This is a genomic window from Flavilitoribacter nigricans DSM 23189 = NBRC 102662 (genome assembly GCF_002646595.1).
Classification (GTDB): Bacteria; Bacteroidota; Bacteroidia; order Chitinophagales; family Saprospiraceae; genus Flavilitoribacter; species Flavilitoribacter nigricans.
Map to the genome: position 1 here is coordinate 173,015 of NZ_PDUD01000023.1, position 115,343 is coordinate 288,357.

General features: G+C 47.8%; 97 protein-coding genes and 2 tRNA genes (2 of these 99 running past the window's edge). 34 read left to right on the forward strand and 65 right to left on the reverse strand.

Going from position 1 to position 115,343, the window contains the following annotated elements; translation table 11 throughout:
• From pnp to CRP01_RS18655, 13 genes are all read right to left on the reverse strand, one after another.
• Positions 1-178, reverse strand: partial view of a polyribonucleotide nucleotidyltransferase gene (gene pnp / locus CRP01_RS18600; protein WP_099151589.1) — the beginning only. 2,054 nt of this gene lie to the left of the window's left edge; 178 of the gene's 2,232 nt are visible here — the first part of the coding sequence; its start codon is at positions 176-178; its stop codon lies beyond the left edge, outside the window.
• Between the two features lie 393 nt (positions 179-571).
• Positions 572-847, reverse strand: coding sequence for a 30S ribosomal protein S15 (gene rpsO / locus CRP01_RS18605; RefSeq protein ID WP_099151590.1), 276 nt, complete (start codon positions 845-847; stop codon positions 572-574).
• 147 nt (positions 848-994) lie between these two features.
• On the reverse strand, positions 995-1,174 hold the full coding sequence (locus CRP01_RS41885) for a hypothetical protein (protein ID WP_143473436.1): 180 nt from the start codon (positions 1,172-1,174) through the stop codon (positions 995-997).
• A gap of 76 nt (positions 1,175-1,250) precedes the next feature.
• Positions 1,251-1,517 (reverse strand): hypothetical protein, encoded by a 267-nt coding sequence (locus CRP01_RS41890; protein ID WP_143473437.1) that lies wholly within the window; start codon positions 1,515-1,517, stop codon positions 1,251-1,253.
• Positions 1,518-1,815: 298 nt separating this feature from the next.
• Entirely contained in the window at positions 1,816-2,310 is a 495-nt protein-coding gene (locus CRP01_RS18615) for a hypothetical protein (RefSeq protein WP_099151592.1), read from the reverse strand.
• A gap of 136 nt (positions 2,311-2,446) precedes the next feature.
• Positions 2,447-2,800 (reverse strand): hypothetical protein, encoded by a 354-nt coding sequence (locus CRP01_RS18620; RefSeq protein ID WP_099151593.1) that lies wholly within the window; start codon positions 2,798-2,800, stop codon positions 2,447-2,449.
• A gap of 214 nt (positions 2,801-3,014) precedes the next feature.
• Positions 3,015-3,515: an FKBP-type peptidyl-prolyl cis-trans isomerase gene (locus tag CRP01_RS18625; RefSeq protein ID WP_099151594.1), complete on the reverse strand. Its 501-nt coding sequence runs from the start codon at positions 3,513-3,515 to the stop codon at positions 3,015-3,017.
• 163 nt (positions 3,516-3,678) lie between these two features.
• Complete coding sequence (locus CRP01_RS18630) at positions 3,679-4,638, reverse strand: electron transfer flavoprotein subunit alpha/FixB family protein (protein ID WP_099151595.1); 960 nt, start codon at positions 4,636-4,638, stop codon at positions 3,679-3,681.
• Positions 4,639-4,696: 58 nt separating this feature from the next.
• Complete coding sequence (locus CRP01_RS18635; RefSeq protein ID WP_099151596.1) at positions 4,697-5,437, reverse strand: electron transfer flavoprotein subunit beta/FixA family protein; 741 nt, start codon at positions 5,435-5,437, stop codon at positions 4,697-4,699.
• Between the two features lie 184 nt (positions 5,438-5,621).
• Entirely contained in the window at positions 5,622-6,059 is a 438-nt protein-coding gene (locus CRP01_RS18640; RefSeq protein WP_099151597.1) for a ferritin-like domain-containing protein, read from the reverse strand.
• A gap of 68 nt (positions 6,060-6,127) precedes the next feature.
• A complete protein-coding gene (locus CRP01_RS18645; protein ID WP_099151598.1) occupies positions 6,128-7,027 on the reverse strand; it encodes a mechanosensitive ion channel family protein in 900 nt (299 codons plus the stop codon).
• Between the two features lie 269 nt (positions 7,028-7,296).
• Positions 7,297-8,268: a YihY/virulence factor BrkB family protein gene (locus tag CRP01_RS18650; RefSeq protein WP_099151599.1), complete on the reverse strand. Its 972-nt coding sequence runs from the start codon at positions 8,266-8,268 to the stop codon at positions 7,297-7,299.
• A gap of 12 nt (positions 8,269-8,280) precedes the next feature.
• Positions 8,281-9,408, reverse strand: a complete 1,128-nt coding sequence (locus CRP01_RS18655) for an AI-2E family transporter (RefSeq protein WP_099151600.1) — start codon at positions 9,406-9,408, stop codon at positions 8,281-8,283.
• Between the two features lie 203 nt (positions 9,409-9,611).
• Here CRP01_RS18655 and CRP01_RS18660 point away from each other — a divergent pair, with 203 nt between their 5' ends.
• Positions 9,612-10,124, forward strand: coding sequence for a hypothetical protein (locus CRP01_RS18660; RefSeq protein ID WP_099151601.1), 513 nt, complete (start codon positions 9,612-9,614; stop codon positions 10,122-10,124).
• A gap of 597 nt (positions 10,125-10,721) precedes the next feature.
• A complete protein-coding gene (locus CRP01_RS18665; protein ID WP_099151602.1) occupies positions 10,722-11,240 on the forward strand; it encodes an RNA polymerase sigma factor in 519 nt (172 codons plus the stop codon).
• A gap of 781 nt (positions 11,241-12,021) precedes the next feature.
• Here the strand turns inward: CRP01_RS18665 and CRP01_RS18670 are convergent.
• Positions 12,022-12,486 (reverse strand): ferritin-like domain-containing protein, encoded by a 465-nt coding sequence (locus CRP01_RS18670; RefSeq protein ID WP_099151603.1) that lies wholly within the window; start codon positions 12,484-12,486, stop codon positions 12,022-12,024.
• A gap of 379 nt (positions 12,487-12,865) precedes the next feature.
• Here CRP01_RS18670 and CRP01_RS18680 point away from each other — a divergent pair, with 379 nt between their 5' ends.
• The 4 genes from CRP01_RS18680 to CRP01_RS18695 all read left to right on the forward strand — a co-directional run bounded on the left by CRP01_RS18680 (position 12,866) and on the right by CRP01_RS18695 (position 16,112).
• Entirely contained in the window at positions 12,866-13,888 is a 1,023-nt protein-coding gene (locus CRP01_RS18680; RefSeq protein WP_099151605.1) for a DNA topoisomerase IB, read from the forward strand.
• Between the two features lie 129 nt (positions 13,889-14,017).
• Positions 14,018-14,230 (forward strand): DUF3185 family protein, encoded by a 213-nt coding sequence (locus tag CRP01_RS18685; RefSeq protein WP_099151606.1) that lies wholly within the window; start codon positions 14,018-14,020, stop codon positions 14,228-14,230.
• Positions 14,231-14,288: 58 nt separating this feature from the next.
• The gene (locus tag CRP01_RS18690) at positions 14,289-14,702 is read left to right on the forward strand and encodes a sll1863 family stress response protein (protein WP_143473438.1); all 414 of its coding nucleotides are present in this window, start codon (positions 14,289-14,291) and stop codon (positions 14,700-14,702) included.
• 123 nt (positions 14,703-14,825) lie between these two features.
• On the forward strand, positions 14,826-16,112 hold the full coding sequence (locus tag CRP01_RS18695; protein WP_099151608.1) for a DUF2254 domain-containing protein: 1,287 nt from the start codon (positions 14,826-14,828) through the stop codon (positions 16,110-16,112).
• A 129-nt stretch (positions 16,113-16,241) separates the two neighbouring features.
• On the opposite strand, the gene CRP01_RS18700 is transcribed toward CRP01_RS18695, so the two are convergent.
• A complete protein-coding gene (locus tag CRP01_RS18700; RefSeq protein WP_099151609.1) occupies positions 16,242-16,610 on the reverse strand; it encodes a TraR/DksA family transcriptional regulator in 369 nt (122 codons plus the stop codon).
• Between the two features lie 140 nt (positions 16,611-16,750).
• Here CRP01_RS18700 and CRP01_RS18705 point away from each other — a divergent pair, with 140 nt between their 5' ends.
• The 4 genes from CRP01_RS18705 to CRP01_RS18725 all read left to right on the forward strand — a co-directional run bounded on the left by CRP01_RS18705 (position 16,751) and on the right by CRP01_RS18725 (position 22,155).
• Entirely contained in the window at positions 16,751-16,942 is a 192-nt protein-coding gene (locus CRP01_RS18705; RefSeq protein WP_099151610.1) for a CsbD family protein, read from the forward strand.
• 327 nt (positions 16,943-17,269) lie between these two features.
• Positions 17,270-19,837: a gliding motility-associated C-terminal domain-containing protein gene (locus tag CRP01_RS18715; protein WP_099151612.1), complete on the forward strand. Its 2,568-nt coding sequence runs from the start codon at positions 17,270-17,272 to the stop codon at positions 19,835-19,837.
• Positions 19,838-19,884: 47 nt separating this feature from the next.
• Positions 19,885-20,880: an aldo/keto reductase gene (locus CRP01_RS18720; RefSeq protein ID WP_099151613.1), complete on the forward strand. Its 996-nt coding sequence runs from the start codon at positions 19,885-19,887 to the stop codon at positions 20,878-20,880.
• A gap of 345 nt (positions 20,881-21,225) precedes the next feature.
• Positions 21,226-22,155 (forward strand): bestrophin family protein, encoded by a 930-nt coding sequence (locus CRP01_RS18725; RefSeq protein ID WP_099151614.1) that lies wholly within the window; start codon positions 21,226-21,228, stop codon positions 22,153-22,155.
• 309 nt (positions 22,156-22,464) lie between these two features.
• Here CRP01_RS18725 and CRP01_RS18730 read toward each other — a convergent pair whose 3' ends face one another.
• Entirely contained in the window at positions 22,465-23,217 is a 753-nt protein-coding gene (locus CRP01_RS18730; protein ID WP_099151615.1) for a GLPGLI family protein, read from the reverse strand.
• Between the two features lie 122 nt (positions 23,218-23,339).
• On the opposite strand from CRP01_RS18730, the gene CRP01_RS18735 reads away from it, so the two are divergent.
• The 3 genes from CRP01_RS18735 (at position 23,340) to CRP01_RS18745 (ending at position 25,932) form a co-directional block, all read left to right on the forward strand.
• The gene (locus CRP01_RS18735; RefSeq protein WP_170110443.1) at positions 23,340-24,860 is read left to right on the forward strand and encodes a sensor histidine kinase; all 1,521 of its coding nucleotides are present in this window, start codon (positions 23,340-23,342) and stop codon (positions 24,858-24,860) included.
• Positions 24,861-25,008: 148 nt separating this feature from the next.
• The gene (locus CRP01_RS18740) at positions 25,009-25,206 is read left to right on the forward strand and encodes a hypothetical protein (protein ID WP_099151617.1); all 198 of its coding nucleotides are present in this window, start codon (positions 25,009-25,011) and stop codon (positions 25,204-25,206) included.
• 33 nt (positions 25,207-25,239) lie between these two features.
• Positions 25,240-25,932, forward strand: coding sequence for a response regulator transcription factor (locus CRP01_RS18745; RefSeq protein WP_099151618.1), 693 nt, complete (start codon positions 25,240-25,242; stop codon positions 25,930-25,932).
• Positions 25,933-25,939: 7 nt separating this feature from the next.
• On the opposite strand, the gene CRP01_RS18750 is transcribed toward CRP01_RS18745, so the two are convergent.
• Together CRP01_RS18750 and CRP01_RS18755 are read right to left on the reverse strand one after the other, a co-directional pair.
• Positions 25,940-28,330, reverse strand: coding sequence for an ABC transporter permease (locus CRP01_RS18750; RefSeq protein ID WP_099151619.1), 2,391 nt, complete (start codon positions 28,328-28,330; stop codon positions 25,940-25,942).
• A gap of 46 nt (positions 28,331-28,376) precedes the next feature.
• A complete protein-coding gene (locus CRP01_RS18755) occupies positions 28,377-30,752 on the reverse strand; it encodes an ABC transporter permease (protein WP_099151620.1) in 2,376 nt (791 codons plus the stop codon).
• A 585-nt stretch (positions 30,753-31,337) separates the two neighbouring features.
• Between CRP01_RS18755 and lepA the strand changes: the two genes are divergently transcribed.
• Positions 31,338-33,128 (forward strand): translation elongation factor 4, encoded by a 1,791-nt coding sequence (gene lepA / locus CRP01_RS18760; RefSeq protein ID WP_099151621.1) that lies wholly within the window; start codon positions 31,338-31,340, stop codon positions 33,126-33,128.
• An 873-nt stretch (positions 33,129-34,001) separates the two neighbouring features.
• On the opposite strand, the gene CRP01_RS18765 is transcribed toward lepA, so the two are convergent.
• The 8 genes from CRP01_RS18765 to CRP01_RS18800 form a co-directional block, all read right to left on the reverse strand.
• Complete coding sequence (locus tag CRP01_RS18765; RefSeq protein ID WP_099151622.1) at positions 34,002-34,781, reverse strand: anti-sigma factor; 780 nt, start codon at positions 34,779-34,781, stop codon at positions 34,002-34,004.
• A gap of 218 nt (positions 34,782-34,999) precedes the next feature.
• Positions 35,000-36,823: an ABC transporter ATP-binding protein gene (locus tag CRP01_RS18770; RefSeq protein ID WP_099151623.1), complete on the reverse strand. Its 1,824-nt coding sequence runs from the start codon at positions 36,821-36,823 to the stop codon at positions 35,000-35,002.
• Positions 36,824-36,996: 173 nt separating this feature from the next.
• Positions 36,997-38,346 carry an acetyl-CoA carboxylase biotin carboxylase subunit gene (gene accC, locus CRP01_RS18775; RefSeq protein ID WP_099151624.1) on the reverse strand — a complete coding sequence of 450 codons (1,350 nt, stop codon included), beginning with the start codon at positions 38,344-38,346 and terminating at the stop codon, positions 36,997-36,999.
• A 24-nt stretch (positions 38,347-38,370) separates the two neighbouring features.
• Complete coding sequence (accB, locus tag CRP01_RS18780) at positions 38,371-38,901, reverse strand: acetyl-CoA carboxylase biotin carboxyl carrier protein (RefSeq protein WP_099151625.1); 531 nt, start codon at positions 38,899-38,901, stop codon at positions 38,371-38,373.
• Between the two features lie 3 nt (positions 38,902-38,904).
• Positions 38,905-39,483: an elongation factor P gene (efp, locus tag CRP01_RS18785; protein ID WP_099151626.1), complete on the reverse strand. Its 579-nt coding sequence runs from the start codon at positions 39,481-39,483 to the stop codon at positions 38,905-38,907.
• A gap of 93 nt (positions 39,484-39,576) precedes the next feature.
• On the reverse strand, positions 39,577-40,566 hold the full coding sequence (locus CRP01_RS18790; protein ID WP_099151627.1) for a beta-ketoacyl-ACP synthase III: 990 nt from the start codon (positions 40,564-40,566) through the stop codon (positions 39,577-39,579).
• 174 nt (positions 40,567-40,740) lie between these two features.
• Complete coding sequence (locus CRP01_RS18795) at positions 40,741-41,547, reverse strand: crotonase/enoyl-CoA hydratase family protein (protein ID WP_099151628.1); 807 nt, start codon at positions 41,545-41,547, stop codon at positions 40,741-40,743.
• A 295-nt stretch (positions 41,548-41,842) separates the two neighbouring features.
• Positions 41,843-43,336, reverse strand: a complete 1,494-nt coding sequence (locus CRP01_RS18800) for a sodium:solute symporter (protein WP_222845771.1) — start codon at positions 43,334-43,336, stop codon at positions 41,843-41,845.
• Positions 43,337-43,600: 264 nt separating this feature from the next.
• Here CRP01_RS18800 and CRP01_RS18805 point away from each other — a divergent pair, with 264 nt between their 5' ends.
• Positions 43,601-45,661, forward strand: coding sequence for a hypothetical protein (locus CRP01_RS18805; protein ID WP_099151629.1), 2,061 nt, complete (start codon positions 43,601-43,603; stop codon positions 45,659-45,661).
• A 39-nt stretch (positions 45,662-45,700) separates the two neighbouring features.
• Here the strand turns inward: CRP01_RS18805 and CRP01_RS18810 are convergent, their stop codons facing one another.
• Positions 45,701-46,057, reverse strand: coding sequence for a hypothetical protein (locus CRP01_RS18810; protein ID WP_099151630.1), 357 nt, complete (start codon positions 46,055-46,057; stop codon positions 45,701-45,703).
• A 300-nt stretch (positions 46,058-46,357) separates the two neighbouring features.
• Here CRP01_RS18810 and CRP01_RS18815 point away from each other — a divergent pair, with 300 nt between their 5' ends.
• From CRP01_RS18815 to CRP01_RS18835, 5 genes are all read left to right on the forward strand, one after another.
• Positions 46,358-47,137 carry a PhzF family phenazine biosynthesis protein gene (locus tag CRP01_RS18815; RefSeq protein WP_099151631.1) on the forward strand — a complete coding sequence of 260 codons (780 nt, stop codon included), beginning with the start codon at positions 46,358-46,360 and terminating at the stop codon, positions 47,135-47,137.
• A gap of 100 nt (positions 47,138-47,237) precedes the next feature.
• Positions 47,238-48,749 carry a hypothetical protein gene (locus CRP01_RS18820; RefSeq protein WP_099151632.1) on the forward strand — a complete coding sequence of 504 codons (1,512 nt, stop codon included), beginning with the start codon at positions 47,238-47,240 and terminating at the stop codon, positions 48,747-48,749.
• 46 nt (positions 48,750-48,795) lie between these two features.
• Positions 48,796-49,479 (forward strand): (d)CMP kinase, encoded by a 684-nt coding sequence (gene cmk / locus CRP01_RS18825; protein ID WP_099151633.1) that lies wholly within the window; start codon positions 48,796-48,798, stop codon positions 49,477-49,479.
• An 84-nt stretch (positions 49,480-49,563) separates the two neighbouring features.
• Positions 49,564-50,292: a hypothetical protein gene (locus CRP01_RS18830; RefSeq protein WP_099151634.1), complete on the forward strand. Its 729-nt coding sequence runs from the start codon at positions 49,564-49,566 to the stop codon at positions 50,290-50,292.
• 433 nt (positions 50,293-50,725) lie between these two features.
• Entirely contained in the window at positions 50,726-52,720 is a 1,995-nt protein-coding gene (locus tag CRP01_RS18835) for an OmpA family protein (RefSeq protein WP_099151635.1), read from the forward strand.
• Between the two features lie 85 nt (positions 52,721-52,805).
• Here the strand turns inward: CRP01_RS18835 and tesB are convergent, their stop codons facing one another.
• The 5 genes from tesB to CRP01_RS18855 all read right to left on the reverse strand — a co-directional run bounded on the left by tesB (position 52,806) and on the right by CRP01_RS18855 (position 56,402).
• Entirely contained in the window at positions 52,806-53,666 is an 861-nt protein-coding gene (gene tesB / locus CRP01_RS18840; RefSeq protein WP_099151636.1) for an acyl-CoA thioesterase II, read from the reverse strand.
• A gap of 292 nt (positions 53,667-53,958) precedes the next feature.
• Complete coding sequence (sufU, locus tag CRP01_RS18845) at positions 53,959-54,381, reverse strand: Fe-S cluster assembly sulfur transfer protein SufU (protein WP_099151637.1); 423 nt, start codon at positions 54,379-54,381, stop codon at positions 53,959-53,961.
• Positions 54,382-54,395: 14 nt separating this feature from the next.
• A complete protein-coding gene (locus CRP01_RS18850) occupies positions 54,396-55,637 on the reverse strand; it encodes a cysteine desulfurase (RefSeq protein WP_099151638.1) in 1,242 nt (413 codons plus the stop codon).
• 207 nt (positions 55,638-55,844) lie between these two features.
• Complete coding sequence (locus tag CRP01_RS41895; protein ID WP_143473439.1) at positions 55,845-56,207, reverse strand: hypothetical protein; 363 nt, start codon at positions 56,205-56,207, stop codon at positions 55,845-55,847.
• A 118-nt stretch (positions 56,208-56,325) separates the two neighbouring features.
• A tRNA-Ala gene (locus CRP01_RS18855) sits at positions 56,326-56,402 on the reverse strand.
• A 357-nt stretch (positions 56,403-56,759) separates the two neighbouring features.
• Here CRP01_RS18855 and CRP01_RS18865 point away from each other — a divergent pair.
• The 8 genes from CRP01_RS18865 to CRP01_RS18900 all read left to right on the forward strand — a co-directional run bounded on the left by CRP01_RS18865 (position 56,760) and on the right by CRP01_RS18900 (position 65,454).
• Entirely contained in the window at positions 56,760-58,208 is a 1,449-nt protein-coding gene (locus CRP01_RS18865; RefSeq protein ID WP_099151639.1) for an ArnT family glycosyltransferase, read from the forward strand.
• Between the two features lie 170 nt (positions 58,209-58,378).
• Positions 58,379-59,638: a hypothetical protein gene (locus tag CRP01_RS18870; protein ID WP_143473440.1), complete on the forward strand. Its 1,260-nt coding sequence runs from the start codon at positions 58,379-58,381 to the stop codon at positions 59,636-59,638.
• Positions 59,639-59,648: 10 nt separating this feature from the next.
• On the forward strand, positions 59,649-60,689 hold the full coding sequence (locus CRP01_RS18875) for a sensor histidine kinase (protein ID WP_099151641.1): 1,041 nt from the start codon (positions 59,649-59,651) through the stop codon (positions 60,687-60,689).
• 18 nt (positions 60,690-60,707) lie between these two features.
• Positions 60,708-61,469 (forward strand): LytR/AlgR family response regulator transcription factor, encoded by a 762-nt coding sequence (locus CRP01_RS18880; RefSeq protein ID WP_099151642.1) that lies wholly within the window; start codon positions 60,708-60,710, stop codon positions 61,467-61,469.
• A gap of 89 nt (positions 61,470-61,558) precedes the next feature.
• A tRNA-Gln gene (locus tag CRP01_RS18885) sits at positions 61,559-61,630 on the forward strand.
• A 277-nt stretch (positions 61,631-61,907) separates the two neighbouring features.
• Positions 61,908-62,189: a helix-turn-helix domain-containing protein gene (locus CRP01_RS18890; RefSeq protein ID WP_099151643.1), complete on the forward strand. Its 282-nt coding sequence runs from the start codon at positions 61,908-61,910 to the stop codon at positions 62,187-62,189.
• Positions 62,189-62,461: a hypothetical protein gene (locus CRP01_RS18895; protein WP_099151644.1), complete on the forward strand. Its 273-nt coding sequence runs from the start codon at positions 62,189-62,191 to the stop codon at positions 62,459-62,461. The genes CRP01_RS18890 and CRP01_RS18895 overlap by 1 nt, the downstream gene beginning before the upstream one ends.
• 347 nt (positions 62,462-62,808) lie before the next feature.
• On the forward strand, positions 62,809-65,454 hold the full coding sequence (locus CRP01_RS18900; RefSeq protein ID WP_099151645.1) for a COR domain-containing protein: 2,646 nt from the start codon (positions 62,809-62,811) through the stop codon (positions 65,452-65,454).
• Between the two features lie 18 nt (positions 65,455-65,472).
• On the opposite strand, the gene CRP01_RS18905 is transcribed toward CRP01_RS18900, so the two are convergent.
• From CRP01_RS18905 to CRP01_RS18975, 15 genes are all read right to left on the reverse strand, one after another.
• On the reverse strand, positions 65,473-67,545 hold the full coding sequence (locus tag CRP01_RS18905; protein ID WP_099151646.1) for a hypothetical protein: 2,073 nt from the start codon (positions 67,543-67,545) through the stop codon (positions 65,473-65,475).
• A gap of 36 nt (positions 67,546-67,581) precedes the next feature.
• A complete protein-coding gene (locus CRP01_RS18910) occupies positions 67,582-68,343 on the reverse strand; it encodes a hypothetical protein (protein WP_099151647.1) in 762 nt (253 codons plus the stop codon).
• A gap of 42 nt (positions 68,344-68,385) precedes the next feature.
• Entirely contained in the window at positions 68,386-68,931 is a 546-nt protein-coding gene (locus tag CRP01_RS18915) for a peptide chain release factor 1 (protein WP_143473441.1), read from the reverse strand.
• A gap of 44 nt (positions 68,932-68,975) precedes the next feature.
• Entirely contained in the window at positions 68,976-70,136 is a 1,161-nt protein-coding gene (locus tag CRP01_RS18920) for a hypothetical protein (protein WP_143473442.1), read from the reverse strand.
• Positions 70,137-70,183: 47 nt separating this feature from the next.
• Positions 70,184-71,092, reverse strand: coding sequence for a TssN family type VI secretion system protein (locus CRP01_RS18925; protein WP_099151650.1), 909 nt, complete (start codon positions 71,090-71,092; stop codon positions 70,184-70,186).
• A gap of 13 nt (positions 71,093-71,105) precedes the next feature.
• Positions 71,106-72,014 carry a type VI secretion system baseplate subunit TssG gene (locus CRP01_RS18930; RefSeq protein WP_099151651.1) on the reverse strand — a complete coding sequence of 303 codons (909 nt, stop codon included), beginning with the start codon at positions 72,012-72,014 and terminating at the stop codon, positions 71,106-71,108.
• A gap of 7 nt (positions 72,015-72,021) precedes the next feature.
• Positions 72,022-74,046: a hypothetical protein gene (locus CRP01_RS18935; protein WP_099151652.1), complete on the reverse strand. Its 2,025-nt coding sequence runs from the start codon at positions 74,044-74,046 to the stop codon at positions 72,022-72,024.
• Complete coding sequence (locus CRP01_RS18940) at positions 74,043-74,588, reverse strand: hypothetical protein (RefSeq protein ID WP_099151653.1); 546 nt, start codon at positions 74,586-74,588, stop codon at positions 74,043-74,045. Before CRP01_RS18940 ends, CRP01_RS18935 begins: the two co-directional genes overlap by 4 nt.
• 4 nt (positions 74,589-74,592) lie before the next feature.
• The gene (locus CRP01_RS18945) at positions 74,593-76,404 is read right to left on the reverse strand and encodes a type VI secretion system Vgr family protein (RefSeq protein ID WP_099151654.1); all 1,812 of its coding nucleotides are present in this window, start codon (positions 76,402-76,404) and stop codon (positions 74,593-74,595) included.
• Between the two features lie 348 nt (positions 76,405-76,752).
• Entirely contained in the window at positions 76,753-77,148 is a 396-nt protein-coding gene (tssD, locus tag CRP01_RS18950) for a type VI secretion system tube protein TssD (RefSeq protein WP_099151655.1), read from the reverse strand.
• A 201-nt stretch (positions 77,149-77,349) separates the two neighbouring features.
• Positions 77,350-78,645, reverse strand: a complete 1,296-nt coding sequence (locus CRP01_RS18955) for a hypothetical protein (protein ID WP_099151656.1) — start codon at positions 78,643-78,645, stop codon at positions 77,350-77,352.
• A gap of 39 nt (positions 78,646-78,684) precedes the next feature.
• The gene (locus CRP01_RS18960) at positions 78,685-79,155 is read right to left on the reverse strand and encodes a type VI secretion system contractile sheath small subunit (protein WP_099151657.1); all 471 of its coding nucleotides are present in this window, start codon (positions 79,153-79,155) and stop codon (positions 78,685-78,687) included.
• A gap of 71 nt (positions 79,156-79,226) precedes the next feature.
• Positions 79,227-81,710: an ATP-dependent Clp protease ATP-binding subunit gene (locus CRP01_RS18965; RefSeq protein WP_099151658.1), complete on the reverse strand. Its 2,484-nt coding sequence runs from the start codon at positions 81,708-81,710 to the stop codon at positions 79,227-79,229.
• A gap of 39 nt (positions 81,711-81,749) precedes the next feature.
• The gene (locus tag CRP01_RS18970) at positions 81,750-82,322 is read right to left on the reverse strand and encodes a hypothetical protein (RefSeq protein WP_143473443.1); all 573 of its coding nucleotides are present in this window, start codon (positions 82,320-82,322) and stop codon (positions 81,750-81,752) included.
• Between the two features lie 69 nt (positions 82,323-82,391).
• A complete protein-coding gene (locus CRP01_RS18975) occupies positions 82,392-83,156 on the reverse strand; it encodes a hypothetical protein (RefSeq protein ID WP_099151660.1) in 765 nt (254 codons plus the stop codon).
• Between the two features lie 295 nt (positions 83,157-83,451).
• Between CRP01_RS18975 and CRP01_RS43460 the strand changes: the two genes are divergently transcribed.
• On the forward strand, positions 83,452-83,652 hold the full coding sequence (locus CRP01_RS43460) for a transposase (protein WP_099151661.1): 201 nt from the start codon (positions 83,452-83,454) through the stop codon (positions 83,650-83,652).
• A 160-nt stretch (positions 83,653-83,812) separates the two neighbouring features.
• On the opposite strand, the gene CRP01_RS18985 is transcribed toward CRP01_RS43460, so the two are convergent.
• From CRP01_RS18985 to CRP01_RS19010, 6 genes are all read right to left on the reverse strand, one after another.
• Positions 83,813-84,313 carry a hypothetical protein gene (locus CRP01_RS18985; protein WP_099151662.1) on the reverse strand — a complete coding sequence of 167 codons (501 nt, stop codon included), beginning with the start codon at positions 84,311-84,313 and terminating at the stop codon, positions 83,813-83,815.
• Between the two features lie 12 nt (positions 84,314-84,325).
• Positions 84,326-88,537, reverse strand: a complete 4,212-nt coding sequence (locus CRP01_RS18990) for a DUF6531 domain-containing protein (RefSeq protein WP_099151663.1) — start codon at positions 88,535-88,537, stop codon at positions 84,326-84,328.
• Complete coding sequence (locus CRP01_RS18995) at positions 88,534-89,931, reverse strand: hypothetical protein (protein WP_099151664.1); 1,398 nt, start codon at positions 89,929-89,931, stop codon at positions 88,534-88,536. The genes CRP01_RS18990 and CRP01_RS18995 overlap by 4 nt, the downstream gene beginning before the upstream one ends.
• 666 nt (positions 89,932-90,597) lie before the next feature.
• On the reverse strand, positions 90,598-91,452 hold the full coding sequence (locus CRP01_RS19000; RefSeq protein WP_099151665.1) for a class I SAM-dependent methyltransferase: 855 nt from the start codon (positions 91,450-91,452) through the stop codon (positions 90,598-90,600).
• Positions 91,453-91,492: 40 nt separating this feature from the next.
• Complete coding sequence (locus tag CRP01_RS19005) at positions 91,493-92,047, reverse strand: OsmC family protein (RefSeq protein ID WP_099151666.1); 555 nt, start codon at positions 92,045-92,047, stop codon at positions 91,493-91,495.
• 135 nt (positions 92,048-92,182) lie between these two features.
• Positions 92,183-93,043, reverse strand: coding sequence for a helix-turn-helix domain-containing protein (locus CRP01_RS19010; protein ID WP_099151667.1), 861 nt, complete (start codon positions 93,041-93,043; stop codon positions 92,183-92,185).
• A gap of 274 nt (positions 93,044-93,317) precedes the next feature.
• Here CRP01_RS19010 and CRP01_RS19015 point away from each other — a divergent pair, with 274 nt between their 5' ends.
• From CRP01_RS19015 to CRP01_RS19030, 4 genes are all read left to right on the forward strand, one after another.
• Entirely contained in the window at positions 93,318-95,036 is a 1,719-nt protein-coding gene (locus tag CRP01_RS19015; RefSeq protein WP_099151668.1) for a GMC family oxidoreductase, read from the forward strand.
• Positions 95,037-95,143: 107 nt separating this feature from the next.
• A complete protein-coding gene (locus CRP01_RS19020; protein WP_099151669.1) occupies positions 95,144-95,866 on the forward strand; it encodes a gluconate 2-dehydrogenase subunit 3 family protein in 723 nt (240 codons plus the stop codon).
• Between the two features lie 441 nt (positions 95,867-96,307).
• Complete coding sequence (locus tag CRP01_RS19025; protein WP_099151708.1) at positions 96,308-97,291, forward strand: NAD-dependent epimerase/dehydratase family protein; 984 nt, start codon at positions 96,308-96,310, stop codon at positions 97,289-97,291.
• 171 nt (positions 97,292-97,462) lie between these two features.
• Positions 97,463-98,878: a Gfo/Idh/MocA family protein gene (locus CRP01_RS19030; protein WP_099151670.1), complete on the forward strand. Its 1,416-nt coding sequence runs from the start codon at positions 97,463-97,465 to the stop codon at positions 98,876-98,878.
• Positions 98,879-99,068: 190 nt separating this feature from the next.
• Here the strand turns inward: CRP01_RS19030 and CRP01_RS19035 are convergent, their stop codons facing one another.
• The 6 genes from CRP01_RS19035 to CRP01_RS19060 form a co-directional block, all read right to left on the reverse strand.
• Positions 99,069-100,586 (reverse strand): tail fiber domain-containing protein, encoded by a 1,518-nt coding sequence (locus tag CRP01_RS19035; protein WP_099151671.1) that lies wholly within the window; start codon positions 100,584-100,586, stop codon positions 99,069-99,071.
• Between the two features lie 618 nt (positions 100,587-101,204).
• A complete protein-coding gene (locus tag CRP01_RS19040) occupies positions 101,205-101,642 on the reverse strand; it encodes a hypothetical protein (RefSeq protein WP_099151672.1) in 438 nt (145 codons plus the stop codon).
• 205 nt (positions 101,643-101,847) lie between these two features.
• Positions 101,848-104,187, reverse strand: a complete 2,340-nt coding sequence (locus CRP01_RS19045) for a GAF domain-containing protein (protein WP_143473444.1) — start codon at positions 104,185-104,187, stop codon at positions 101,848-101,850.
• A 381-nt stretch (positions 104,188-104,568) separates the two neighbouring features.
• A complete protein-coding gene (locus CRP01_RS19050; RefSeq protein ID WP_099151674.1) occupies positions 104,569-105,117 on the reverse strand; it encodes a globin family protein in 549 nt (182 codons plus the stop codon).
• Between the two features lie 50 nt (positions 105,118-105,167).
• Entirely contained in the window at positions 105,168-105,593 is a 426-nt protein-coding gene (locus CRP01_RS19055) for a heavy-metal-associated domain-containing protein (protein WP_099151675.1), read from the reverse strand.
• 365 nt (positions 105,594-105,958) lie between these two features.
• The gene (locus CRP01_RS19060; RefSeq protein ID WP_099151676.1) at positions 105,959-106,807 is read right to left on the reverse strand and encodes a PIG-L deacetylase family protein; all 849 of its coding nucleotides are present in this window, start codon (positions 106,805-106,807) and stop codon (positions 105,959-105,961) included.
• Positions 106,808-107,063: 256 nt separating this feature from the next.
• Between CRP01_RS19060 and CRP01_RS19065 the strand changes: the two genes are divergently transcribed.
• Positions 107,064-109,442 carry an ABC transporter permease gene (locus CRP01_RS19065; RefSeq protein ID WP_099151677.1) on the forward strand — a complete coding sequence of 793 codons (2,379 nt, stop codon included), beginning with the start codon at positions 107,064-107,066 and terminating at the stop codon, positions 109,440-109,442.
• Between the two features lie 92 nt (positions 109,443-109,534).
• Here CRP01_RS19065 and CRP01_RS19070 read toward each other — a convergent pair whose 3' ends face one another.
• From CRP01_RS19070 to CRP01_RS19100, 6 genes are all read right to left on the reverse strand, one after another.
• Positions 109,535-109,966, reverse strand: coding sequence for a PepSY-like domain-containing protein (locus CRP01_RS19070; protein WP_099151678.1), 432 nt, complete (start codon positions 109,964-109,966; stop codon positions 109,535-109,537).
• A 794-nt stretch (positions 109,967-110,760) separates the two neighbouring features.
• The gene (locus CRP01_RS19080; protein ID WP_170110444.1) at positions 110,761-112,227 is read right to left on the reverse strand and encodes a T9SS type A sorting domain-containing protein; all 1,467 of its coding nucleotides are present in this window, start codon (positions 112,225-112,227) and stop codon (positions 110,761-110,763) included.
• A 552-nt stretch (positions 112,228-112,779) separates the two neighbouring features.
• Positions 112,780-113,499 (reverse strand): Lcl domain-containing protein, encoded by a 720-nt coding sequence (locus tag CRP01_RS19085; RefSeq protein ID WP_099151681.1) that lies wholly within the window; start codon positions 113,497-113,499, stop codon positions 112,780-112,782.
• Positions 113,500-113,648: 149 nt separating this feature from the next.
• The gene (locus CRP01_RS19090) at positions 113,649-114,050 is read right to left on the reverse strand and encodes a response regulator (RefSeq protein ID WP_099151682.1); all 402 of its coding nucleotides are present in this window, start codon (positions 114,048-114,050) and stop codon (positions 113,649-113,651) included.
• A 229-nt stretch (positions 114,051-114,279) separates the two neighbouring features.
• Positions 114,280-115,035 carry a LytR/AlgR family response regulator transcription factor gene (locus tag CRP01_RS19095; RefSeq protein WP_233752710.1) on the reverse strand — a complete coding sequence of 252 codons (756 nt, stop codon included), beginning with the start codon at positions 115,033-115,035 and terminating at the stop codon, positions 114,280-114,282.
• A gap of 12 nt (positions 115,036-115,047) precedes the next feature.
• Positions 115,048-115,343, reverse strand: partial view of a histidine kinase dimerization/phosphoacceptor domain -containing protein gene (locus CRP01_RS19100; RefSeq protein WP_099151683.1) — the 3' end only. It continues 1,600 nt past the right edge of the window; 296 of the gene's 1,896 nt are visible here — the last part of the coding sequence; the start codon falls outside the window, past its right edge — the gene reads right to left on this strand; the stop codon is at positions 115,048-115,050.

Here is a 115,343-nt window from a genome sequence, read left to right on the forward strand (position 1 = left end):
AGAAGGATTGTCCTTCTCTGGCTTCTCTGGCCGAAACGGCACTGGCGAATAACATCGTGTCACCAATGCGAACCACCACAGAACCGTCGGCCTGGGTGGCCAGTTTTCCGGTTTCGATAGTCACCGTTTGACCATCGGGTAATTCAAAGGACTGAGAAATTGGAATTTGTTTACCCATTTTTTAAATCTTGTTTTTTGCCCAATACGTATACCATAGGTGAGGGCAAGCCCGGATAAAAGCGGCTTGGCCCGTGTGGGCTTTTGCAAAATGCAGTTAAACAATGAGGCGAAAAGAAAAGTGTGGCTTTGGCCCCAAGAAAAGATTGATGAAACGCAATAGCTTTGATCAAGCCAGACTTTGAGGTAGTATATATTCAGTGAAGGAGTTACCAGGAAATACACAGGTCAAGGTTAAAATGACCGGATCTGGATAATTTTTTTTAAGCTAATGGATAAAACGACTAATCTATTCGGCCTTATGAATGCTCAAAATTACTATTTATAATCGACATAGCAAAAAAAAAGAAGTGGACCAAAATGACCCACTTCTTTTTTTATTTTTTTCAACTTTCTACCGGCGAATACCCAGTTTCTCAATGAGATCGCGGTACTTGTTGATGTCTTTCTTGGATAAGTAATTCAATAGTCTACGACGTTTACCTACCAGGGTCAACAGCGCCTTCCGGCTGGAGTGATCCTTTTTGTTGGTCTGCAAATGCTCGGACAATGATTTGATCCGGTAAGTGAACAGGGCGATCTGCCCTTCGGTGGAGCCGGTGTTCTTCTCGGAACCGCCGTGCTCTTTGAAGATCTCTTCGATCTTCTCGTTGGTTAAATAAGCTGCCATAAGTTTTTTTTACCATTAAAAATTACGGAAATCGTTTAATAGCGGCCGCAAAGGTAAGGCTTATTGGTGATATAAAAAAGCCCGGGCGGTAATTTATCGGAGGGATGCATATACGCGGTCGTAGTTGTTAGTGCCGAACACTGAAAATTAATAAAGCTTGTCTTCACCGCGAAGGCCGCGAAGCCGCAAAGTTTTACAATGACTTCTTTCGAGAAAATTTGCTGATGCAAATTTTTCGACATTAACGGTTAATAACGCAAAGGTTAATGGATTTGCCGTCGGCAAATTCACTAAAAAGCTTAGCGTCTCGCGGTGAAATTCAGTCATTTCTGGTTTTCGATTTTCAACTATTAATGTTCCTCACCATAAACTACGACCAGCGGATACCAATGGAGCGGTGGGATTACTTTTCATATGACCAATGCCGCTCATCCATTTTGTCAAATAATACAGCAATGAAAATAGCCTGGGCTATAAGAGCAATTAGAAAAAGAAAATAGAAGATCAGGCCTGAAGGTTTATTTTCGTATCCGTCTACGTAGAAAGTACCCTGTTTGCCGCGATCATAGGTCAGAGATACCTTATCGGTAGTTTGTATATGGACAAAGGGATCAAAATTACGTGATAATTTACGGCTAACCGTTTGTTGCCTGCCGGTCTCTTTCTCCACGTATCGGAATTGAATGAAGTCAAATTTGACGTGCTCTACGATCTCGGCCGGAACGGTAATAAAATCGGACGATCGGAGGACTCTATCTTTATGAACGGTAAATATGTACCACTGAAAACCCGCAATCAGTATCACCGAAAATGCCGATACCATTTTTATTTGGTTCGAGTTCCTGATTTTGTTCATTATCACTTCTTTGAGCTGCGGCACTTTTGGAAACTGAAATAGCCTATAGCGTAATTGTACCTGAACGCATAGCATAGCTTAATGGTTAGGGGGACAGTGGTTGCTTTGAATATTATTGGTAAAGTTTCATCGCATTATAGGCATCAATGAACGAGGGGTTGATCCTAAAGCGATTCCATTTAATGTAATCATCAACCTGCTCCTGTATCGAATCGGAATACAAAATTTCTGAAGAGATATCTAACGATATTCCATCATCTACATTTACATATTTCAAAGTGTCTTTTGCAAAGCCCACGGTATGATAGTAGCGATTCCTGGGAAGTGGATAAAGCGTATCCTGATCCTTAACCCATTGGAAAAAAAGCTCCAAATTATGGTCGGACGTATCTATGTAGCTCATGGTAAGATTACCACTCAGCAGAAAGGTCGTATCGTATAATTCACCATCACCATCGATCCTTGCTCCGTAATTATCATGGCCAAGAGCAGTAAGGATGAATAAAGCGGTTTTTGCTTCCTTTTCATAAGGATGTGTTTTTTGACCATTTTCACTCTTATTGCAGCCGAGATATAAGAAAACAAAACAATATATAAGATTCTTCATAGGATTAAATGTTCTTAATTATCCCTTATTACGTTTTGCTGCCAATCCTAATGCTCCGGCCAAAGCTGTGACCGTATAGTCATCAGGCCAATCTATATAGCCAGGTTCCGTACGGGCCGATAGGCTAAGATTAATACTATTTGGGAATAAGCCATTTGAAAAACAGATCATCCCACCGCTTTCCCGCCCAGGAGGGTAATTCCATTGGACAGGCTCCACCCAGTTGACGCATGGCGTAAACAAACGCAACCAGGAGATAGTATTTTTTCAAACGGAAACCGGTAACTTCCATACGGTCTTCATCAGCATGACGGATGAATTCAAGCGATGTGAATTTTTTCTTAGGGTCATGCTCCACAAACAGGATAAAGCCAAAAACGTCTTTCTTCAAACCAAGCGGTAATCCGCTGGTCTCGGCCACCGTTTTCAACACCAGGTCGTTATCCGGGATCTCGCCTGCAGGAAATTGTATGTTGGTTAATCTGCCCATTGATGGTGGTTTGCGAACCGCTGTTGGTGATATGGATGATTTTCTAAGTCCCAATCATCAGGGCTCGCCAGAAAAATACGGCAATCTACTTGATATCTTTGATTGTAAATCTTGACCGGAGGTAAAAGGGTGGGCCAGTTATAAGAGAGCCTGTAGCATAATGCATGTTTTACGGACAAATAACGGACAAATAGTGGAGAGCAGCAATAGGAGGCTAATTTCCCCGCACCCCATCTTCCTTGATATAACTCTTGCGGATGAGTTCATCCACCGTAGCGGAGCGTACATTCAGGATAACGCCCGAGAAATGCAGGGCCTTGCCGGCCATAGCGTGGTTGAAATCGACTTTCACGGCGGTATTGTTCCAGGATAGGATCATGCCGTTGTGTTGACCGCCCTGGTCATCCGTAACGGTAACGTATTTGCCTTCTGCGAGGGGCGTTTCCGGGCTTTGCTCAAAGAGGTCCATCGGCAGGTCGATAATTTCGGATTGGCGGACTTCCCCGTAGGCTTCCGCCGGAGAGAGGATGAACTTAAACGCCTCTCCTTCCTCCAGACCGTACAATTTTTCCTCAAATGCGGGCAACAACTTTCCACTGCCGTAGTAGAATTTGAACGGCCAGTTGGCGTCCATAATTTCCACAACGGGGCCTTCGGCGTTTGCTTCCCGCAATTCGTAAGCAATGGTAATGATGCGTTGTTCGTCAACGGTCATATTGGATTCTGAGCTTTGGTCTGCCTTTTAAACTGGTGGGAACGGAGATTGTTTAGTGGGGTAGGACGTTTGGATGATGAGGCGTTGGGATGCCGGGGTTTCGCAACGTACAGCTATGCTGCCCACGAAACCCACAACGTCCCAACATCCTAACGTTCTCTTATCAATTTTCCGCCTTAAATTTCTTCAGGGCTTCCGTCAGGCGCGGGACCACCTCAAACAGGTCACCGACCACACCGTAGTCCGCCGCTTTGAAGAAAGGCGCATCCGGATCTTTGTTGATCACGACGATGGTTTTGGAGTTGTTTACCCCGGCCAGGTGCTGGATGGCACCCGAGATCCCCGCCGCAATGTAGAGATTCGGACGAATGGCAATACCGGTCTGTCCTACGTGTTCGTGGTGAGGGCGCCAGCCGGTATCGGCTACCGGGCGGGAGCAGGCGGTGGTTGCGCCGAGTACTTCGGCCAGTTCTTCGATGATGCCCCAGTTTTCCGGGCCTTTCATACCCCGACCGGCGGATACAACCAGTTCGGCTTCCGGCAGCGGCACGGTACCTTCCACGCGCTCAACGTCCTTGACGGTGATACGTCCGGCTTCCACGGGCACACTGAGTGCTTCTACCCCTACATTGTCGCCAACCACTTCCGGCTGAATGGCATTACCCATCAGGGAGAGTACCTTCACATCGGTCTTGATCTCCATTTCGGCAATGGCTTTTCCGGAAAAGACCGGTTTGCGTACCTTGAAACCACCGTCGGTGGTGGGCACGGCGTTCACACCGGGTACGGAACCGGCGTCCAGACGCGCGGCCAGTCGACCCAGCAGGGATTTACCGGTGGTGGAATGACTCAGTACGAGCACCTTGGCGTCCAGTTCTTTGGCCGCTCCGGCGATGGCCCGGGTGTAGGTCTGGCTATCGAATTTTTCGAGGGCCGGATCTTCGACCTGATAGACCTTGGATGCTCCGTATTTACCCAGCTGGCCGGCATCCTCCGCAGCGCCGATTACCAGAGCCACACATTCGCTGCCCAGTGCCTGGGCGGTTCTATATCCGTAAGTAACTGCTTCGAAAGCAGCTTTTTTTAATTTTCCTTTTTGCGTTTCCGCAAATACGAGTACCATATTATATCGAGTTAGGATGGTTTTAAAATGAGATTTCGGACGTCATGGCGGTGGTCTCCTAGATCACCTTGGCCTCTTCGTGCAGCAGACGTACCAGTTCGTCCATGTTTTCCGGATCGATCAGTTTGACCTGGCCTTTTTCCGGCGGCAGTTCGTAGCTGACCGTCGCCACGGGATCGTCAAAAGTAGCGGCGGGCACCACTTTGAGCGGCTTGCGCTTGGCCATCATGATGCCGCGCATATTGGGAATCCGTTGCTCGGCCAGTCCCTTGGCGGCGCTGATCACGAAAGGCGTATCCACACTCAGGGTTTCCACACCACCCTCGATATCTCTTTTAATGGTGGCGTTATTGCCGTCCATCTCCATATGGCTGGCGTAGCTGATGAAGGGCATATCCAGCAATTCGGCTACCATGGCACTGACTTCCGAGCCGTTGTAGTCGATCGTCTCCTTACCGAAGAATACGATATCGAAACCTTCTCCTTTGGCGTATTCGGCGATCTGCTTGGCCACGTTCAGTGAGCTCTGGGGATCGGCGTTGATCCGGACAGCTTCGTCCGCACCGATGGCCAGGCCTTTGCGGATCACGGTATCGTTTTCGGCGGGGCCGACGTTCAGGATGGTTACGCTACCGCCCTGGGCTTCTTTCAGCTCCAGTGCGCGTACCAGGGCGTACCATTCGTCGTATGGGTTCATGATGTATTGTACACCGTTGGTATCCAATTCCGAATTATCGGAAGTGAATTTGATCTTGGTGGTAGTATCGGGCGTCTTGCTGACACAAACCAGTAACTTCATAGGTCTTGTTTTTATCGGGATTGCCGCTATCCAATTTAAATTGGGCAGTATCCAGCTGTGGGGGAATAATGCCGCGCGGATAGCAAATAATTCAATTAAAGTTGCGCAAATATACTATTTAAACCTGCCAGACGGAAATGAGTTTAGCGAATTTTCGCTAAATGCTGAATTTACGTAGATTTCGCTAGGTTTCCGGTAATAATTTTTCCAGTTTCTCCCGGGTCTCCCGGATGGATTTCATCTGATTGGCCAGGAGCAGACGGGTATCGTTAGAAAAGGTGGTTTTATTCAGCGTGCTTTCGTAGAATTCGATACACTCCTTCTCTCCGCGCAGGCATTCCCGGATGATCGCCGTGGCGTTCTCACCGGGCAGCATTCCGCGGATATTGATCCAGATGCGGTGGGCGCTGGCTATGATATTTGCTTCCTCTACCGGTTCACCTCCCTGGATGCGGATTTGTTGGTCCAGTTTGTAGGCAAATTCGTTGCGCTGTTTACTCAGAGCCGCCAGCGTATTTCGGGTTTGTGCGTCTTCCACCTGCTCGGCTGCGGTCTGGTAGCCCTTTTCGGCACTGCGGCAGAGTTGCAGGAGTTCGTTGAGCTGTTCTATTTCTTCTTGCATAAGCTTTTCATTTGGTTTAAAACGAGCGTGATCAGTTTTGGAGCCGCGGGCGATCAGATACCGGCTATTTAGGCGGCCGAATCCTGCTTGTCCAGCCGGTTGACCATCGGAATGGGCATATCGTTGTACGTTTTCAGTTCCATGATGTCGGACGGCATCTGGATGCCTCCCTTGGTCAGTGCCTGTACCGTTTCCCGGATCGCGTTGGTCTTGACGGCCAGACTCGAAACGGTCTTATCAAAAGTGTCGATCCAGAAGTACACCGTTATATTGATGGTACTGGAACCCAGGCTCGAAATGACTACATTCGGATCCTTGCCTTCGTCCCAGAGAATACCGTGGATATGCTCCAGCGTTTCGTAAATGATGCGGGTGGCCTTATCCAGGTCCGAACCGTAATCGAGGCCAATCGTGAAGTCCAGGCGCATGAAGCCGTCGATCGTGTAATTGAAGATCGGGTTTTTCATGATCTGACCGTTGGGTACGTAGACATCTTTTCCGTCGAAGGTCTTCATGTGCGTGTCTCGCAGGGAAAGCCCTTTGATCACGCCGGTGATACCGCCGGTCTCGACAATATCTCCAATACGGAACGGTCGTTTGAAAGCCATCAGTATTCCGGCCAGAAAATTCTCACCGATATCCTTAAAGGCGAAACCGATAATGAAGGCAGTGATCCCGGCACCAGCTAACAGACTGGCGGCCGCCGCGCCCAGGCCGACGATGCGGAGAATAACCAGAAAGCCAATGACGATAACGAGCCAGCGGATCACCCGCGCGAAGAACTGTGCGAGCAGTGGATCTTCCATTCTCAGGTTGAGCTGGGTCTTGCCGAACCGGCTGATCTTCCGGGCCAGGTAAAAAGTGAGCAGGAGCACCAGCACGGAAAAGATCATTTTGGGCAGCAGGCTGACAAGTTGATCGTAGTAACTGATAATCTGGGTTTTTACATCTGCGATTAGTTGTTCCATATTTTTTTTTGGTGTGGGTTGTTGTGGTTAGGGGTCAGGTTTTTAGGTGTCGGGTGTCAGGTGTCGGGGGTCAGATTTAAGGGGTCAGGGGGAGGGTGGTTCAGTGGTAAGGAATTGGCTTTTTATTTTTTTAATTTCAATTCCAAATCGTTCCTTCCTTGACCTCTTCGCCTGATCTTGGCTTATTGAATTTGTTATTGGCATTAAAATTGCCATTTTTCGAGGGTTATAATTTGAGTACTGAACGACCCCGCGGTATCAGGGCGATGCTATAGACTGGTACTGGTATCTTCCTCTACCGGTTTGTCTTCAGTATCATTGCCCTTTTCTACTTCTACTTCCTTATCCTCCACCTTCACGGCATAATCGGCCGGTTCGATGCCTCTGTACGAACTGCGCTCGACGTAAACGGCGGTAATCACCGCGCCGAATAAAAAGATCAGCGAGGCGTAAAAGACCCAGAGCATGATCACCAGTATAGATCCGGCCGCATCGTAGAGAGAAGCGGTCTGGCTCTGACCGATGTAAAAGCCGATGGCGTTTTTACCTAGAGCAAACAGAACGGCAGTTATAATAGCTCCCCGCCAGGTGAGTCGCCAGGGAATGGCGGCATCCGGAAGGTACTTAAAGAGCAGGGCAAAGAGGAGGGTAATGATGGCCAGGGGTACAATGATGGAAGCCAGGCCCACCAATAGCAGCGAAACATCGGGAAAACGCTGGGAGAGCAGATCGCCGAAGCCGCTGATGATCGCATCGATCACCAGAGAGACCAGCAGGATAAAAGCGATACCCAGCAGCACGGTGAAAGACAGGAGCCGATCCCGGATCATCTTAAACCAGCCCGCCTCGTTGGGTTGAGCCTTCACTTTAAAAATACTGTTGAGGGCATTCTGGAGCGTCATAAATACGGTAGTGGAGGTCAGCAACATACCTCCGATCCCGATCGCCGAAGCCCACCATTGTTCCTTAAAGACCCCGAGGGAGTCTACCGTCTGGGACAACTGATTGGCCCCCTTGTTGCCGATCAGCGAACCGATCTGCCCGAAGATCGCCTCCCGGATACTCTGCTCGTCGTAAAACATGGTCGTGATGTAGAGGATCACCAGCAGAATGGGGGGCAGGGAGAAAATGGTGTAATAGGAAATAGCTGCGGCCCAGGTAAAGGCGTTGTCGGCGGCAAACTTGGTCACCGTTTCCAGCAGGAATTTCCAGGTCCTTTTGACGGGTTTGGGAACGTTCATATTGTTTATTGTTTATCTGCGACCTTTTTGAAAAAAGGTGATCAGACGGTAACGGTCTTCGTCGTATTCATTTTCGAAAACCTCTTCTTTTTCAAAAATATCTACGCTCATAAGTTCGCTCACCGGCTTTAAAATATCGAAATGAGTAAATAAAGTGCGCATGGTAGCCACTACGGGCAGGGCCAGAATGAGTCCGGCGACCCCCCAGATGGCACCTCCCACCAGCAGGGCGACAATAGCGGCGAGCGGGTTGATCTTGACGCTGCCGCCGACTACCTTCGGCGTGATGAAGTTGCCTTCAATGGACTGGATCGTAAAGTACAGGATCAATACGGCCAGCGGTTGCCACCAGGTGTCCGTGGTAGCGAGGGAAAACAAAAACGGGAAAATGCCGCCCAGAGCGGTACCGATATAGGGGATGATCGCGAGAATAGCCCCGAGAAAACCCCAGAAGAAGGGGTATTTGATCCCGATCAGTAGCAGGCCCAGGCTATTGAGAATGCCCAGAATGATCATCACCAGCAATAATCCGTAGAAATACTGCTGACTGAGCTTCTGTACCTGATAGATCACCGTACGGGCTTCTTCCCGGTTCTCCTGATCGAACTGAGTCAGCATAAAGTTCTTGAAGGCCGAGCGGTACAGCAAAAAGAAAAAGGTATAGATGAAACAGATCAGAATACTGGCCATGACCGAAGTGGAGGAACTCAGGCTCGTGGTGATCAGGTTGAGCGGAGCGTCCAGTATGGTAGAAAAGTTTTCGGTCAAGGAAGTCTGGATCTCGCCCTGGCTCAGGCCGAAGGTTTCACCGAGCCAGATCACGGCCGTTTCGAAACCATCCAGGATCTGATCGACCAGTCCGTTGAGGTTGCCGATCACATTGGCGATCTGCAGAGAAAAGAAGGTAACCAGCGTAACGATCGGCAACAGCACCATCAGAAAAGCCATGAAGATGGCGAAGATGCGGTTCTTAAAAAGACTTTCCAGAAAAGCACTGACCGGCTGGAGCATGGCCGCAAATAACGCAGCAAAGGCCATCGGTGCCAGAATGCTCTGCCCCTCGATCAGGAGAATACCCAAAATGAAGATCGTGAGCAGAAAATAAGCAACCCGTTGAATACTCAGTGAAAAATGCTGCATGGATTACATGGTTTTAAGAGTTAACATATCGCTTGATCAGCAAGTTCGTTGGCGAAATATGCGGCCAAACACCCGGAAATAAAAATTGTTTTTAAAAGTAGTCGGCAGACCGTAGTTGCCATTTTGTAGCCCGCAGTCAACAGCCTTGGTTAAATCTGCCGACTGACAACAGGCAACTGGCAACTTCATTAAAACTTTGTTTTATGAAAAACTATCATTCATTTCTGGCAATCAGCGTAATGCTGATGATGGCCTGCGGGGTAAGAAGCCCGCTAACGAGTAATTCGGAGAATTACACGCATTGTGACGTTCGAAATAATTTCTGCGTCCAGTATCCGAAAGCGACTTTTCCTCCGCCCAGTGAAGGCCAGGATAAGGAAGACCTCATCCTCGGACTCTATTCCGAAGAATACGACATCCGACTCCTGGTATCCGCGGATAAAAATGCCGAAAGCCTGACATTCGAGCAATTGTACGAACAGCAACTAACGCTGTGGGAGGAAACCTACGATGATATCGATATCGACGCATCGAACATTACCGAAGGTGGATACGAAGTCAGTGCCTCCGGAGAGGATTATTCGCTGTACGCTAAAAGCTCCCGGTATGTGGCCAGCGGGGATGTGATCACCCTGCGCCTGGTAGCCGGCCCGGAAGTGAGCGCCAATTTTTTCACTGATCTCAAAAGTCAGATCCTGCTGTATCCCAACAAGTAGTCGCTACGGAGTAAGAAGAATTGTAGCGCGGACTTAGTTAGACAAAACTAGACATTAAAATTATGGATTTAGCCACAAATGGTTTGCCGGAGGAGATCAGATCTCCGGGCAAATGATTTGTGGCTAAAATATTTTAGCCCGGCAGCAAGCCTAAGCCACATCGTAAGGTAAATAGGCCAATCATTATGGCCGGAAAAGCGGAGGAGATAATAAGAGTGGAAAAAAAGGACGGCAACCCTTTCTGGGCTACCGTCTAAAGAGCCCCAATTATCCACTATTTCTAGTGAACGTTGCAATATTAACCGTTATCTCAGCCTGATGGAGGTACGAAAAAGAAGAAAAATGGGTCCATTTGGAAGAAAAAAGAAAAAGCCGGTCTAAATTTTTTCTGAAAAGTTTCTTGCGTCTTTCCAGAGCACAAAAAATGATTAAATAAGAGTAATATGATTTTATTTAATCAAAAAAATAATTAGTGATTTTTTAGTGTTTGCGTTTAAATAATTGATAATCAGCAGTTTAAAAAATTGGCACGCAATTTGAATTAGTAGAAAGCAATTGCATTTGTGAATTATTGTAAACACGCTAAACTGAAATATCATGACAACCCTCGAATTCAATCGCGAACTGACCAACGTAAAATCCACGCTTTTTTCTTTTGCTCTGAAACTAACCAAAGACTATCAAGACGCCCAGGACCTTTTCCAGGATGCTGCTACCCGTGGCTACCGCTACTGCAGTCGCTTTGAAATGGGTACCAACTTCCGCGCCTGGATGGCCACCATTATTCGCAACACCTTTATTAATAAATGCCGCGCTAATTCTAAAAGACGCACGGTAAGTGAGCCGATCGAAACCTTCACCTTTTCTATCGAAAGCCAAAACATCATCGCCAATAAAGGTGAGATGGATATGCGGATCCAGGAAATTTACGGTATGCTCGATCAACTGAGCGATATTTACCGCGTACCTTTCCTGATGCATTTCCAGGGTTATGAATACAAAGATATCGCCGAACACCTGAACCTGCCGATCGGTACCATCAAAAGCCGGCTCCACACTGCCCGTGCTACCCTGAAAAAAATGATCAGCAAGCAGGAAGCCCTGCCAACCGCCTAAGCAACTACCAAAAACCTATAATCCAATTGCAGTTTAAATAGCTGGCACCCTACTAACCACAAACCACCTAGCCGTACTAACCTAATTAACCTAGATCCTATTTTGCCAGCGTTATCCCCATTCAATTAGATGAACATCCCTGATATTAGTATCACCCAACAGGAAGGGAAAGGGTGATTACGAATCCCCAAGGTCGACTCGAAATACCATCGAGTCGGCCTTTCATTTTTTATATGGCCTCATTCATCTTATCTCGCCTTTAGCATGCTATGCTGCGTCCAGTAAATAGAATAGAAAAATGAATATTCCGGATTAATACCTGGCATGGGCTACGCCCTTCAATGTAGAACCCGTTACTGACCTACAAATATTTTCGCCGCTACGCCGCTAAGCTTGATAAGGTCATAGCCCCGAAATATTTGGTGTGCATGATTGAGATCAGATCGGGCAAGGGCATAGCTCTGGAGATAAAACGGGATTCCTCCAGCAAGTGAAACGGTTAATTTAAAGAGCGGTTTTAAGCCATCCAGGTTACGAGAGTACGTTTTAGAATTAGATCATGGCATTGCGAGGGCACGGAATCCTTTAATTGAAAATGCTAAAGAGCCGATTAGACTTGCCAGATTTCAAAAATCTGGTAAGTCTTCACTATCAAGAGTCCGCACTTCCAAACGCTGCCTACCCTCAAAAAAATGGATCATTCCAGAAGCCGGAATGATCCATGTGCATTGCAAATTATATTCGCGAAAAACTGCTAGTTAAATATCACGCAATCTGAATTTTAGTTACTGTATACCGGGGCCAGTTGTTCCAGGCGACCCAGTACGCTACGGATGTGGTTACGCTGGTTTACCAGGGTTTTATATGCTGAACTGGTAATCGGCATTTCTTCGAGGGCGTCCTCGTAATTGCTCAGTGCATTCTTCTCACCGCGGATTGCTTCTTTCAGAATGGCGGCATCGTCATTGCTGGAAAAAGCGGAGCGGATATCCATCCACGCACGGTGGACTTTAGAGGCGATGGTATCACCTTTTTCGATCTCTCCGCCCAAATTGCGGATCTCATCTTTGATCTGGTGACCGAAGTCATAGCGTTGTTGAGCGTATTCTAAAAAGAGGTTTTTCAGTTCACTGCTTTCTACCTCTTCTGCAGCTTCTTTATATCCTTTTTCGGCGTCGTATGACTTAGCAATAATATCATTCAGTTCTTCTATCTGTTCGTTGACAGCTTTCGTTTGGTTAGACATAATTATTTGGTTTTTAATAGTTTAATTATTTCGAATATTTTCACTTTTAAAACAGGAAAACCGCGGGTCGTGTTCGTCGACATCCGGGATGCGGGGGGGCAGGGAACGTTGATCCAGGGGTGTCGGAATCGGGCACGAAGCCAGTATTTACGGGAGTTTCAAAGGGGGGCAAAAAAAAATCAAAAAGATCATTTCCCGGAGGATAAGGGAGGCCGGAAATTCGGTAGTCCGGTTAAATTTTACCGACGACCGACCCTGTAGCGCGATAATGAGGTTAGACAAGAGGCAAACAGAACATACGGAAGAAAATCATCCGGATAAACCGGTCGTCCGAAAGTCTGCCGCCGGATCGTTTACCAATACCAAATGAAACACGACTATGGGCGCTAGCCGAAAACCACCCCTCAAATATATCAGTGACGAACAAGCTGGTTATACGCGCATCCCCTGGGGGAGAGGATTTACCTACCGGGATACCGAAGGAAAAAGGATCAGTGACAAAGCCAGTCTCCAGCGCTTTAAAGATCTGGTGATCCCTCCGGCCTGGAAGGAAGTCTGGATCTGCCCGGAAGAGAAAGGTTACCTGCAGGTGACCGGCCGGGATGAGAAAGATCGTAAGCAATATATATATCATCCCAAATGGGTGGAATACCGGCAGGCTCAGAAATTTGATCACATCGTAGAATTTGCGGATCACCTTCCGCTGATCCGCCAGACCGTTCGCAAGCACCTTAAAGATAAGACCTGGACTAAACGCAAGATGATGGCCCTCATTCTGGAGGTGCTGGATGAAACGGCCCTCCGGATCGGCAACCGTATATATAAGGAGCGGAATAATACCTTCGGCCTGACTACCCTCCGTCGCAAACACCTGACCGTTTCGGAAAAGAACCTCACCCTGTCGTTCAAAGGGAAAAGTAATCAATACCGGGAAGTAGCCATCGACAATAAGCGGCTGATCCGGCTGATCAAGGACTGTTCCGAACTGCCCGGCTATGAGATCTTTCGCTATCAGGACGCCGAGGGCAAGTACCAGCTGATCGACAGTCAGGATGTAAATGAATATCTCCAGGTGATAACCGGGAAGGAATTTTCGAGCAAGGATTTCCGCACCTGGTACGCTACCGCTTCCGCCGTGGACCTCTGGCCGAAGATCAACGAGGAACATCCGGATCTATCCATGGACAAAAGGTTAGCCAATCTGGTAAAAAGCGTTGCCCAGAAATTGGGGAATACCGTCTCGGTATGTCGGAAATACTATATCCATCCGAAAGTTTTGCGGCAATTCGAAAAACGCACCATAGATTACTTTAATGACCTGAAACTGACTCTGCCTGAGCCGTTTATGAAGGAGATGGATGAGGCGGAATGCCTGGCTTTTCAGCTGATAAAACAAAAATAATTGCCCGAAAAAATAAAAACTTACCGAACACCTCAACCCTTAAGCAGGTTTCAGAAATGAAGATAACAACAACAAAATGCTATTTGTTATCGTGGCCAAATAAAGCCATACTAAAACCAAACATTGACCATGAAAAACGCTATTGTAATCATCCTCCTGCTTGCCGGGATCTTTCTGGCCTATCAGGGGATACAAACCATCCAAAGCTCAACTGCGGATGTAGAAATTCTTGGCATTGATATTAATGCCAGTGACGAAGGTGGCCAGGCCGCAGGTATTATGTACCTCGTACTGGGAGTTGCCGCACTCATTGGCAGTTACTTTGCCTGGAAAAAAGCCTAGATCGTTGTAAAACGAACTAGCTTAACTTTGAATTATCTAACAAAAATGTTAACCGAAAATGAAAACACTCAGAATTTTATTTCTAGCCTTGGGCTTATTCGGAATGATTGGCTTCACTACTTCTTGCGACAACGACACCAAAGCTGAAGAACAAATGGAAGAAGCCGGTGACGAAATCTCAGATGCTTTCCGCACTGAAAGAGAAGAACTGCAAGCCGACCTTCGTGAAGCACGTCAGGATGTCGATGAAAAATTGGCTGAACTGCGCGCCGAGTTGAACGAAGCCGGAGAAGACACCAAAGAAGAAATCAACGAACAGATCTCTAAACTGGAGAAATGGGGTGATGAAATCGATCGCGACATGGAGCGTGTAGCTCAGAGTGCCGAGAACGGTTGGGAAAACCTCAAAGGTAACATCCGCGAATCCCTGGACGAAATGGAAGATGCCTGGGACGACGCTTTTGATTCCTAATCCGGTTTAGGAACCGAATCAAACACTAACGAACGATAAAATTGAGAGGCATAAAAGTAGCATTCTCAATCTCATCAACTATATTGCTGGATTCCTGTTAGGGATTCAGCAATTTTTTTTTGTATGCTTACCAAACTGAAGAATCAGCTTTTACAAAGCTACCACAACATACGCAATAGTATCGGTGCCTATCCGGCCCTGATCGCTTTGGTATTTTCCCTGGCCGCAGGAATTCTGCTTACCGTAGAAACGCCGGAACTGACCGAGGAGATCAAACAAAAGGCCGGGCTACTGATCATCGATAATGCCGATACGGCCCGCTCCCTGCTGAGTACGCTGATCGGCGGGGTTATTTCCCTGACCGTCTTCAGCTTCTCCATGGTGATGATCCTGCTCAACCAGGCTTCCAGCAATTATTCGCCGCGCCTCCTGCCGGGACTGATCTCCTACAAGCCACACCAGTTTGTACTCGGATTTTACATCGGCACCATCCTGTTCAATATCCTGTGTCTGATCAACATCCTGCCCGGAGAGAATCCCTATCAGATCCCCGGGTTTACCGTACTGATCGCCATTCTGTTGGGCCCGGTCTGTCTGGCGCTCTTCGTCTTCTTTATCCATTCGATCTCGCAGTCTATTCAGATCAATAACATTCTGCAGCGGCTCTACCGGGACACCCTGGGATCGCTGGAGCGACTGGAAAACAAGATGAAAGAAAACCATCCCTCGGAAGATCCCATGGGCGAAGACCGGCAGTGGTTTCCGCTCTACAGCCAACGCTACGGACACCTGATGAACATTTCCGAGTCGGATCTGGTGCATCTGGCCAAGACCCAGGAAATGGAATTTGCGCTCACCCACCCGCGCGGGATGGCGGTACTAAAAGGGGAAGTCGTGTTGTACAGTTCGAAAGAGCTGGACGAAACAACCCGGGAAACGGTTTTTCGCTTTTTGCATTTCGGCAATCAGGAGATCATCGAGGAGAATTTTTTGTTCGGGTTTAAGCAACTTACGGAGATCCTGCTGCGGGCGATGAGTCCCGGCATCAATGATCCGGGTACCGCCATGGACGCGCTGGATTACCTGACCGAACTCATCGGCAAACGCATGGATATGGGCAACTACCTGTCCGTCATGGACGACGATGAAAATCCGAGATTATATCTGAAGATCGTACCTTTTGAGGATCTGGTGTACTACTGTTTTTCGGCGATCCGGACCTACATTGCGCACGATCCGGTGCTGGTACAAAAGATGTTCAGTGCGCTGAGCCATTTGCAGCAAAAGGAAGGAGCGGGTTCCTGGTACACTACCGTGCTCCAACGGGAACGGGATGCCCTCTGGGATGATGCGCAAAAGAACATTGAGAATGCACACGATCTGGAACGGATCCGGACTTATCTGAAATAGGAGGAAAAAAGGTAGATCGGGGAGAAGGAGATCAGTTTCGGGAAGAAGGGCGTAGAGCGATGATACACTGATCTTCGGGCAACTTTGACCGAAGATCAGTGTCGCATGCTTTGGGATCGAAACGTGGGATCAATTGGCTGCTGCTTTCAGGCAGGTGGTTGCTTCCGGCATGGCTTCCAGTCTTTCCCGGCGAATGTATTCTCCGGTCTCGGTGCAGATGCCGTAGGTCTTGTTCTCAATCCGGAGCAGTGCCGCTTCCAGGGCCTGGATCTGATTCATGTCATTTTCGATCAGCCCGTTGAGTTTCAGGGTCTCCTGTTCCATCTGACTGTCTTCTTCGTAATCGTACTTTTCGAGGTTGGTACTTTCCAGAAAATTCGTCTTCCGGTCGTTCAGGTCTTTCAGTTGCTGACGCAGGGTGGCCAGTTTCTCTTTCACATTCTTTTCAAACCCTTGCAGGTCTTCATCACTATAAGGATAGTCTTTTCGATTATTCATATTGGTTCTTTTCTATTTAAACGGCTGAGCGATATGGGGTGTTCGCTGGGTTCTGGGTAAAGGGCCGAACATCAATACCCGAATTCTGGTTTTAGGTATGAGAACATTAGTAAATAACCATTAACCAAAAACCAAACATTATGAGTGCTACGACTGATCGTATCCGAGGAAACTGGAACCAAATTAAAGGTAAACTGAAAGAAGAGTACGGTGAACTGACCGACAATGACCTGATGTATCAGGAAGGTAAAGAAGACCAACTTCTCGGCCGGATCCAGGAAAGAACCGGTAAAAGCAAGCAAGAAATTAAAGACTTTATCGACCGTATCTAAGAGTCGAAAAAGGATTGATTATCTACGATCCGCTCAGAACCGGCGTCAACCCTTGCGGTTGCCGTCGGTTTTGCATTTATAGGCCCCACCCTTCGAGTCTCCCGTAATTTTTTCCTATTCTTGCCGACATTTCCTTCTGAAATAATATTTTTGCATCGCACCCGTTTCAAGAGTGTATCTTCAGATTGCAACTCCATTTACTGAATTTCCATCTTTGCTACCTTGCTGTTCTGGCGATGTGGTTAATCCCTGCTGCTTGAGAAAACGACACTAGTACTATCATAATACCGGTTCCGGAAGGGCGGTAATAAATCGAGTATTTTGAACATGAAGAGATTATTTACGCTATTTGCTTTGGTTGGTTTATGTTTTTCGGCCCAGGATCTCCAGGCCCAGTACGAGGGCAGCGGTCCGTTCTGTCATCAGGGCGGCGGTCTGTTTATCAATGAGATCTCCAACGGTCCGACCACCGGGCAGAATAACAAGGAATATATTGAAATGATCGTCACCCCGGATCCCTCCGCTCCTCTGGCGCCGGTCAACCTCGAAGGTTGGATACTCGACGATAACAATGTAGCGGCCTCCGGCGAGGGCAATGCGACCGGTCATTTTATCCTGGGAGATTGTTACCAGGCGGTTCCTCCGGGTTCCATACTCGTGATCTACAACCCGGAAGACCCGAATCCCGCATTACCCGCGGATGATCCCACCGATGCAAACCAGGACGGCGTCTACATCATACCGGCGAACGATGCCTGTGTGCGGGCCTGCAACAGCAATCCCGTGACCGACAATCCGAACTACTGCCCCTGTGCCGACCCGGAAACCTCCGTATCCGGCTGGCAGATCGGCCTCAGGAATCCCGGAGATGTTTTTCAGATAAGGGATGCCTGCGAAACGGTTGTCCACGCTATTTCCTGGGGAGGCCTCCAACTGGATCCCGATGTGCAGAACAGCCCGGCTTATTTTCGTCTGAACGGAGACAGCCAGTCGGGCCTGGTTATCCGGTTCACCAATTTTGTGAGCAATGACTGGAATGACGCAACCAATTACGATAACCCGCCGGTAGCGACCGGGGAAACTCCCGGTGCTCCCAACAATGCCGAAAACGCGGCTTTTATCGCCCTGTTGCAAACGGGTGCCTTCATGCAGTGCGGGGGCACCATTTACGATTGCCGGATCACCGACGCCGGAGACCTGCAGGCGCCCGACGGTATCACTGAAGCTCCGATCGTGCTGTGCGCCGGGGATGATCTCGGTGCCTTTACCGCCGTTTACGATCAGCCGGATGAGACCGAGCCCATGGCTCCCGGCTTCGATTTTGAATACGCCTTTCTCATTACCAGCGACCAAAGCCCGGAATACCCGATTATGGGCTACAGCTACGACGGTGATTTTGATTACTCCGGTCTGCCGGAAGGCAATTATCGCCTCTGGGGACTTTCCTATATTCAACCCAACGGCTCCTTGACGTTGGACATTTTACTGTCCAATATCGTGAGCTCCATTGCCGATATCCAGAATTATTCCGCCTGTGGCGATGATCTGAATCTGGATAGTCTCAATCAGATGGGCCAGGTGGTGGAGATCCAGGTGATAGCCGCTCCGGTAGCGGTTATGCCCGCCGATCCGCTGAGTACCTGCACGACCGATCCGAATGGTACGCTGGATCTGACCCTCTTTGATGCGGAGATCAGTGACGGCAGTCCATTGCCGGTGGTGTGGTACAGCGACGCCAACGCCACCCAGCCGATCGTTGATCCGGCTAATTTTCCGGCGGCCACCACTACGGTATTCGCCCGTCTGGAAAGTGCGAGTTGCAATTCCAACATCGTATCGGTAGATCTGGAAATAGGAGGTAGCCTCATGGTAGAAATTATGGTCGATGAGGAGCCGGATTGTGATAACCCGCTCGCCGCGATCAGCCTCAATGTACCCGATCCCAGCGGTTTGGTAATCGACTGGAACATCGATGCCTGGGACGGCCAGACCGCCCTGATGGACGTCGCTCCCGGCTCCTACTCCGTAACGGTTACGGACGTTGGTGGATGCCGGGACAGCAGTTCCATTCGCATCAACCCGGGCGGTACTTCCGTGGCGGAATACCTGACCACGAACCCCACCTGTCAGGCTCCGGCTTCGGGTGTTATCCGCCTGGAGGATATCGTGGGAAGCTCCGGCCCCTACGAGATCTCCTTTAACGGCAGCGCCTACGGGCCTTCCGACGGTTGGCAGATGAGCGGCCTGACGGCCGGCAGCTATCTGATCGTATTGCGCGATAATAGCGGCTGTGAAAGCGCCCAGTCCGTTACCCTCTCCCTGCCGGCAGGTCCTTCGCTCGAACTGGGGCCGGATGTGGAGATCAATGAAGGAGAAAGTACATTCATCAGGCCGGTCACCAGTGGTTCTCTGTCCAACCTGAGCTGGAGCCCACTCAACGGCGTGGTGGCCGAACGGGGCGGACTGACCCTGCGACCCACCGAAACGACCACTTACAGCTTTACCATTTCCGATGCCAACGGATGTACGACTACCGATCAACTGACTGTGACCGTGATTCCTTCGGATAACCCGCCGCCACCGCCCGTTCCCGAAGAGCAAACGAGTGTATTCATTCCGAATGCTTTTAGTCCGAATGAGGACGGTTTCAACGATAGCTTCACCATTTTTGGAGATGAGACCGTAGCCAACATCCGGATGATGCGGATCTTCGATCGCTGGGGCAGCCTGGTATTCGAAACCTCCGACATGGCTCCCAACGATCTGCAACAGGGATGGCGGGGACAGGTCAACGGCCGCCCGATGCCCGAAGGCGTCTACATCTATTTCCTGGAAGTTGAATTTACGGACGGGACCACCACCATCATGAAGGGTGAAGTGGTCATGATCAGATAAGGCCGGGTGTCTGGAGAATTGCAAATACGAATAAACCAGTTTAACAAATGGAGTATAAATTATTAGGCCGGACGGGGGTTAAAGTATCTTCCCTCTGCTTCGGTACCATGTCTTTTGGTGGAAACGCCGACGCTAAAACTTCGGCGGATATGTTTCACCGCTGCCGCGACGCCGGAGTGAATTTCTTTGACTGTGCCGATGTCTATGTACAGGGACGTTCGGAAGAGATACTGGGAAAGCTGATCGCGGATTGCCGGGATCAGGTAGTGATCACCAGTAAGGTCTATTTCAGCACGGGCAAAGGTGTGAACGACGGCGGTGCTTCCCGTTACCACATTGTGCGGGCGGTTGAAGCGAGCCTGCGTCGCCTGAATACCGATTATATCGATCTCTATTTCATCCATCACTTCGACGAGACCACTCCGCTGGAGGAAACCCTGAGTGCACTGAACGACCTGGTCCGGCAGGGCAAGATCCTCTACATCGGAGCCAGTAACTATGCGGCCTGGCAGGTTGCCAAAGCTCTGGGCATTTCCCGGCAGCACGCCTGGGCCCGCTTTGAGTGTATCCAGCCGATGTACAATCTGGTGAAACGGCAGGCGGAAGTAGAGATCCTGCCCATGGCCATTTCCGAGCAGGTGGGCGTGATCAGTTACAGTCCGCTGGGTGGTGGATTGCTCACCGGCAAATATGGTGCGGATAAGCGCCCGGAATCCGGTCGATTGATGGAAAATGAGATGTACCGGATCCGCTACGGCGATCAGGAAGTGTACCGTATTGCCGAAGATTTTACCGAACTGTCGGGGGAAGTGGGGATCCATCCGGTATCGCTGGCCATCGCCTGGGTGAATGCCCACGACGGCATCACCGCACCCATCATCGGCGCCCGTAATACCGACCAGCTGGAACCGGCGCTCGCCGCGGTGGAAGTAGATATGAGCCCGGAATTGTACAATCGCATCGCTGCCCTGTCTCCGGAACCGCCGCTGGCTACCGACCGGAATGAGGAGGCCACGGATTTTGAGGCGAATATTCGAAAATAAAGACCTGGGAAAGCAGGGCGTTGGGATTCCCGTTGGGGAGCCAACGTCCTGACTTCCGGATGTCCCGGCGCCCATCGGGCAGTTCGACCTTTTATCACCTATCTTTGTCGGGTATCAACCCGGGGTGGGCAAATGAACTTTCCGGTCTTAGATTAAGCTCTCCTTACCAGTATTGCTCCGGCTTAATGACTCCAAGCGCCTGTCCATTTCCTGATGGCCGGGGCGGAGCGAACCAGCAGTAGCCTTGATTTTGTGGGTTGACATTCAACTCTTTGCGGCCTTTCTCTGTTTGATCATTTTATTCCTGCCGAAAAGTTTTGCAATTTCACCTTCAAAATTACCTGCATGATCCTTTATAAGACTAATCAGAACTGGTTTTCCGATGTCAGCCATTTAGCGCGTTCCTGGACCATGGTGCGGATAATGCGCAGCGTATTTGCTATCGGGGTTTACGCGGCGGCCGTCAGTATCGTCGTGGAATATTTTGAACTGGCCGAGTATATCCGTCTCAATACCAGCGTATTTTCCCTGCTGGGGGTTATCCTGAGTATTTTTCTGGTATTCCGGACCAACTCGGCTTACGACCGCTGGTGGGAAGCCCGCAAGCAGTGGGGCGCCCTGGTTAACAATACCCGGAACCTGGCTATCTACGTACGGACGATGTTCCCGAAGGAAGATCCGGAAACCCGTCATTTTTTTGCCAAGCACATCTCCAATTTCTGTCTGGCTCTGGTGGAGCACCTGCGGGAAGGTACCAAGCTGGATAAACTGGTTTTTCTCCACGACGAAGACCGTACCTACTACGAGAACAAAGGTCACATCCCGAATCACATTGCCCTGCAGATCTTCGAGCGCATCGCCGAGGCCCATCGCAAGGGCGAGATCAATGAAGGAGATTACATCAATATCAAGGCCCAGCACCAGTCTTTGCTGGATATTCTCGGAGCCTGCGAAAGGATCAAAAAAACACCCATTCCGTTTTCCTACGCGGTCTATCTGAAGATCTTTATCACCGCCTACGGCCTGATGCTGCCCTTTGCGCTGGTCAATACCTTCCACATGATGACGGTGCCGCTGGTGATGTTCATGTTTTTTGCCCTGTTGGGAGTGGAACTGCTCGGGGAAGAGATCGAAGACCCGTTTGGCCTGGATTGTAATGACCTGCCCACCGGGGATATTGCCCATACCATCAAGACGAATGTTTTTGAATTGCTGGAAGTGCGTTCCGGAAAAGGGAAAGATGTCGAGCGGGAACTGTACGAAAAGGTCTTTTAGTGGTAGTGCAATAAAGACAGGCGGTAGTGGAGGTTCTATTTTTTTTAAAAAAGCCTGTAAAAATGGCAATTTCAATGGCAATCGCAACTTCAATGCCTAAGATCAGGCGGTAAGGTCAAACTGGATCCGTCAGCTGTCGTTTCCTTGCTATTGTGATTGCAATTGTCATTGCTATTATAAAAGTCCCTTTCGGACACTAAAAAGCTAACTGAAAAAACAGGCGGTGGAATATCCACCGCCCGTCTCCTTTCGTCGGGTGATTATTCTTTAAAACGGGTATCGATTTTCTCAAGATCGATCAAAACATTCCTAGAACCGGATCCGCATACCGCGGCCTCCGCCGTGATTCATCTCCTGCATGATCTTTTCCTGTTCCTGGCGGAATTCCTCGCGGGTCATTTCTTTTCCCTTGCTGGGAGCCTCAATATCCTTATCACTCACTTTGGCCGTGAGGTCCACGCTTTTGGCTTCAATGGTTGAGGTACCGCTGTCGATATCGATTACCAGGATTAGTCCCGGCAGCTGGCCGTAAGCACCGGGACCGGCAGCGAGCGGGATCTCCGGAGTGAACCAGGCTACCACTTCCCGGGTTTCTTCGCCTTCGGCCGTCTCTTCCTGCAGAACGGCCTGTTGGCAGTTATAGCCCAGGATCTCTCTCTGCTCACCCGTGATCTTCCAGGATGATTTGGGGATCTCCTCCGTGATCAGGTAGCGTTTTTGCATGAACTCCTCCTGCTGGATCCGCTTTTTACCCTGCAGATCATGGTAGGTGATGCTTTCCGGACGTTGGAGCTGGATCCGCATGCCACCACTGGAAGCGTTGATACTGCCGTCCGTTTCTTCATCCTCGTAATTCTGGTAGAGGCTCGCCTGGTCTTTGAACACCAGTTGGGTTTTCCATTCCTGCCATTCCGGGAGCATGGCTTTCATCTGAGCATTTTCCTCACCCAGTCTTTTGTGCAGATTGATCCGCTGTTCGTAAATGATCTTACCGGCATTTTGCGCCGGCAACCAGAACGAGACGAGGATTAGGAGCGGTAGGAGTAGGATCGATTTTTTCATATCTCTTTTTTTCGACAAACCTAAAGCCCTTTGCTCCGGGAATCGGTTAAGCAAACTGAATTTAAGGTTAATTAAGGTTAATGCAGTCGGTACGGCATCTGGTATTGGCTTATTTTTGTAGTATGTACAAAAGAAAAAAAGACTGGTTGCCGGTAGGGCTGATGCTGTTCGGTCTGGTACTGCTGCTGGCTTTTCAGGCGGTGTGGCTCGAACGGACCTACCGGACGGAGAAGTCGCAGTTTACCCGACGGGCGGGCGAACTCCTGGAGATCGCTGTGCGCGAACTGTACGATGCCCAGACCATCGACCGCCTGCGCGACGAGGTGGGGTTAGCTGATAGCTGTGAGTTGCGGGTCAACCTTGACCACGCACCTCTCAACCCCACGATTAATTTTTCCACCCGGATCCTGAAAAAGCGGGTGCTCGGGGCAGATCACTTTATGCATGTGGAAACCGACAGCCTGCCGGGATTGCCGGGACTTGGTTTTGATACCGGCCGAATGATCGTGATCAGTCAGGTCGATGAGGTCATCTCGGAAGGCCCTTCTTCATCCATGCTTACGATGAGTGATTCGAGCGCCAGTGGTATCCGGAATTTGTTCGCCCGGGCCGACCGCGCACCCATGGGCATGCAGATCCTGTTCGGCCTGGCGAATGATTCCCTGTCCGTGGATACGGTGCAGACGCTGTATACCGCCAAACTGAAGCAGGAGGATATGCTGCTGCCTTTTGCATTGCATTCGGAAGAAATGGTGCCGGCATCCGGACTGGCAACCCGGGCGGTGAGCGCCAATATGTTCGGCAGTCAGGAATTTATGGCAGTATTTCCCAACTACCGCGCATTCGTACTGGGACAGATGTGGGAAGAAGCCCTGTTCTCGCTGCTGCTGTTCGGGGTGATCGCCCTGGCATTCGCTCTAATCTACCGGAGTTTGCGCAAGCAACACCGGCTTTCATTACTTAAAAACGAATTGCTCAGCAATATTACCCACGAATTGAAGACTCCGATCAGTTCCGTTAGTGTGGCCATCGAGGCGCTGCGGGATTTTGGGGCGCTGCAGGACCCCGCTCTTACCCGGGAATACCTGGATATTTCCCGGGATGAACTCAAGCGATTGTCTTTACTGGTTGATCGGGTACTGCGACTCACTACCTTCGAACAGAAAGAACCGGACCTGCAGCTGGAAACGCTGGATATGTCCGAAGTAACCCGGACCATTCTGCGGACCATGCAGGTGCAATTCGATCAGTACGATGCTCGGCACGAACTGAAGGTGAGCGGTCGCGATTTTTCCATTCAGGGAGACCGGACGCACCTCAGTTCCGTCCTGTTCAATTTACTGGATAATGCCCTCAAATACCGGAACGGACAGCAACCGGAAGTGAAATTGCACCTGGAAGCGGAACCAGACTGGCTGCGCATCAGTGTGCAGGATAATGGCATGGGTATCCCCGCTGCCTACCAGGAACGGATCTTCGAGAAGTTCTTCCGGGTACCGCAGGGTAATGTGCACAATGCCAAAGGTTACGGCCTCGGCCTGAGCTACGTGGCGGCAGTGGTGGCCAAACACGGCGGGCGGGTGGAAGTACACAGCAAACCGGGCAACGGCAGCCGTTTTACCCTGACCTTTCCAAAAAACTAAAATTCCGATTGCTAAGCCCTTTAGGGATTGGTAAGCGGAATTTTATGGGATTTGTAATCCCCGGCGAGCCTACTAAGGCGGCATTAAAATCTCTGCGTTTACAGGCTTAACCATCTCTATCGAGCTTATTAAAACAATCTTTGGTAGTATGGGCTTAGCAATCTCTATCGAGCTTATTAAAACAATCTTTGGTGGTATGGGCTTAGCAATCTCTATCGAGCTTATTAAAACAATCTTTGGTGGTATGGGCTTAGCAATCTCTATCGAGCTTATTAAAACAATCTTTGGTAATATGGGCTTAGCAATCTCTATCGAGCTTACTAATCCTTCCGGTTCGGGCCAATAAGGTTCTAAAGCGAGACGCGCAAAAAAAAAGCATATGAAATTAACCAAGATCTTATACGTAGAGGACGAACCCTTTCTGGGGCGGATCGTGAAGGAAAGTCTCGAAAGCCGGGCCTTTCAGGTGCGGATGATCCGCGACGGCGCTCAGGCCCTGCAGGCGTATCGGGATTTTCAGCCGCACGTTTGCGTCCTGGATGTCATGCTGCCTAACCGCGACGGTTTCGCTATCGGACAGGACATTCGCGAGGAAAATCCGCAGGTGCCCATCATGTACCTGACGGCAAAAAATCAGACCGAAGATGTACTCCAGGGATTCAAATCGGGTGGCAATGATTATTTGCGCAAGCCCTTTAGTATGGAGGAACTGATCGTGCGGGTCCAGAATCTGCTCCACCTGAGCAGTCAGCAGACCGCCCCGCCCGCTCCGGGGGATACCATTACGCTCGGCCACTACAATTTTCTACCCAATAAATACGAGCTGCATTTCGAGGGAGAGAGCCGTACGCTTTCCCACCGGGAGACCGAATTGCTGCGCATTCTCTGCGAATACCAGAATCGCATCGTGCAACGCAAGCACATCCTGCAGGAGATCTGGGGTGATGATTCGTTTTTCAACTCGCGGAACCTCGATGTTTACATCACCAAAATGCGGGATTATTTGAAAGGGGATCCCCGCCTGCGGATCGTGACCATCAAGGGGGTCGGTTACCACTTCGTAGTCGAGTAAGCGTGGGCTAATCTTCCTGCTGTAAGGCCTCCACCGGCCGCCCCAGCGCCGTTCGCAGCGTGCGATACCCCACCGTCAGCAGGGTAATGGCCAGCATGGCCACCAGCGTCCAGATAAAGACGGACAGGCCAATATCGATGTGGTAGACAAAGTTCTCAAGCCACAGGCTCATAAAATAATAGGCCAGCGGGGTGGCGATCAGGAATGCCAGTATAATCAGTGATAAAAAGTTTCTCGAGAGCAGCAGCAGGAGTGATCCTACCGAAGCACCGAGGATCTTCCGGATGCCTACTTCCTTGATCCGCATTTCCGCGGTAAAAGCAGAAAGTCCGTAGAGGCCCAGACAGGCGATGATGATGATCAGCAGGGTGAACCAGCTCGCCATTTTCCCGGTTTTGATCTCACTTTCGTAGGCCTGCGCAAAGGATTCTTCGAAGAATTGGTACTCGACGGGGTAATTGGGTGCAAATTGCTTTTGGGCGGCCTCGATGGCGGCAATCGTTTCCGCCATATTTTTACCACTGACCTTTACGGCCACCTGCCGGGAAGATGCGGTGAAAAAAAGCTGCATCGGCGCAATGGACAAATGGAGGGAATTGTGGTGAAAGTCCTTCAGTACACCCACCACCGTTGCCGTATCCCGGCCCCATTTGAAAATCTGTCTACCAATCGGTTCTTCCCAGCCCAGAGCCTTTACCGCACTTTCATTGAGCAGTACGGCGTTTTTTTCGTCGCCGTATTCGCGGGAAAAACCCCGCCCTTCGGCAAGTTCCATTTCAAAAAGATCCAGATAGTCATAATCGATCTGGCCGGTATACAGGCGCACGTCCACATCTTCCGGTTTCCCGGGCCAGTTGGCTCCCGTACTGGAATCGAAAAAATTGGGCATATCGGAAGCCGTCGAGACCATTTTTACTTCCGGTATTCTCAGCAGCTCTTCCTTGAGGGTCTGCGTCTTCTTGCGCAATTCAAAATCCCGGATATTCAGTACGATCACCTGTTCCCGATTGAACCCCATATCCTTGCTTTTGATAAAGTTCAGCTGGCGGGAGATGACCAGCGTGCTGATGATCAGGGCCGCCGAAACGGCGAACTGAGCGACGACCAGGGTATTGCGCAGAGTAGATTTCTTCTGCCCGGACGGGGCATGGCTTTTTAGGATAGACAGGGGTTTGAAAGAAGACAGGACCACCGCCGGATAGAGCCCGGACAGCAGGCCGACCAGCAGGAAAACCACGAGTAAAAACGGGATCAACCAAATCTGCCCGACGGGGGAGAGGCTGAGATCCCGGCCGACAAATTCCGAAAAACCGGGCAACAGGTAATGAACAACAACGAGGGTAAGGATCAGGGCGCAAAAGGTTAGGAAAAATGATTCTCCCAGAAACTGGAAGACTAATTGCCGGCGATGGGCACCGATGGTTTTCCGGATCCCGATCTCCCGCGCCCGGCGAAATGCTTTTGCGGTACTGAGGTTAATGTAATTGATACCCGCGATCAGTAAGATCAGTAGTGCAATAAGAATAAAGACTCGCAGGGTGCGGATATCCCCGTTCGGATTGATCTCAAAATTGATCCTGGATTGGAGGTGTATGCTGGGTACGGGCTGTAGATAAAAGCGGGTGTTATTGAAGGCACCTCCGCCATTGGCATCGGTTAAATACTTGGCAACGATGCTGGGGAGTTTGGCCTCCAGTTCCTGGGGCGTGGCCTCATCTCTTAACAGACAATACGTATAAAAGAAATTGTTCTGCCACTGATCCATGGTTGCGGGTTCGGTATCCAGCATCCCCGCAAAATCGAGGAGCAGGTCCATTCGGAAATGGCTGTTGGCGGGCAGGTCGGCCATTACGCCCACGATGGTGTAGGGATGGCTGCCTTTATAGAGAATGGTTTGTCCGATAGGGGAGGCGTTACCGAAATACTTTTGCGCCAGCGACTCGCTGATCACTCCCGAGTATTTTTCAGTGAGCAGTTCTCCCTGATTTCCTGAGAGAATCTCGATCGAAAAAATATCGAATATTTCGGGAGAAGCGCCCACCACTTTTTCTTCCAGATAGGTTGCCTGATCCACGCCGATCAAAGTACTTTTCGGGGCATAGAGATGCGTTGCTGCTTCTACTTCCGGGAATTCTTCCTGGAGGGTAGGAGCGAGGGGGGGAGGCGTCACGGCGTAGCGGTCGGAGCCGAAGTATTCACTCCCCTTATTTTGTTTGACTACCCGGTAAATGCGATCCTTATTTTCGTGATACTGATCAAAGCTGAATTCATACTGCACGTACAACGTAATCAGCAGAAAGGCGATCAGACCACCGGTAAGGCCGACTATATTCAGCGCGGTGTAAGTTTTATTGCGCAGCAGCGTCCGGATAAGTACTTTGAAATGATGGAACAGCATCCTTCGGTTTTTGAATTTGGTGAAAAATAAGCTCGTTTTACCTTGGCTATTCGGTGCTTATCGCATCTACCGGTCTGCGAATGGCGGCCATAAAGGTCTTATAACCAACCGTCAGCAGAGTAATGGCGATCATCGCGAAGAAGGTCCAGAGGAAAATGGTGGCCCCGATCGAAATGTGGTAAACAAAATTATTCAGCCATTCGGACATGACCCAGTAAGCCAGCGGGATGGCAATCACAAAGGAAAGTAATACCAGCGAAAGATACTGCCGGGAAAGCAAAATGATCAGCGAGGAGACCGATGCCCCCAACACTTTTCGGATGCCCACTTCCTTGATCCGCATCTCGGTGGTGAAAGCCGACAGGCCGTAGAGACCCAGGCAGGCGATCAGGATGATCAACAGGGTAAACCAGTTCGCCATGGTTGCCGTTTTCTGGTCATTGGTATAAGCGGCCGCAAAGACCTCATCGAAAAGACGATAGTCGAACGGGTAATCCCTGGAAAACTGCTTATAGGTCGATTCGATCGCCCCGATGGTTTCCTCAAGCTGACTGCCACTGACCTTGACCGCCAGCTGGTATTCTTCGTCCTTAAAAAATAGCTGTAAGGGGGCGATACTCAAATGCAGGGAGTGTTGGTGGAAGTCTTTGAGTATTCCCACCACCGTAGCCGTATCGCCGCTCCAGCTGATCAGGTTTTTGCCCAGCGGTTCTTCCCAGCCGAGCGCCCGGGCGGCACTTTCATTGAGCAGTACCGATTTGCTTTCGTCCCCGTATTCCCGGGAAAAATGCCGGCCTGCGACCAGCTCCAGTTCGAACAGCTTGGTGTAATCGTAATCTACGTAACCACCGTAGAGCATGATGTCGACATCATTGGGTTTTCCCGGCCACTGGGCTCCGGAATTGGAATTGATGCTGTTGGGCATCGAGCTGGCCGAAGAGACCATCCGCACTTCAGGTATTTTGGCCAGTTCGGCTTTCAGTACGGGCAGATCGTCCATCAGAGCCGGATCCGGCAGGTTAATGACCATGATCTGATCCCGCTGGTAGCCCATGTCCTTTTCCTGGATGAATTTCAATTGCCGGGTGATGATCAGGGTGCTGATGACCAGGCCGGCCGAGACGGCGAATTGGGTGACAACCAGCACGTTTCTCAGCGCTGATCTCCGGTTGCCGGTCAGTTTACCCTTGAGCGCACTAACGGGATTGAAAGAAGAAAGTACCAGGGCGGGATAGGCGCCGGAAAGCAGGCCGACCGCACCGAAGATAGCGGTCAGTGCGGGCAACAGCCAGGGATCTTTCCACGGTGCCAGGGACAATTCACTGCCCACAAACCGGGAAAATCCGGGTAGCAGATAGGAAACGGCCGCGTAGGCAATGACCAGGGCACCCAGACTAAGGGCAAATGATTCGCCAAGAAACTGTAGGATCAGATGACTTTTATGAGCGCCGACGGTTTTTCGAATACCGACTTCCCGGGCCCGGCGGAAGGACCTTGCCGTGCTGAGATTGATGTAATTGATACACGCGATGAGCAGAATGAGGAATGCGATCAGGGCGTAGATATAGAGATTTTGGCTGTCTGAGGTGGGGCCGATATCAAAATTTGCGGTGGAATGCAGGTGGATATCGAGCAGAGGTTGCAGGTGAAACTGGGTGCTGCTCTCCTCCTCATTTGGGCTGATGTATTTGCCGATCAGTTCCGGTAGTTTTGCGGCCAGTTTATCGGGGTCGGCACGATCATCCAGCAGGAAATAGGTGAAAAATGAACTGCTTTGCCAGTTTCCCAGGCTACGGTTTTCCAGTTTGGCCAAAGTTGTAAAATCCACCATCACGTCCATCCGAAAATGGGCGTTAGCGGGCATATCCTCGATCACACCCACCACGGTAAATGCGTGGTCGCCCTTGTAACGGAGCGTTTGTCCGATCGGATCGGCATCGCCGAAATATTTACGGGCGTAGGATGCGGATAGGACGGCTGCACTGTTGCCGCTCCGAAAGGACGCCAGATCTCCCGCCTTAGCGGTGAAGGTGAAAATGTCAAAAGTTTCGGGGGCCAGACCGTAAACTGCGGGTTCCAGGGCAGAGAAGCGGTCGGAACTCAGTAACACTTCCCTTTTTTTGAAGATCCGGGTCGCCGCTTCCACTTCCGGGAATTCCTCCTGCAGGGTCGGGGCCAGGGGCGCCGGAGTTACGGCAAAATAATCCGTGCCGAAGTAGGCATTTCCCACTTCTCTTTTGATCACGCGGTAGATCCGGTCCTTTTGAGCGTTATGCTGGTCAAAACTGATTTCGTACTGCACGTACAGCATGATGAGCAAAAAAGCGATCATACCAACGGTGAGGCCAAGCAGGTTGAGGGCGGTATAGGTCTTATTTCGCCACAGGGTTCGCAGGAGTATTTTGCTGTAATGGAAGAGCATAATGAGGCGGTTTTGTCGGATAGGGATCAAGCATTATGCCATGTTTGTTTAGTGATTGTAAATCAATTTGTTATGACTTGGATGGGCTGTGATTTTGCGGCGAGACTGTACACTGCCGGACTGGGAGTGTTCATTTTCGGACAATGGCTTTGTGGAGTTTGGGTGAGGGGAGGGTTGGTGAAAGGGTGAGTTGGAGAGGGGGAGACTTGGTGACTTGGTGAGGGGGTGAGTTGGAGACGGGGGGGATATCAGAGCAGTCGACTAGGTGTGCTGCTTGGATTTTTGATTGGTAATGGTCTGATTTTCAGATAAGTGTTTTGTGCTTATGGCCATCTTCACCGGGCATTTTGAGCACGCTCTCAGGCTACTACCGTATGCATATCGACTATTTGCGGAAAGCGCGAAACATTCGTCCGGATTCGGAGTTGTAATTGGTAATGAAGGATGGAGATAAAGCCGGTCTGGGCACTGCCGGAAAGGCGGTCGCCCGGCTAAATTTTACGATTTAAAATCGCCCAAAAAATATAATTGGGGAACCGGCGATCGCCGAGTACTAAATGTAGAAAAAAGCATATCTTTGCGCCCATGAAGCATATCCGAAATTTTTGTGTTATCGCACATATCGATCACGGGAAAAGTACGCTTTCCGACCGCCTGTTGGAAACGACAAAATCCGTATCCGATCGCGATCTGAAAGAGCAGACCTTAGACAGCATGGACCTGGAGCGGGAGCGGGGTATCACCATCAAGAGCCACGCGATCCAAATGAAGTACCAGCATACGGATGGAGTAGAATATACCTTCAACCTCATTGACACTCCGGGCCACGTTGACTTTTCATACGAAGTATCCCGTTCTATTGCCGCCTGTGAAGGCGCACTTCTACTGGTAGACGCTACGCAGGGCATTCAGGCCCAGACGATCTCCAATCTTTACCTGGCTATTGAGCACGATCTGGAGATCATTCCGGTGCTGAATAAGGTGGACATGGATACCGCTATTATCGAAGAAGTTTCCGACCAGGTGATCGATCTGATCGGTTGCCCCAAAGAAGATATTATTCTGGCCAGTGGAAAAACCGGACTGGGAGTAGAAAATATCCTGGCAGCGATCGTTGATCGCATTCCGGCACCTTCCGGCGATCCCGAAGCACCGCTTCAGGCCCTGGTATTTGACTCTATCTTTAACCCCTTCCGGGGCGTGATTGCCTACGTACGGGTGATGAACGGTCGCCTGAAGAAGGGCGAAGAGATCCGTTTCGTCAATACCGGGAATGTCTACGCGGCCGATGAGATTGGGGTAATGCAGCTGGAAAATATTCCCACCAAAACGCTGGAAGCGGGGAATGTAGGCTACGTCATCACGGGGATCAAGGTATCCAAAGAGATTAAAGTAGGGGATACGATCACCCACGAAGAGCGGCGTTGTGATAAAGCTATTCAGGGATTTGAGGATGTAAAACCCATGGTTTTCGCCGGTATCTTCCCGCTGGATAATGACGATTTTGAAGACCTGCGGGACAGTCTGGAAAAACTGCAACTGAACGACGCCTCCCTGATCTTCGAACCGGAAACCTCGGCGGCTCTTGGTTTCGGCTTCCGTTGCGGTTTCCTGGGGATGCTGCACCTGGAGATCATTCAGGAACGCCTGTCCCGGGAATTCAACCAGGACGTGATCACCACGGTACCGAACGTATCCTACATCGCGTATACCAAGAAGGGCGATAAACTAAACGTTCGCAACCCGGCGGATCTACCCGATCCGACCGTCATGGACTATGTGGAAGAACCCTATATCAACGCCCAGATCATCACCAAACCGGAATACATCGGTGCGATCATGAACCTGTGCATGGAAAAACGGGGTATTCTGATCAAGCAGATCTATCTGACCACCACCCGGGTTGAACTACAGTTTGACCTGCCGCTGGCGGAGATCGTTTTCGACTTCTACGATCGCCTGAAATCCATTTCGCGGGGTTATGCCTCCTTTGATTATCAGATGGACGACTACCGCAAATCGGATTTGGTAAAACTGGATATAAAACTGAACGGTGAGAACGTCGATGCCCTGTCGGCCCTGGTACACCGGGAGAAAGCGGAAGCCTTTGGCCGTAAGATCTGTAAACGTCTCAAGGAACTGTTGCCGCGTCAGCAGTTTGCCATCGCGATCCAGGCCGCCATCGGCGCCAAGATTATTGCCCGTGAGACCATTTCCGCCCTGCGTAAGGACGTTACTGCCAAGTGTTACGGTGGTGACATCAGCCGGAAGCGGAAACTGCTGGAAAAGCAGAAAGCCGGTAAGAAGAAAATGCGTCAGTTCGGTAAAGTAGAGGTGCCCCAACGGGCGTTTCTGGATGTGCTGAAACTGGACTAACGAGTTCAAAAGTGTATAAGTTCACCAGTGTGGAGATCTGAGGCCCGGACTACGGACGTCGGTTCACACTTTTTGACTTATACACTTTTTCCCTCGCCTTAACTCAGGTTTCATTCCTCCCTCGATAGATTCTTGGCAGCCCATATCAGGCCACCTCCAACCACCAGGGCCAGAATAGCAAGTTTCAGTAATATCATATTATCCGGTATTTATAGTAACCACATAAAAGCTTGTCACATACGGCAATCCGTGGAAAGCTGTATGCCTATACATACCTATGCAATTACCCTGCCAAAAAAAGGCCTTCCGGGTAGAATTACTGCAAAATCACCTTGCGGTGATCATGGTTTTAGAATATAGCTGTAGAAACTCGGGTATCTAATTGGTGTAGTCTGATTGGGGTGCTTTATAGGGAATGAGTGGTGCTACGTTCTTGTGGGATTGGAGATAAGTAGGATAGCAACTTGGTTGCTTAAAGCTGAGCTTATTTTAGCTCCGGTTGTTGTTGGCCGTCAAGTTGGACATCAAGATCAGGCCCCCGCCGAAGACAAATGCCCCGGCTACAATTGTAAGTATCAACATAGCATGACAGATTAGTGATGTTAAAAAATAAAATAGGAGCGATAGTTCATGAGGGCAGTGCTAAAATGAAAAAAAAACATCGCTTATCCAAAAAATGCAGGTGAATTTTTAGCGGGTAAGTACTTTAAAAAAATAAATAATGTGTTTTACTCCCGAAAAGGCTGGGTTTGCGGGAAATAATGCCCCGTTTTTTTCGAAAAAAAATTTAAAATAATTTTTCAGCAGACCGGTAGGAAGGCATTACGGGCAATCTGTTGCAAGGGGTAATTGTACGGATCCGGTTCATTCCGTTCAGGGCAGACTCACATTGGCGTACAGTTGATCCACATGGGGGACTTTGCTGCCGCCAACTGGTTCGAGGGTAATGTTGAGGCTGCTGGCTTTAGGCAGACAGCGAATGATCTGCGGCTCGGTATTGTGCGCATCGATCATGCCCAGATTCACCATTGTACCGGCGATATCGGCCCAGATCTGGTACTGTTTACTTACCGGATGATCCGGTAGCGAGAACACCTGTACCACGGCCAGTTGCTCCTGTTCGTTCCAGAATACCCGCACTTCGGAGTCGGGCGCCAGGCTGGTTCCTTCCAGTTGGAGGGGGCTGGTAAGGTTGTTTTCGTAAAAGGCTACTTGTTGTTGGAGTTCTTGTAAAGATTCCTGTTCCTTCTGACAATCGTTTTTAAAAGCGATAAAATTTTTGTTGAGCTGGGAGAGTCTTTCCTGGGACCGCTGGGCCTGGGAGAAGTAATAAAAGCCGAAAGCGGCGAACAGGACCAGAAAAATTGCCATGATCCACTGGCTCATCGCCGGAGCGGACTTTTCCGTAAAGAAATCTTCTTCGTCCTCCTGGGCGGTGGGGGAAGCACTCAGATAAGGGTGATGATTTATTTTTGGGGTGGCAATCTGCTCTTCGGCATATTGCCGTACGGCATTGCGTAAAAGATCTATCTCAGATTGTATTTCCGGGAATGCGTGGGCGTAGCGCTCTACTTCCTCATTCTCCTCTTCAGTTGTAAGCCCCAGAACATACTGCTCCAGAAGCCCCGACTGCAAAAAACGCTCCTTGTCCATAAGCCTTACTTTAGCTTTAAGTTTGATTATAGTCTACTATGCTGTATACATTTCTTTTTGCTAACAGGAGATGGAGGGAAATGTTCACTATCTCTGTCCACTACCGCAGTTTATTCTGCGCTTGGAGATCGGCGAGTTGGAAACGCAGGTGAATTGTTTACCTGGAAGGAAAATGGAGTGAAACTATGTGCTTTGGTATCGGCAGGAGGAAGCCGTTCTTAAAACGCCTGCAATGCTACCAGCTTCCGGTACTCGCCCTGTTGTTCCAGCAGATGGCGGTGATCGCCCCGTTCGATGATCTTCCCGGCTTTCATTACCACGATCTCATCGGCGTGCTGAATGGTGGACAGGCGGTGCGCGATCACGATCGAGGTCCGGTTTTTCATCAGTTCCACCAGTGCAGACTGCACCAGCTGCTCCGATTCGGAATCCAGGGCCGAGGTCGCTTCGTCCAGAATGAGGATAGGCGGATTTTTCAGAATGGCCCGGGCGATGGTCAGGCGCTGGCGCTGGCCTCCGCTGAGTTTGTTCCCCCGGTCGCCGATATTGGTCTCATAGCCGTGTTCGGTGGCCGTGATGAAGTCGTGCGCATTCGCGATCCGGGCCGCCCGTTCTACCTGCTCGGGCCGAACGTCGTTCAATCCGAAAACGATATTGTTGTAAATGGTGTCATTAAAGAGGATCGCTTCCTGGGAGACGATACCCATGAGGGAGCGAAGATCCCGCAGCTTGTAGTCCCGGATATCCTTACCGTCGATGAGGATCTGACCGCCGCTGACGTCGTAAAATCGGGGCAGGAGATCGACGATCGTTGACTTACCGGCACCCGACGGACCCACCAGCGCAATGACCTTTCCCTTGGGAATATGGAGGTCGATATCGCGCAGCACCGGTCCTTCTTCATCGCGGTAGCTGAACCGGACATCCCGGTAGACGATCTCGGACTGAAAGTCTTCGATGGGCAGCGCATCGGGTTTTTCCTGAATGGCATTGGGCGCATCGAGGATCAATTCGATGCGTTCCATGGCTCCGATCCCCTTTTGGATGTGATAGTAGGCTTTGGAAAAGGATTTGGCCGGGTCGATCACATTGTAGAATGCGAAAATGAAAGTCAGGAATACCTCCGCGTCCATATTGCCCGAAAATACCAGGCGGGAGCCGTACCACAGCAGGATGGCCACTACAGAAATTCCGAGAAATTCGGATAGGGGAGAGGAGAGATCCCTCCGCCACAACAGGCGGGTGAGCGTGATCCGGTAGCCGTTATTCTCGCGCGAGAACTTACGGCGCTGGTAGTCCTCCGCGTTAAATCCCTTGATAATACGCAGTCCGCCGAGTGCTTCCTCCAAAATGGCCACGATGTTCCCCAGCTTTTCCTGTACAATAGAGGAAGAGCGTTTCAGAGTGCGGCCGATCCCGCCGATAATAAAGGCCGTAAAGAGGATCAGGCCAAATACAAAAACGGTCAGGTTCGGGCTCACGTACACCATGTAACCCAGTGAACCCGCAATGATCAGGGGCTCGCGGAACACCGCTTCCAGTACGTTCAGGATACTACCTTCCACTTCCTGGACATCGGAGGAGACCCGGGAAATGGTATCGCCTTTGCGTTCTTCGGAGAAATAGGCCAGCGGCAGGTCCAGTACTTTGTTGAACAACTGCTTGCGCAGATCGCGGACCACGCCGTTGCGCACCGGTGCCATAAAGAACAGGGCGAGATAGCGAAAGAGGTTTTTGAGAAAAAATGCGCCGATGATGGCCCCGATCACGTAGAGTAGGGCCTGTTCCTTGCCCAGCTGGATGATGAGCTGACTCAACTGGTAGTTCAGCCAGTCGTTGGCGTAGGAGATGCCGCCGCTGTCGGGGGGCATCTCGCGCAACAGCCTGGAATCATCCTCACTGAAAAGCAGGTTGAGAAAAGGAGCCAGCAGCGGAATGGCCACCACGGTGAATACCGCCGTCAGTATGTTGCTGACGATATTGCCGAGTACCAGTCCCCGGTATTTCCCCAGGTACTTCATCAACCTCCAGAAACTGTTCATCTTGCAGTTTATTATTTACCGCAAAGGCGCGAAGTCACAAAGCAGCTTTGATCGGAGAACCCAGTTGTTCCCCTGCAAAACCTGTTTTGTGTCTTCGCGCCTTCGGATTAAAGCGTTCGTTACTACCAAGTACACCTGGTAGTCTGTTTTGTTTAACTCAGGTGCTGATCGGATCAGGAAGGATCTTCCGACAGATCGAAATCGTTGAGGAATCCGGTATGGAAATCCCCTTTCCGGAAGTTCTCATCCTTCATCAGACGGGAGTGGAAAGGTACGGTGGTCTTCACGCCCTCAATGATGAATTCATCCAGTGCCCGTTCCATCTTCGTAATGCATTCCTCCCGCGTACGCGCCCGGCAGATCAGCTTGGCGATCATACTGTCGTAATAAGGCGGGATCTTATAGCCGGCGTATACGTGCGTATCCACGCGTACCCCGTGCCCTTTGGAACTGTGGAAAGACTGGATCTGACCCGGGCTGGGACGGAAATCATTGAAGGGATCTTCCGCATTGATCCGGCACTCGATGGCGTGGCCGGTCGGGTAGTAGTTCCCTCCGGTGATCCGCTCGCCGGCTGCGATCTTGATCTGTTCCTTGATCAGATCGTGGTCGATCACTTCTTCCGTAACCGGGTGTTCTACCTGGATCCGGGTATTCATTTCCATGAAGTAGAAGTTGCGGTATTTGTCCACCAGGAATTCGATGGTACCCACACCTTCGTAATTAATTGCCTCACCCGCGCGCACGGCCGCATCGCCCATGGCTTTACGCAGCTCGTCCGTCATAAAGGGAGAGGGGCATTCTTCTACCAGTTTCTGGTGGCGACGCTGAATGGAGCAGTCCCTTTCCGACAGGTGGACTACCTTGCCCTTCTGGTCGCCGACGATCTGAAATTCAATATGGCGTGGTTCTTCGACGAATTTCTCAATATAGATCCCGTCATTGCCGAAAGAAGCTTTGGCTTCCTGGCGGGCTTTGTTCCACTGGTCTTCGAAATTCTCCGCTTTCCAGATCACGCGCATCCCTTTACCGCCACCGCCGGCCGTTGCCTTGATGATCACCGGATAACCGATCTCCTCGGCGATCTTCAATCCGTGCTTGACGTCCTTCACCAGGCCTTCTGACCCCGGTACTACCGGTACGCCGGCCTTGATCATGGTTTCTTTCGCGGTGATCTTATCCCCCATCTTCCGGATCTGTTCCGGTGTCGGTCCGATGAACTTGATGCCGTATTCGGCACACACTTCCGCAAAATCAGCGTTTTCCGCCAGGAACCCGTAGCCCGGGTGGACGGCGTCCGCGTTGGTGATCTCCACGGCGGCCATGATCTTGGGAATACTCAGATAAGATTCGGTGGAAGAAGGCGGACCGATACAGACCGCTTCGTCCGCAAAGCGTACGTGCAGGCTTTCGCGATCGGCCGTTGAATAAACGGCCACGGTCTTAATGCCCATTTCCCGGCAGGTCCGGATGATGCGCAGGGCTATCTCTCCGCGGTTGGCAATCAGGATCTTATTAAACATACAACAGTTTCAAAGTTAAAAGAATTAGCCCTTGGGATCTACCAGGAACAGTACCTGGTCGTACTCAACGGGCTGGGCGTCTTCTACCATTACTTTCACGATGCGTCCGCTGATCTCCGATTCGATCTCGTTGAACAGTTTCATGGCTTCGATGATACACACTACGGATCCGGCTTCCACCACATCGCCTACTTTTACATAAGCAGCTTTGTCGGGAGAAGAAGAACGGTAGAAGGTACCCACCATCGGGGACTTGATCGGTAAGTAATTAGCGCTTTCGTCGCTTTCTTCCGACTCTGATTTAGCCGGTGCGGCCGATTCTGCTTTCGGAGCCGGTGCGGGAGCCGGTGCCGCTTGCGGTTGGGCAAAAGAAGGCGGAACCGTAGAGACGGGCAGGAGGGGAGCCGCAGTACTTACGATATTCCCTTTTCCTCTGCCTTTGTAATATTCTTTGGTCCGCACGACCAGTTCGAATTCATCCTCTTTCAGTTTGAATTCAGCCAATTCCAGCTTGCTGATCAGCTTTAATAGATCCTGTATTTCCTTAAAGGTCATGTTTTATTGTTTTACACGTTCCATGTAAGCTCCCGTTTTGGTATCCACTTTTACCTTATCACCAACATTGATGAAAAGTGGCACTCTCACCTCCGCTCCGGTTTCTACGGTTGCCGGTTTTAAAGTATTGGTTGCAGTATCTCCTTTAACACCGGGTTCGGCGTAGGTGACTTCCAAAATGATATACTGAGGCATTTCCAGCGTCAGCGCCGTTTCGTTCACCGCGTGGTAAAGAATATCAACCTCCGTTCCTTCTTTCAGCAATCCGGGGTTTTCGATCATGGCCTCCCGTAGGAAGGTCTGCTCATACGTCTCGGAGTTCATGAAATGATACTTCTTACCGTCTACATCTTCATCACTGTACAGAAACTGGAATTTGCGGCGTTCTACCCGCACATCGTCTACTTTGTGGCCGGCCGGAATGGTATGATCCAGTACACGTCCGGTGGTCAGACTTTTCAATTTGGTGCGAACAAATGCAGCTCCTTTTCCTGGTTTTACGTGCTGAAATTCCACAACGATAAAGGTATCATTGTTCATTTCGATGCACATGCCGTTGCGAATATCTGAAGTACTTGCCATTGCAGAAAACAATTTTTTGAATCTAATCTATGGTTGACAAACCTTTTTTGGCTTCATTTTTAGAAAAACCACGCAAAGATAAAAAAATTGCGATCAATAAGCCCATTTCAGATAGATCGCTCCCCAGGTAAAACCGCCGCCAAATGCGGTCAGTATTATATTATCTCCTTTATTGAATTCTTTTTCGTATTCCCACATGCAAAGCGGAAGGGTGCCGGCCGTCGTATTTCCGTAGCGCTGGATGTTGACGATCACCTTTTCCATGGGGAAATCGGCCATCTTGGCCACGGTCTCGATAATCCGCTTATTGGCCTGGTGCGGAATGAGCCATTTTACGTCATCCGTTGTCAGACCGTTGCGGGCCATCACGCGGGTCACCACGTCGCTCATGCCCGAAACGGCGGCCTTAAATACCGGGCGGCCGTTCTGAAATACAAAGTGCTCGCGGGCCGCAATGGTATCCACCGTGGCCGGATAACGCGAACCGCCGGCCTTGAGATGCAGGAATTCCGATCCGCTGCCGTCGCTTTTGTGCAGGGAGTCCAGCACGCCGTAACCCTCATCGTTGGGCTCCAGCAGCACCGCACCGCCGCCGTCACCGAAGATCACGCAGGTAGTACGGTCGGTATAATCGATGATGGAAGACATCTTGTCGGCGCCGATTACGATCACCTTTTTATACTGGCCGGAACTGATGAACATCGATCCGGTAGTCAGTGCGTACAAAAATCCCGAGCAAGCCGCATTGATATCGTAGCAAAAGGCATTTTTCATCCCGGTCGCGCTGGCGATGAGGTTGGCCGTGTCCGGGAAAGGCATATCGGCGGTTACGGTCGCGCAGATCACTAATTCGATCTCGGCCGGGTCGGTATTGGTTTTCTCCAGCAGTCCCTTTACGGATTCGATGCCCAGAACGGAAGTTCCCTGTCCTTCTCCTTTCAGAATACGGCGCTCCTTGATACCGGTGCGGGTGGTGATCCACTCGTCGTTGGTATCCACCATGGTTTCCAGTTCCTTATTGGTCAACACATAATCTGGCACATAGGCATGTACCCCGGTTATTGCTGCGTGAATATTTGACATGTTTTCGGTTGTTTCTGTTTTTGGAGGAGATTTGGGATTAGTATACCTTGGGGGTTAATAATCAGTAGGTTATACCTGTGAAGAGCCCGTATTTGAAGCTATACTTCACTTTTTGGCGCCGCCAAGGTAGGAATTTTTCGGGAATTGTAATGTCAATTTGCGGCCCCTAACTGCTCATTGGAATTTCGGAGGGCGCCGGCTCTGGGCCGCCAGGAATGCTTCCTCCAGGTCTTTGGACAGGAACATGGCGGCATTCCAGATGCTGATCTGCTGGAGCGAATCGGCTACCGAATGATCCCGGGCGTACAGCATGACTTCCTTGATCCCGCGGACGGATAGAGGCGATTTCTGGGCGATCGACCGGGCTATTTCCAGCACGCCGGCTTCCAGTGCTTCCCGGTCGCTGTAACACTGGTTGACCAGCCCGATCTGTGCTGCTTCCCGGCCGGACACGTTTCGACCCGTATAGGCCAGTTCGGCGGTCATTCCGGGACCGATGATGCGCGGTAGCCGCTGCAGACTGCCCAGGTCCGCTACCATACCCAGATCGATCTCCTTAATGGAAAAATAGGCGTCTTCCGAGCAGTAGCGCATATCACAGGCCGCGATGATGTCCAGGCCTCCGCCCACACAGGCACCGCTGACGGCCGCCAGCACCGGTTTGCGACAGGCTTCCAGCGCACTGACCATCGCCTGCAGGCGGAGGATGAATTGCCGTAGTTTTTCCCGCTTTCGTCCCTCACAATCGATAGTCTGAAATTGCTGGATGTTCATCAGGACCTCCAGGTCCATTCCGGCACAAAAGTGCTTGCCCTCGCCCGAGAGCACGATCACCCGTACCTCATCGTCCTGATCGAGCGCTTCGAAGACCGTCTGCAGTTCTTCCCAGGCTTCCCGGTGTAAGGCATTGGCTTTTTCCGGGCGGTTGATGTTCACCCGGGCGATATACTCGTCGATGGATACTTGGAAATGCTGGTACATGATGATCTGGTGTTAGGGTGCCGGGAGGCAGTAGTTTTGTCGATACGGTCCTGAAAATGATCGGCTCAAATGCCAGAGCCGGATTACAAAAATGGTTGCCAATAACGAACGATCGCAGTCACGGAACGGCCGAAGCTTTACCTGATCTGATCAATGTTATTGGACTAATTATTTAAGACATGGCGATCCGGACGAAAGCAGTCCGGGGAGTCAATATAAAAGAAGTTTTGCGAAAATTAAGGCATTCGGCCGGAAAGGAACAAAAGAAACCGCCGGGCCGGACTAAGGCCTTTCCTTAGTCTTCTTCCGTTTTGGGAACGTGGTACGAAATGGTAAGCAGGCCGACAAAAGTCAGCAGTCCATTGACCGCCAGGTTCAGGTAACCGAACTGGAAACCGTAGAAAATGGAAGCGGAAAACAGATCCAGCAAATAGGTGAGGATCGGCGCTGCGATACAGATGGGGATCACCCAGCGATTGTTGACTTTCAGGTCCGTCAGCATGCCGAAAGCGAACAGGCCGAGCAGTGGTCCGTAGGTATAACCGGCTACTTTGAGCAGTTGACTGATCACCGCGCGATCGTTGATCAGATTAAAGATCAGGATCACAATGAACAGTAAAACGGAAAAACCGATGTGTACCCGGAAACGGGTTTTCTTCTTCTCTTCCTCACTGACATCCGATTTTTCAAAGTCGAGAAAATCGACGCAAAAAGAAGTCGTAAGCGCCGTCAGGGCGGAGTCCGCGCTGGAATAGGCCGCTGCGATCAGCCCGATGATGAATACGATACCGACCATCGGTGAGAGGTGTTGCAGAGCGATCATCGGGTATAATTCGTCGGATTGAGCCGGAATAGAAAGGCCTACATTAGCGGCGTAGATATATAAGAGCGCGCCCAGACTGAGGAACAAAAAGTTCGCAAAGACCAGCACCGCGCTGAACGTAAACATATTCTTCTGGGCATCCCGGATCGTCGGGCAACTCAGGTTCTTTTGCATCATATCCTGGTCCAGGCCCGTCATGACAATCGTGATCAGGGCACCACCGATAAACTGCTTAAAGAAGTTATTCGGATCACTCCAACCGCCTTCGAAGAAAAAGATTTGGGAGTACTCGCTGTTCTGAACGTAATCGATCATACCGCCGATATCCGTTTCCAGCGCACTGCCGATGGAAAAGATGGTAATCACCACTGCTACCAACATACTCAGCGTTTGCAGGGTATCCGTCCAGATGATGGTGTTGATGCCACCGCGGAAAGTATAGACCCAGATGAGCAGGATTGTGGCGGCTACCGTTGCCCAGAAGGGGATTCCCATCGGCCCCAGCACGAAGTTCTGCAATACAATAGCCACCAGATATAAACGGAAGGAAGCACCCAGAATACGGGAAAGTAGGAAATAGGCCGCACCGGTCTTGTAGGCGCTGAGCCCGAGTCGCTCTTCCAGGTAAGTATAGATGGAAGTGAGCTGCATCCGGTAGTATAAAGGCATGAGTACCAGAGCGATCACTGCGTATCCGAGCAGATAACCAAAAACGACCTGCATGTAGGAGAAGGCCTGATTGGCACCGCCGGCTCCGACCGTACCCGGAACGGAGATAAAGGTCACTCCGGATAAAGAGGCTCCGATCATACCGAAGGCCACCACCAACCAATTGGATTTTCTGCCGGCGAGGAAAAACTGATCATTATCCGCATTCTTGCCGGTGAGATAGGATATACCTATCAACAGCAAAAAATAAGCGATGATTACGCCCAAAATTATGGTTGGTGTCAACTGCTGTATCATAAACTCCTTTGCGACCTTATTTTTAGCGCAGGGCAAATATAGAAAAATTTGGATTAGCGCTGATTCTTATCTAATCTTGCAATGAAATGATGTGGTGCAGTGGCCCAATTGTCGGTAAGCAATACGGTTCACTGAATTTGGTAGAAGCAACTGCAGCGTGAAAGAATTGCTCCAGGAGTAGCAGGCGGGAGATCTCCATGATCATTCCTTTTCTGCGGCCGATTGCCCTTCATTTCCGGCGCGAATCATCAACAAGCTCACCGTATGACTTTATCCGATAACCTGACTACCTGGCTCCAGCGACTGGACCGCTCCGAAACCGACGCTTCGATCCGGGCATTCGTTACCGGAGACCGGGCTTTTATCGCGGAACTGCTACCCGAGCTGGCTGTGCAGTTACCGGGTGTACGGGTGATGAAGCTGTTGCGGGAGCGGCTGGGGAGCGAGCTGCTTAGCGCCTGCCTGGGAAGTGATTACCAGCAGGCCAGCCCGTTGGAGGGCCTTACCGACACCAGTTGGATCCGATCGGCCAATCTGGTGGGCATCAATGTGCGTACGATCAGCCATTTCTGGAATGTGGTCAAATACAGCCTGACCCTGCCGGCCAGCCAGTCCGCCATTCATTTGCTGCCCATCTGGGAGCCCGGAGTGGTGGCCAGTTTGTACGGTATGTCCAGTCGGAATATCAACCCGGAATTTTTCAGTGAAGAACTGGCTACACTCTGTCCCCACCTCAGCACGGTGGAAGTACAACTCCGGGCCGTGATCAATCTGCTCCACGCACTGGGCCGCACGGTGGGTATGGATGTGATCCCCCATACGGACCGTTACGCGGAGATCGTGCTTGCGAATCCCCAGCACTTCGAGTGGTTACAACGCTTTGAACTCGAGATCGTCGATCATGCCGCAGACCTGCACCTGCAGGTACAGGACGCCACCCTGGAATTCCTGGCGGAGCACGGACCGGCATCGGCCGGACTGGAATGGCCCGCCGAACGGGATGATTTTTATGCGGATACTTTCGGCGAGACCCGGCGAAATCTGGTATTGTTTGGTGAACCGTCGGATCAGGACGGCCGGAACCGCCGGCGCGGCGAATTGGTAAACTGGCTTTTTAATAGAGGTTACGAACCCGTACCGGCTACTATGGGGCCGCCCTACCGGGGCCTGGAAGTGGACCCCCGGCCCGAAGCGCGATCGGTAGATCACCTGGGACGGATCTGGTGTGAATACCGGATCCACAAACCTCAGGTCATGTCGCGGGTATTCGGGCCACTGACCCGCTATAAATTTTACGAGCGTCTGGATGATAATGCCGACTGGCAGATCGACTTTTCCCAACCCCGGACGGCGACCTGGTCGTATTTCCAGGAATTTTACGCCCGGGTGCAGCGCGAATACCAGTTTGATTTTATGCGGGGCGATATGTCCCACGTCCAAATGCGGCCGAAAGGGGTGCCGACCAAAAAAGAAGATTATTACGATCCGCACCAGATGGTGGGTAAATACATCCGGCAGACGGTACCCTATTTCGCCTATTTTGCCGAAACCTTTCTGGTGGCTCCGGATATTATGGCCTACGGGGACGAACTGGATCACCTGGAAATGTCCGACGCAGACGCCACTTTGGGTGATCTGCAAAGTGTGCCGGTAGGCGACTGGGAATTCATGCGGCATTTCCGCTGGTATCTGGACCTGCTGGCGACCCGGCGCTTTGCTCCGAGTTTTACCATCATGACCGGGGATAAGGACGACCCCCGCTTCGATAAATTTTACCTCGACGGCAACGAGGCGCGCCTGTTCATTGCGCTGTTCCTGCCCGATATGCCCAGCTACATGGCGCTGGGTTTCGAGCAAAGGGACCCGCATCCCGAGCCGGTGGCCAACGAATACTATACGAAGTTATATGTCTTCCTGATCGATCAGGGGTCGAAAGCCGTGACCGGCCCTTACCAATGGGGGGATAATCTGGATCTCTTTGCCCGGCTGCACCGCATCCGCCTGCAGGCGGACCAGCTTTGGCCCGAAACGGAGGGGCGCTCGGTGCGTTGGCTGATCTATCCCAATCCGGCCGGCACCCACTTTGTGATCGCCTGGGAGATTGTGGATACCCCTTATCTCTGTGTGGTCAATCTGGATACCCAAAAGGTCCGGAAAAACGTCAAAATCCCGTTGGTGGCCGAGTCCCCGAACTACCGCCTGATCTTTTCCACCCACAAAATGGTAGCCCGCCGCCACCGTAAATTACCCTGGAACGGCCTGCATCTGCAGATCACGCAACTGAAAGCCGGGGAGGGACGGATCTACCGGCGGGATGAGGATTGATCGCTATTCCCGCCCGTAAATCCGCAGGCTAAAGCGTACCTATTGCGGCTGCCCGTTCTCAATCCAGCAGGAAATGAGCTGGATGTTGGCGTCACTCAGTTTGGAGCGTCCCTGGGGCATAGCGTCATATCCGGAAATTTGCTGGATGCTGCCCAGAAACCGGTCCCGGTTACTTTCGCTGACCACCAGAGAATAGGTGCTCAGGTCGATCCCGTTTTGCCGGGCAGTTGCATTGTGGCAGCCCGAGGTGGCGCAGTTAGCATCAATAATGGATTTGATATTTTCGGTGTAAGTGGGCGTCAGTCCGCTGCAATCAAAGGTCTGGATCTCTTCTTTTCCGCAGGAACCTAAAAATAGGCTCAGTAGAACTGCGAAAGCAATGTTTGTTCTGTTCATGGTTATTTATGCTTGAGGGTAATGGAAGGGGAGCAGTCCCCGGAAATATCTACGATGATGGCCGTACCTTTGGATCTTGCCCGCCTGGTATGCTTAGCAGTCACCGGAGCCGAAGGATTGCAACCGTTGAACCCGCCCTTCCTTTAGAAGATTAAGCCCGATGCCGGAAATTTGTACTGAAAAAATTCGCAAAAAATGAACGGATATTTCCAAATTTGGTTTTTAGGATTTTACCCGCTTCGGGAAGCTCCATTTTTTTTAACCGGGAAGTCCCCGACTTGACCGCAACGCACTACTGACATGTACAAATTATACCAGGTTGATGCTTTTACTAATGAATTGTTCGGTGGTAATCCGGCCGCTATCGTTCCTTTGGAAAGCTGGTTGTCCGATGATGTCCTGCAGGCCATCGCCCTCGAGAACAATCTGTCCGAAACGGCTTTCTTCGTGCCCGAAGGCAGTGGGTTCCAATTGCGCTGGTTCACGCCGGGGATGGAGGTGGATCTCTGCGGACACGCTACGCTGGCTACCGCCCACGTGCTGTTTGAACATCTGGACTATGCCGGGCAGCAGATCACTTTTCAATCCCGCAGCGGGGCCTTGTACGTTACGCGGGCGGAACAGGGCTACCGGATGGACTTTCCCGCTGATCTTGCCGAAGTGGTGAACCCACCGGAAGCGCTGGTAAAAGCATTAGGGGAGCTTCCCCTGGAAGTACTTAAAGGCAAGGAAGATTATATGGCGGTGTTCCCGGACGAAGCTACCATCAGGGACCTGCAGCCCGATTTTCGGAAAATGATGGAACTGGGCGGACGCGGCGTGATCGCCACGGCTCCCGGTAACTACGTAGATTTTGTTTCCCGTTGCTTTTTTCCAAATGCCGGAATTGACGAGGATCCGGTGACCGGATCGGCCCATACGGTGATGACGCCTTATTGGGCGGAAAAACTCGGCAAGAACACGCTGGAGGCCCGCCAGATCTCCGCCCGGGGCGGCGAATTACTCTGTACCCTGGAAGGTGACCGGGTATTTCTCGAAGGAGAGGCCGTTTCTTTTCTCGAAGGAACCTTTAAAATTTGACAAATTTTTCAAAATTGTGACATAATAAAATTGGAATAGATTAAAAAAAAGTCCATCTTACCCGGGCAATTCTTTACCCCGTGATAATAGCGTCTATTCCATGAAACATTTACTTGAGATCGTCAAGATCGTCACCAAAAAGAAGGTAAAAAAGATTGAGATCTTTGATGATCAGACCCTTCGCCATAAGCACAGCAAATTCGTACAATTTTACGACGCCATTACGGCCGGAAAATTCCGCAACGACCGTGATGCTTCCAATCTGTTATACGGTGGAGCGCCCAAAGATCCGCGCTACCGGCAGCTTAAATCCCGCTTTCGGCGCCGTTTGCTGAACACCCTGTTTTTCCTGGATGTCAACAAACCCAACAACGCCGATTTTGAACGGGCCTATACCAACGCCCACAAGGAGTGGGCCATCGTCAAGATCCTGCAGGCCAACAAGGCCGACGATACGGCGGCCCACATGACCCGGAGCATTCTGACCACCGCTAAAAAATTCCAATTTACTGATCTGATCATCAACTGCAGCCGCATCCTCAGAGGATACGCGGCCCGGGACGGTGATGAGAAGGCTTTCGAAGAATACGACGGTTACATCCGGGAATTCTCGGGTACGCTCGACGCCGAGATCCGCTCCGAAGAACTGTACCAAAAGGTGATCCTGCATTATTCCGCACCCATCACCACGGATAATGACCTGCCGGAAAAGATCAACGATTACAGTAATTCGCTGGCGAGCCTGTCGGAGCGTTTTGAATCGCCCATCATCTTCTACAATCTGTATCTGGTCTGGATCATGCGCTTTGAACTGGCCAGATCCTTCGATACGGTGCTCGAGATCTGCGACCGGGCGGAACGCCAGATCGAGGACCGGCCGGCTTATTACCTCGAGGAGAAGCTGGTATTGTTCTACACCAAAAAGATGTCGGCCTACCTCCACCAGCGGGATTTCCGGATGGGTAAAACCAATGCCGAACAGTATCTCAAAAAATTTCCGGAAGGCAGTGATCCCTGGTTCACTTTTATGGAGTACTACCTGCTGCTCGCGATCCACTCCGATAATTATATCCAGGCGCTGGCTATTTTCAACCGGGCGCTGAGTAATAATGCCTTTAAGAAACTGGACGGCGAAGAACGGGAAAAGTGGTTCATCTACGAGGCCTACATCAATTACATTGTGGACCGGCGAAATTTCTCCCAGACCAAATTGCCCAAACCCAAGCGGCGTAACTTCCAGCTCGACCAGTTCCTGGAAGGCAATCACGAGTATTCGAAAAGCCAGCGAAACTTTGAGGTATTGTGCACCATATTGCAAATGTTATTCTGGCTGGAGCGCAAAAACAACCTCAAAGCCGAAGAAAGAATTGATAAACTTCGGGCCTTAGCTTCCCGAAAACTCGATAAGGAAGTATATTACCGCCCGATCCAGTTCATTAAACTATTACATACCCTGCGAAAATCGGATTTCCAGATCGTGGACCAGCAACGGATCGATAAGTACTATAACCCGCTGGTGCAGCACCCCTTCTTTTACCGGGGGGCCATCGCCGAACTGGAAGTGATCCCCTACGAAAAATTGTGGGAGATGGTGCTGGAATATTTTGAATAGGCACCGGAACGGGGCCGGTGCAACCAATACGACTTAAGTAAAGCCAGTGAAGAAAATTAATATTGCGATTGACGGATATTCCTCCTGTGGGAAAAGTACGTTAGCCAAGGCTATGGCCGAAAAACTCCATTATATCTACGTGGATTCGGGGGCGATGTACCGGGCGGTGACGCTCTATTTTCTGGAAAATAAGGTGGATCTCGAAGACGATGCGGCCGTGGCCGATGCACTCGACCGGATTGACATTCGTTTCGAACGGGGACCGGAGGGGATCGAGACCTACCTCAACGGGCGATCCGTAGAATCCGAGATCCGGGAAATGCGGGTATCGAGTATGGTAAGTCCGGTAGCGGCCATTTCCAAGGTACGCCGGGCTATGGTGCGTCAACAACAGAAAATGGGCGAGCAGCGCGGGGTCGTAATGGACGGACGCGATATCGGAACGGTCGTTTTCCCGGATGCGGAACTGAAGATCTTTCTGACGGCCGATCCCGCCGAACGCGCCCGCCGGCGCTACGAAGAACTGAAAGCCAAAGGATCCTCCGCCAGTATGGAGGAGATTAAAAGCAATTTGCTGGAGCGCGATCACATCGACTCCAACCGTGAGGACAGCCCCCTGCGACAAGCCGTCGATGCCGTGGTGATCGATAATACGCACCTGACGCAGGAAGGGCAGTTGAAGCTGGCCCTGGAGCTGGCCGAAAGCCGGATCGAAGCCGGATCGGAATAATAACTGATCCGGAAAAAGACCGCCGGAATGCGTTGCTCTCCGTTTATGTTTTTACCTTGGCCAAAAGTATTACCACCTCCCGCTATGCTAAATAATGGATCTCGCGCCTGGTTTTTTCTTGTGATCGTCCTCTCCGTATTCGGTACGGCCTGTCATTCCGACCAGGCCGTCGACATCGTGGCCGATCGTTTTCAGATCGGTTATCAGGATGCTTTTATGGCCGGGGCCGGCCCTTTATCGGTCTTTTCTTCCTTACCCGCCCGACTGGATAGTATCGGCAAACTCCGGGATCTGCTGGTCGCCGTGGATACTCATTACCTAAGTCGTCAGGGCAAGGACCGGAAACAGGAACTGGAAGTGACCCTGAGCAACGAATGGGCCCGCTGGGCACCCTACCGGGCCGATCCTTCCCTCTACAACATCGGCGGTCTGCTGAAAAAGTCACTGACCCAATCGGTAAATGATCTGCCGGAAGAACGGCTGCAGGAACTTGCCGGCATCATGGAGCAGGCGGATGCCTACTACGCTGCCGCGCGCCGCAACCTGGTCGTTGCCGATGTGAGCCTGTACCGTCTCGCTTCCCAGAAACAATATCTGGGGCTGGAATTTCTCCGCGAAGAGTTGCAGGATTCGCTCCGGACCTTTGACCTGTCGCCGGAAACCCGGCAACAGTTCCGGCAGCAAATTCGCCGGACGGAGCTGTCCCTCAAAGATTATATGGGCTTTTGCGAAAGCGTTTATCTGAATTTTCGGGACAGTACCCATTACCAACCGGAAGCTCAGCGGAAAACTATTGCCTCCGACCTGCAATAATGGTCGGTCCCGGCAACAACAAAATTCATTAGATGACTGTTTTTAGGGTATGGATCTGTCCCGGTTTGTTCACTATCCGGAGAAAGCTCTGCTGATCATGGCCGGCCGCATCGGATAAAAGATCGGTCCGGAATTTGCGTCAGATAGCTGACGCGGTTTTGATCCGAAGCTTGTCCGGTAAGGGAAAAGATGTATTTTTAAAAAGTTTCCAGAAACTGTTTAAAAATGGTGCTGCTGTTGAGAAGCCCGAATTTTTCGACTGATTGAGGCGTAAAAAAGTGAGCATAGTCCAGCTACGTGATCTTTTTTGCAACGATAAGCAGGCGGAAAATGCGCGCTTCGCAGACCAGTATTTATTTTTAAAAAGTTTCTCAGCTGGGGAAGGAACTGAAAACAGCCCGGCTACACGCCTACTATCATAAACGTCACATCTATGTATCGAAAACTTAGTTTCTTTCTGCTATTCGTTGCGGTAACCGTGGCCGCCTGTACGTATACCCAACGTATCCGGGACGGACGTACGGCCTTTGACCGCAAGCAATACGCGGTGGCTACCAAAATGCTGGAGAAGGAGTATAAAAAAGCCAAATCGCGGGTAGAAAAAGGAAAAATAGCCTTCCTTCTGGGAGAGTCCTACAAGGAGATCAATAAGAGCGATCAGTCCATTTCCTGGTACGAGATTGCATATAACAATCAATACGGGGTAGACGCCCTGAAAGAATATGCCTACGCTCTGAAGCGGGCCCAGCAGTACGACGAAGCGATGCAGGCCTTTAAGGAACTGGGGATCGAGATCGGCAGTCCGTACGAATACCGCCGGGAGATCCTGGCCAGCGACCGGGCCAAAAACTGGTCGAAAGACGAACGACTCCAGAAGGAATACAATGTGGAAGTGCAGAGCTTCAATACGGGGTTTGCGGACTACGCTCCGGTGCTCTACAAAGGCCGGACCCTGGTGATCACCTCGGACCGCAAAGCGAGTGTCGGGGATGATACCTACAACTGGACGGGCAACGATTTTTCCGATCTTTTCCTGGTGGACCTGGAAACGAATAATGTGACCGCTTTTGCGGAACCGGTCAACAGTGAGAACAACGAGGGCACGGTAAGTTTTGCGCCTGACTTTTCGGAGGTATACTTCACCCGTTGCTTCGGTCCCAAACGGGAAGATGCCTACTGCAAACTGATGGTAGCGGAAAATACCGGCGGAGAAAGCTGGTCGATCCCGCGGGTGCTGGATTTCGTGGAAGACGGAGTCAATTACGGGCACCCGAGCATTTCGTCGGATGGCCGGACGCTGTATTTCTCCAGCAACCATCCCGACGGATGGGGCGGATATGATATCTGGATGTCCGAACGCCAGGAAGACGGCAGTTGGGGTACGCCCGACCTGCTGAGCCGGAGTATCAACACCATCGGTAATGAGAAATTCCCCCAGATTGATAACGATACCCTCTACTTTTCCTCGGATTTCCTTCCGGGGATGGGCGGACTGGACATTTTCCGGACCTATCGCTTCCCTAACGGCAGCTGGGCGCCGGCCAAGAACCTGAAAGTACCGGTGAATTCCGGTGCCGATGATTTCGGTTATACCATTGACCGCAGTGCGCCCAGGCGCTCCGGGGTGATCCAGCAGGGCTATTTCACCTCTACCCGCGATAACGGGATCGGCAACGACGATATTTATCGTTTCGAGAAATTGCCGCCACCACCGGCACCGCCGCAACCCGAACCGGAAGAGATCGTCTACAAGATGATCCTCGACGGCTACGTTCTGGAAAAGATCTACGAGCAGCCGGGTAATCCCAACAGCCGGGTACTGGCGCGCAAGCCGCTACCGGGTTCCACCGTGGAGATCGATATGGGTAAAGGGAAAAAGACCGTGGAGATCGGTGAAGACGGCCTGTTCACTTTGGAGCTGGACGAAAACACCGATTACACTTTTCTGGCATCCAAGGAGGGCTACCTGAGTAACGATGCCGAGTTCAGCACCAAAGGGATCGGACGGGATCCGGAAACGCCGGAGATGCGGTTTGAGATCGAGATCGTGCTGGACAAGATCTTCATCGATCAGGAGATCGTGCTGGAAAATATCTACTATGACTTTGATCGTTGGGAGATCCGGGCAGACGCGGAGCCTACGCTGAACGAACTGGCCTCCAATCTGAAGCTGAACCCGCAGATCGCCATTCAGTTATCTTCCCATACCGACTGCCGGGGTAATGATCGATATAACGAAGACCTGTCCCAGAAGCGGGCCCAATCGGCCGTCGACTACCTGATCGCTCAGGGTATCGATGCCTCGCGGCTTTCGGCCAAGGGATACGGAGAGAACCAACTGGCGGTGGATTGTATCTGCTCGCGGTGTACCGAAGAAGAACACCAGGCCAACCGGCGGACTACCTTTAAGATCCTGAATAGTCAGTAGCTATCGGCTGCGACAAGTTAAATATCTACAGCCCGGCGTTTCCATCCTCGAAACGCCGGGCTGTAGTCATTCTAATACCAGTCTGTTAATACTTCGGGCGGATCAACCCTTCCTGTACCACCGAAGCGACCAGTTTACCATCTCTGGAAAAAATATTTCCCCGCGTGAAGCCACGGGCGTTCGATGCGCTGGGACTGTCGATCACGTAGAGCAACCATTCATCCATCCGGAAATCGCGGTGAAACCACATCGCGTGGTCCAGGCTGGCCATTTGCACACTGCTGTAATTGATCTGCCGGCCGTGCGGCTGCAGCGAAGTAGTGAGCAGGTTGTAATCGGAGGCGTAGGCGAGTACGAGTTGGTGCCAGATCTTTTTGTCGGGTTCCACCTTTCCCCGGCTGCGCATCCAAACGTGTTTGTAGGGCTCGTGGGAAATGGGTTCGGTGGGGTGGTAGCGTTCCACCGGTTTGAACTCCAGCGGCCGCTCGAATTCCAGCAGCTTTTTGAAATTGGGCGGCAGCTGATCGCCGTATTCCTGCGCGAGCCCTTCCCAGTTGGCCAGACTTTCCGGCTCGGGTACCTTCGGCATTTCGATCTGATGATCAAACCCCTGCTGTTCGAGTTGAAAGGAAGCGGAAAGATTAAAAATGGCGTGCCCGTTCTGAATGGCCTTCACACTGCGGGTGGTAAAACTACCGCCGTCGCGAATGCGGTCTACTTCAAAAATGATGGGAAAATTGACATCTCCCGGCAGTACAAAATAAGCGTGCAGGGAATGGACAAAGCGGTCTTCCGGAACCGTCTCGATGGCCGCGCTGAGGGCCTGGGCCAGTACCTGCCCCCCAAATACGCGGGGAGAACCGATACTTTTGCTGACCCCGCGGAACAGGTTGACCTCGATCTGCTCGAGATTGAGCAGGTGAATGAGTTCTGTGACTTTCTTCATGTATACTTTCAAGGGTAAACGATCAGTTGCCGGAATGGTAATGCGACGGAAATATCCGGCATTTTAATTCGGTCTGAGCGTTTAGTCTGTTAAAAGGGTAGTGGTGCAAAAGGACGAGGTGACAGGAGGGTAGGAGAGGGGGTGAAGTGTTTTGCTTGCACGCTTTCTCCGGGGCTCCTTATATTTTCCTCAAAACATCCGGTAGTACACTGCCGGGCCATCTCGTAGCGCAACGGCTTTATTCGAAATGCATGCCCTGCCGGCGGATAACAACAACTACTCCAACGGTTGATTAAAGTTCTTTGGCTATGGTTTCCCAGGCTAATTGAGCGCAACTCAGGCGACCGGGAAAATCCCGCACCGCTGCGAAAGACTCCCAGGAATTGGGGGCATTGACCTTTGCCCCTTCCCCTTCGGACAGCCAGTTCAGAAAATCCCGGCACTTGGCCTTTGCTTCTTCAATGGTGCAACCTTCCAGTTCCCGCGTGAGTACCGAAGTGGAAGCTTTGGAAACCGCACAGCCGTAGCCGTGAAAGTAAGCAGTTTTTATGGAATCCTCGTCCGTGTAAAGAAACAGTTTGAACTGATCCCCGCAAATGGGATTATAGGCTTCGAGAGTAAGATCAGCGTCCGGCATCTTCCCGTAGTGATACGGCTGACGATTTTCCTGAAGAATGGAATCATCGTACAGTTTGTTGAGTTCTTCCTGGTCCATAACTATGAGTAGGTTTACGTGAAAATCTTTTTAGCTAGAAGTAAACCCTGTTTTAGTTGGTCAATGTCTTCGTATGTATTATAGAACGCCATAGAGGCCCGAACTGTTCCGGGTAAACCCAGGCTTTCCATCAGCGGCTGGGTGCAGTGGTGTCCGGCGCGGACGGCTACTCCCGCCTGGTTGAGGATCGTGGCCAGATCGTGAGGATGAATATCTTCGAGCATAAAGGAGATGATCGCGCTTTTATGGCGTGCTTTGCCAACGAGCTGCAGACCCGGGATCTCGGCCAGTAATTCGGTCCCGTAGGCCAGTAGGGCCTGGTTTTGTGCCTGAATATGCTCCAGGCCGACCTGACCGATAAAATCGATGGCAGCACCCAGGGCAATCGCCTGGGCAATGGGAGGCGTGCCGGCTTCAAACTTATGGGGCGGTGCCGCAAAGACCGTTTTTTCGATCTGGACGGATCTGATCATTTCTCCGCCAAATTGCCAGGGCGGCATGGCTTGCAGCAATTCTGCCTTACCGTATAACACCCCGATTCCGGTGGGGCCGTACATCTTATGGCCGGAGAACACCAGGAAATCACAGTCCAGATCCTGCACATCGATGGGGTAGGAGCCGACGCTCTGCGCGGCATCGATGAGTACGTAAGTACCCTGACTGCGCGCCATTTTGATAATATCCCGGATTGGATTGATCGTCCCCAGGCTATTGGAAATATGAGTAAGGGCGAGGATCTTGACCCGGCTGGTCAGCATTCGTTCCAGGGACGGCATATCCAGTTCCCCGCAGGCCGTAATGGGAATAACCTTTAGTTTGGCCCCCTTCTGGGCGGCCAGTTGTTGCCAGGGTAATAGGTTGGAGTGATGTTCCAGAATGGAAATTAAGATCTCATCTCCCGGTCGGATCTGTTGCTGGGCAAAAGTCTGAGCTACAAGATTGACCCCGGCGGTGGTGCCGCTGGTGAATATAACCTCACTTTCTTCGCGGGCATTGATGAACTGCTGTACTTTACGGCGACTCTCCTCGTAGTGAGAAGTTGCTTCGATAGCCAGGGTGTGGATCCCCCGGTGGATGTTAGCATTTTGATTGGAAAAGTGGTTGACCAAGCTATCGATAACTAACTGCGGTTTGTGGGTAGTGGCAGCGTTATCCAGATAGATGATTCGATTATCCCGGTGATCTTGCCTGTTTAAATTAGGGAACTGAGATCTGGCATCAACAATGCTTTGGATCTCACTGTTGTCGTTTTTCAATTGTTGAGTAAAATTTAGTCGTTTTCCGATTGATATTAAATTGGTACACTGGGATCCGTGCTGCGGAGGATACCTATGTAACAAAATTAATTGTTTTGGGTTGGGTGTTTAGCCTTGATAGATAAACGGTTAAGTATTTTGTAATTGGCTTGCTGCCGGAAAAATGTGTATAAAATGGCAAATGGCTGATATCTACTGAACGAAAGGTCATTTAATCCTGGCGGTGTTTAACATCCCAGTATTTAAACGGCTTGTATCATTGTAAAGATACCCGGCGCAAAGCGGGCAAAATAGGCAAGTTCCCGGTAAAATCGGAACAAGCTCGCCCGGTTGTGGGGTTTTACGCCCCTTTTGTAAAAAAGTTTTAAGTTTCTGATTGCCTGTACATCTAAGTGGCAGGGGATGGGGCTTCAACTGGCATCGTTTTGCTCCCGGATGATTGGGAAGAATTTTCCGATTTTGGCTATTGGGATCCGGCAGTGCAGAAATATCAGAGATAGGATAGCCTGTTGCATCGTCTGTCGCCCATTCGTAAACAGTAAAAAAATGGAAAAAATTATTATAAGCCAAATAAAAATTGATTTTTATTTAGGATCACTTAATAATATTTTAGGTTTTATTGAAAATACAGAAAATCAAGATTAGGCAAAGTAAAAAGGGCCTTACGAAAATCCGTAAGACCCTTTTGTGGTGGAGGATACCGGAGTCGAACCGGTGACCTCTTGCATGCCATGCAAGCGCTCTAGCCAGCTGAGCTAATCCCCCAGGTATTCTGGCTGATTTTTTTTGGAGAAGAAATTCGGAATAAAACCGAAGACCTTCCCGATTCCATCGGGACGCTCTAGCCAATTGAGCTAATCCCGCAGAAGTATTTTGGCTATTTTTTTGGAGAAGATACTCGGAATAAAATTCGAAGACCTTCCCGATTCCATCGGGACGCTCTAGCCAACTAGCTAATCCCGCGGATCTGGAAGTTTGACGTAAAAACAGAAAGCAGCGTAGCCAATCTTTCTTCGTTTTTATATCTCACTTCCCTGTTTGGTGGCGCGAATATATAACAAATTCGAAAAAGAAGAAAGTTCCGGAATAAAAAAAAGTATTTTTGCGCTTCATTAGCGATCTATGTACTCAGCAAAAACCGTTTTACACGATTGGTTAATACCGGCTTTGGGCTTGTTGACGATGGCGGTGGTCTTTCGTTTTTTTTCTTTCTTTCCAACGGTTATCAATCACGATGAATCGACCTATATTCTGATCGGCCGGGAGATCCTGCACGGCAAGCATTATTTCGTGGATGTGATCGACACCAAACCGATTGGCATTTTTCTGATCTACACGGCCTTTCAGTGGCTGGCCGGCCATTCCATTTTCCTGTTTCGTTTTTTTGTAGCTATTGGGGTCGGACTTACCGGTTTCTGCCTGTTTTCCATCGTCAGACAGCATCTCGGGAATCGGAAAGGCGCCTGGGTGGCGGGAGCTGGTTATATCCTAATGACTTCCATTTTTACTTTCTACGGGGTATCCCCGAATACGGAATTGTTCTTTACCGGCTTTACCGTCGTGGCGCTCTGGCTCTTGCTCGGCGGCACGCAGTGGTGGCGCTTTTTGCTGGCCGGAGGAGCACTGGGCATTGGTTTTATGATCAAATACGTAGTCGCTTTCGATGCTCTGGCGTTCGGCATGCTGGGTATCTGGCTGGCCCACCGGCGGGGAAAAGGCTGGTGGCGCGGATTACTGGGCGGCGTACTGATGCTGATCTTTTTTGCGATTCCCTTTGTACTGGTTTTTCAGTATTACCGGCTGCTGGGGTACGAATCCGAGTTTTTGTACTACACTTTTGAAGTGCCGGGCCGTTACCCGGTAGATCGGCTCTGGTGGGAGGGTATTCTGTACTACCTGGATTTCATCGGCCGGTTCCTGCCCGTTACCGGACTGGCGATCCTGGCCCTGATAAGAGGCAAAAAATACCTGGGGGATCTCTATCCTTTCTTCATCTGGTGGCTACTGCTCACCGGCTTCATTATCGGCTGGCCGGGTAAATCCTTTGGGCACTATTTTATTCAATGGATGCCGCCCTTTTGCCTGTTGGCCGGTGCGACCGCTTCCCGGGACCTGCCGCTTTTTGAGCGTCTCCGAAAGATCCCATCGGCATGGCGCTGGGGGCTTACCACCGCGATCGCCGTCGCGCTGCTGCTGACCCAGAAAAAGGACTACTGGGACAAATGGGATCACGCGCGCGATGTGGCCGATGCTCTGGCCGAAAGGCTGGATCCGGGGGATCAGATCTATACCGGCAATTACCACCACATTCTCTACTACCTACTGGAAAAGGAAACACCGACCCCCTACGTGCACCGCACCTTGCTTTGGGCACCGCACCATATCTTTGCCCTGGGAATCGATCTGGAAAAAGAAGCGCGACAGATCCTGGCCCTGCGTCCGCGCTTCCTGACGCTGGAGTACACACCGCCACCCAATTTACTGGCCGATTCACTCTACCGACATTACGTGCCCGTGGATACCATCGGGGATCGGGTCACCATCTACGAGTGGCGGGAAGGAGCTGAATAGGTGACGGGCTTTTCGTAAAAGCGGTCTGCCTATCGTCCAACTTGCCATTTCAACGAAATAAAAGACCTCCTTTCAAAATTCTCCTGCGTTCAGTGGCTAATTTGCTGCACTCAGGCTAAGCAGTCTTGGAAGAAAGTAGAGGAGGGGATAACTTCCGGAAAAAAACTTCCATGAGATCATCCACTTTTACTATTGCCATGCTGTTGAGTTTTGCGATTAATGCCTGGAGTCAGGACAGCCTGTTGTTACAAACTTTGCAGGAACATCGTCATGACGTGCACCTCAACGACGGCACGCTCCGGGGCGCTGGCGCCGACCTGCTGCAGACCGAAGCGAAATCCGGACAGTTCATGTTGATAGGAGAGGACCACGGCCTGGCCGAGTTACCTCAGTTTACAGCGGCGCTGTACCACCACCTCACTCCGGTGGGGTATCATTACTTCGCTACCGAAACGGGGCCGTTTACCGCCTCCCTGCTGCAGGAAATGGCCCAACGCCCGGGATTCATGAACGATCTGCGGGATACCCTGACCAAATATCCCTGGAGCATTCCCTTTTATAATATGTCGGAAGAAGCCGAAATGCTGCAAAGTATTATGCAGGACCGACGCCCGGAGGAAGCGGTGATCTGGGGGCTCGACCAGGAATTTATCGGTGCCTCCCGTCTGCTGTTGCCGCGTTTGCAGGATCAGGCAGCAAATGCCGCGGGGCAAAAGACGATCCGGGACTATTCCGATCGTGCCCGGTCGGGTTTTCTGAAAACGATGGCAGAAAAAAATCCGGCCAGCATCTTTTTTTACAGCGCCACGCCGGATGATTTCACCATCATCCGGAATAGCCTAAACGATGATCCGGCAGCCCGCCGACTGATCGATGAACTGGAAGAAAGCTGGGAGATCTACCACCTTTTTTTCCAACGGGAGGGCTATGCGTCCAACCGGCAGCGCGCGGAAATGATGAAGCGGCATTTTCTGGAGTATTACCGGGCGGCCAAAATGAAAGAAGAACACCCAAAAGTTCTCTTTAAATTCGGGGCTAACCACATGTACCGTGGCGCCAACGGACTGAATGTCTTTGATATTGGTAACTTTATCAATGAATTGGCGAGTCAGGAAGCGACTGCTTCGTTTCACCTCTATGTAGTGGGAAAAGGCGGTACCCAGAATGCTTTTACGCCCTTTGCCGACGAATCGGCCCGGCAAAAGCCGTACGACGCTAAAAATTATCTGGACCGGATCGATCTGACGCCCGTACTGGATCTGAGTCCGGACGGGCACTGGAGCCTGTTTGATCTGCGTCCATTGCGGCAACTGCTGTTCAGCAAACAGATCCGGGATCTGGATCCGGCACTGGAAAAGGTCATCTGGAGCTACGATGCCTTGCTGGTGATCCCCGAAGTGCACGCTTCCGGCAACGTCGTCACCCGATAAAATACCGTGTATGAACCGCATGCCCACGCAAACCTGGCAGCGTTTTATTATTCCGTTGTTGCTGGCCCTCTTCTTTGGGTTTATGATCTCGTTGCAGTCGCTGTTCCGGGAGCCGATCGGTTTTGCCTGGTACGGCCTGCTGTGGATGACTACCACCACTTTTATGATCTGGGAGGCCAATTTGCGAATCGGGCACTACCTGGACGGAAGGCTGCCGTGGCGTGAGCAGTTTTTCCGGCGCCTGGGTGGACAGTTGCTGTTCTCTTACGTAGTCAGCATCGGTATCTTTTTGCTGTCCTATATAATCCTCAACTGGTACGAAAATGCGGTGCTGGGGAATGACAATGCGTTGTCGGTCGTACACCTTGCTTCGTCCATGGCGATCGCCTTTATGCTTACCACCTTTGTCAATGTCATCCAGATCGGCTATCAGCTTATTCAGGTGCGGGAGGCGGAGCGCCTGCGGGCGGAGCGCTACCAGCGGGAAAGCATTGCCGCCCGGCTGGAGAGTTTACGGCAGCAGATCGATCCGCACTTTCTGTTCAATAATTTCAGTACGCTCTACGGGCTCATCCACGAGGATCAGGAAAAGGCCGGTATCTTTCTGCTGAAACTTTCCGACATCTACCGACTGGTACTCGAACACCTCGACCGTGAAACGGTGCGTGTCCGGGAAGAACTGGACCTGATCCAGGCCTACGCGGACCTGCTGACCATTCGCCACGGTACCGCCCTCCAATTCGAGCTGGCGGTACCGCCGGAGATACTGGACCGGCAATTGATCCCCTTTGCCTTGCAATTGCTGGTAGAAAACGCCATTAAACACAACCAGGTGGAACCGGACCATCCGCTACTGATCCGTATCTATTACGACGAAACTCGCGGACTGTGTGTGGACAATAATCTGGCACCCCGCAGTTCCGTCCCCGTTTCGGCGCGAATCGGACTGAAAAACCTGGAAGAACGGCACCGGTTTCGGCTGGGCCGTTCCATCTCTATCATTCGGGATCGCCGGCGTTTTTCGGTAGCCGTACCTTTGTTCAACGAATAACCAGCACAAAACCGCCGCATGCGTATCCTCATCATTGAAGACGAACCGGAAACGGCCGCCCACCTCCAGCGACTCATCCAACAGTATGCTCCCCCGGAACTGCAACTGGCGGGTCCGCTGCGCAGTATCCGGGAATCCATCGAATACCTGCACAATCAACCCCCTCCCGATCTCATCTTCCTGGATATCCAACTGGCGGACGGCCTCAGCTTCGAGATCTTCGATGAGATCGAACTGCAAACCCCTATCGTCTTCACCACCGCCTACAACCAGTTCCTGCAACGGGCCTTCGAGGTCAACAGTCTGGATTTCCTGTTAAAACCCATCCGCTACGAACACCTGGCCCGCAGTCTGGATAAATACCAGAAACTCTACCAGCAGAAGGCCCGCCCCGGCATTGACAGTCGCCGCCTCCGCGATATCCTGCCCTGGGAGCGCCATCGCTACCGGTCGCGCTTTCTGGTCAAACGCGGCAAGCGACTGGTGGTAATCCCCACCGCAGAGATCGCCTACCTCCTTAAAGACGATATCGTACTCCTGATCACTCTGGAAGGACGTAAGTTCCCACTGCCCCATTCCCTCGAAGAAGCCGCGCAATTACTAGACCCGCAGTTCTTTTTTCGCATCAACCGCCAGTGCATCGTCCACCTGCAGGCGATCCGGGAGATCCGGCAGGAAGGGAATCAACTCCTGCTCTCCATCCAACCCACCACCGCTAATTGGCTGACTGTCAGTCAACGCAACATACCCGCCTTCAAAAACTGGCTGGCCGGAGCATAATTTTTTTGAAAAATTTTCGGCAGAGGCTTTTTTTATTATTGCAAATGCCCTATTTTTGCCTCGCTTTTACAGAAAAGCACTTTACGGATAGACCCATGGTGTAATTGGTAACACAGCAGATTTTGGTTCTGTCGTTCTAGGTTCGAGTCCTAGTGGGTCTACTAAAAACTCAATTCACCTCTTGAAAATCAACGCTTTATAAATCTAATTTTTAACCGCGTTGACAGTTGAGTTGACGTTTTCAAAATTTCAATCGGCCGGGTAGTTTATCCGGCCTTTTTTCGTTAAAGGCACTGCCTTTTGCAATGCTCTTCAAATATAGTGAATTTCAGCCATTCTACTTCTCTTTCCGGTAAGGTGTTTGTTATTAATTGATCGTGATTTTCCTATCTCCCAGAATTTTCTATTTTTGTTTGGTATCAACCTAACTGATGGTTCATGGCTGATTTTGCCACTAACGTACCAATTATCTGCCTGGAGTCTGAAACCTTCAAAGCTTTAGTGAAGGAACTCGCCAGAGAGATCCGTGAGGATGACCATGATCCTTTTGTTGACGAAAAGGAAGCCATGCGACTACTCAGGATTACTTCCAAAACCACTTTTCAGAAATACAGAGATTCAGGAGATATTGACTATCGGATAGTCACCGGTAAAAAATACCTGTACCGGCGGAGATCGGTTATAGATTTCATTGAGAATAGCCCTAAAACGAAAGAATAATGGATACAGATCAAGAGCTATTGGAAGGATTTAATGCCGGTTATCTGATCGAGAAGCATCGCCCTGCTCTCTCCAAGCAATTGGTTGCCGCTGTTGAAGGCGTGGAACTCCCTTTTGTGGAAGGCTTTCTTGCGGGTACTCAGGAATATGCTAAGGAGCGGACGCAATCTAAAACAATTGCTAAACTTAAGGAAGCCTCAAAGGGTATTCCTCGACCTATTAGAAATAAAGATCGAGATGACAAGGATAGAGGGTTTGAGATTGATGTTTAGTTTTCGAACTGCTAATTGACTCTACCCAACTGTGCCATAACCCTTTTCAAAATATGCTTTGGAAAGCTGTAAGCAGAAAGATGAACTGAATAGATTTATTTCAAACAAGGTATGAAATGCACAAGGCCATAGTTGAGTTATCAATGAAACAGCACTGCAAAAAATAAAATCGGTTGTCGATATCCCAAAGGAGGAACCTTGAACAAGCTCTCTAAGGGTTATTTCTAAATTTCCGATAGCTTCTTAACTTTAATAAGGATAAATTTATTTGGATTATGAGGCTACTTTATTTATGCGGTTTTTATTATGGATAGACTTGTAATCCTGATTCCCAAAATTTTTCACCCATGTCGGAGTTGGCTCAAAAATTAATCGAAAAAGAAAAAAGAGAAAAAAGTAAGATACTCGACCTAGGTAAATGTGGTTTATCGGATTTGCCAAAGGCTTTATATAACCTAGATTGGTTAGAAATTTTAATTTTAAGCAATGCTATTATCGATTATGATAATATGGTCTGGATGGAGAGCAAAAACCACGGTGAGCCTAATAAATTTTTAAGAATTTCCTCAGATTTATCAAAATTAAAAAATTTAAAAAAAATAGTTTTAACAGATTTGAACCTTAATAGCTATGATTTTCTTAGAACTCTTACCCAATTGACATCATTAGACCTCAGTTCCAATCAAATTTCAAATTTTAATTTTTTGAAGAAACTTGCCAATTTAAATTCACTGTACCTTTCCCACATGCAGATTTCAGATCTTAGTTTTTTAAACAAGCACCCTAATTTAGCTTATTTGGATCTTAGCTCTAATCATATATCTGACCTAAGACCCCTTAAATGGCTTTCTGGGTTAAAGACATTGAATCTTCACAATAATCTAATTACAGAGGCATCTGCGCTTCAGAATCTGAATAATCTAACTTCATTAACTATTAGTAACAATCAAATTTTTGATCTCACACCCTTAAAAGATCTGTATAGTTTAACTCAATTAGATTTAAGCAATAATAAAATAACAGATATCACCCCTTTGGAGAAGCTAAACAACTTAGTTTTTTTAAATCTAAATGATAATCAAGTACAAAATATTGCTGCACTAAAAAGGCTCAAAGATTTAGTTCTGCTGGATATAAGTCTTAATCAGGTCCATGATCTTTCACCTTTGCTTTTTCTTATTAAAAAGGGGATTCCAATATCTCTGGCTGAAGATGACCATGGTATTAAAGTAAAAGGCTGTCCGTTGGCTACCCCCCCGATTGAAATTGTTCGCAAGGGGAATGGCGAAATAGTAAAATATTATGAGGATCTTAAACAACAAAATAGTGCATTTTTATATGAGGCAAAATTATTGATTGTCGGGGACGGAGAGGCTGGTAAAACCACACTTGCGTGGAAAATTATAGAACCGAAGGCATCTATGCCAAAAAAAGGTGCAGACCGCACAAGAGGTATTGATATCCAGAGTTTTGACTTTGAATGTAGCATCAAACTCGATCAAATCTTTCGAATGCATATTTGGGACTTTGGAGGTCAGGAAATATATCATTCAACACATCAATTTTTCTTAACTAATCGTTCACTGTATGTCATTGTTAATAATACTCGAACCAATACGACAGATTTTAATCATTGGCTCCAAATGATAGAATTGTTGAGTAATAGTAGCCCGGTTATCATTGTCCAAAACATTGTAGATGAATCTTCGTCAAAATTTGATCTCAGAGGATTTCAAACAAGGTTTTCAAACATTGTTTCTAGTAAGTATGTAGACCTATCAAAAAATGATAAATTCCTTCATGGTTTGATTGCTGAGATAAAACATCAAGTACAACAACTTAATCACGTTGGATCTGAATTACCAAAACAATGGGTAGTGATAAGAGAGCAGCTTAAAAAACTAGCAAAAGAAACCCCTTACATATCATTAGCAGAATATTTTAATATTTGTCGTAGAAACAGAATAGTAGAAAAAGAAGCAGCATTAAGATTAAGTAGCTATCTCCACGATTTAGGCGTCTTTTTGCATTTTCAAAATGATATGTTATTAAGACGTACTGTTTTTCTTCAAAATAACTGGGCTACTAAAGGCGTATACAAAATTTTAGATAACAAGCAAATAGAAGCCAAAAATGGGCACTTTACAATTGAAGATGCAGAACTTATTTGGCAAGGTTCTGAGTATGAAAGACTAAATGTGGAATTATTGAAGTTAATGCAAAATTTTGAATTGTGTTATGAAGTCGCCGATACCAACCCTGATAGTTTTGTTTCTCCTCAGCTTCTCTCTCCTGAGAAACCGAATTACGATTGGAATAATGAAAATAACTTAATCATTATCTACGAATATGACTTTCTGCCAAAGGGCCTTCTGGGCAGATTGATGGTACGCCTTTATAAATATATTAAAGACCATAATAAATTGATTTGGAAGTCAGGTGTTATTTTTCATTATCAAAATACAGAAGCCCAAGTTGTTGAAACCTATGGTAACCGGAATATTGAAATTAGAATAATTGGAGTAAATCGACAAGCTTTAGCTGCTATAATTATTGGGGAGTTGGATAATCTCAATAACCGTTTCGACAAACTGGTTGTTAAAAAACTTATACCATGCAATTGCCAAGATTGCATCAACAAGGAAAACACGCATTTTTATGAATACGACAACTTGCAGCGAAGAATACAGAATGACATACAAACCGTCGAGTGTGAATTAAGTTATAAAAGAATTGATGTGCAGTCTGTCCTGAATGGTGTCTTTACTTTTGAACCAGATGACAAAGAAAAAATAAAAGAATTGGTCGAAAATGGAAATATAGATAAAGCCTTGGAACTGCTAAGAAAAACTCATCCCAAAGAGGCATCCTTACTAAAGAGCACTTACTCCAAAAACGAACAGTTGTATCTATTGGGGGTAATTGGTCGCAAAGAATGGAATTTAGTCCGACAGCAAGTTGCTCTGGCTATACTAGAATTGTGTAAGTCGTGAAATAGAAGTTAATATTCTTTAATCTTTAACGCGCTTCCCATCCTCATATTCTACTATAAAGGCTTTCTCAAAACCGTTTTCCTGAACATCTCGGAGATTAGCCTTGGCCCATTCAAGAGAATTGTAAGGTCCAAGCAAAACCCTTTGCAAGTCAGAGTTAGGAACAGGTTCTGTTTCAACGCGATTACCAAATTTGCGAATGGATTCATATCTTGGATTCCCAGGTTCATATTTATTAATTGCGTGGAGTTGAATTTTATAGTAAATACCAGAGAGTGCTACGTTCGTTCTCCTTTTATTCATCCCATCGACTAGTTCCCATATCCTTACTTCCTCCAGTGGAATTGTATAGAGCTTATAAATGCTGCCTAGGGAAATTTTATAATTTCCTTTTTCTATCTTAACAAAGACAGGAATGATTTTGCGGGTAAAATCTGCATAATCAGGTAGATTATCGCGGCCTAAGCCTGCAAATTGTTGTGTATAGACTACATAAGTCAGCCATGTACTATCATTCTCGTTGAAGTAGAAATCTTCTCCAAATCTCTCTTTTTCAGCTCTTAAATAAGAATTCATATAGGGTAGATCCGACAGATGCTTAAAATAATCATTGATATGATAAATTGTATCCCGTCCCGGTTTGTGATTCGAAACTTCTATTATGGCTTGGGAACCACCCATTTTGAATAATGATAACGTCTTATCTAAATTAGATCGGTTAAAATAACCGGGCATAGTAATGTTGGAAAGAAATGTGTCTACTACCGGTATTCCTTGTTCTTTAAATACTCGATGAATAATCGATGAATCTGTAATATTATTAACCAAAACATAGCTATTGTAATGTCTTTGGAATACAGAATTAGGGGTTAATGTTTCGGTATTTTCATTTTTTATAATCTCAGCATTTGGTCCATCCACTTGAGGAGCTACTGGATTAGGTTGGTCTTCTGTAGTTTTAGGAAATTCCGTAGCTGTAATTTCATTTTGTTCTGTTGCATCAGGTAGACGCTCACAGCCATTATTTTCTCGGCTGCCAGGGGTAAGAGGACATTCATCGACATTGTCTAAGACTCCATCTCCATCCGTATCACTTTTTTCAGGATCTGTACCTTTTTTAGTTTCTTGACTATAAGTTAATCCGTCTCCATCCTTATCGCATGGACCAGCTAATTCGGAAGGAACACATGGATTTTTGGGATCATATGCAGGATTGTTTATTTCTTCAGAATCATTGATTCCATCATTATCAGTATCTGCATTTTGAGGATCAAGATCATACCTAATCTCTATATTATCGCAAAGACCATCTTGATCACTATCAATACTGTTTGGGCTACAAGGATCTCTGGGATCTGAGCCCGCCGTCCGTTCTTCATAATCTGTCAAACCATCGCCATCGGAATCAGTATTTGCTAGCGTTATACCTAAAATTTGAAACTTTTTGACATGTGTTCGAATATCGGTCCAATTCTTTCCACTAATTGCATTGCGAGGGATTTCTCCACCCCACCATACGAAAAATTTATCCTGACGGCTGATTAAAGCGGGACTTTCTTTTGTTTCTCCATTCAATGACCTGTCTACTGCTACTTGAACGATGACGAAAAGGTTTGAATTATTAATCAAATCAAAATCAACTAATCTCTCCTTTAAAACTGGAATTAGGGCATTTCTAAACTCCGAAGTCAATATTTGAGGAGTACCAATTTCAGAATCATTTAAGTTAATCCTTAGTGACTGGAAATAATGATATCTGAAAATGTAATTATAATAAGCGTCGGAAGTAATAAACTTAGGTTGCACCGCTGGAGGGTCAAAAGCTCGAACAACTTTACATCTTTCATAATCCATGAATAACTTTGTAAAATCTTTTGTAAACTTACTGCTTTTCCTATCGGCTTTATTTTCTTCTATAAAAAGAATAATGTCTTGAAAATCAAATGTTTCCATTACATTTTTATAAGTCATGTTACGCAATAATATCTGGCTTTTGATAAATTCTGTTACAGTTTGCTCTTGTCCTGAAACTGGAGAACAGGCGGTAGCAAAAACAAATAAAAAAAGAGAATAGCCAAAGAAAGTTTTCATATTTCCATGCTTTTAAGAAAAATGAATAATCAGAAATCATCCATGTCCTTTGGTAATAGAGGTTGCTGCAATATCCCCTAAAAGAATAAGGCAGCAGCCATCTGTTTGAAAATTTTGCTGATTATCGTAACAATCGTATTGCTCAAGGTAAATAGTAACCGTCTTATCCGTAATATCTTCATAATATAGGTCCATAGCAGTGATGCCATCAAGACCTTTTTTTGAATTAAATTTTTGATAAAGTTGAGATATCTTGGCTTTCCCTTTCCACCGGCCTGTTTCATCTTTTGTAAACTCAGATAGTGGAGCTACTTCCAGATCAAACCATTCCACCCGTGTGATTTTATATCTATTATCTGAAATTAGGGTCCTTAGATAATCCATTACATTAAATGTCTTTATGTTACCACCTGTATGAGAACTAATAATTTGCACCGTATTTATTGTGGTGTCCATAAAAAATTTATATCCAGTATTTCGAGCTTCTTCTTCTCTTTCTGTGATTGATCTACGAGAATCTAATAAGACGTTGTTCATACTACCGCTTAGATCTCTCAACATGACTATGACCTCCTCTTCAATATCATCAAAATTAATGCATTTCAATTCATTCTCTGTATCTGCAAGTCTTTGGTCTTCGCTAAAATTGCTAAATTCAATACTATCCTCAACGAGAGTAGGGGGAGGAATAATCTCATCATCATCTAAAGGCTTATCATTACCACATTTAGGTATAAAAATGGCTATAACTAAACCTATTATACAAACAATTAGCATGATTCTGGTTGGAACATTCATAGTTCTTACTTTAGCAAATTCTTAACAAAGATGCACACCTTCCTAAGCATCACCTCTCAACAGGTCTCGAATTTCCCTGTCCTTATCTTCAATTTTTCGCTCTAAATTCTGTATTTTCATTTCCAAGTCCCTGATATCTTTTTCAAATTCTCTTTTTTCGCTATCAAAGTTTTCCTGATTCGTGTCTTTCATTTCTTTGCACTCTTTCAAATCTTGAGCTCCCTGAGCCAAAATTTTAATAGCAGATAAATTTTCTTCAAACAGAAGTCCACTATTCTCCGGTATTGTCTTACTTAAACTAGTAATTCCATCCGAAACATAAGAGATTATTTGTGGATAGTCTTTTTTATCGGTGTAAGTCTGGACTTTGATAAGTAGGTCGTTTAGTTCTTGGGTAAGGTTGTTGAGTTGCTCTAATCGTTCGTCTTCACTTGAGTTGCAATACTCGAGGCAATTAACTTTCTTGGACTGTGTAATGCTGGAATAAACTATAATTCCTACAAGTAGTAATGATAAGAGGTATACCAAACCAAAGTCCAAAATGGCGTTATTAATTTTTTTTTGATTGACAACTGGATTTTTATTCATATCAAAAGTATTATGGAAACTAATAATTTTTTTGACAATCAATTTCAATTACGTCCAACCGGGTTATGCGAAGGGCCAAACTTCGTATCAGCCAATACCTTTGAAAAACACTTCATTAACTCCAAAAATTCCAAAAGTGAATCCAAAAAAGGTTTGAGGTCCCCCTGCTTTGGATTGGAATTAAGAATGCCTTTCGCAATTGAATAAACTGTTTTATTTGATGTTAAACACTGCTTGGAGTACTTTTCAACAAAAGCCTCTTCACCGTTTATAAATTTAAGAGTATTTAGGGCGGCCTGAACAAAATTTATATATATACCTGCCAAGTACATCGGAGGTTGAGAAATAGCAAAAAAATGGATTTGCGCATGATTAGACTGTAGAGACTGCAGTAGCTTTTCAGCAAATAACAGCGCGTTTTCCATGTCTGAGTTAGAACTCTTACTATTTATCGAGGCCGAGTGGTTTCCTTGAATGATAGTTATTAAGTTACTTTGGATGTCAGTTGTGGCAGACTTAAATTTACTGTAGTAATAATTTGATAGCAAATAATAACTGTTGAGGGAGGTACTTGCCGGAACAAAATGTCCCCGGTCAACTTCGACCGTTTTACCTTCAACCTTGAGGCGACTAATTACCAAGCTATTTGGATCTGCAATGTGCTGATGGCTAGGTATTACCGAAAGTTTATAAGCAGGAAATAAAATTGTTTTCCTCGGTACACCTGAATGCGAAACGCCTCCTACGTATCTCGGTGTTTCTTCCTCTCTTTCCTCTCTGGTTTTTTCAAAATCATTCTTGACCTCCTGGTACGGATTGACAGTTAGCACAATATCGTATAATCCGTTTTTTAAACCTATTGTATCAGAGGGTAATTGCTCTTCCTTGATATTCAAAGCCTTTACCGTGTGTGAAGTTATTTCGATCCTCAATCCTCCGGGAGTAATTCCCCTACACTCTTTTAGCTGGATACTAACCGATTCGGTGCTTGAATTCGTACTAATAGAAAATTTCGGATAGTCTTCTGCTTCCAGATTATCGACTGGAGGAAGTAGGCCGTAATTGAAATCATTTAAACCAATGCTCAATGCATCACGTACAGAGTCGTATATAAAGTTATTCAATGCAATAAAATCCTTGCTGTTTATTTGCATTCCGTCTTTCCAATTGACGGGAAAATGTTCTAATCCTGCAGGTGTAGGCATAGACAGTTAGTTGGATAACAAATGATAAATAAATATGCACAAAATGATCAATATTTAATCATGCGGGTGGCATAAACAACATCTCCGGGACTTAAATCATTTCCAGGTAATGTTATTTCTGGGTTCAGATATTTACCTCCTCCCCATGTTCTACTATCACTGAGACGAAACTTTCGGGTAAATAGCCACCAAACTCGCTCTCCATCTTCATTTGCCATTAAGTCCTGAATCGCTAAATTGGGATGATTTTGAGAATAAAGCTGGACGAAAACCTGAAATACGGTACCTAGCGAAGTGTCATCTACAGGAAAATTACTCCAAGGTTTTTCATCTCTCTTTTTAAAAAACTTGTTTTGATCACTGAAGTTTTGCATAACGGCAAAATGAATTCTTGCATTCGGATTCCAATCAATTAGTTCGTGATTAATAGGAGTTGGACTATACTCCCATTCATATTCGAATTGGTTTTTTTCGATTTGCTGGGCGGTATCAAAGGATTTAAGAATGATGAATGGTAGGGGAAAAACGATCAGTGCACTAGTAAATGTTTGAGCTAACTCAAATTCCTGGCTTACCAGATAAAATGCTAAAAAGAAGCCCAATCCAGCGATAGATGTAATAAAAAGAGTATAAAAAAATTCAGGAAAAAAGGAGTCCTCTTCCTTATTAAATACATCCCTTCTTTTCCAAAAGAGTTTCTTATAAATTACCCAGGTATGTATTATCCCCAGAAGAAACAACATAAGCTGGAACCATAAAAAATAATGATTGTTTGGCCCACTACCAGGAATTAACCATCCGCCCAAAGCGCCGATAGCTCCTATTATCAGGAAGGAAAGGGCAATTTGCCAAATCGTATTCTTTTTTAGATCGCCTTCTTTTCTCCATAAAAATAAAAGTAGAAAAAGAATGGAAAGACAGATGAGAACGATAAGTTCAATGTAAAAAGCTGACATAAATCCGTTTTGTTTAAATATTTGTCGTGTATCCAAGTATGCTGCTGAACTGATTTTGTCCCCTTTCTTTTGGTAAACTGAAATCCAATTCTGTTTTTTTGTTAATGAGCAGCTTTATCTTGAACGACGTTTCCGAAGGTAAAAATACGGGAATTAGTATTTTCTCCAATATTTTTCTCTTATTTCCACTTGGATGATATTCATAAAATTTGGAGTTATCCAGATCGCAAATACGAATTTCTACAGCAGGTACGCCATCCATGTACACCTCACCCAGGATACAATCCACTCCCAAGTAGGCCTCACCTAAACCTTTAAGCATTGAACGCTCTATTTTATAGCCAATCGGATCGGTAGTTTCTATAACCACTGTATTCGAAAGAATTTGTTGGAAACATTTAGCAATCAAGGACAGATCATGTTGCACTTTATGAGCTCTTGGTAACCAATAAAGTAAGTGAAATAGCTCTTCTTTGTCCAGAAGGCTTTCATAATCCTGTAATCCCCAAAAAGTGATCAACTGATTGATGAAAATGGGATGACTCAGATCATCCATTCTGGCGATATCCGCAAGCGTCAGAAAAAGAATTTTTTCAAAAGGGGAAAAGAATTTTTTCCAACTCTCTATTTGATCTGTGATCAATTTCGAACGCTCTTCGGCATTTGTACTTTCTCCTTCCCTCGAACTTAAAAGCAAATGTTGAGGTAAGGTATCAAACAAACTATTTCGACTTAATGTTATTTCTAGTGCCGCTAACTGTTCATCTATTTCAAAATCTAGAACATCCTTTCCCGTCCTCCTTTTTTTAGCCCCTTTATGATTAATTTTTACCCTTTCCTGAAAGAGATCAAATTCTTCCATAAGAAAATTCAGCAATATTTCTGCTTTTAAGTCCAATTCCTGAGCATAATTTCCTGCCATGTAAAAATTAATCTGAGGTTATTTGTAAAAATGTTTTTATTGGCAATGATGAAATAGAAAAGAAATTCAACTCTTCTTCCAATAATGCCAACCTGGCTTCACTAATAAGTCTAGAATTAGATTGAGGTTTTATGTGAACTTCTATGCTGCGAGTGGGTATACTATTTCCCAGGAAAAGCATTCCTTTTTTTATTTGAACCTCAATCTGGGTTTCTTGAAAAAATCTTTCACAGTAAATTCTAAGTTGATAATCAGTATTTATCGATTTTGTATGACTGAGGGTTGCCTTTAACTCAGACATTGCACGCAATGAATCAATCCCGTCTTTGCCCCCTTCAGTTTCCGATATCATCTTAACGTCACCAAGACCCGGTATTGAAAGTTCCGGAACCAAGTTTTCTTGCAAGTTATTTGCTTTTTCGCCTTGGCATATCGAGTAGGTTACTTCAAAACTAGTGGGCTTTTTTTGCGCAGCGATCATGACATACACATTTTCTTGACCTCCGATGACCGAGCCTTGTTCGGCATCTTTATCATTAATCATCCGTTCTAGTTCGGAAAGCAAGAAATCTTTACCTATTAATTTAACCAGTTCCTTGTACTTATATTCTTTTTTAAATACACTAAACAGGTATTTAAACCTTTTCCAACTATTATAATTATCCATCCGCCCCACCCCATTTCGTCTAATCGAGTAGGAAGGTATTTTATCAGGTGAAAAAGAAGAAAAAGGCAGTTCATGTAATTGATCTCCGGAGTTTTCATCTACTACGCTGTCAATAGAAAGAAACTGCTCCTTCGAGGAAATCTGAATAATCGAAGGTGAGTTTTCATCGAAATACTTTGATATAGGCATTTCCCTCTTGCAGTTTATTATTGGGAAATGATCGATCGCTGCATAAAATCTAGTTTCAAAGTGGCTGATTTTGACCGGGCTTAAAAAATTAAGTTGAAGCCAGAAGATATTTTTTTCACTGGTAATTACATCTTCCTTTATTATCGATATCTCTTTCGTACTCTCCCAGTCAAAAATCGTATGACACTTACAGAAATCCTCGAGATAATCCAGTTTGCTGTTAGAAGCAATAGCAAGAAATTCAGGATCTGAATCAGTCTTGTTATTGTTGGGCTGAATAGAGATAAAATTTTTTCTGGTTTTAAGATTTAGTGTTTCACTTATAGAACGATGATAAGTGCTTTGTTCCAGATCGTTTGTTATTCCCAACTCGATGGTAGTTGGTTGTCCATTGAAATATGCACTTCCTTCCGTGATGGAGTGCAATAAAACCTGATTATCTGCTGTGGTGTAAGTGTCAGAAAAATCAATAAATAATACCAATTTTGCAAGGTTTTTTAACGTCTCTGGAGCTTCAATACCAATTAAGATGTTAGTAATTACCTGATCGGTGTCGATGTTTTGTGCACTTATATTTCTGAAACGATTACTATAATTGGCTTTATAACAACATTGATTGGTAAGCAAAAATTTGATTTGCCCCTTAAAGAGGTGTGTTGTCACCAAAGGAGAAAAGAATATCTTCCTCTCCGCTTGACTCATTGGATCAATTTTAGAAAAGTATAAAGTGTCCTGTTTGGAAAGCGTTATATAATCTTTGTTCACACTTGCCTTTGCTACGCCATAGGCAGGTATAGGTCCGGTTTCTTCATCGGGAATCAAAGTTTTCGCCATGTTGAGCATTAAGTGCTCGATCCTAGTATTTAATTCGAAGTAAACATGCTCGATTTCAGTCGCTAAAGCTCCTGCCATTTTTTCCACTAAGGGATCATACCTGTCGGCTGATTTTCCCCATTCCTGGTACATAGATTGTAGAAGAAGATCTCGAATGGCCGCCGCGCTTTTTGAGTTTTGCAAACGGGGTCGATGGTCATCGAGACTGACTTTTTTCAGATCATCATTTATGGCTTTAGCCAACTCTTCAATGATCGGTTCATATTTTAGGTAACTGATTCCAAATTTCCGCTCCAGAATCTGAGAAATAATTTTTCCAATAACTTTTTGCTGTTCATTCATTTCCGGAGGTATGGCGGTTTAGTTGGAAGTTCAAAGGTTCGTTCAAAGTCATCAAAAGACCTTTTCTTTTCATTCTCAAAATAATGACCTTCCACTTTGATAATTAATTCAATTTTAAGCTGCTTTTTAAATTCATTTTTTAAATCAACCCGTTTTGTTTCTTTTTTCACAATAGAAACAAAATCAACTTTATGCCCTAAATCATCTATATTTTGAAAGAGTCTCGATTCATGTTTGATAATAGAGTTTTCTAGTGAATTTCTTATCACTGTCTTCACATTATCGTGCCACTCAAGTATTTGCTTGCCCTCTTTAGGAAAAAAGGTTTTGAAGATGGAATTATTAATATCAGCATCAGGCATATAAAAATCAAAAAGACGGAGGGCAGAACCAAAAGAAGGCGAATGATGATAGGCACCGAGCCAGGTCAGCAACATCACATCTAAATGTTGTTTTATCGATTCTTCAATTCCTACCTTATCTCTTTCTGCGGTTCCTTCCATCAGTTGAGTGGCAGATAAAGGAAGCGAATAATAACGCATAATGTTAGGAATTTAAGTTTATTGTCTTACCACTAACATTCGTATCGCTGACGCTTTTTACGGTTACGCTTCCCTGCGAATCGATCGTGGCGCTGGAATCTGAATTGACGTTTATGTCCTTGCTATTCATGGAAATAGTACCATCAGCTGCTGTAGCAGTGATGGAGGGACTATTGATCTCCACTTTCTCTGAACCGTCTATCACAATAGAAGCTGAGCTAAGACTTATAGAACTGTCAGCAGATATACTAACAGAAGAACCAGCGGATATATTAACTGTTTTATCGGATTTAATGGTTATAGTAGGCGAACCGTCTAAAGTTAGGATAATCTCGTTTTTTCCGTCAGGGTTACTAATCTTTACGGTTTCTTTGCCACCATCGTCACTAAAGAATATTAAATTGCCGCTTCGGGTTTTGATCGCTTTGGATTTATTTTCCGGATCAAAAAATTCCGGTTTTGCTGCACCGTGATAAAATCCACCTGTAACATAGGGGAAATCAGGATTATCTTGTTCAAATTCAACCCAAACGAAGTCGTCGATCTCCGGGGTAAAAGCAGCACCTTTTTTGCCGCCGGTAGAGGATGAAATAACCTTTATCCAGGGCATTTTTTCATCTTTTTCTTTTTGCCAGTTGAATTTGACTTTTACCCTGCCCAACTTCTTATCGTCATCCAACTTAAACACGGAAGCAGCTTGTGCCTCACAATGGGGTTCAATTACAAATTCATTTAAAGGTGGAAATTCCAATTCTTCCGGTACTGCTTCGAAAGTGTTAACGTAATTTTCCCCGGTTTCACTAATCTCGTGCTCAATTGCTGTAATGATAAATTTCCCGTAATCTTCCCCGTCCTCTAATGTATTATCCTTAATAGCGATTTTATTTCCAATTCGCAATTTGGATTCTAAACTTGATCCACCTAAAATGACCATCTCATTGACAGCATTTGCTGTTCTCTTTTGAGCCAGATACTTCAACTGTTTTTCTTCCAAACTTGGTGTAACGGGGAATTGTGTTTTCACTGTACCTTTATAGGCTTCTTCTTTTGAGGCGTCGTACGCCAGCTTGGTCAATTTAGACATAGCACCCGAAAATGCAGCAGGGGCCTCCGGAAACTTTTGATTTACATAGTCGTAACCTTTTAGATTGAAGTCAATCGCCTGAATCTTAGCTGATAAATTAAAATCATTTAGATTGTTATTGAGAAATAACGTTGTTTCTTCTCCCTCAGGTAATTTACCAAACACAAATTGATCACCATTATAAAAAAACCAGGCACCGAACTTATTGCCAAGCCGGCAGAAAAATTCATAATTGCTTTCCTTATATTGGACTAAATAAGGAATAGCATCAGTGTAGGCAGGGTCCACTGCTGCGGCCTGACATTCTTTGATGGCGGAACCAGTATACTGGTCGAAAATACTGTTGATAATCTCCTTGAGCCCTTTGTCACAAAAAGAGGCAACATGATCACCCTCATCCATTAGTTTACTCAAACCTTCTCCAACAATCAGCAGCGTGTCACCGGATCTTCCTCTTCTTTCCAAAGATAAGCCTGTTACCATTCCAAGAAATAAATTGGTTTTGGTCAATTGAGGAACAGATAGAGAAAAATCCGTTTCTTTAAGCTCAATCCGAACAAATTTGCCAATGTAGTCTTTTGCCTTTTGAAGCAAAAGACCTTTTCTTGGTTTGGTATCAATACTAATGCGGAAGATATGATGTGTATCATAGCTTTGTTTTAAGTTTAAGTGGTCATAAGAAAGGGTTTGACCATCAATCGTAATTTCCGCAATCACTTTTTTTGTGCTCATCAGTGGTTGATTGTTCTTCAAGCATGAGTTAGGTGAACCAGTAGTTAAAATATGACAAAAAGCATATGCAAAACCACTACAGTACCTTCATCTCGAGGCAATGAGTTGTCTTAAGATATAGGAGAACATAGCGTTGCGATCCAATCACTGTCCTGGAAAAAAAATGTTGCACCAAATAAAGCTTTGGCAATTCATAAATTTCTGACAAATGATGAGCGACACTTTACAAATCAATGTCTTAAGAATAAGACAAAGGATAGTTTTAACAATTCAGACCACTATTTGCAGTTATCATCCCGAATGCTCTCATTGCTCTGGACTAATTGAAAACTTGAAAGGAGTCATCCTTTAAACCTGCGGCCAATCCCACTTAAATTCCACACCTTCAATTTTTATCTCTTTTGCCGTCATTTTGAATACTTCAGTAATTTGGCGAGTGCCTGATTCAGAGTATTCAATCGAATACTCTACTACATAAGCATCCGTTAACTCAATAGTAATACTTGTCATTTGACCATCAATTTCTTCCTTTATTTCGATGGTAATGCTTTCGGCCGAGCGCTTTGAGTACCAATCTACCACTGCTTTTGAGCTAAATAATGGGTTCCTTTTGACCTGGATCAAAGCAGGTTTAACCGGACCCGAAGGACGCCCCCGATCATCTCTTTCTCTAGTAAATTTCTCAAACCCGATTTCATCGATTGCGATATCCGCACCTTGAATCTTAATAATACAGTTAGCCATTTTAGTAGGTTTTATAAGATTTTATTCAAAGGGTTAGTCAAAATATTTTGACAACTGTAGCTTGATTCGAAATAAAATCTGATGGTTAAAAAATAACAAATTTAAAATCAGCCTATTACTAGTAATCAATGAGATCTTGCCAATATTATGCTGATAAAGAATCAAATGAACCTCTTCGCAAATCAGCGCCAGGTTTTCATTTTATTCAATATCTAATTGTTCCTTAGCCCGATCCCTAGAGGATATGAACTTATAGGTAAACAATCGGATGGCATAGAGATAGGTGATCGCCAGTTGAATATCAATTCGATCCGGTGATGCATTGTTCCGATCAAAGAACTCCACCGATCCCTCCTCAATGATACCTGCTTTCGAGATCTTCTTCAGAAAATCCGCCACCTGTCGGTTAATTTCTCTAAGCACTTTTTTTTCCGTTAAATTAAATACGCATTTTCGTAAGTGATCATTCAGACATCTGGCTATCCAATCCCGCACCCGGACAATGGCGTATTGTTGGAAATCTTCATTTGGTCCCTTGTACGTAGTCCACATACCGAAAGGCATATCCTGTTCCCAAGCGTTCAGCAAGGGAATGATCCCCTTCCCCTTAAATAGTGTAACTTCAGGGTCGGTAACGTTAAAAGCTAATTCAGATACGCCTTTTAAGCTGCTATGCATATATCCCGCAACGGGTTGCGAAATCTTAGTGACGTACATACGCCCGCCTACCGCAGCAGCCGGAGAAAGTTTCATGCCGTCTTTAGCCAGGATCGTATTGGCGAAGACCACCACGTGACTCCACTCCGTAGAGGGGCCTCCTATTTTTTCCATTTCAAGAAAGGAAAAGGTATCCGCCACACTGGTCAGATCATCGCGGTAATTCGTGACGAAAAGGGTTCGATTTTTTTCCGCTAAACCTGCAAATCTGGCCAGCAATTCGCTACCCGGAAAAGTAGGACAAACAATATATCCTACACTTTCACCTTGGTCAACCGCTTCAAAACGCTTACTTACCTCTCGGTCTAGCGCTTTGTACAACTCGTCATCTGGATCTTTCTTAAGCAGATTTTCGTTGTATACCAAAATAGAAAGATCATCTAATTTTTCCTGTCCTGTATTTTTGTAGAACAGGTCTAGTTGGCGAAGCGGTTTTTCGTATTTAGCCGTTTCAGCTAATATTTTTTGCTCGTTGTCCTTAAGGATCTGGATCAAAGCAGCCACTTTTTCCTGACCTTTTGCCGCAAACTCTTCCACCGAGCCGGATTCTTTGATTAGATCCCGTAGAGCGATCAGCATCAGTTTTATCTCCTGCCGGGAATCAGCAAAATTACTCTCGTGGATAAAGGAATTGCGAACAGCCTCCGAGATCTTACTTTCGTCCGGGTCTAAAAACTTGATTTGTCCGTGCAAGTCTTTAATAATATTAAACTGCCTGTGTTTTTTTACTTTCGCAAGTCTTTCCCTACCTTCTTCGACAGTATATTTACGTTCGGTCATAGTTTTATTTTGAAGTTGAAACGAAAAGTAGCGAGTTGTCTACTCTCCAAGCTCATCAATAAAGAAATCCAGGTAGTTCACAAAATCTTCCTTCAGTGTTTCATTACCTTCTTCAAAGAGTGATTTCAATTTTACATTGGCTTCCAGGCGCTCCGGACTAACCAGTTTTTGTAAAGCGTCTTTAATAATTTGAATATTCTTCAGCTCGCTGACTTTTTTGATAATTTCGCTCATCTGGAAGTCAGACATTTTTTCGAACTTCAAGGTCACTGATTCGTAAGGGTTCTCTTCATCTCCGGTTTTAACATCTATTTCGAAACTCAAATTCAACTTCTCCAACACGGCTGAAAAGGTTTTAAAATCCTTGCCATGGATGTAAAAAGGTTCATCTTCCAAATCCGGTAAATGAAGCATGAAAACCGGATTATTAGGATTGAGTAAATTAAAACTGATACCGGTTGGAGCGTCCGATACATCCACTGCTCCCACCACCTTGTCGAGATCTATCATGCAAAGTTGTTTTGTTTCTTGGAAAATAATATTATTACTTGCTTTATTGCGCAAATAAGGTGAAAAATTTCTTAAAGTACATTAAATGCCAATTTTTCTTTGAAATTTACTTCCAAAACATCTCCTTTCTCTAACTTTCCTTCAATTATCAAATTAGCTACCGGCGTTCCAATCTGTTCTTTCACAGTATCTCTCAGCGGGCGTGCACCAAACAGTTTATTAAAGCCGATACTAATAAGATGTTCCTTTGCCTCTTCACTCACTTTGAGGTCAATCTCTTGTTTGTTTAATAATTTAGCGAACCGATCAATTTGAATATTGAGCACTTTCAAGGCCACATCTGTAGATAAAGGCGCAAAGGGAATGATCTTAATTCTTCGATAGACGAATTCCCTGCGAAAGACTTTGTTGTTCTTTTCGTCTTTCAGTCCGATCAAATATTCTTTCAGCTCATTTTCGGTAGGAGGCCGGCCTTTCTCAAATGCAGTTTCAATCCATTCACTGCCTGCATTCGAAGTAAAAATGATAACCGCCTTGGTGAAATCTCCCACCTTTCCCAAGCGGTCGGTCAGTTTGCCTTCCTCCAGTATCTGGAGAAAAATTTTGTAGACGTCCGGATGAGCCTTTTCGATTTCATCAAATAAAATGACGGAATAGGGTTTCTGACGAATTTTATTGATCAATAGGCCACCTTCTTCGTGCCCGACAAAGCCGGCCGGTGCTCCCAACAGCGTTTCTACGGTATGCTCTTGCATGAATTCTGACATGTCGAATCGGATCATGGCCTCTTCGTGATCAAACAAAAATTCAGCTATGGCTTTCGCTAATTCTGTTTTTCCAGTGCCCGTCGGCCCAGTAAAGAAAAAGGCACCTATGGGCTCGTTATCTTCTTTCAAGCCGGCCCTTGATCTTTGCAAAGTTTTGGCGACCACTTCCAGCGCCTCATCTTGCCCAACCACCCTTTTTTTCAAAACTTCTGTTAAATTAAGCCATTTCTCTGATTCTTTAGCTTTAATTTTTCCTAGCGGCACCCCCGATTGGTTGGCGATCGCTGCTGTGATATCATCACTAATTATGTGCTCTTTTTGATTAGTCGATTTTTCGGAAAGCAAGGCGAGCGTTTTTTCTATTTCTCCCGATAATGCAGCTGGCGAGTTGAATCCTCTCAGCGCTTCAAAATCAACGTGATCCTGCAACAGCAGGAAACTTATTTTATCCTCAATGGCATCAACTACCCTATTTAATTGACGCAAGGCAGTTGCCTCATCTTCTATTTTTTGGGCTTCCGATAATTGTTCTCTTATTTTCCCCAGTTCCTTTTCGGTAGTATCGTTCATTACATTGGCCGCAGACATAGCCAAGTCAATTATTTCGATGGCGGCTACCGGAAGCCTCTTCGATCCGATATATCTTTTGGCCAGATAGACTGCCTGTTTGGCAGCAGCATTATCAATATGCAGATGATGATAAGAAGAATATTTGGGCAAGAGTCCCTCTATCATTTCAACAGCGACTTCTTCGCTCGGCTCTTCAATGGTCAATTGGGTGAAGCGACGAGCAAAGGCAAAGTCTTTCTCTATGTATTTTTTATATTCTGTGTGGGTAGTAGCACCAATTAAGATAATTTCTCCTCTGGCTAATTCCGGTTTCAATAAATTCACAGCACCGGAACCGACAGAGCCCTTTTCATCCAGCAGCGTATGGATCTCGTCAATGAAGAGAATCGCGCGGCCCAATTCCTTAATGGCTTGTAGCACTTTTTTTAACCGTTCTTCCACTTCTCCTTTAAAGGCACCCGCCACCAAGCTGCCGTTTACATCTAATTCAAAAATAGAGACTTCTTTCAGGATCATAGGTACGGTGTCGGCTAAAATCTCCAATGCCAAACCGCCGACCAAGGCCGTTTTCCCTACGCCAGGTTCCCCTACCAGTAGTACGTTTGGTGAGTTTCTTTTGCCCAGTATTTGCATTAATTTTTGCAATTCGGCGTCACGCCCCAAAACCGGATCAACTTTACCTTGCCGTGCCTTTTCCGTCAAATCTTCACAAAATCGATTCAAGGCCTTGGAAAGCTCCGTATTCGCATGTCTTTTCGGAGACAGGGTGGATTGGATTTGGTCGGCTTCTTTTTTTTGCGCCACCATTCCCCTTAATTCTTCCTGGCTGATCGGGAAGCGCAGCAACTGTTCTGCGGTAAATGCGACCTCCGGTATACAAATAGCTTTTAAAACATGTAAGGGGGTAATGAGCGGAGCAAGATCTTTGGTTTTGATCGTATTCGCCTCTTTAAGCGTCTGTTGTACCCATTCGTCCGCCGGCGGGTCTTCCTCCGTTTTCGAAGTTTTGGGAAAGGTATCCATCCGAAATTCCGCCCAACTGCGCAGACTGAATATTTCTTTGTTGATCTGTTCTAAAAAGGGTAGCAATCCCGCATCTTCCTGTAAGATTCCCCAAAGCAGATGACCGGAAGAGAATTGGGCCTGCGATCTTTTGCGCGCCTCTCTTTGAGCAGATTGCACAGCCTGTTGGAGTGGTAGGGATAAGGGGTATTGCATATTTTAGTTTTATTTTGTCCGCTTGAAAGACCAGATAAGCTAAACCCAGATTCCAGTTTTTCTTTTTTTGAAGAAGAAATAATCCATTTTATCCTGATTAATTGGTTTCTTCTCCTGCTCTGAGGTATTAGCTTTCTTCTTTCCCTTTCCAGTTTTGAAGATATGAAAAACATTCGCCTTTTCTAACGAAACGCCATAATTTGATTTACTTCCCTGCACAAATTCCGGGAAGACTTTATAGACTTCTTCTTTTTCGATTTGCGTTTTTAAATCTCGCTTTTCTTTTTCCGTCAATTGAGAAACGTCTACATCAACTGCATTTCCGCCAACGTGCGCAAAACCGTCCGTCCTTCCAGCCTGTTTCACGATTTCCGTTTTCCACCATTTTCTTTGTTTCTCCGTTAGCTTGGTTTGGTCTTTCGGTAAGGTTTTTAGCTCAAATTTCTCTTTGAATCGCCTTTTTATATTGGGATAATTATCTTTGTTCCTTGGCCGAAGAATGTGGTACAACTGCTTTTCCCAGGTCCGGTTGCTGCTGGTGATCTTGGCGTTATAGGATTTGATTTTTTCTTTAATGTCGCTTAGCATAGTATTTTCAATAAGCTGCTTCAAAATTGTCTGATGTAGTCAAATTCAAAAGAATAAACCACATTTTAATAGGAAAAAGTCAATCTGGCTGCCTTAATTATAATTTATTAAAGCCTCATACTGCTCCAAAAAGTCGTCTTTCACCTTTCTTCCTGCTTTGTTATCACCTTTTACTCTAAAAATAATCTCTCGAATTTGATGATCACCGGTTAGGCCTTCATACCATGTCTTAAAACCTTCAATATTTGTACAGGCTACCAGACTACAATCACATTTCAATTCTCCTTTTAAGCATAGCTTCAAATTAGTATCGCAAGTCTCATATTTTTGCTTTAAATCCTCCAATTCTGTTAAAGCCTCCTGTAATCGCTTACTTAATTCTCCTTCCGTACCTTGTAAACTCGCCCTGTTTTTTCGTTCTTTATGAACCATGTCAGAATACCTAACAATCGATTCTTTTAAAAGATATATCCCCGAACTATTAAAATCGTTCTTAGCCATTTTCTCAATTTCAATTTTCCTTTTGTTGAACTCATTAATAGAGTCACTAATGGTGTTTTCAATGTCCACTAAATCTTCTGAAATATCAATTTTATCTTCTCTGATTAATTTAAGTTCTTCTACACGTAGAGAATCAATTACCTTGCGAGCCTCTCCTAAGGCCCTTAATTCCATCATTAGTTCCTGCTGTGAAATTAGCATTGTTTCAAAAGAATCACGTTCTATTTGCAATTTATCTGCTCTCGTTTTTTGAACACTATAGTTGTTATAAAACACCCATCCAATTGCTAGTATTCCTAGCAAATATGCTCCGAGAAGCCGGTAAATTCCCTTTTTGTCGACTGTTTTTTTGTTCATTTCTTGTGAAAATTATAAGGTTTTCATAATAAAAGAAGTCGTCAATAACTACATCGTTTATATACGGCAAAATACGAAGCCTTGTGCGAATTGACTCGGTTGTTTAAACTAATACCATTGGTGGTAGTCATATTTGTTGGCTAAGCTAGTGAAAAGTCATATACTGATCTAATGAAAAAGATCAAGTACCGGAAACTATCTTATATCATATCTCATTGCAACTGACAAAGTGCGTGGATGTCGAAGTATCGATACAAAATGCTGTACGAGATGGCCGTAGACTAAAAAAAATAATATCAAAACGATTTGCGAATGGAAAAATGTTGAAATTCTGGAACTTAGTGTTCAACGCGACCATGTGCATATTGTATGTTTCATCTCATCAAAATTGAGCGTGTCCGACTTCATGGGCATATTCAAGGCTAAAACGGCGATTTCCCTGTTCAAGAGTTTCCTGAATATGAAAAAGAAACCCGATTTAGGCAATCACTCTTAGTCATGGGGGTATTTTGTAAGTAACATATGCATAGCAAGGACAAATTGCTTCCATACATATAATGCCACGAAGGCAAGAAAGGGAGCATGAAAAAGACCGTCAGGATTTTAGGCTCTTTTAAGGTTTTAGCTCATTTTGGGGTTCCCTTACTCGATGTCACCTACTCTGGGGGCATCGACTCTAATTTGCTAAATATTGCATCCAAATTATTTACAATCTCCTCCAGGTTTACCCTCTTGATTTTACAATAGAGCGTTTTTCGTGGATAGCCGACAAGATCTCCAAAAATTAAATCCTTTTTAGGCGTGATAAATTTCCATATGATAAAGATATCCTCCTCATCTCTAAAAGCTCTTATCAGAAAATCATCAGTAAACGTACCAAAATTCACCTTATTGAATTTTAGCGTTTTTTCTGAAGCAGATTCTTTAAAAAAGTCATCTAGCTCAACATCTTTAATCCCATTTTTATTTATCGGTGAGGAAAGAATATCTACGAATCCTCCCAATAAGTAGCCTTTTAAATAGATCAAGTCTTCTTCAGTACCAAGTTGAAAGTTACATATCCGTAATTTACAATATCCTAATAATGGATCTCTACTAGTAACCGTAACTTCTAATTCAATATTACCATTAGAAATTGTAAATTTTTTCTTCGTCATATCACATCCTATTTATCGTCTTGTACAATTTCTCTTAATTTCTGTCGGAACATTCTGAGATTTAATTTTTCTTGATTTACCTGCTTTAGTTTTACCGTTTGTTGAACCATTCCAGTGAAATGGTCCAGTTCCATCTGGTTGACTTGACTGAAATCGGTGATAGGTCGCCTTCTTTCCAGATCCTTCCTTTGCCCATCGTGTCTTAGGATTATTTGGGTCAGGTACGCTATTCTTAAAAAGTTCTTCATGATTTTCTGGAAGTACGCTTTTATTACTAATATAACTATTTGTACTAGGATCATGGTGCCCCGGATTCTCATATGCAGGCAATTCATTAAGACCTAGTGAGTCTACCCAGCAGAGAATGTCTTTTACGTACGAATAGATATTAAATTTGCCAGATTTCAACCTTATTGGATCCTGACTCAAATACTCTCCATTTTCCCGGTCATAATAGCGAAATCTATTGTAGTATAGACCAGTCTCAATATCCTCATACTGTCCCGGAAATCGGAAGGGACAATCTCCACGTTCTCCTACCAAGTTACGCAAATCCCCATAAATATCAGTATTCGCCGCCCAGATCAATTCACCCTGTCCATCTACCATCGATGTAGGGGTACCGAGATTGTCGGTGACAATAGCACATTGCTGATTTGCCCCAAACCTTGCCATAGGGGAAAAACTTTCCGGTTCAAAAAGCCAGGTAGTCAGTGCTGACGTCATTTCGTTGCCACCTGCGGGCCACTTGACCGAAACAGCATTCCCAACAGACAACGGTAGATAGGCCTGTACCGGCGTAAGAAAGTCTTCAGCGGGTTCTATCCATTCGTGTAGGGGCGTATTGCCATCCCATACCCAGCGAGTAGTTTTACCGAGATAGGTTTTGGCAATTCTTCGGCCCAGTGCATCGTATCTGAAAGCGACTACCTGGCGGTCTGGTCGGGTCACCCGAATCAACATGCCCGCCGCGTCCCAATCATAATACCAAGTTTTTCCGGATGGCTCTGTTTTTTGGATAAGATTACCTTCCGGATCGTAGGTGTATTTAGTGCCGTTGGCTTCCAGAAGTTGCCCTGCTTTACCGTATTTTCGGTCTGTTCGATCAGGACTTCGAAAGAGGTTACCAACTACGTCAGGCATTCGATATTCCGTGTTGCCATCTTCGTAAGTTGCCGATCTCAGATTGCCAAACACGTCATGTTCGTACCGAACGGCATCCCGGTCATTGTGGATGACTTTTTTGAGACGGTCATTTACTTCCCATTCATAGGACCGGCTTCTGAGAGGTTTTCCAGCCGTAGTTGTTCGCTGCTGCAAGGGACGCCCCAAACGGTCGCGCCGCCATTGGCTGGTGACCTGACCGGGGAGGAAACGCTGCAGTTCCAGTCCAAAGGCATCCCGTTCAAAGACAGCCTCCCAGCTTTTGCCGGAAGTTTCCGCGAGCACCCGCTCAACATCCCCCATAATGTTACGCTCAAATGAGATACTGGCACCGAGGGAAGATTCTACGGCAATACGCATTCCCAAGGTATCATATTGGGAATGTACTTCGTAGCCGCCCTGACTTTCTTTGGTCACTTTACCGAGCAGATCCCGTTCAAATTGTACAGAAATATTGGAATTACTAGCTTCCATCAATTCTCCGTCAGCCCGGTAGATATAAATTTCTTTTGAATTTTCTTCATCAGAGTGCGATATGCCGGTCACCCGGTCGGCCAAATCGTATTCATGAGTAGTGATTAGGCCATTGGGTCTTAAGACTTGGGTAATTCGCCCGGCCTCATCTCTTTTGTATGCCCTGGTTAGTCCATCAAAGCCGATTTCTTCCCGGACATTGCCATTTTCATCTAACTTAAAACGGTAATAATCGTTCTTTTCATTTTTGATAGCGATCAACTGTTCTTCCGTGTCGTACCGGAATTCCACCCGCGTTTTGGCTTCAATGCGGGCGCTTAAGCGATTCATGCCTATGTATTCAAAATGTACGTCGTAGTGTTGATCTTTCGCCCGGATGACATTGCCTTCCGGGTCATATTCCAGGTATCGCTTGTTGTAATCAGGTTCGTCCACGCGCAAAACTCTGCCCAATAAATCCAATTTCCGATGTTGATGGTTGTTTTTAACATCGAAACTATCCGTCACTCTGCCCATGAGGTCGTATCCCCAGCGGCTATGATACCCGTCGGGAGTCCTAACTTGGATAAGATTGTAAGCATTGTCGTATTGAAGCCTGGTAATACCACCCGCAGGATCGACGATTTCGGTAAGTAATTCATTTTCATAGTTGTATTGCGTAATACAGCCCAGGGGATCCTCTTTCTCGATCAAGTTACCGCGCTTATCGTAGAGCCATCGCCATTTGCCATCCACAGGGTCGGTGGCGTTTACCAGAAGATCGTCGTCATTGTATTCCTTTTTGGTTGTTGCTCCATCCGGAGCTATAATCAGCACCTGATTTCCGCGTTCATCGTAACCGTAACGCGTGGCAATGCCCAATTCGTTAATTTCTGCGGTTACCTGGCAGTCCTTGTCGTAATGCGTATAGCTTGCATTGCCTTTAGGGTCGATAGTTTTATAAACCAGCCCCATATCATTATAAAAATGAATACTCTTATGGCCAAGCGAGTTTTCTACAATGGTTTGTTTGGCTTCGGTATCATAATATAACTTGTGGTCGTAAATGCCGCCGTCCCCCCAGGTTCGGATACAACGAGCTGCTTCATCATTGCCGTCGTATTGAAAATAAAAACTCAATCCATTGCGGTTGGTTTCTTTGACTAATAAGTGTTTCTGATATTCGTATACGAAAGGTTGGTCCAATGCATCGAGCGTTTCTACTAAGTTGCCTGGTTCATCGTAACGATATCGAACAATGGGAAAACTTTGATCCTCAATTTTTGGATGGGGTGCGTGAATGGCAATGATCCTGCCCATTTCATCGCTATCCACTTTCAGTATTCTCTCTGCACTATCTTTAATTTGGGTTAAATGTCCCTTAGAGTTATATGTAAACAGGATGTCGAATCCATTATCGTTTTCAATGCCAGCCAGAAGGAAAATTTCATTTTCGGTAAAGGGCTGTTTTGTGAACCGAGAATATAAACGGTCCTTATCTCTCAGCGCATATCCCCTTTCATCTCTTAGTAATAATAATTTTTCCTGGCGGTTATAATGCCGTTCTCCTATTTCTAAGGTTGGGAATACCACTGGCCTTCCATCGGCCATTCTGATGACGATGGTATGGTTTAATTCATCTATCCCCATCGCCAGGTCATAGTTGTGATGCCAGCCATGTCCAACCGGACCTTCGTAAGTAGAGGTAGAAAACCAAACCCGTTCCCATTGCAAGGGGATAGGGCCGGGCAATTCAAAATCAACGATATCGGTAAAAACTTTACCAGTAGCAATATCAACCGGATGACCGGTAACTCTGCAGATAGCCCGGTGAACCAAATTTCGAATGCCCTTAGGAATTCTGAGCCGCTTCATTACCGCGGCGGCGGCATTGTGAATGGCATTGGAAACCCCTTGCATTAATTTGCTTGAGCGCAGCTTGGCAAGGCCCATGGCAAAAGCTTTTGCGGCTAGCGCGCTAATGGAAATAATGGGAGGACCGCCCAAAAAGACTAAAGGGCCTAAGGGAATGGGGAGGACCAGCGAGAGTGGCAAAAAGAATCCAGTTTGTGCCCCTTTCTTTCTGGGTGGAGCGGGCATGCCCACGCATTGGCAACTCAAAGCAGGTAAAGAAGCATAGGTAAAAGGCTCCTTATCTGCTCGAACAGTATAGCTGCCCATAAAAGATTCACAGGCATTACCGGGCATCCCTTTTACGAAAGTACCACCGATCGGAAAATGCAAGGGTTTATTAGATCCGATCGTACCTGCCCGAGCTCTGGGCAGGTGATTGACCCAAACTGTAGAAGGAGCAGATGAATGAAGCCCAGCAGAATCAGCCGCAGCCTTGAGCTTGGCCATACTTTCGGTAATACTTTCCGGTACAGCCGGCAAGGCTTCACCAATCTTAGCCACAGCTTTGGCAACTCCTTCCATATCCACGCCAAGGGCTCCTACGGCCTTAGCCATTAAGTTGTAATCCCCTGAATCGAACAAAAAACCAATAAAAGGGTGTGGGATCGGTACAGGGGGTACAGGTCCAGGCGGCTGGATGATGTGAATATCAATGCCGATAATAATGTCCAGATGTTTTGAGGCGGGCATCATGCCACTTCACTTTTATTATTGACCAGTTTGCTTTCCCAGTTTTCTCCCATAATTTGAGTAAGCTTTTTTCTTATTTTCAACTCATCCTGATAAGTGCCTTTTAGTTCCGGATTCAAGTCTATCAGTGCTTTGCCGATGTAAGGCAAGGTAGAATCTTGCCGCTGTTCGAAAGGTAATAAACCTCCAAATTCCAATGCCTTTTCGTAGCATTTATTGGAAATATCATATTCCTTTAATCGCATTTTACAGTAGCCCATCATACGCCAGGCTTCCATCAGATTGTAAATCTTAGTAGGATTAGCGGTTGGCAAGTCTTCCGGTACATTCTCGGGTAATTGTTCAATTAAGTTATCCGGCAATTCTTCACCCACTTCTGTTACTTTTTTGTAGAGCAGATAACCCGCTTCATAATCATTGACGCTTTTATCCGGAGAAACGAAAACGGAGGCTTTTGCAAACAGAGCTTGTGTTAAAAGCTGTAGCCCCATTGCTTGTTTCGTTCTGTACATATTTTCTGCTACCATGCAAGCGGTATCATAAGCTTCGAGCGTCCTATCGTATCTTCTTTTCCCAATCCAACCTGCAGCTAAGGTAAAATAAACAGCTACCTGGAGATGTTGAGCATCTTCAATTTGTTTAACAAGATCCAGGCAAATCACCGACTGCTTCTCTGCTTTCTCCATTTGTCCCTTACCGACCATTTGTGTTAAATCAATAAAAGCCATTTGGAATTTAACGCCGGGATGGCTAAGATCGCCTGCTGCCGCTACTTCCTTCATAGCGCCGGTCATGTCCAATTCTGGTTGAATGACGCAAACTTCAGTAGGGTATCTTTTGAGTAAATTTTTAAATTTAGATTTACCATCATCAACAACTTCCGTCACCATCAAACGAACATTAGCAGGAATTCCAATTTTTAAACATTCTATTAGCCATGCCTCCCAAATTGAGGGGCGAACAAACTCGGAGGGTGCAAGGTAAGCAACCAAAGTTGAAGAAATATTGAGATCCTGGGCAAGCCAGTAGAAATTGTCGAGGAAATATTTTGAGGAAGAATTCCTATGATTCCAAGGTTGCGGTTCCCATTTAATGTCTAATGCTTCATTGCGAGCTTCTTCCCGATAACTATGGATTTGCTCACGAAGTTCCGCTACTAAATCCTTCCCATAATCATCAATTAACTTTAAAGGGCAGGAAAACCGAAAAAAAATGTCAGTAGTCTTACCTTGGACAGAGGCCTCAGCACGATAAAAAGACTCTATCATTTGCAGCTCTTCTGGCTCAATGAGCCAAATACAAGTTCGTGCATCGGGGCGACTAATAAAATCCTTCCAATGTTCTACTAATTGCTCATAACGCTGAGCGATTGGGATATTTGGATTAAATTTTGGCAATAGTCAAGGATTTGAGAAAAAATTTTGACTAAAATACGGAAATTTAGTAAAAGGTATGTGAAATCTTACGTCCTAGGTCAAGAATTGGATCCGTGAAAATGCCTTCGACAATAATATTGGTTCTGGAATAACCATGCTCGCAAGCTTTAATCCAATGAGCTTCAAAAAAATCATCACCATATGTGCTATTGCACTATCTTCTCAAGATATCATATAAATATGTTAACAATAGTGAATGGGAAACTAAGGTAATGTTAACAAAGAGCATCTTAAAATAAATGGTCAAAAAGTGAACGAAAATTAGAATGTGAGAGGTTTGCCTTTGATATAAAAAAGAAAGAATGAATGATTTATGACCAATTTTTCAAAAGTTTTCATTCTAATTGGACACTCCCTCCGGAAGTGGTACGGAAAGCAGATAAAATATTTAGAATTCCAATTGTAAAAGATCTCTTCGCTGATCTCATGCTTGCGGCCTATTCCCTTGACCGGTATTCTGTACGCTTCCCCTAAACCGCAACCCTTAAAAAGAAAAGCCTCAGATTTTGTAATTCAAGTTCATCCGGGGCTTTATAGCTGATCGAGCTATGCGACTTCCCCAAAAACAAAAAATCACAAGCCGCATACTTAAGCAACTTGTGATTTCCAAAAAGTGGAGAAGATATATTATTCGGGTTTTCTGAGGGTAAATAATCTGGCGGAATAACTGAAAGGCGCTGCCTGATTGATTCTTTGTCCGAAACTTTCGAACACCTCCTGTTTGACGTTGTTTCGCAAATCTTCTTCAGCTGTTTTCAATGCAGCTACCACCGGTGGGACGACATCATTCATGAATTCCCAGTATTCACCGGCCGATTCGCAACTCATAATGCCCTCAATGTCTTTTTCCTGACCACTGGTAGCTCCCAATGCTGCGAATAAGGAAGTTAAAAACCCGGGAGCAGCGCACCTGAAAAGGCCGGGGCCGTTAGGGCTGGGCGAAGGTAATTCCAAGGGGTATTTTTTTAGGGTTCCGATGATAGAAGTAATCCAATCATTTTTGGATGGTTCCCCCCAGACGGTGGCGGCCAGTATCCCACCTGGTTTCAGCACGCGCAACATCTCGCGGGCGGCCAATTCCATGTCTGCAAAAAACATGAAGCCAAGTCGACAGCTAATCGCGTCAAACGTATGGTCAGCAAACGGTAGATTGCACGCATCAGCCACTTCAACCCTGAAGTTGTGCAAGGACCTGGCCTGGGCTTTGGCCCCCGCTATCTGCAGCATCCGTTCGGACAGGTCCGTGGCGATGACCGAGCCACTTGTACTTAGCGCGGCCGCAATACTGAGCCCCGGCTCACCCGTACCCGATGCGATATCGAGTACTTTATCCGTAGGTTTCAGAGCGAGTTCATCTATGATGGCTTGTCCTTGTTGCCGGAGAAATCGCATGGTAAAATCATCCCATTTTTCCCATCCTCCGGAAAATGAATTCCAGGAGTTTCTTTGGTTTTCTCTAATTTGAATGAGTTCCGTATTCATGAGCTTTTTCTATTTTTTTGATTCGAAAATAGGATGGATGCTAGGCAAGATCTACCTGCACATCTACCGGATTGATTAGTGAATTAAATACCGGAGATTGTTTGGCCAGGGTGATCAATTCCATCTTGGTTGCTTCGTCCACGCCATCAATATCAAAGGTTACTCTGATCTGGGAGAATTCCTTTTTTACACTCGGATCAAGCCCCAGAAAACCTCTCAGATCTACATCGCCTTCAATTTTTGAAGAAACGGCCTTCAATTCAATGCCTCTGGCGGTTGCCAATATGATCATCGCAGTGGTCATGCAACTTAATAGTCCATACAGTAATACTTCACCGGGGTTAGCACCGTTGTTGCTACCCAGCAATACGGGGGGCTCATCGTGATCATAAATAAAGGGTGCTGCACGGCTTGTATCTTCCTGCCCGGCGCCGTAAAATCCCTGGACGTAGCTGCGGGTATGTGCTCCACCCATCCAGGTGTTGGTGGCTCTAAATTCAAAATGGGCAATTGCAGGATTTTCCTGGATGGCCACTACGGTGCCACCTATAGCATCCTGATTAATACCATTGATTGCTTTACTCGATACTTCCATTGTTCTAATTTTTTTGTTATCAATTAATTACAATGCAAATATCAGGCGTAATCCACCGGTACCGATAGGCTCAAAAGTTCATTAGATCAACATTTCAGTCCAGGACGAGGAAAATGATATCTGAAGGGGATTTTATTAGTATTGATCCCGGTATTGGAGAGGTGTTTTGGTAAATCGGTTCTTGAAGGCCCGGATATAGCTGGAGGGTTCTTCAAATCCGCATTCAAATCCGATCTGACCTATTGATTTATCCGTGGTTTTAAGGAGGTGACAAGAAAAATCGAGCCGTTTTTCGGCTAACCACTTGCCGGGAGATGTATTAAACGCCTTCTGAAAACACCTTTTGAAGGAACTCAGACTCATATGACACAATTCAGCATATTGCTCCAGGTTCAGCCGGTATGCAAAGTTGGCTTCCATAATCTGTTTTAATTGAGCATGCGGGTCTTTAGTCAAGGAAAGCAGATAGCTGGCCAGCCTCTGATGATTGGACCGGGTAAAAATATTGAGCAGCAGTTCTTCAAATTTTAAGTGGAGCAGATGTTTGTCCGGATAGGATGGAGAACAAAGAAATGCAGCCAGGGAATTGATGTAGCCTTCCAGATAAGCATCCAGTTCTATTCTTATAACCGAATCAGTTTGTTTAGTTTCTTTATTAGCGGGGTTGATTACGGAAGAAAAGCGTTGTATGAATTTTCGAATGAAATCATCAGGAATAAAAACCATCAGGGCACAGTAGTCCTCGTCAAAAAACTGGTGCACCAGGTTGGCCCCTTTTTTTACGAATAGCGAGTCACCCGCTTCCACTACATAGTCATTGTAGATGCTTCGCCACATTTTTTTTCCGGAGGTTACAAATACGAAGTAATTGGCATCCGACCATATCCCCGCCTTTACCTCCTGCACTAAACATTTATACTCTATAAAAAGCAGCTCATTGATTTGCAGTTTCTTGAAATCATTGCTTTCCTTCAGGTATCCGTGTAGGTCGAGCATTTGCTGGTTTTAAGAGACTTTAATATCAGGTTTATATACTTGACGCGAAGTACACTTCCCAGATCGTACCGCAGGTGGGATCCCGTAATAAGCCACCATTTCTACAGTACCCCAATCACTAAAATAGTCCACTTTACGTGGAAGTATTTTGGCTTTTTGATAAAAGCATTTAAAAATGCACAATTTCCATATTTCATCCAAATCCTTGGCCATCCTAACAGAGTTCCGTAATATAGCACCTAAAGAAAAATTATCATTGGTAAAAATATAAGTCATGCAAATAATCGAAAATGCTAAAGTCTATGATGCTATTATCGTGGGCTCAGGGGCAGGCGGCGGGATGGCGACCAAGATCCTTTCGGAAGCCGGGATGAAGGTGGCGCTCGTAGAAGCCGGACCCTATTTTGATCCAAAGGATCCCGTTACGATGACCCAACTGAAAAATCCCTGGGATTCCCCCCGGCGGGGCGCCAGTTCTACCCGTGCCTTCGGTGATTTTGATATGTCCTGGGGCGATTGGTCGGTTGATGGAGAACCCTATACCCAAAAAGACGGCTCGGAATTTATGTGGTGGCGAGCCCGGATGTTGGGCGGTCGCACCAATCACTGGGGACGGATCTCCCTGCGATTTGGTCCTAAAGACTTCAAGCATAGAGACGTGGATGGCTTAGGGGACAACTGGCCGATCAGCTATGATGATATAAAACCCTACTATGACCGCCTGGATAAAATGGTGGGCGTATACGGTACTAATGAGGGACGGGAAAATGACCCGGACGGGTTCTTTTTACCGCCACCGAAGCCGCGTTTGCATGAGTTGTACTACATCAAAGCAGCCCGGAAACTTGGCGTAGATGTTATTCCTTCCCGGATGTCGATGTTGACCAAGAAGCTGAATAATGACCGGGGCGTTTGTTTCTATTGCCGGCAATGTGGCCGTTCCTGTAATCAATACGCCGATTTCTCTTCCAGTTCTGTTTTTTGCATCCCAGCTATAAACGGTGGTCAGGTGGACCTGCACGTGAATAGTATGGTGAAAAACGTGCTGACGGATGAGGAAGGTAGAGCAACCGGCGTATCTTATATTAGTAAGGAAGACCGGAAAGAGTATCGACTGAAAGGTCGCGTAGTTGTCCTGGGGGCTTCTGCCTGTAGTACGGCCCGGATCCTGCTCAATTCCAAAAGCAGTCAACATCCCAACGGTTTGGGTAACAGCAGTGATAATGTTGGTCGTTACCTGCATGATTCAACCGGTGCCGGAAGATCTGGCTTTGTTCCGGCCTTGATGGATCAGAAAACAGGTTATAATCAGGATGGTACGGGTGGTATGCACGTGTATTCTCCCTGGTGGCTGGACAATAAAAAGCTTGACTTCCCCCGTGGCTACCACATTGAAGTAGGCGGAGGTATGGGCATGCCGCATTATGGATTTGGCTGGAACATCTCCGAATACAATAAATACTTAGGCCTGCCTACCGGTGGTTACGGCGATAAGCTGCGCAAGGATGTAAAGAAATTTTACGGCGCCTTTATCAGTATGGCGGGTAGGGGAGAAGCCATTGCCCGGCGGGAAAACCGGTGTGAGATCGATCCGGATGTAGTAGACCAGTGGGGTATTCCCGTCTTACGCTTCAACTACCAGTGGTCCGATTATGAGCGTCATCAGGCCAGACATATGCATCAGACCTTTGAAGAGATCATTCACGCGATGGGCGGTACGCCATTGGGCGATACGCCAGGAAAAGATCAGGACTACGGTTTGCTGCGGCCAGGACAGATCATTCATGAGGTAGGTACGACCCGTATGGGAGATGATCCGAAAACATCGGTGACCAACAAATTCTGTCAGTTGCATGACGCTGATAATGTATTTGTGGTGGATGCCGGTCCGTTCACTTCCCAGGCCGATAAGAACTGTACCTGGACCATCATGGCTTTGTCTATGCGGACCTCGGAATATATTGTTGAACAATTTAAGCAGAAGAACATATAGAGGTGTCAGATGTCAGGGGTCGGGGGCGAGGTTTGGGCTTTGCTTTTGATGCCGGAATGCTGACCGTAGTGTCAGTAGAATGTTGCCTCTTTTAAAAAATATAAAAGATGAAAAGGAGAGATTCTTTAAGGACACTTTTGGTAGGGACGGTAGCCGGGGCTACGTTGGGTTCTACCACTTCCTGTAATACCGATCCGACCACCACTCCTCCTACGCCGGAGACGCCTCCGGCCACGGGTTTATACGGGCGGCTCCCGAAGGAAATTGAGCGGGATCAAAGAATAATGGCTGAGATCTTTCTCAATGAGCATGAGTTGGCCACTATTGCCGTACTCTGTGATATCATTTTGCCGGCAACGGATGAAGCGGGTTCTGCTACCGATGCGGAGGTTCCTGAGTTTATCGATTTTATCGTTAAGGATATGCCCTATCATCAATTGCCGATGAGAGGTGGTTTGATGTGGCTGGATATCGAATCCAACCGGCGGTTTAATAAGACTTTTATTACCTGTACAGATGCCGAGCAGATTGAGATCGTAGAAGATATTGCTTATCCGGATGAGGAAAATAAGAAGCCGGACATGGCACCGGGTATCAAGTTTTTTAGTCTTATTCGCAATTTGACGGTAACGGGCTATTACACCACCAGAATGGGTTTTGATGACCTGGGTTATGTGGGTAACCGTCCAAATGTTTGGGATGGCGTTCCCGAAGAGATTCTGGCTGATCATGATGTGGAACTTGATGCGGAATGGGCCGCTAAATGCATCGACCAGAGTACCAGGGAAACGATCGCGGAGTGGGATGAAAAAGGGAATTTGTTGACTTGATCAACGTTTTCCTTTTGGTTCTCCTACTACGAATGGTAGTCCGTATAGCGTCTTATTAAAACCTAAAAAGACGCTAAGTTTTTATCGTGAAGACCGCCAGGGTTAGTGCATTTGCCGTCGGCAAATGCACTAAAACCTGGTAGTTCTTTGCGATGGCGCTCTTGGTTGCTGCTGGCACCAGTCAGCCTGGGGGAAGGCTCGGAGTGGCAGAACCAACTTCCCGACTTCATCAGACAAGCACCCTAACTCTTAGCTTGCTCCCGTCCCAAATAAGCAGGATTTCCCACTGCCTTTTGCCAATCTTCATCCGATCGGATCCGGAATACCAGTTTATGGTTACCTTCTTTGAAAGCAAGTAGCATAGATTCTTCACCTGGGATTATCTGCGTCAAGTATATGACCTACGGCAAAGAACTGCCTAACCAACTCAATCATGCATCCATGGAACGCATACTCGTCACCGGTGCCACCGGAAAAGTAGGGCAGGCCTTCATCAGGGCTTTGTTGGCCAATCCTGCATTCGACACCTTCACCGTCCGGGCGCTCTGCCACCGTCGAGAGATCGAACCGGGCGACCGGCTCGAAATGATCAAAGGGTCACTGGCCGATCGCGAGGTAGTGATCCGGGCCATGGATCACGTTACCCACGTACTACACCTGGCCACAACCAAGGAATCGCCGGACACGATCATGGACGTAGCCGTCAAGGGCATGTTCTGGTTGCTGGAAGCCTGCCGGGAAAGTCCGGATTTCCGACAGTTCCTACTTATCGGAGGGGATGCTGCCTTAGGGCATTTTTTCTACCCTCATCCGGCACCAGTACACGAACAGCAGCGGCACAGTGCTTATCCGGGGTGCTATGCCTTGTCAAAAGTCCTGGAAGAAGTGATGCTGGAGCAGTACTACATTCAGTACGATCTCTGCGGCACCTGTCTGCGTGCTCCCTGGATCATGGAGAAAGACGATTTCAAATACCAGCTGTCCTTCGGGGAAGATGTCTTCGGCGGACCGGTCTGGCACCAACTGGTCGATCCCGAACGGGCCGCCCGCTACCGGGATGCGGGTACCATCCCCGTTATGCTGGATCCGGACGGCGTACCGGTCAAGCGGAATTTTGTGCATGTGGACGACCTGGTATCCGCGATCCTGCTGGCGCTGGATCACCCGCGGGCCCAACAACAGACCTTTAATATCTGCATGGACGAGCCGGTGGATTACGGCGAATTGGCCGCTTATTTACAGGAAAGTCGCGGCCTACCCTCCGTCGGCATCAAAACGGATTTCCATTCTACCTGGCTGGATAATGCCAAAGCCAAATTTCTGCTTGGTTGGCGACCGGGTTATGATCTGAAAAAAATGGTGGAGAGCGCCTGGGGCTATCAGCGCACGGAAGAGGATCCCCGGGTGGTTTGGTACCCGGGATGAATGAATAGCCAATCACATATCTGTCGTCGTCCCTCCCTAACTGTTTATCCAGGACAAAGCGTTTTATCGAGTCCTCCATTTTCCTTACCTTGATCAGGTAATAGACGAAAGCAAAAGAAATCGCGAAAGCCGAAATGAGACCGAGTGGCAGCGCTAAAATTTAAACAAGACATGAAAAGCAAAACAAAAAAGCCAGTATCACGCAGAAAGTTTATCAGTACTACGGCGGTCACAGCCGCCGGACTGAGTATCGTACCCCGTCATGTCCTCGGTGGACCGGGCTTCACGCCTCCCAGCGATAAAGTGAATATCGCCGTAGTTGGGGTCGGCGGCCGCGGTAAACAAAACGCCCAGGCGCTGATGCAACTGGACGATGTACAGATCACCGCTATCGCTGATCCGGCGGAATACTGGGACCTCGCCGATTTTTATTACCGCTCTAAAGCCGGCCGCGGTCCGGTCCGGGAGATGCTGCAGGATCATTACGCTGCAAAAACACCGAACTACCGGGTGGCCGTTTATCACGATTTCCGCAAAATGCTGGAACAGGAAACCTCTCTCGATGCGGTGCTTTGCGGTACGCCCGATCACACGCACGCCTACGTCTCGCTCCTGTCGATGAAGGCCGGCAAACACGTCTACTGCGAAAAACCACTGACTCATAATATCTGGGAAGCTCGCGAAGTCCAACGGGTAGCCCGCGAAACAAAAGTAGCTACCCAAATGGGCAACCAAATGCACAGCAGCGAGGGCATCCGCCGAACGGTAGAGTACCTGCGTGCCGGCGTCATTGGCCCCATCCGGGAGGTGCACGCCTGGGTACCCGCTACGCGCTGGATCAACAGCCTCGAAGGAATACCAAAAGGACGCTCCCCGCTTCCGGCTGACTTCGACTGGGACCTCTGGCTCGGACCGCGGGCGTACCGGCCTTTCCACGAAGCATACGTTCCGGTGACCTGGCGCGATTTCTGGGATTTCGGCTGTGGGGCTATGGGAGATTTCGGCTGCCACGACCTGGACGCTGCCGTCTGGGGGCTCGAACTTCCGGCTCCGGAGACCGTCGAATTAAGGCCTGCGGGCTACAGCGATCAAAATATTACGCCTTACGGGGAGATCGGCTACTATCAATTCCCGGCCCGCGGTGAACAGGCTCCCGTCCAACTGACCTGGTACGCGGGGGGACTGCGACCGGCTCATCCGGAATTATTACCGGAAGACCAACCGCTGGCCCGGCGCGGCGCACTCTACATCGGTGAAAAAGGGATTATGGTCTACGATGGTGGAGGCAAGGCTCCGCGCTTGTTTCCCACTTCCCTGGAAGAGGAAGCGGCCCGGGCACCCAGTATCCTCGCTGCTACCAATGGCCACCACCGGGATTGGGTCGATGCCATCAAGGGCGGCCCGGCGGCGAGTTCTCATTTCGAATACGGGGCTCACCTGACCGAGATCACTTTGCTCGGCGTGCTCTCGCTGCGGCTCGGCGGCAAGAAGATCCACTGGGATGCCACTAACCTGAAGGCCATCGGCCTGCCGGAAGCAGATCCCTTTATTCGGGAACCGGTACGTGCTGGTTGGGAGATGTCTTAAAGGGTAATATGCACGGCGAAGAGTACGGAATATAGAGATTGACCGAAATCTTCTTAGGCTAATATTGCCCGGCGTTGAGATTCGGTGAAATCGCTTTTCCGAAGTTGATAAGTTTTTAGAAGGTTAGCTGATTTTCAGCTAACGCTTTACTTATTTCTTAGATGTGCGATTGGGGAAGCGTACCACCTTATCACCGCCCACCCAACACCATCCGCCGGCTCTCAAAGACTTCCCCGTCAAGGATCAGGCTATACACATACGTACCCGTGCTGAGCGATCGCGTTTCCACATTGAGCAGCCCTTCTCCTTTTTCCCGGATGGGGATACGTTTCAGGACCTTCCCATCCGGGCCTGCGATCTGTATGAGGGCCTTTTCCACCCGCTCGGGAATAAAATACCGAATACGGGTAAGGCCGGTAAAAGGATTCGGCTCATTTTGGTGAAGTAAAGGCTGCGTGCCGGAGGCGGCATCTGCGCCCTCCAGCAGCACCTCCTGCGTATTCGGTCCTGTTGCCTTTTCCAAACGGGCTATGGCCGCCTCAATGTCCGACAGGCGTTTGCGCAGTTCCCGGTTCTCGGATTGCAGTGCCTGTACCTCAGCCTGTAACTTTTCCTTTTCCAGTGCTTCGGCAGCCCGCTCTTCCTGCAATTCCTGCAGGGCTTTCAGGGCCAGTACACCGGTTTTGGAATAATCCAGGGAAAGGTACATTTCACCCGCCCGGTTGGGAGCCAGTCGTACGATCTCCGGATATACTTTTGCCACATCCTGGGCGATCAGTCCGAGCGAGGGTTTGGCTTCCTGGTCGGCAGTGTATTCGAAAGTAGAAATATGTAAAGCGGGTAGCAGGGGTAACACCTTTTTGTATGGCCGGATATTTTTTTTGAGCCGTCGGTCGGAACCGGAATAGGTGCCGTTGGTGGCAATGACGGCCACCGGGGTGATACCACCGTTGTAGAAAAAATTGAATTCACCCTGAAAGAGCGACATCTCCCAGCTGACCGCACTGCCGGCCCGTTCCATCCGGATACCGTATTCATCGCCGCCGTTCCGCGATTTTACATCCAACGGACGGATGGGGTTGGTGGTACCGATACCGACATCCCCGACATTGTCAATGACCATTCGGGTGAAATTGCCGTTAGTCCGTAGTTGCAGGCCGTCGGCGGTAGATGCGTTGTTGTAGACGATCCCGCCTCTCTGCCCCGAACTTTCATCCCCAAACAAGAGGCCGCTTTCGGTATTGCTGCCCGTAAGTACCGTCAGGTAGCCGTTCCCTGAACTTTTTTCGAAGGCCGCAATCGTATTGGCATTAAAGTTGCCCACGCCTACCGTGCCCTCCCGCACCTGCAACTTCACATTCGGGGTTGTGGTACCAATTCCAACATCTCCGAGGTTGCTGATCGTCATTTTAGCCGCGTTGTTCGCTCCGAAGAAGATGCTACCGTTCTTGCGATTATACAGGTACATTTGATCTCCGGTCATGTAGAGATAGCCCCGGTAGTCCGTTCCGTTGTAGAACGAAATAAACGGTGAGCTCCCATCCAGTCGGATGGATTCGAAATTGTCCCGGATGTGGAGGGAGACATTCTGGGCCGGATTATTTTCATTAATACCGATCTGGGTAGGTTTCAAAACTACCTGGGCGGATGCAGTTATTCCGGAATACAGCATGATGCCCAAACTTAACCGTAAAATAAGTCGTAACATGGGTTGTGATTATTGATGGGTTAGAAAGAAAAAAGGGCGCGGGAAATATCAGAAACAGCACTTGGTGGGAACCGGGGGGAAGGTATTGATTATAATGTTCCGTCAGCTTAGGATGACACAATCGGGTTGTTCAGAAGCTCGGAGCCAAAACTTTGTCGGGATGGATCTATGCCGGCTGAGGGATCTTCTCACCCGTCGAATACCTATACCAGGGAACGCGATGCCAGCATATTTTCAAGATGGTAGTACAGTTGTGTAAGTACTTAAAATTACGGCTTATTCCTGAATTTATGCTGTTTTTAGGGTATGGAAAGCGAATCAGCCGGGACGCTGATTCGCTGTACAGGGAATTGGAATTGTAACTGATAGGAAATCAGTTTTTTAGAGGTTGTTTCAATTGTTTAAGTGTTCAGGTTTACACAATGGATCCTCTCTGATTGGTCCTAATAGCTTGTGCTTCGTGCATTCGGAGATTATCCATTGGTTTTATCACTCGTCATGAAGGCAACAAAACGCCACATTGCATCCTTGTATTTACGTATGACGTGCAAGTACTTGCGTGAAGATTTGAAGCCTTCCAATGGTGGATCTATTTATAACTTCTGGCACCTACTACCATCACTCCTCCAGCGAAAAAGCGGTCAGCACAACATCCCAGTGAGCCAAAAGCAGTTCAAAGCGTTTTTGCTCTTCCTGTTTCAATTGTTCCTGATCGGGATAGATGGATTGGGATATCTCCTTCCAGATCGCCATATTATACGCTGATTCCAGGTCTTTAAAAACGAAGCGGATCCGAAAATCCCAACGATCGGCTTCCTGGCTATGGAAGGGTGGTTTTTCCATTTCTACTTTCGTGATGTAGCCCAATTCCTGTACTTTTTTAACGATCGGGTAATGGTTCTTTTTGTAGAGCTCGAGAAACTCATCCTGATGTCCCCATTTGATGCGGTAGTAATTTTCTACAATGTAGGGCTGATCGGTCGTGTTGCCCGACTGCGCGCTGAGGGTGGTGGCCAGAAGCATAACGAAGACTGGCATCCAGATGCTTTTGTACATAACGTATGGTGTTTTGATGGTTTATAATATATAGTTTGCCTCACTCCATCTTTAGCCCGATCAAAAAAGATCGCTCTCGAAAAATGGGCCGGGAGTCAGTAGGTCAATTCATATAGAAAAGCTACAATTTGCCGGATCTGCCATTCGGGGAGATGGCCAGATCGACACAAGTCTGGCGGATATTGACTCTCTGATTCAAATCAACTTACTCGCCCAACGCCACCGCCAACCGAGCCGCCTTCAACCCCTGCACCCCCTGTAGTTCCTCCAAGTCAAAATACTCGATGGACGGCTCGATGTATTCGTGGGCCAGTAAGTACTCGAAGTAACGGGCGTACTCGGTGCGTTCTTTCTCCGAGGTGTAGATCACGGCAATTCGCTTGGGTTGGGTGATGCGTTCGTCGGTTCCTTTAATGACGGCTTTATCGATCCGTTTTTTCATGATCTCGTAGCGGACATTGTAGGCACCGTCCACGTCGAATTGTTTCTCCTCGATCCGAAAGCGGATATTAACCGGAGCGCTGTGGACCAGGATCAGTTGGGTGATCGACAGGGGTACTTCCAGTTCGGGTTGTAGGTCTGCGATCTTACGGGCGATCTCGCAGGCAGCGATCAGTTGGTACAGGCGGAGATTCCGCAGGTAGATCGGAGAGAAGGGCCGATCTTTCACCAGCGACGGCCCAATGTAAATGTTGTACTCGACCCCATCGGTCTGGTATTTTTCAAAATAATGAGGAAAGATCCGTTGTAACTCCTGCTGATCCCGCAGCAGCGCATTGGAGATCGTTTCGTTGATCCGCTGCAGGCTCGATTCGTAGGCTGCCCGTTTCTGGTGCAGCAACTCGGTACCCGTTTCCGTACGCTCCATAAAGGACTGAAAGAGGGGCTGCAGTTCGGGGTAGGATGCGTGCAGGTGCCGAAACAGCGGGTTGACCTCCTCCCGTAGGAATTCCATGGCTTCGGATTCTTCGCCCGGTCCCATTCCTTCCTCGATCCGGCGGATCTTGCGCTCCAAGGTATAAGCCAGTTCCCGGTGGCTAACGAGCGGGAGGGAATCCCGGGTCAGTTGCAGTATCCTGCCGGCCTCCTGCATATGCGCGATGAGATCGTCCCGGATCGAAGCGTTCCGCAACTCGGAAGAACCCCGGATGTCCGCGGCACCGTACAGCGGATAGACGCCCTCGAAGAGGATGGAGCCCGGTTCGGCGGGACGATTGCTCTGACGGTGGTCCAGGCTTTGGATGGCCGCCTCCCGGAAGCGCCATTCTACCGCCGGGTGAATGGCGGTATAGTTTTCTTTGATCGCTCTTTGTACCCGGTTTTCGAATCGTTCGCGGTTCTCGTGCGCCACCCGGGCGAAAAAGGGCAATACCCGTTTGAGTTTGTGTGAACTCAGATGATCGATGTCGCCGATATTCGGAGAGGTGATTTCCAGTATGCCGACCAAGCGCTCCTGGTAGTAAAGCGGGGATAGGATCCAGTTGCTGACCCCCATCTTCAGCAGGGCTTTTTCGATGCGGGAACCGGATGAATCACGGGCCAGATCTTCGATCAAGAGGTATTTGCCCTCCCGGATGGCCCGGCCGTAGGGAGAACGTTGAATGTCTTCCAGATTAAAATCCTTAGCCGACCTGATCAGCAGACTATTCCAGCCTTTATTGGTGGTTGTCCAGTTCAGTTGATTATCGCCCTGGAGGGTAGCAAGGCCGAGCCGGATATCCGGCAGCCGGAACAGGATACTGAGTTCCCGTTGCAGTTGCTCAAAACTCCCTTCGGTAATCCCGCCGCGTTGGTTCAGGGTGAGGCGTTCCAGTCTGGCGGTCGCCTCTTCTACCGTCACGTCAACCATATTGTAAAAATGGAGGCCGGTAAAGGTGAATTTCCGGGGCGGTAGATGTTGCATCCACAGGTCCAGGTTGTGGAAATTATCGACCAGGTGATCCAGGGTGTCCGGGGCCAGCTTCGGTAAGCGGCCCTTGTGTTCCAGGCGCATAAAGGGGCCATAACCATTGATCTTGTAGTAGCGATCCAGGCCGGTCTGGGGGTGCGGCAGGGCGATGATCTGCGGTTGATCAACGGTTAAGGGTAATTGGTAGAGTGTATTCAGGATGTATTTGTAGGCATAAAGCATTCGCCAGAACAGTGCCTGCCGGCGGGCTGTAGGCGAGGTGCCCTCCGGGAACAGGGAGGTTTGCTCCCCGATGAGGCGCTGGAAAGGTTGCGAAGTATAAAAGAAGTCTACCGAAAAAGGCTTACTGACCGCCTTGATCTCGGGGTTTTTAGAAAAGGTTGGGAAAAACGGTCGCAACAGGAGTTCCAGGGACTCCCGGTGGGTTTCCAGGATCTTTAGGTCCAGGATGGGTTCCGCTAGTTCCGGGGTTTGGACAAAGTGCTCTTCGAGTAGGTCCAGCGGTACCGGTAGCATCTCTTGGGGCTGAGTAGCTTCCTGTCGCCAGTAGTCGATCAGGGGGCGGAAAGAAAGCAGGCTGCCGAACGGGAATTCATCGATATTCATGATGATCTCATCCGCTTGCGCAATGATCAAGGATTCTGATTTGGGAAGCATATTGGTCATGGTCCTGGTAATTATGGCTGTAATTAAAATTAAGACCTACACGACTAATGGGGAAGCGCTCGGAGTGGTTTGGCCGATTTGTGTTAATAAATGGCCGGATTGGTGGGCATGCGGCAGGCTCCCGGGTGGCAATATGCTGGGTTTATCAGATTAGGCTGCTCGATCTGAAGCTGGCCAACTAGTAGTGGGAGAAAAAAAAGCGATCTTCGGTGTATCAAAAAAACATCCCGGATTTCGGCAATGGCCAAAATCCGGGATGGATCTAAAATGCAAATTCGTTGAAGCGGGAAGCCTCAGAATGAGATTTCCCCGCGCTGGCAAAGCCATACAAAGGCGTTCTCGTTAGTAGGTCTATTCCTGGACTACATCCGAACGGGAATCTTCCAAAATAACCCCGAGTTCGGCAATTAAATTGGCGGAAACATTATTCTGATTGGCACCGGTCACGATGGCAGCGATAAAGTTGTCAAAGTCACCATCATCCGCTGTCATGGCCATGCGTGGATTCGTACTGGGATCGTGCGCGTCGGACATATTCATACCCGTGTAAGAAGCATTTTGCGCGCCGGCTTCCACACTGAGAAAATCGGTGAAGTTTTTACTGAGCGCGGCCAGATTGCTGGTATTACCACCGGACAATTCCGCCAGTAGGGGCGCAAAAAATCCCAATAAATCAGGATCGGCGGCAATTACAAAAATACTGCTGTCTACCACCGAGCGGATCGCCAGCCGTCCTTCTTCGATCATCTGACCGGGATTGGCGGGGTCACTGACCATCTCGGTACCACCGAGCCGTTCGTACAGGGTATCATCGCCCATGGAATCGTCGTCGTCATTCTTGCAGGCTGTCCACATCAGCACGGTGGCTAATAATACAACAGAAGCGAATCTAAATTTCATTGGTCCTTGAGTTTATAGGTGAAAGAATTAAAAGATTGTTTACTAGTCAATTAGAGGGTGCGTCTCAGATAGGCGCCCATTCTAACGAAGATTGAATTTTGTCCGGTGACCGGACAGCTACTGCTATTTTTGGGAAGGTCCGGCAGAAAACGCTCCGCCTGAAAAGCAAATTTGTGCTGGATTTTCTGGAGCACAGCGTCCGCCGATACGATCTTCGGATCGTGACTAAATACCACGATGCGATCCGGAACATTGAAATACGTTTGCTGTACGCCGGATACGGCCAGAATAGCGCCCTTCACGCGCCTGGCGGAAAGCGAATCTATCGGCTCCTGAAAATCGATCCGGCTGAGTTGGATCTGCGGGCCGGTGGCGGCGATCGCTCCCGGCAAATGATAGAGGTAAGTGCCGAAGGACAGTAGGGCGATCGTTAGCAATAAAATAGTCCGGGTGCTTTTTTTTATGCGGGTCATCATGGCGTATTACAGTTTTAAGTCGGTAGAATAAGATACAGTGGTCAGGGCTCTTCCGTATTCGGGAGGCATAATAAGCCTTTTAGGGCCCGGAAGCCACGCTCGTTGATTAGATGACCCGGATTGTTGATTGGATAGGCAGTATTAGTGACTGGTACCGTTCGCAGTTATAAAAAAAAATTATCATACGGAGCGGTGATATTTCCGTATCGATACACCCAAAGACCTATGGATCGCAATAAAACATGAGCTACCGTGGCTGCGGTCGGAAAATTATACCTGATCGGAAAAGCAGGAATTGATTTGATAATCTAACTTTCTTGTTCCATAAAGTCGCTATCCTGGGAACCGCTAAGCTAAGATTTTGCTCAATCAAAAAGACTCTCCGAAACATCCGATGGCCCCACAAATTTGCGCAGATACACCACCTTATCCTGAGCCCGCTCTTCCATCCGTTCCCGCAGTCCTTCCAGCTGAAACTGACTTTTGTGGCAGGAAATGGCAGCAAAAGCCGCTTCGAAATCCTCGTCCGTATAGCTGATCTTTGTGGTGAGGTATTGCGGATCCACGCCCCGCAGCAATCGGGATTCCTCATCTTCGATCAGGTTGGAGGGCGTACCGTAATAGTAGAGCGTGGAAGGCTTTTCCCAGTCGCGGTTGAGAAACACGTTGGTGACCGTAGCGCCCGTCAGCCGGTGGTCCATGTGATTGGAGCCGCCGTCCGGCCCCCAGGTCAGGAGCACGTCCGGTTGTATTTTCTCTACCAGTTCGAACATTTCCTTGAGAAAGGCGCGGACGTGCGGCATATGCCCGTCGTAGCCTTCCGCGGCCCGAAACTGATCATGGTAATCCAGATGGATCAGTTCTACTCCGAGCTTATCGGCGGCACACTGCATTTCCGCTTTTCGAATAGCGACCAGGCCGTCTCCGGCTTCCAGACCGGAAAAATCATTCACCCCCAGCCGTCCGTCCGTAGCGATCACCACGTAGACTTTTACCCCTTCCCGAGCGTAGCGGGCCAGGATGGGCGCCACGGTCGATTCATCATCGGGATGGGCAAAAACGGCCATCAAGACCTTGCTGCTGAGATCCGTAACTGCCGACGGTACGGGGGCCTCTTCCTGTGGCGCTTCGGCCGGAGTACATTGAGGCAGCCACGTTAAAGCTGCGATCAGGAGCCATAAAATTTTTCTGCTGGCGTTTTTCTGGAAAGGCATAAGGCTTAATTTTTGGTCGATCGGTGGCCATCATCCACCGTAAAGTGATTTGCTCCTGATGGTTTTGAACCCTTAGGACTCAAACGACTTCCGTCAATAGGTCTGTATAAAAATAGCATTGAAAGGCGGTTATCCAAAACGGAACCCATATTCCAATAGTCGAAAAATAGGGGGACCGCTATTTTTTTGCATCTTTAAGGAACTGATCCCATGTAAAATACCGCTTAATTACCCTACTTACTCAAATCACTCCGACATGTTCCAAAACTATCTGAAAGTTACCTTTCGTAATTTGCTGAAGAACAAATTATTTGTCTTTATCAATGTTACGGGGCTGGGGATCGCTCTGGCCTGCTGCATTGTGGCTTATCTGAACTGGGAATACAACGCCAAGTTCGACGAATACCACACCCAGGCCGATAATACCTATTTCGTCAATTTTGTCCGCATCACCAACGGCCGGCCGATCAAGAATGGCAACAGTCCACTACCTATCGGTGATCAGATCGCGACCTCCATCGCGCAGGTGGATCAGGTGATCCGTTATTACCCGATCGGGGGCAATTTCCGGGTGGGTAATGAGGTGTTCCGCACGTCCCTTTCCGCGGTAGACCCCGAATTTTTCGAAGTGTTTACCTTCCCGATGGTGGTCGGTAGTGCGGCCGGCTTGCAGGACAAACAATCCATCGTGATCAGTACGGAGCTGCAGGAAAAACATTTTCCCGGTCAGCCGGATCCGCTGGGAGAGGTCCTCACCTACATCAACGGCGAAGAACGGATGGATTTTAAAGTTGCCGGCGTATTCCGCAAACCGCCGGATAATAACAGCTTCTACGAAGAGGCTTACATCCGCTACGATCAGGCCATGGACATTCTGGATTTTAAAGAGGATGACTGGTCTTTGTTCAACAATACCTTCGTGACGATCGACAACCCGGACGACGTGCCGGAAGTGGAACGGCAGCTACAGGCCTACGTTGATATCCAGAATAAAGCCAAGGATGACTACAAAGTAGAGTCGTATTTCCTCAACCCCTTTCACGGGAGCGCGGTCCGGGCCGAACGCGAAGACTACTGGAACCACTGGCTGAACAGCAGTCTGCCGACGGCCGCTGCGGTAGCGCCGGGCATTATGGCCCTGCTTATCCTGCTGATCGCCTGCTTCAATTTTACCAATACCTCGATCGCCATTGCCAACCGGCGGATCAAAGAGATCGGCATCCGAAAAGTGCTGGGATCCGGCCGCCGGCAGCTGATCGCGCAGTTCCTGGGAGAAAATGTCCTGCTGGTTTTTCTGTCACTGCTGGCCGGACTGCTCATCTCCGCTTTTCTGGTGCCGGCTTACAGCGCCATGTGGCCCTTCCTGGAAATTAAGCTCAATTTGCTGGAAAACCTCGATCTCCTGGGTTTCCTCAGCCTGTTGCTGTTATTTACGGCCCTGATCGCGGGCAGCTACCCGGCTTTTTACGTCAGTGGATTTCAGCCGACCAGTATCCTCCGGGGAAAGACCAAATTCAGCGGTACCAATATGCTGACCCGGGTATTGCTCACGCTGCAGTACGCCATTTCTCTCCTGGCTATTATTTGTGGGTTTGTCTTTAGTCAGAACGCCAAATACCAGGAAAGCTACGATATGGGCTTCAATGTGGAGAGTATCCTGTTCGCTTACGTCCAGGATGAAAGCGGTTTTACCAAAATGCGCAATGAACTGATGGGCGACTCCCGGATCAAGGAAATGGCCGGCTCCCGGCACAGCATCACTTCCGCCTGGTATACGGATCCCATTAAATACGGCGAATCGGAGATGGACGTCAGTATTTTCGATATCGGCGCCGGCTATTTGTCTACGGTGGGAGCCACGATCGTGGAAGGGCGCGATTTTATTGAGAACAGCCAAACGGACATTGAACGATCCGTGATCATCAATCAGGAGCTGGCCCGGCAGATGGGCTGGTCCGAACCTATCGGGAAGCGGGTAGTGCTCAGCGATACGATTGCTCTCAATGTAGTAGGGGTGGTCAAGGATATCTATTTCGAAGGCGGTCTCTGGGAGCCCCTGGAGCCGATGTTGATGCGCTATTCCGACCAGTCGAATTATCGGTTCATCAGCGTCCGGACGGATATGGAAGATCTGCTGGCCGTGAAAGAGGCCATGGATGAAAAATGGCGGACGGTCTTTCCGGATGAGCTTTCGACCGTACGATTTATGGAGGAGGAAAAGGCCGAAACGGCGCTGGTGAACAGCAACATCCGGACCTTATTTATTTTCCTGGGTATTGTAGCAGTACTGCTGTCGGTGATCGGTCTGTTCAGCCTGGTTTCGCTCAATCTGATCAAACGCATGAAAGAGATCGGCGTCCGGAAGGTGCTGGGAGCGAGCGTGGAAAACATCAGCCTGAAAGTCAGTCGGGAATTCATCATCATCCTGGCCGTGGCTTCGGTACTGGGCTGCGTCGGCGGCTACTTTCTCAGCGATATGCTGATGGCGAGTATCTGGACCTACTATGTGCCACAGCGGGCCATGCCCTTTGTGATCTCAGTGGCCATACTGTTTCTGGTGAGTGTCCTGACCATCGGAGGTAAGGTGGTTCGGGCGGCATCGGTCAATCCGGCTACCATCCTGCGGGATGACTGATGGCCGGGTTAGGTTTAAGCTGGTGACTATGCTGACGCGAAGTGGTTTGGCAACTATCAAGCCGCTTCGCGTCAATATAGGGCCCGGAAAAATTATCCGGAGCCTCCAATAATCATTCCGGCCGGATTGTATTCGACATCTTTGTTTTTGCCCTTTTGCTTAAATTCCACATCGTAGAACCAGCCTTTACTGGAATGTTCTACCTGTTCAATCTCGGTAATATCGTCCTTATCGAACTGCTCTTTGATGGCATCCTGGACCGCTTCCGGCAGGTCGTCGTACTTGATACTATTTTCGGTCTCGATCCACTGGCCGGCCGGGGTGAAGTCCGCGCGGTACTTTTCGCCGTCTTTTTTGAAGTGGGCCTCAAAGTTGCCGTGGTCGTCCTTTTCCCATTCGGGGCTGTTCTCTTTTGGATATTTTTGCTCAAAGCTACGCAGGACCGCTTCCGGGATGCCGTTATTACTTTCCTGGGCCGTACATCCGACTGCGCAGATGCAGAAAATTAGGACTAGATGTTTCATACTTCGGTTTATAGGAAAACCCGGTTTGTGTTGGGTGTGTTTGTTTTGTCGCTTAAAAGGTCGATTTCGGGAGGTCTGCAGTTCTTATAAACATTCAAGGATCCTATAAAAGAAAAATGCCCCCAAACTTTTCAAGTTGAGGGCAATTTTGTCAATCCATTAGAATCAATGAAAAAGCTTATCTCCGCACACAGCGACAACGAAGATCAACGTACTTATCGCTGCCGTAAGGATTCTGATAGCCATCGCTGAAGTACTTAGACCAAGCTCTGTCTTCACTGAACTCTGTCGAGCTCCAGTAAAAGGATTGCAGATTAGCATTGATCTCATTTTTCTGATCGTATATGGCGTCATTTTTTTGTCCAGCAATAGCGCTGCTATTACCGGCCAAAAAAATCTAGGCAGAACCTCAATCTTCCCCTTTTCATCTCAAAAAGCTAAACTCAAACAGCAGAGATTTTTTAGTTTTTATTATTTATGATAGCTACTAATTGCGCCTGCGTTCCATGCTCGTTCGAAATACGGATGATATATGCGAATCAGGAATTAAACTTGGAATCAATGTGCCTTTTAGCACAAAATGTAGGTAGCAAAATGACCATTTCCCGGCTTAGCGTGCCGTAGGTACGCCATGTAAAACCATATTGCGTACCTACGGCACGCTGAACCTCGCAAATTATTGGACAGGCTACCTTTATCTCGTCTCTACGGGACTTTTAACTCCTGATTCGCATGATATTCCTAGCGCTTGCGAATTGAGCGGTTGCTGTTAAAAGGTAGTTTTGTTCAAGCCATTACCGCTGAACCACGAATGACTTGGTTCTTATTTCTCCCGCTTCAAAAAGAGATACGAGATAAGTGCCGTTTTCAAATGGACTATTGTTCAGGTCAATGCTTATTCGATCAACACCTTCGCTCAATTCTTTTTCGTAAACCACCCTTCCGAGCACATCCATAATACGGAGGGTGGCGGCCGGTGTCTGCCGGCCGAACTGGATCTTGACTTCATGGCGGGCCGGGTTGGGGAAAATGGTTAATTCCGCCTGGATGGCATCCAGCTGAGTGCCATTCCCGCCATTCACAGGTGCCGCCGCGTTCTGCCGGCAAGACTGATACGGGCCGGCCCAATCGCCATGGGATAAATGGTCTGGTAAAGCATTTTTATTAAGGCAAAGCGTGCTATAGACGCCGTCCTCATCAGCATGGGTGATGTATAGTTTGTTGTTGCTGCATTTCCAATCAGTACTGTAATCCTTATAATCAAGCAACTGACTGCAATCCGGAATGCCGTCCCCATTGTTGTCTACGGAGTCGTCACCCTCGGGGCAGATATCACAATTATCTGGGACACCATCACAATCAGCATCGCCCCCGCCATTCACAGTGATACTGCGGGAAACGGTACTGGTGTTGCCGTACTGGTCCACGGCCGTCCAGCTGACGACGGTGGTGCCGATCGGGTAAGTTCCCTCTCCCGTACCGTTGCTATTGAAATCATTGGTGAGGGTGAAGGTTGCGCAATTTTCCATGACAACCGGGCCGGGGTTTAGTTCGATTTCGCAACTTCCAGCGGGTGCATCCACCACGATGTCCGGCAACTGGTTGTTCCCGGCTGGAATGACCTCACAGGCGTTGAGGATGAACAGGCATCTGGTCATTAACTTACGGGCTTCCTCATCAATTTTTGCAGCTTCACTGGCAGCCACTTGCAGGCATGCGGGATCGCCGTTGCAATTGGCAATAAATATTTCAAGCTCCGCCAACCGCTGGGCGGTATAAGCCTCCTGTTCATCCAAACAGAGCTCGTATTCAGCATAGCAGGCTTCATCGGTGTAACCGAGCACTGGTGCTTCGTTGTCTTCCACAGTCACCGTATGTGCACAGCTGACGGTGTTGCCCAAGCCGTCGGTAGCTGTCCAGGTGACGATGGTCTCTCCTGGGAAATAAATACCGCTGGCGTCATTGGTCCCGTTGTAATCATTGGTGAAAGTAAAGGGGGCGGCATCTCCCGACACCGTTGGAGCAGCGATGGACAGCGCGGCGCAGCAGACGCCCGCATCCACATCGGCGGTGAGGTTGGCGGGGCAGGTGATGGTTAGTGATGGCAGCATGCTTTGGTATTTGTAGCCGCCCATGTCCACGTTCGTACCGGGGTAGGGGCGGGGATCCCCGTTGAAGTTTGCCTGTGCTACCTGGCCAACGGCCAAAATGAGGAAGCAAGTGAGCAGGGAAGTCTGAAAAATGTTGGTTACCATTTTCATGATCATAATTTTTTTATACTAGGAAAAAAACCGTTGCCAGCCAATGTCCTTAGGTCTTGGCCAGGCAACAGGGAGGTCACCAATCCCGATCTCATACCGGGACTGGACACCGAAAATTATACCTGTCGCTTTGCGATAAGCAGGAGGTGGTAAAGCTTTCGCAAGGAATGAACGGCTGATGCTTTAAAGGTAGGGGCGGCTGAAAGCTTATTCAGAGCAACTGTCCGAACGGTGGGGATCAGCGTCCGAGCGGTAATTAAGATTTGGTGGCCTTCCGACAGGCGTATATACTATGGGGGCAGGAGATGGGAAATTCAACGTTTTCTAGGATCCCTCCTTCATTTGTTGCACTAAGCGTAACAACCGAATTCCATCCGATGGATCTCATTATCGAATAAGTCCCAGAGGGCTTCCGTCCTATTTAAAGCAAAAATGTCCACAGACGTTTCCATTTATAGACATTTTTGCTGATCACCCAGGATCGGCAGCTTGGCCCGGGTTTTCACTCCACGCGAGTACTGCGGCGCTAAAATTTTCTTCGATAACTGGGGGTTAAAAAGCCCGAACTGCACGAACCCACAGAGGGGAGGTCCTACCGGCAACGCCTTGATAGCCAGTGCTGAAACGGTGGTACCATACGTCGCCATAGGTGCCGGTGTAAGCCTCCGAAGAGCTCCAATAGCTTGTACCGGTAAAATCTCCAACGCCATTCAAATGAAGCTTTTGGTACATCAAATCGAGTTCATCTTGTGACGGCAGGAACCAATCATCGTATCCTGCTCCGGAGTAGGCATCTGCCAAATGGGCTGCGGTATTTGCTCCAGTGCACGCGGCCAGAATATCCTGTGTATTTTGCGCTCCAGTCCCGATGGCTGTTCCATCCGCTCCGCTTATCGGTATTCCATAACATCCCCAGGCATACGTACCAGGAGCACCACTTATGGGGAAATCACGATTGGCCGCTACCAGTCCCAGGTCCGGTTTCCCGTCACCGTTCAGGTCGGTTGGCGTATCGGTTAAATAAAAAATGATCCCGCCTGCATGAGTATCTCCCACGATCTTGTCGCCATGGTCCAAATGGGCATTCTGGTAAGCTACATCGGCCACCTCGATGACTTCCCAGGGATTGCTTTCGGATCCGGTGTTATGTAATACCTTCAGTTTCGTTGATCCTCTAACTTCCAGATCGGTATCGGTTACCGACACCGCGGATTCTTTCTCACACGCTGCGAGTAATAAGATCCCAACCATCGCTAACAGTATCCTTTTCATAGTCTTGTAGTTTAAGGTTATTTAGATGATGGTCTAAAGGTAGGCCCGGACTAAACGGTATTTAGAGCCATTGTCCGAAGGGTAAGGATCCTGGTCCGAACGGTAGAGATCAGGAGCCGGACGGTTTTGGTAGATCTCCGCTACGATCTTTACTGGGGGTTGTGGTTAGTCGCCAAGCGGCCAAGAACGGCCTCCAGGCCGCTTTGCAGGTCCCTGATCTTAAAGGGTTTGCTAATAAAAGCACAGGGGAAATGCTGGATAAAGTGCGGGCATAACTCGCGGCCGGTATAGGCCGAAAGAAAAACTACCGGTATGCGGTAGCCCTGCCAAATGACCCCGGCGGTCCTGATGCGCTCTTCCATTCCCGGCAGATTGATATTCATCAAAACGATATCGGGGCGGTTGCCGGCAATGGTTTTCAGGGCATCTTCCGAGCGCGCATGGATTCCCATGACTTCGTAGCCCAGCCTGGCAATTTGCAAGGACAGGTCCGCGGCGATGATCAACTGACTTTCCAGGATGAGTACTTTCGGTGCTTGGATGGTATACATGGCGATTGTATTTGCTGGTGGTGGGTGAAGGGGCGTATATGGAAACAGTGGCAATGTAAGGGGAAGTGGAGGAAGCAACAGACCGGACTTCCGGGTGGTAGGATTTAGTGTCCGAATGGGAGATGGGCGGGATCGGGAGATGGGGTGACCGGGGGACTTGGGGAGGGGGAGACTTGGTGAGCATTGGAATTCCTCACCGTATTGGACCGTTGAATTCGGTTTGTCGCAGTCAGATCATCTTGAGGCGTTTGGCCACTTCTTCTTTGGACCGTCTGGCAATGGGTACCTGGTGGGAATGAATAGTGAGGTATTCGTGGTATTCACTGATGGCATCGATCTTTTCCAGATTGACCACATAGGATCGGTGCACCCGGATGAATATACTGGCCGGTAACTGAGCTTCAATATTCCGGAGCGGTACGGACAGGAGATAGGTTTGCTTTTCGGTATGAATTTTACAGTAGTTGCGGTCCGCTTCGGCGTACAGGATATCTACGAGTAAAACCTTGACCAGTTGGTTTTTATGACGAATAAAAAGCCGGTCGTCCATAGCGGATACGTGATCTTCGGAGCCATCGTCCGCCGGCTCCGCTTCTTGTTCTACCGCGATCCGCTGCAGGACCAGGCTGAGGGTGCGCTCCAGATCAGATCTTTGAAAAGGTTTGGAAATGAACGCGTAGGGTTTGGCTCGGATGGCCTGCTGGAAGGTGGCATCATCCGAGTTGGAGGTCAGAAAGATCACCGGGACCTGGAATTGCTCCAAAACGATCTCAGCGGTCTCAATGCCATTCATTTTTCCGGATAAGACAATATCCATCAGGATGATATCCGGACGATTCTGTTCGATGGTGCGCAGGGCATCTTCGCCCCGGGTATGGATACCGGTAACCGTATATCCGAGCTTGGTCAGTTGCATGGAAATATCGGCGGCAATGATCATATCATCTTCCACCATCAGGATTTTTGCAGTAGTGTCTTCCATCATGTTGCGCTGTTCTTAAGCCGCTGATTTTTCCTGTAAAGGAAACTGGATCATCGTTGAAGTGCCGGATTCACTGGATTTTTTCAAGGTACCGCCCAGTTGGGTGGTGAGTAGTTGGATCAACAGACTGCCAAAACCCGATTCCTGTTTGACCTCCGGTCCATTTGCGGATGCGTCTCCGTTATCTGCAATGTGCAATTTAAGCAAACCGTTTTTTTCCTGGCTCAAAGTAATTAATATTTTACCGTTTTGCTTATTGGGAAAGGCGTGTTTCAGGGAGTTGGTGATCAGCTCGTTGGTGATGAGGCCGA

Excerpts from the sequence above, each read along its gene's own strand:
- CRP01_RS19090 (WP_099151682.1), bottom strand. The coding sequence starts at position 114,050 with ATGTATACCATCCAAGCACCGAAAGTACTCATCCTGGAAAGTCAGTTG.
- CRP01_RS18940 (WP_099151653.1), bottom strand. The coding sequence starts at position 74,588 with ATGCGTTATTATTCGCTTCCTTTATCTGCCACTCAACTGATGGAAGGA.
- CRP01_RS19035 (WP_099151671.1), bottom strand. The coding sequence starts at position 100,586 with ATGTTACGACTTATTTTACGGTTAAGTTTGGGCATCATGCTGTATTCC.
- CRP01_RS18875 (WP_099151641.1), top strand. The coding sequence starts at position 59,649 with ATGAACCGCATGCCCACGCAAACCTGGCAGCGTTTTATTATTCCGTTG.
- CRP01_RS19040 (WP_099151672.1), bottom strand. The coding sequence starts at position 101,642 with ATGTACAAAAGCATCTGGATGCCAGTCTTCGTTATGCTTCTGGCCACC.
- CRP01_RS18650 (WP_099151599.1), bottom strand. The coding sequence starts at position 8,268 with ATGAACGTTCCCAAACCCGTCAAAAGGACCTGGAAATTCCTGCTGGAA.
- CRP01_RS19095 (WP_233752710.1), bottom strand. The coding sequence starts at position 115,035 with ATGATGGAAGACACTACTGCAAAAATCCTGATGGTGGAAGATGATATG.
- accC (WP_099151624.1), bottom strand. The coding sequence starts at position 38,346 with ATGTTTAATAAGATCCTGATTGCCAACCGCGGAGAGATAGCCCTGCGC.
- CRP01_RS18895 (WP_099151644.1), top strand. The coding sequence starts at position 62,189 with ATGGATACAGATCAAGAGCTATTGGAAGGATTTAATGCCGGTTATCTG.
- CRP01_RS18915 (WP_143473441.1), bottom strand. The coding sequence starts at position 68,931 with ATGAATAAAAATCCAGTTGTCAATCAAAAAAAAATTAATAACGCCATT.
- CRP01_RS18790 (WP_099151627.1), bottom strand. The coding sequence starts at position 40,566 with ATGTCAAATATTCACGCAGCAATAACCGGGGTACATGCCTATGTGCCA.
- tesB (WP_099151636.1), bottom strand. The coding sequence starts at position 53,666 with ATGAAGAAAGTCACAGAACTCATTCACCTGCTCAATCTCGAGCAGATC.
- tssD (WP_099151655.1), bottom strand. The coding sequence starts at position 77,148 with ATGGCTAACTGTATTATTAAGATTCAAGGTGCGGATATCGCAATCGAT.
- CRP01_RS18880 (WP_099151642.1), top strand. The coding sequence starts at position 60,708 with ATGCGTATCCTCATCATTGAAGACGAACCGGAAACGGCCGCCCACCTC.
- accB (WP_099151625.1), bottom strand. The coding sequence starts at position 38,901 with ATGACCTTTAAGGAAATACAGGATCTATTAAAGCTGATCAGCAAGCTG.
- CRP01_RS18890 (WP_099151643.1), top strand. The coding sequence starts at position 61,908 with ATGGCTGATTTTGCCACTAACGTACCAATTATCTGCCTGGAGTCTGAA.
- efp (WP_099151626.1), bottom strand. The coding sequence starts at position 39,483 with ATGGCAAGTACTTCAGATATTCGCAACGGCATGTGCATCGAAATGAAC.
- CRP01_RS18700 (WP_099151609.1), bottom strand. The coding sequence starts at position 16,610 with ATGAATAATCGAAAAGACTATCCTTATAGTGATGAAGACCTGCAAGGG.
- CRP01_RS18745 (WP_099151618.1), top strand. The coding sequence starts at position 25,240 with ATGAAATTAACCAAGATCTTATACGTAGAGGACGAACCCTTTCTGGGG.
- CRP01_RS18670 (WP_099151603.1), bottom strand. The coding sequence starts at position 12,486 with ATGTCTAACCAAACGAAAGCTGTCAACGAACAGATAGAAGAACTGAAT.
- CRP01_RS19015 (WP_099151668.1), top strand. The coding sequence starts at position 93,318 with ATGCAAATAATCGAAAATGCTAAAGTCTATGATGCTATTATCGTGGGC.
- CRP01_RS19010 (WP_099151667.1), bottom strand. The coding sequence starts at position 93,043 with ATGCTCGACCTACACGGATACCTGAAGGAAAGCAATGATTTCAAGAAA.
- CRP01_RS18945 (WP_099151654.1), bottom strand. The coding sequence starts at position 76,404 with ATGAGCACAAAAAAAGTGATTGCGGAAATTACGATTGATGGTCAAACC.
- CRP01_RS18810 (WP_099151630.1), bottom strand. The coding sequence starts at position 46,057 with ATGAACAGAACAAACATTGCTTTCGCAGTTCTACTGAGCCTATTTTTA.
- CRP01_RS18680 (WP_099151605.1), top strand. The coding sequence starts at position 12,866 with ATGGGCGCTAGCCGAAAACCACCCCTCAAATATATCAGTGACGAACAA.
- CRP01_RS19080 (WP_170110444.1), bottom strand. The coding sequence starts at position 112,227 with ATGAAAATGGTAACCAACATTTTTCAGACTTCCCTGCTCACTTGCTTC.
- CRP01_RS18820 (WP_099151632.1), top strand. The coding sequence starts at position 47,238 with ATGAAACATTTACTTGAGATCGTCAAGATCGTCACCAAAAAGAAGGTA.
- CRP01_RS19025 (WP_099151708.1), top strand. The coding sequence starts at position 96,308 with ATGGAACGCATACTCGTCACCGGTGCCACCGGAAAAGTAGGGCAGGCC.
- CRP01_RS18705 (WP_099151610.1), top strand. The coding sequence starts at position 16,751 with ATGAGTGCTACGACTGATCGTATCCGAGGAAACTGGAACCAAATTAAA.
- CRP01_RS19020 (WP_099151669.1), top strand. The coding sequence starts at position 95,144 with ATGAAAAGGAGAGATTCTTTAAGGACACTTTTGGTAGGGACGGTAGCC.
- sufU (WP_099151637.1), bottom strand. The coding sequence starts at position 54,381 with ATGGACCAGGAAGAACTCAACAAACTGTACGATGATTCCATTCTTCAG.
- CRP01_RS18690 (WP_143473438.1), top strand. The coding sequence starts at position 14,289 with ATGAAAACACTCAGAATTTTATTTCTAGCCTTGGGCTTATTCGGAATG.
- CRP01_RS18730 (WP_099151615.1), bottom strand. The coding sequence starts at position 23,217 with ATGAAAAAATCGATCCTACTCCTACCGCTCCTAATCCTCGTCTCGTTC.
- CRP01_RS18910 (WP_099151647.1), bottom strand. The coding sequence starts at position 68,343 with ATGAATGTTCCAACCAGAATCATGCTAATTGTTTGTATAATAGGTTTA.
- CRP01_RS18925 (WP_099151650.1), bottom strand. The coding sequence starts at position 71,092 with ATGTCAGCTTTTTACATTGAACTTATCGTTCTCATCTGTCTTTCCATT.
- CRP01_RS18725 (WP_099151614.1), top strand. The coding sequence starts at position 21,226 with ATGATCCTTTATAAGACTAATCAGAACTGGTTTTCCGATGTCAGCCAT.
- CRP01_RS18905 (WP_099151646.1), bottom strand. The coding sequence starts at position 67,545 with ATGAAAACTTTCTTTGGCTATTCTCTTTTTTTATTTGTTTTTGCTACC.
- CRP01_RS18655 (WP_099151600.1), bottom strand. The coding sequence starts at position 9,408 with ATGCAGCATTTTTCACTGAGTATTCAACGGGTTGCTTATTTTCTGCTC.
- CRP01_RS18990 (WP_099151663.1), bottom strand. The coding sequence starts at position 88,537 with ATGATGCCCGCCTCAAAACATCTGGACATTATTATCGGCATTGATATT.
- CRP01_RS19005 (WP_099151666.1), bottom strand. The coding sequence starts at position 92,047 with ATGGAAGTATCGAGTAAAGCAATCAATGGTATTAATCAGGATGCTATA.
- CRP01_RS18615 (WP_099151592.1), bottom strand. The coding sequence starts at position 2,310 with ATGAAGAATCTTATATATTGTTTTGTTTTCTTATATCTCGGCTGCAAT.
- CRP01_RS18985 (WP_099151662.1), bottom strand. The coding sequence starts at position 84,313 with ATGACGAAGAAAAAATTTACAATTTCTAATGGTAATATTGAATTAGAA.
- CRP01_RS18960 (WP_099151657.1), bottom strand. The coding sequence starts at position 79,155 with ATGATAGATCTCGACAAGGTGGTGGGAGCAGTGGATGTATCGGACGCT.
- CRP01_RS18660 (WP_099151601.1), top strand. The coding sequence starts at position 9,612 with ATGAAAAACTATCATTCATTTCTGGCAATCAGCGTAATGCTGATGATG.
- CRP01_RS18835 (WP_099151635.1), top strand. The coding sequence starts at position 50,726 with ATGTATCGAAAACTTAGTTTCTTTCTGCTATTCGTTGCGGTAACCGTG.
- CRP01_RS19070 (WP_099151678.1), bottom strand. The coding sequence starts at position 109,966 with ATGAAACATCTAGTCCTAATTTTCTGCATCTGCGCAGTCGGATGTACG.
- CRP01_RS19000 (WP_099151665.1), bottom strand. The coding sequence starts at position 91,452 with ATGAATACGGAACTCATTCAAATTAGAGAAAACCAAAGAAACTCCTGG.
- CRP01_RS18795 (WP_099151628.1), bottom strand. The coding sequence starts at position 41,547 with ATGTACCAGCATTTCCAAGTATCCATCGACGAGTATATCGCCCGGGTG.
- CRP01_RS18830 (WP_099151634.1), top strand. The coding sequence starts at position 49,564 with ATGCTAAATAATGGATCTCGCGCCTGGTTTTTTCTTGTGATCGTCCTC.
- CRP01_RS19050 (WP_099151674.1), bottom strand. The coding sequence starts at position 105,117 with ATGAAATTTAGATTCGCTTCTGTTGTATTATTAGCCACCGTGCTGATG.
- CRP01_RS18640 (WP_099151597.1), bottom strand. The coding sequence starts at position 6,059 with ATGCAAGAAGAAATAGAACAGCTCAACGAACTCCTGCAACTCTGCCGC.
- CRP01_RS18865 (WP_099151639.1), top strand. The coding sequence starts at position 56,760 with ATGTACTCAGCAAAAACCGTTTTACACGATTGGTTAATACCGGCTTTG.
- CRP01_RS19060 (WP_099151676.1), bottom strand. The coding sequence starts at position 106,807 with ATGCCTTTCCAGAAAAACGCCAGCAGAAAAATTTTATGGCTCCTGATC.
- CRP01_RS18770 (WP_099151623.1), bottom strand. The coding sequence starts at position 36,823 with ATGAACAGTTTCTGGAGGTTGATGAAGTACCTGGGGAAATACCGGGGA.
- CRP01_RS18665 (WP_099151602.1), top strand. The coding sequence starts at position 10,722 with ATGACAACCCTCGAATTCAATCGCGAACTGACCAACGTAAAATCCACG.
- CRP01_RS18720 (WP_099151613.1), top strand. The coding sequence starts at position 19,885 with ATGGAGTATAAATTATTAGGCCGGACGGGGGTTAAAGTATCTTCCCTC.
- CRP01_RS18740 (WP_099151617.1), top strand. The coding sequence starts at position 25,009 with ATGGGCTTAGCAATCTCTATCGAGCTTATTAAAACAATCTTTGGTGGT.
- CRP01_RS18715 (WP_099151612.1), top strand. The coding sequence starts at position 17,270 with ATGAAGAGATTATTTACGCTATTTGCTTTGGTTGGTTTATGTTTTTCG.
- CRP01_RS41885 (WP_143473436.1), bottom strand. The coding sequence starts at position 1,174 with ATGACTGAATTTCACCGCGAGACGCTAAGCTTTTTAGTGAATTTGCCG.
- CRP01_RS18870 (WP_143473440.1), top strand. The coding sequence starts at position 58,379 with ATGAGATCATCCACTTTTACTATTGCCATGCTGTTGAGTTTTGCGATT.
- CRP01_RS18765 (WP_099151622.1), bottom strand. The coding sequence starts at position 34,781 with ATGGACAAGGAGCGTTTTTTGCAGTCGGGGCTTCTGGAGCAGTATGTT.
- CRP01_RS18755 (WP_099151620.1), bottom strand. The coding sequence starts at position 30,752 with ATGCTCTTCCATTACAGCAAAATACTCCTGCGAACCCTGTGGCGAAAT.
- CRP01_RS18805 (WP_099151629.1), top strand. The coding sequence starts at position 43,601 with ATGACTTTATCCGATAACCTGACTACCTGGCTCCAGCGACTGGACCGC.
- CRP01_RS18750 (WP_099151619.1), bottom strand. The coding sequence starts at position 28,330 with ATGCTGTTCCATCATTTCAAAGTACTTATCCGGACGCTGCTGCGCAAT.
- CRP01_RS18685 (WP_099151606.1), top strand. The coding sequence starts at position 14,018 with ATGAAAAACGCTATTGTAATCATCCTCCTGCTTGCCGGGATCTTTCTG.
- CRP01_RS18900 (WP_099151645.1), top strand. The coding sequence starts at position 62,809 with ATGTCGGAGTTGGCTCAAAAATTAATCGAAAAAGAAAAAAGAGAAAAA.
- CRP01_RS18735 (WP_170110443.1), top strand. The coding sequence starts at position 23,340 with ATGTACAAAAGAAAAAAAGACTGGTTGCCGGTAGGGCTGATGCTGTTC.
- CRP01_RS18920 (WP_143473442.1), bottom strand. The coding sequence starts at position 70,136 with ATGCCTACACCTGCAGGATTAGAACATTTTCCCGTCAATTGGAAAGAC.
- CRP01_RS19030 (WP_099151670.1), top strand. The coding sequence starts at position 97,463 with ATGAAAAGCAAAACAAAAAAGCCAGTATCACGCAGAAAGTTTATCAGT.
- CRP01_RS18975 (WP_099151660.1), bottom strand. The coding sequence starts at position 83,156 with ATGAACAAAAAAACAGTCGACAAAAAGGGAATTTACCGGCTTCTCGGA.
- CRP01_RS19085 (WP_099151681.1), bottom strand. The coding sequence starts at position 113,499 with ATGAAAAGGATACTGTTAGCGATGGTTGGGATCTTATTACTCGCAGCG.
- CRP01_RS18965 (WP_099151658.1), bottom strand. The coding sequence starts at position 81,710 with ATGCAATACCCCTTATCCCTACCACTCCAACAGGCTGTGCAATCTGCT.
- CRP01_RS18935 (WP_099151652.1), bottom strand. The coding sequence starts at position 74,046 with ATGAATGAACAGCAAAAAGTTATTGGAAAAATTATTTCTCAGATTCTG.
- CRP01_RS18620 (WP_099151593.1), bottom strand. The coding sequence starts at position 2,800 with ATGGGCAGATTAACCAACATACAATTTCCTGCAGGCGAGATCCCGGAT.
- CRP01_RS18630 (WP_099151595.1), bottom strand. The coding sequence starts at position 4,638 with ATGGTACTCGTATTTGCGGAAACGCAAAAAGGAAAATTAAAAAAAGCT.
- rpsO (WP_099151590.1), bottom strand. The coding sequence starts at position 847 with ATGGCAGCTTATTTAACCAACGAGAAGATCGAAGAGATCTTCAAAGAG.
- CRP01_RS18635 (WP_099151596.1), bottom strand. The coding sequence starts at position 5,437 with ATGAAGTTACTGGTTTGTGTCAGCAAGACGCCCGATACTACCACCAAG.
- CRP01_RS18955 (WP_099151656.1), bottom strand. The coding sequence starts at position 78,645 with ATGACCGAACGTAAATATACTGTCGAAGAAGGTAGGGAAAGACTTGCG.
- CRP01_RS18695 (WP_099151608.1), top strand. The coding sequence starts at position 14,826 with ATGCTTACCAAACTGAAGAATCAGCTTTTACAAAGCTACCACAACATA.
- CRP01_RS19055 (WP_099151675.1), bottom strand. The coding sequence starts at position 105,593 with ATGATGACCCGCATAAAAAAAAGCACCCGGACTATTTTATTGCTAACG.
- CRP01_RS18815 (WP_099151631.1), top strand. The coding sequence starts at position 46,358 with ATGTACAAATTATACCAGGTTGATGCTTTTACTAATGAATTGTTCGGT.
- CRP01_RS18625 (WP_099151594.1), bottom strand. The coding sequence starts at position 3,515 with ATGACCGTTGACGAACAACGCATCATTACCATTGCTTACGAATTGCGG.
- CRP01_RS19065 (WP_099151677.1), top strand. The coding sequence starts at position 107,064 with ATGTTCCAAAACTATCTGAAAGTTACCTTTCGTAATTTGCTGAAGAAC.
- CRP01_RS18800 (WP_222845771.1), bottom strand. The coding sequence starts at position 43,336 with ATGATACAGCAGTTGACACCAACCATAATTTTGGGCGTAATCATCGCT.
- CRP01_RS18645 (WP_099151598.1), bottom strand. The coding sequence starts at position 7,027 with ATGGAACAACTAATCGCAGATGTAAAAACCCAGATTATCAGTTACTAC.
- CRP01_RS18930 (WP_099151651.1), bottom strand. The coding sequence starts at position 72,014 with ATGGCAGGAAATTATGCTCAGGAATTGGACTTAAAAGCAGAAATATTG.
- lepA (WP_099151621.1), top strand. The coding sequence starts at position 31,338 with ATGAAGCATATCCGAAATTTTTGTGTTATCGCACATATCGATCACGGG.